This window comes from Pseudobutyrivibrio xylanivorans, assembly GCF_010906925.1.
Lineage (GTDB): Bacteria > Bacillota > Clostridia > Lachnospirales > Lachnospiraceae > Pseudobutyrivibrio.
This window is the reverse complement of sequence record NZ_VTVE01000002.1, coordinates 57,672-173,014: the sequence shown is the minus strand read 5'-3', so window position 1 is coordinate 173,014 and position 115,343 is coordinate 57,672. Positions and strand designations below refer to the sequence as shown.

The window sequence follows — 115,343 nt, the reverse complement described above, 5'->3', positions numbered from 1 at the left end:
TATTCTATGCGGCCTTAGAGCCTTAGAGGACTATAATCGTAGGATTTCCATTCTATCAAGCACCTATCAGACACTTAACTGTACAGAGGATGAACTTCCAAACAGAGTGTCAGGATTACTTAGTGACAACAAAGACCTTAAATATCGAATCAGTGAAATCAAGTCAAAGGCCCTTATGGAGCAGATTGAAAAATATCCATCTGAGCTCAATGATGTGACTATTTTTACTGAGGATTTAGATATTAAGAATATGCGCGATGGTGTAAATGCTTTGATGGAAAATCACAGCGGACTTTGTGCAATATTCTCAGGTGATGACGAAAGCGGATACGACTTTGTCATTGGTAGCACAAGCCGTGATTGTGGTGCCATTGCGGCAGGCCTTCGTGAACTGCTTGGAGCAAAAGGCGGCGGCAATAAGCAGATGGCCCAGGGCAACATAAATGCCACTAGAAGTGCCATAGAAAACACGCTGTAATAAAAATGTAACAAACATCAACAAAACGTAACAATTGTGTTATACTGTAAGAAAATAATAAATAACGCAAAAAAGGGAAGAAAAGTGTATGAAAGATATTAGAGATCCAAAAAAAGTTGTAGAAACTTTTAGCTCTATAAAAGAGTTTTTCGCTAGATTGTGGGCTAAGCCTAATGTTAAAAGATGGACCATTGAAGGATTAGTTTCAATTGCAGTGGGTGTATTGGCTGCATTCCTTACATTCCACACATTGAACAAGCCGAAATCCTTGGAAGTGAGCAAGAAGGGAGCTGAGGCTCCGATAGTTGAGGGCACTGAAGAGGTCAATGGCGAGGGATTGCCAGCAGACGATCCTGACGCAGATGTTGTAATCGAAGTAGTTGAGGGTGTAAGCGATTCACCTGCAGAATATACTGGCGTTGCAGATGAGGTGGCAGATTGGTCAAATGAAGAGATTGATGCTGCCATATCAGAGCGTAGCAGTTATATTTCTAGTACAAAATACGCTTCAGTTGTAAATAGCTTTTGGGAATCTAAAAGAGGTGTGACAGATGTGGCATGGCAGTCTATGCACATGTTTGACACCGATAAAAAGATATACACTGCAGCAGATTTCGAGGGCATGAGCCCAGAGGCAATACATGCTGCCAAAAACGAAATTTATGCTCGTCATGGATATTCTTTCAAGGATCAGGATTTATACAACTATTTCATGTGCTACATTTGGTACAACCCATCTGTTATGCCTGCTGATTTTTCTGAAAGTGTATTTAGTGAAACTGAGGTTAAAAATCTAGATATATTAAATGAGCTTGACACTATGTAAGGATAATGTGTTTTGTAGAAGGACTGGCTGATTAGCTGGTCCTTTTTGTTATGAATTAACATAGGATTTTTGGGGCATAGTATGTATAATTGTAGAGGATTTTTTGTAAGGAGAAATTATGGAAAATAAAAGCGGACGACAGTCTAATATAGAACTACTTAGAATTATAGCTATGCTTATGATAATTTGTTATCACATTATCATCCATTGCGTTAACATTCAGATAAGCAACGCCGCATCAATTGAGAGACTACAGAATGGCTGGTTTAGCACACCGGATTTCTACAGCCAGTTACTTATGCTAGCTCTTATGATGCCTCTTGGACTTGTGGGCAATGCAATATTTATTATGATATCAGGATACTTCCTAGCAGACCGAGAGATAGACATGTTAAAGGTATCCAAGAAGCTTATATCCCAGCTATTTTTTGCGGCTGTCACATTAGTGTTGGCGTCCTCATTTTTTATCTGGTATTCATGCAAGAGTCAGTTCTTATCTGAGAACATGATAAGCTACATCAAAATCCAGTACTTCAACAAGATGTCATGGTTCGTTGGCTACTACTTCATCATTATCCTTATAGCTTTTATGTTTTTAAATAAATATCTAGCTAAACTTACACAAAAGCAGTATGTTGGATTTTTGCTTGCTATATTTGCAGTGACTGAGCTAGGCTGGTCAGGCAAGCTTTTAGATGATTTGGCAAGTGGCCTTAGAACCGTATTCATCGGAGTATTTTTATATGCCCTTGCCGGCTACATTAAAAAATACGACCCGTTTAAAAAGGTGAGAGGCTATGTATTCCTGCTTCTCATAGTGCTTGCTAATGTAATTATAGGCCTTTCCTACTACAACAACGTAATAGGCAAAATAGACACCTACTATGACACTATGGCTACTCAGAATCTAACAGAGTTAGAATTCATCCAGTCTATTCCTCGCTATGAGAATTTCAGTGTGATGGTTGTAATCATTGGAATATGTCTATTTGAGCTCGCTCGCAGGATTACAATCCCATCAATTGGGCTCATCAACAGGATTGCCCAGGCAACATTCATGATATATCTTATCCACGACAATGGACTTGCATATAGTATATGGCAGACCCAGGACTGGCCAACTCTTCTCTACAATGACACCACAGGATTCCTTGTAAAGCTATTAACATGGACTCTTGGAGTATTTGTTGTAGGATTAGTTGCCTACATCGTATATACTATTCTTAAAAAGTTGATTGTAAAATCAAAGTGGCTATTCATTAAAAAATAAAAGGAGTAACAATGGAAAAGTATACATTCGTACCAAAGGGCGTATGTGCACGTCAGATTGACTTCGAAATCGAAGACGGCAAGCTTCACAACGTAAAATTCACTGGCGGTTGTGACGGCAACACCAAGGCAATCAGCAAGCTTCTTGAGGGCGCTGACGCATCAAACACCGTAGACATCCTTAAGGGCAACCTCTGCGGCATGAAGGGCACAAGCTGCGCCGACCAGCTGGCTAAGGGCATCGAACAAGCGCTTGCCAAATAACACAGTTGTAAACAAATCTTAAGAGAGCAGGAAGAGCCTGCTCTCTTTTTTGTATTTACAACTGTCTTGTCAGTAGACTTTACATGTGCTAGAATGTGTTAAATATTTTTTTAGAAGTAAAGGGAGATATTGTATGAACGAACTTGTACAAGAGATAGAGAAGCTAAAGAAAGAAAAGAACGCAGTGGTGCTGGCACACTACTATGTGAATGATGAGGTACAGGCGATAGCGGATTATATTGGCGATAGCTATTATCTGGCAAAGGTTGCAGTGGGACTCGAGGAGAGCACCATTGTATTTGCTGGTGTTAAGTTTATGGGCGAGTCGGCCAAGATTTTAAATCCTGAGAAGACAGTGCTTATGCCTGATGCTAATGCAGATTGTCCTATGGCTCATATGGCAGAGATTGAGCGTATCGAGGAAGTTCGCAAGGAGTATGATGATGTGGCTGTTGTTTGCTATATCAATTCTACTGCAGAGCTTAAGATGCATTCGGATGTGTGTGTTACTTCTGCCAATGCTATGAAGATTGTTAAGGCATTGCCTAATAAAAATATTTTCTTTATTCCAGATGAGAATTTAGGAAGATATATTGCTGAGAAGGTACCTGAGAAGAACTTCATCTTCAACGATGGATTCTGCCACGTTCATAAGGCCGTTACAGCTGATATGGTTAGCCGTGCTAAGGAGTCACATCCAGAGGCTGAGGTACTTATCCATCCAGAGTGTACATTGGATGTTCTTGAGCTTGCAGACTATATTGGCAGCACTTCGGGAATCATCGACTATGCTACAAAGTCAGATAAAAAGGAATTCATTATTTCTACTGAGCTTGGTGTGCTTTACCAGCTTAAGAAGAACAATCCTGACAAGACATTTTTCTCTGCAGGTGGAGTTCAGATTTGTCCAAATATGAAAAAGGTCACACTTGAGAAAGTAAGAGATTGTCTCAGAGATAATACAGGTGTAGTGGAAGTTAGTGATGAGAAGAGAGAAAAGTCACTCAAGCCACTTGCTCGTATGTTAGAGCTTGCTAAATAAAGGTAATAAAGATATGGATACAAAATATGATGTAGTAATTGTTGGTAGCGGTGTAGCAGGATTGTTTTGTGCACTTAGCTTACCACAGGATAAAAAAATACTGTGCATTTCAAAAGATGCTTTAGAGGGCTGCGATTCATTTTTGGCTCAAGGTGGTATTTGTATGCTCAGAGATGATGACGATTATGATGCATACTTTGAGGATACCATGCGAGCAGGTCATTATGAGAATCGCAAGGAATCTGTTGAAATAATGATTAAGAGTTCCCAAGATGTTATTGGGGATTTGGTTGAGCTTGGTGTAGAGTTTGAGAAAAAGGATGGCCAGTTCGTATTTACGAAGGAAGGTGCTCATTCAAATAATAGAATTCTTTTCCATGCAGATATCACTGGCAAGGAAATCACAAGCAAGCTTTTAGCTAGAGCTAAGGAGCGAGAGAACATTACTTTGATGGCTCACACTACTATGGTAGATTGGGTGTGTCAGGACAATGTTTGCTATGGTATCGTAGTTGCAGATATGGATGGCAAGACCACTGCTATTCAGGCTGATGTTACAGTACTGGCCTGCGGCGGACTTGGAGGAGTATATCAGCATTCTACAAACTATCGCCATATTTCAGGAGATGCACTGGCCCTTGCCATGTATCATAATGTTAGACTTGAGAACTGCGATTATGTGCAGATTCACCCTACTACACTTTATACTAAGCAGGGCGGTCGAAGCTTCTTGATTTCAGAGTCTGTTAGAGGCGAGGGAGCGGTTCTTAGAGATAAGGATGGCAATCGATTTACAGATGAATTACAGCCTAGAGACGTGGTTAGTAAGGCTATATTTGACAAGATGAAGGAACAGGGCACTGACCATGTATGGCTTGATTTTTCACCTATTCCAAAGGAAGAGATACTTAATCATTTTCCTAATATTTATCAGAGATGTAAGGAAGCCGGATATGACCCACTTACAGACTATGTGCCAGTAGTTCCAGCTCAGCATTATTTCATGGGCGGAATATACGTAGACAAGGATTCTAAGACTACAATGGAGCAGCTTTATGCAGTAGGAGAGACAAGCTGCAATGGTGTACATGGTCGAAATAGACTTGCTAGTAATTCTCTTTTGGAGAGTCTTGTATTTGCAAAGCGAGCAGCACATGATATCGCAAATACGGATTCCTTTAAAAAGCCAGTAGATTTTGATAATCTAGTAAATATGGATGGTTATGAGGATTTGCCATCTATTATGGAATACTACCACGCTATGGTCATGGGCGAGATTGAAAAAGAAGAAAAACTTAGAGCCGCAAAGGAGGCAATATAATGAATAACATAACAATGACACTTAACGCAGACGAGCTTATCAGAATGGCTCTTAAAGAGGATATATCAAGCGAGGACGTTTCTACTAATTCTGTAATGCCAAGCGACCAGGCAGGAGAGGTTGATCTCATCTGTAAGGAAGATGGAATCATCTGTGGAATGGATGTATACGAGAGAGTATTCAAGATATTAGATGAGAATACAATCGTTGAAAAATATGTTAATGATGGAGATGCAGTTAAAAAAGGCGAGCTTATGGCCAAGGTAAAGGGCGATATCAGAGTATTGCTTTCAGGTGAGAGAGTTGCCCTTAATTATCTCCAGAGAATGAGCGGTATCGCTACATACACAAATCAGGTGGCATCACTTCTTAAGGGAAGCAAGACAGTTCTTCTTGATACAAGAAAGACTACACCTAACATGCGTATTTTTGAGAAGTATGCTGTAAAGTGCGGTGGCGGTCAGAATCATCGTTACAATCTTTCAGATGGAATTCTTTTAAAGGACAATCACATTGGTGCTGCTGGTTCAATCACAAAGGCAATTGAAATGGCAAAGGCATATGCACCATTTGTTAGAAAAATCGAAATCGAAACAGAGACACTTGAGCAGGTTAAGGAAGCTGTAGAGGCTGGCGCTGATATTATCATGCTTGATAATATGGATGTTAATACAATGAAAAAGGCTGTTGAAATCATCGATGGCAGAGCCCAGACAGAGTGCTCAGGCAATGTTACAAAAGAGAATATCAAGAATATTATCGATAGTGGAGTTGATTATGTATCAAGCGGTGCGCTTACACATTCTGCACCAATCCTTGATATCTCAATGAAGAACTTACACGCAGTATAGGAGGAGCCATGGACGGACAAACTCGAAGACAGAGATTAATAGAGCTGGTCAGTGAATCGGACAAGCCGGTATCAGGGACTGCCCTTGCTGCCAAGCTTAATGTAAGTCGTCAGGTTGTTGTGACAGATATTGCTTTACTTAGAGCTAACGGTATAGATATTATTTCTACTAACAGAGGCTATATCGTAAATACGGATAACAAAAAGTGTTCACGTGTGATAAAATGTCGTCATACTGATGATGAGATTTTAGATGAGCTTTTTACAATTGTGGACAATGGAGGCTCAGCTGATAATATCATTATTAATCACAGATACTATAATCGTCTTGAGGCGCCACTTAATGTGCATTCTAGATTGGATGCTAAGGAATTTATGGAGGCTATCAAATCAGGTAAATCAAAGTCCCTTAGCTCTGCTACCAGTGGCTACCACTATCACACAATCAGTGCAGATAGTGAGGAGGCACTGGATATCATCGAGCAGGAGCTGAAACAAAAGGGATACTGGTTGCCCCTTGATGATTGGATTTTAAAATAATTGAGAGCGTAACTCGCTTAGTTAGATTAAGAGGAGTTTAAAATTGTCAGCTATTAGTAATGATTGGCTGGAGCCATTAGCTCCAGAGTTTAAAAAGCCTTATTACAAGGATTTATATTTGAAGGTAAAAAAGGAGTATCATGAGCAGACGGTATATCCACCTGCTGATGATATTTTTAATGCCTTTGATTTCACACCTCTTTCAGAGGTGAAGGTGGTAATTATAGGCCAGGACCCATATCATGAGCCAGGTCAAGCTCATGGACTTTGCTTTTCTGTGAAGCCAGGGGTAAAGACACCACCATCCCTTGTGAATATCTATAAGGAACTTCATGATGATTTGGGCTGCAGTATCCCTAATAATGGATATCTTGAAAAGTGGGCTCGACAGGGCGTTCTGATGCTCAATAACGTACTTACGGTACGTGCCCATCAGGCAGCAAGCCACGCAGGTATTGGCTGGGAGCAGTTTACAGATGCTGCTATTGATGTGCTTAACAAGCAGGATAGACCTATAGTTTTCTTACTTTGGGGCTCTCCAGCAGCTAAAAAATGTGCCAAGCTTAATAACCCAAATCATTTGATTTTAAAGGCACCTCATCCAAGCCCTCTTTCTGCCTATAGAGGTTTCTTTGGATGCAAGCATTTTAGTCAGGCTAATGAGTTTTTAAAGTCAAAGGGCCTTGAGCCAATTGATTGGCAGATAGATAACATCTAAAAGCTTGAAAATCACAGAAAATTCATGATTAAATCCGTCTATTTTCTTGTTAATTTAAAAGGTTTAAATTATAGTTAAATTAGAGCTTTATGCATATAAAGATATGTGGAAATAATGATAGAGGCGGGTTAGTGTTGAAGAAATTTATTGAGTTTAATAAACGCTTTTTTGGGCCAGATCTCCCCACCGAATTAGTCCTCTTTAATATAATCACTATTGTAGGCTGTGCTGGTGGTGTTATTACTGTGCCTTTTAATATTGTAAATGGCCTTTCAGGCATTCTTACAGCAGTTATTGTTGTAGCTGTTGTTATGGATGTTGTTTGCATTTATATGGCCAACTGCAGAAATCGACTGAAGAATAGCATGATTGCAGTTTGCTTTGTGGTTGCTATTGGCCTATTCCCTGTTATGTTCTTCGTTACTGGTGGCATCAACTCTGGTATGGTCTGCTGGTTCTCTATGGGAATTATTTTCATATTCATGCTTTTAGATGGCATGGATTTTGTCTTTATGTTACTTACTGACATAGCTATTATCATAGGTTGCTATGTGGTTTCTTATTATCACCCTGAATATGTAATTGCTTTAGATTCAAAAGAGAGTGTTTTCTTTGATACGATTCAGTCTCTTTTGGTTAGCTCACTTGCAATAGGAGCAATTGTTAAATTCCAAAAAAGTGTATACGTTAAGCTCTACAAGCAGGCATCTATTAACAATGACGATCTTTTGGAAAAAACTCTTCAGGCTAAGAAAGCTGAGAAAATGGCTCAGTCTGCTACAGAGGCTAAGAGTAATTTCCTGGCAAACATGTCTCATGAAATCAGAACTCCAATTAACACTATCATGGGTATGGATGAGATGATTCTTAGAGAGACATCTGAAAAGGTGGTTGAGGAGTATGCTCTTGATATTAAAACAGCATCTCAGAATTTGCTGTCACTGATTAATGACATACTTGATATCACAAAGATTGAGTCCGGTAAGATGGGCATAGTTATGGGTGAATACGCATTTATGAGCATGATGCATGATGTGCTTAATAATGTAACCTTGAGAGCTAAGGAAAAGAATTTAGAGATTCGCCTTAATATTTCTTCTGATATCCCGTGCAATATGATTGGCGATGATATCAGAATTAAACAAATTTTAACAAATATAATTACAAATGCGGTAAAATATACTCAAGACGGATATATTTCTATTGCAGCTTATTCTACCAAGACAGATGATGGTTTTGTAGATTTGACATTTGAGGTGAGCGATACAGGAATTGGCATCAAGCAAGAGGATATCAAGCGTATGTTTGAATCCTTTGAGCGACTTGAGGTCAATAGAAATAGAAATATCGAAGGCGCAGGGCTTGGAATGACTATTACTCAAAATCTTTTAAAGATGATGGGTAGCACACTTCATGTTCAGAGTGTATACGGTGAGGGTTCTACTTTTTCTTTTACAATTAGGCAGGAAATTATGGATCCAGAGCCGATAGGGGATTTTCAGCAGAAACTTAAGCAGATTACAGCCAACTATGAATATAGCACAAGCTTTGAGGCGCCAAATGCAAAGTTCTTAGTTGTTGATGACAACACAATGAACCGTAAGGTTTTTGTGGCATTGCTTAAGGATTCAAGAGTACAGATTACAGAGGCCGATAGCGGTGCTGAGTGTCTTCGTCTGATTAGAGAAGAGCATTTTGATATGATTTTCCTTGATCATATGATGCCGGGGATGGACGGTATAGAGACATTTAGGGCTATGGCCACACTAGAAGGCAATAAATGTCTTGGTACACCAGTTATAGCACTTACTGCAAATGCTATTGCGGGAGCAAAGGAAAGATATTTAACAACTGGTTTTCATGGATTCCTTTCAAAGCCAATTGTTCCAGCGCAGCTTGAGAAGATGATAAGAGATTTTCTACCGGAGCATTTGCTTGAATATCATGAGCCAGATGCTAAGGATGAGGCTAGAAAGAATCGCTCGAAAAAGATAGAGCTACCTGATATAGAGGGAATTGACTGGGATTATGCACTTTTACATTTCCCAGATTCTAATATGGTATATCAGACGGCAGTTGATTATTATGACTCGATTGATTATGAGCGAGATCAGATTTTAAGTTATTATGATGGTATAGAAACAGGGGAGTCTCTTGAAGATTATAGGATTAAGGTCCATAGCGTAAAAAGTATGTCAAATACTATTGGTGCTGTGGGGCTAGGTGGACTTGCTAAGCTGTGTGAGTTTGCTGCAAGAGATGGGGATATTGAACGAATTAAACTGCTAACACCGGTGCTTTTAGAAGAGCTTGATAATATGAAAGCTAGAATGGATGTGCTTGCATCAGAAACAGAAAAGCCTATGCTTGAGGACATGGATGACTTGTTCGCAATGCTTGAGATGCTTAAGATGTCCATTCGAGCTCATGACACAGAATCTTCTGATAACACTATGAAGCAGATAATGACATTCTCCTATGAAGAGGGGATACAAAAAAAGCTAGATTCTCTAAATATGCATATTATAAATTTAGAGGATGATGAGGCATTGGAAGCTATCGATGAACTACAAAAGTGATTGCTGAAGGAGAGGGCTCATGCGAAAAATACTTATTGTTGGTGATTTTACAAATGATACGTCCGACGTAAATACATATTTATCACAGCATTTCCACACACAGCTGTGTACGAATAGTGCGAAGATTGTAAAGAGCATGTTAAAATTGTACACTCCTGATTTGGTTTTGATGGATATAGATTGCTTTAATAATACCCATGCTGAAATTTTTGAAGTGATTCAAGAATATAGCGAGGAGATTCCTGTTATAACATACGGACGAGAGAAGAATAAGCAGATGTTTATCAATTACTATTATTCAGGTCAGTGCAAGCATATTCCACAGGCCGATAGGGAATCTTTGATTAAGGCTATCTGCAAGGAATTTAGCATGAGTGCAGATCCGATTTTAAATGCCGTAGTGGAGACAGACAAGAGACACATAATTGTTGTAGATGATAATCCAGTTCTTTTAAGAAATATGAGGAACATGCTTCAGGATAAATATAGAGTTACACTTGCTACATCAGCTGCTCAGTGCATGAAGGTACTTGGCCAGGATAAACCAGATCTTGTAATACTTGATTATGAGATGCCTGTTGTGGATGGCAAGCAGACACTTGAGATGATTAGGGCAGAGGATGATTACAAGGATGTTCCTGTTATTTTCCTTACTGGAATAGCAGATAAGGAGCATGTAGATGCGGTCCTTGATTTGAAGCCGGCAGGCTATTTTGTAAAGCCACCTATGCAGACTAAAATAATCAATGCTATAGAAAATATTTTCTTAAAACAAGCAGATTAATAATTCGCTGTCAAGCGGGGTCACTTAAGTATATCTTAGGTGGTCTCGCTTTATTTTTTATGATAAAATATTTTTTATCGAGGGGTGAATAAAGTTAGGGAGAACGTATGCGGATTATTCATTGTGCAGACCTGCACCTAGATTCCAAAATGGAGAGCAATTTAGATAAAGATCAAGCCTTACTTAGGCGCTCGGAGCTTATTGAGACATACGAGCGCATGGTGGAGTACGCTGTGGCAAATCAGGTTAGAGCGATTCTTATCGCTGGTGATTTGTTTGACAAGACTCACATCAGAAAAGAGGTTAAGAGGCGTGTTGTGGAGCAGATAGTAGCTCATCCAGAGATAGATTTTTACTATCTTAAGGGCAACCACGACAGATGTGATTTTATGGAAGCGGGCATTGATGAAGTGCCAGCTAATTTTCACATGTTTACAGATAGTAGCTGGACTAGTTATACCTGTGAGGATGTGGTCATAACTGGTATTGAAATTAACTCTTCCAATGCAACTACTCTTCCTCAGAGTTTGGTGCTTGATTCAGCTAATACTAATATTGTCATGCTCCATGGTCAGCAGTCAGACTATGACGGCAAGGACGGTGCTGAGATTGTAAATACTAATGCCTTAAAGGGCAAATTCATTGACTATTTGGCCCTAGGCCATATACACAAGTATATTTTCCAGCAGCTAGATGAGAGAGGCGTATATTGCTATCCTGGTTGTCTAGAGGGTAGAGGATTTGACGAGACAGGGGACAAGGGCTTTGTCCTTATGGAGATTGAGGATGGTGTTATTACATCAGAATTCATTCCATTTGCACTTAGACGTCTTCATGAGATAGAGGTGGCTGTCACTGCAGATATGGATGTTCAGTCTGTTATCAATAAGGCTAAGAAGTTGCTTGATGATGTGGATCCTCAGGACATGATTAAGTTCGTAATCACAGGTGAGCGTGAGTTGGAGGATGAGATAGATATCACCAGATTCATAAGAGCCTTCGAGAATAAATATTTCTTCGTAAAGTGCTATGACAGGACTAAGACTTTAATCGACTATGCTAGCTATCAATACGACAAGTCCCTTAAGGGCGAGTTTGTCAGACTTGTTCAGTCTCAGGATATGGACGAAGATGAAAAGGCTAAAATAATCGAGATAGGCATAAAGGCCATAATGGGGGAGGATATATAGTATGAAACTTATTTCTTGTTATATTGCCCATTTTGGCAAGATAAACGATTTTAAATACGATTTTAACGAGGGATTTAATTCTATCCTAGAAGAAAATGGATGGGGTAAGACTACCTTCTCTGTTTTTATTAAGGCTATGTTTTATGGTTTGGAGTATTCTCCAAACACAAAGAAAAAGCTGATGGAGCGCAATCACTATCTTCCATGGGATGGTAGTCTTTGCGGTGGCAACATCGTCTTTTCTACCAAGGAGGGCCAGTATAGAATCGAGAGGACCTTCGGCAAGACAGACAAGGACGATACATTTGCAATCTATGATAATGTAACAGGACTAGAGTGCACAGAATTCACTAGCAATGTAGGCGAAGAGATTTTCAAAGTGGACAGGGATTCCTTTGAGAAGAGTGTATATATTCCACAGCTTTCACTTGGTACATCTATGACAGATTCCTTGAATGCCAAGATGGGTAATCTTGCAGCAGCAAAGGATGATATCAGCAACTTCGACGTTGCCTTAAAGACTGTCAAGGATGCTAGGACCGAGTACACCAGAAATAGTAAAATCAATCCAGGCAAGCTAGTTGCTGTTAAGCAAGAAATCAACAAATGCAAAGAAGATTTTGAGAAGCTTCCTATTTTCGAGGAAAGCGCTGAGGCTATGAGCTGCCTTGTTGAGGAGAAGCAGGCCAATTTAGACGCTCTTGTGATGGAAAAGGCTAAGCTGGCTGAGACAATTCAGCAGCAGAGTAAGAGAGAGCAGGAGCTTGGCGCATATAGGATTCAAAAGGAGAATCTTAATCAGGAGATAGAAAAGGCCAAGGAATTCGAGGTATTCTTTGCGGCAGGTGTTCCAAGTGATGATGAGATGGCCATGCTAGAGCAGACAGAGCGTGATTTGACTGTTCATGAGCGAGCCCTTCGTGGAATCAAGGAGGATATTCAGAGAGAGAATCCAGTGTTTGAAGCACCATTCAAAGAGCGTATTCCTGATATTTCAGAGTTTGATCTATGGAATAAAATGGCAGCAAACCTATCAGAACTTCGAGCTAAGGCTGAGCATTCTAAATTATCAGAGGAGTCCAACAAGCAGCTTACAGAGCTTAAGTTTTTCTTTGGAAAGCTTGTTCCTACTGATGAGCAATTGGCAGAGATTGAGCACGCTACAACTGTGATTACAGGACTTGAGGCCCAGATATCCCAGAGCAATGACCGCTTGAAGAGCCTTACAGCTGAGCGTGACATAATGGAAAAGCTCAACAAAAAGAGTAGCATTAAAATATGGCACATATTAGGCACAGTTCTTCTTGTGATATTCATTATTTTTGGCATTGTTTTTAGCCAATATCTTGATAACAATCTAGGCAGAATAGTTGAAATAGGAAGTATTGTAGCTGTAGTACTTGATGTGCTTATTCTATTTATATCTGGAAGAAGAGCTCGCGTTAATAGAATAAAAGAGGCCAAGGACTATGAGGAGCGAATCCAAGAGGAGGAGGACTCTATAGAGATTACTAAGCTTGAGCTTAGAGAACTATTTGAAAAATGTGATGAGTTTCTGTCTAATTATCTTCTTACCAGAGCAGATACTATGCAGGAAAATGTTTACGAGATTCGTCGTAAGCTAGACCAGTACAAACATTTACTGGAGGAGGAGCAGTCCCGCCATCAGGAGGCCGAGGGTACACTTGATCAGTTGGCAGACTTGCAGCTTGAGCTTTACACTAAGATTCAGCCATTTGCCACACCATACGGCATCAATCTGTATGAGATGGGTGGAGAATACGAGTTTTTAGCAAAGCTTAAAAAGGATGCAGACAGATATGCAGACTACTTAGAGGAATCAGAAGAGATAGCTCGTCATGAGAATTCAATAAAGACAATGACAGCAGATATCAAAAATATCCTTGAGAAGTTCCCGGTAGACAGAAGCCTTGACAGAGCAGAGCAGATTCAATCTATCAGTGCTAATAAGCGTTACTACCTGGCTATCAATGAACGTATAGCAAATCTTAGGGACGAGATAGCTGCATTTGAGACAAAGCATGCAGTAGATGATAATGTGCTGTCAGTAGATGATTTGCAGCAGCAGCAAAAGTCCCTTGATGAGCAGATTATGGAGCTGAATAAGCAGATTCTTCAGGAGAGGGATAATTTATCCACAGCCCTTGAGGAGGTTGAGAGGCTGACAGATGTTTCTGAACAGATAGAGCGTCTAGAAGTTCAGGAAAAGGAATGCAAAAAGAGTGCTGAGCTTCTGACCAAGACAGAGGACTTTTTACAGAAGGCTCGCGAGAGTTTCCAGGCCAAATACATGCAGCCACTGCAAAATGGACTCCACAAATATTTAGGCCTCATAGATGGACCTACAGGTACCCACTCAGGATACTCAATAGAGGACTTTGAGCTAGATATGGACCTTAACATTAAGCTATCCTACTCTGGTAGCACAAAGGGCGCAGAATACCTATCTCAAGGCTATCAGGATGTGGTTGCCCTTTGTTCCCGTCTTGCCCTTGTAGATGTACTCTATCCAGACGAGAAGCCTATTCTCATCCTAGACGATCCATTTACCAACTTGGACGACAAAAAAATTAAGGAGTCACTTAAGCTCCTTAACCGCATAGCGAAGGATCGCCAGACCGTCTACTTCACATGTCACGAAAGTAGATTATAAAAGATAAAGAAAACCTACACCGCTAAAAACGGTGTAGGTTTTTGTATTCTAGGAGTCCTTCATCTACCCATTCATGGATAATGGATTTGTCGATTCCAAATTCCTGAGCCAGAATCATTTCGTTGACATCATAGTTCTCGCTTATGAACGCTTTCACTTTTGGAAAGAGTTCTTTTTTAATGCATTCTCTACATTTCCCTTGAGGGGAACTGATAGGTATTCGGCAGCCGCAACTTTCACAGTATCTAACGGCTGGACCGTTGTTATTTAAAAAATCGAGAGCTGAATGTGACATAAACAAATCCTCCGAGATGGGTGGAACTATAAACCTACATATTCTTTGAAGAAATCACCGCGCTGCTCGAAGTTTTTGAAGACTCCGTAGCTTGCAGATGCTGGTGATAAAATTACCGCAGTACCCTTTGATGCGTTAGCCTTAGCAAAGGCGCAAGCATCCTTAAGGTCTTGGATGTAGTGTACCTTTTCCATAAATGATGGTGAGGCAGCAGTCTTGAGCTTTTCTAATATGACTTTTCCGCTGTCGTACATAAGTATAATGTGCTCAAGTCTAGTGGTAGGTAAGAAATCTACAAGTGGGTCATAGTCGATGCCTCTATCCATTCCTCCAAGAAGTAGTGTGCCTGCATTTGGAATAGCTCTTACAGCACTAATTGCAGATTCAACAGTGGTTGAAATAGAGTCGTCGTAATAGTCGATTTCATCAAGCTTGCCAAGGTACTGAAGACGATGGGCAAGTGTCTTAAATGTAGCAAGTGCAGCCTTGAAATCCTCGTCAGAGATGTCGTATCTGCGACATACATCATAGACAAAGGCTGTGTTGAAAAGATTGTGTGTGCCTCTTAAAGTTACCCCAGGGATTTCCTCAAATGAGTTGAATGGAAGATCCTGAGACTTAACCTTGATTACAGTAGCCTTGCATTCTCCTGTAGCAGGTAAAAAGTCTGGGTTACAGAAGAGGAAGTCACAGTATCCTTGATTTCTGTATATATTTTTCTTGGCATTCCAGTATTTCTCAACTGTGCCATAGTGATCTAAGTGGTCCTCGTAAAGGTTTAGAAGAATCGCCTTTGATGGAGCAAATTTAGCATACTCTAGCTGATGGCAAGAAAGCTCAAAAACTATTATTGTACGTGGGTGAATCTGGTCGGTAATATCAAAAATAGGAATACCGATATTTCCACCGAAGAGCACATCCTTACCGCATTCTTTAAGTATATGGTATAAAAGTGAAGATGTTGTGGACTTGCCCTTTGTGCCAGTGATACCGATAGTCTGTGCGCCATATACCTCAAGGAATAAATCAGCCTGACAGGTGATGCGACAAGAGTAATTGCTGATGTCCATTGGCAGGACAATTCCTGGGCTCTTAAATACAACATCATAATCATTGAGGCAGTCCAAATAGCTGGCTCCTGTAATGACCTTGTGGCTAGATGTAAGGTCTGAACTGACTGCATTGGCATCAGCTATATCAAGGCATGCGTATCCGCCTACAGAGCTAACCATTCTAAAGCTTGACTGACCCTCTCGGCCGTAGCCTAAAATTAATACCTTTTTATCTTTAACTAAATTTCTAATTGTTTCCTTCATTTGCAAGTGCGTCCTTTATTATAGATTCGAAATAATCATTTAATGCATGTTCCTTGCTGTATTGCTTGATATATTTAGCAAATGGCACGCTTGGTACCACAGCTGAATCCTGGTAGTGCATTAAAAGTGCTGGAAGGGCAATCTGCCTAGCAGCGTACTTGCTGATTGTTTCGGTGATAGAGGCATTGACCTCATCGCGGCTACCAACACATTCAAATGGCTTTTCAGGAAGGATGCCACATAACTTGTCAAAGTCCTCCATAAGAGTCTCATCTTCAAACAGTCTCTTGCCAAAGATGGCATCTAACTCTTCGAGAGAAAGATATGGCGATAGGATAATGTATACAAAGAGACACTTTGGACAATGTCCGCACCAGATATCCTGCTTGCTTCCTACGTTGCAGCTCTTAAAAATGCCGTGGTATTTTTTGAAGCGTGAAAAGAGCATAGCAATCTGAAGCTCTGAAAGAGGACGCAGGAAGCTGAAATAAAATACTCCTGAACCAATATAGTTTCTCTCGTAGCTTCTGAAATCAGACTCAAACTCAAAGCTCTTTGAGTACTGATGATTAACATAGCTGTCTAATACAGTGGATTCATTGGCACTAGACTCATTTGAAAGAGCCACAAAATCCAAGTTGTTTAAGTATCCTGCAATGATACTAGAAAATGCAACAAGGGCTGAAAATGGAGTGTGACCATTTAAAAATCCCTTGGCATTTAAATCAAGCATGTTTTTATCTAGAGTACGCTTTGCGTAGATTGTTTTTTCGGTAAGCTCTGCCACCTGTACTGTAGAGTCTGTGGCACCACGAGAGTTAATTACATAGCAATTGACATCTGCCTTATCTTTTAAGAGTTCGATAGATACAACAGAATCCTTTCCACCGCCTACAGGCACCATAACAGAAGGCTTTTTGTTGCCCATGATTTTAGGAGCATCCTTTGGAGTGAAGCTTCTGGTAGGCTGTGAGCTTTCGCAGCTGATGGTCATGAAGTCTTCGAATTCTTCGCTGATGCCATTGGTGTAGTAAAATTCACCAAGGCCATTGAAGTAAAGCTTTTTCCACCATCCAATTTGCTCGGCAGTCAATGCTCTGTCCTTGATAATAACAGTAGGTGGGCACGCAATTTTCCAGTAGCTAATAAGCTCAACCATTCCAAGAGAGAAGACCATGTCTTCAATTAAATCTGTGTTAATCTCATCAACTGGATTGATTCTTGGGATATACCAAGTAGGGTGAAACTCAGAAAGACCATCAATGGAAAAATCAAAGGTCATGCTGATGCCTGAATCATCTAAATCATAAGAGAATCCCTGATATGTAAAAGTAGGATAGTCCTCTCTGCATTTTTTATAAAAATCTTGTCTACTCATATATATATGATAATTCCTTTATAAGTTTTAATTGTTTATAATATACGTAGTTACTATTCACAGGAACCCGCACTCATTCCTAATGGAACTCTTTTTGGGTTCTTCTTGGTGGGTGTATGGAATTAGTAACATTTTAACTAACAAATTATATCACAAATTTCTTTAAGTAAAAACATTAGGGAGAATGAGCTTATGCCACATGTTGGAGGCCAAAAATTAAAGATAATAAATGAGTATCAGATTCTCATGGAAGAAAGCGATGAGAATCATCCTATCAATGCCATTGAGATGACTAGACGCCTTGAAAAGCGTGGTATTCCTGCCGAGCGCAAGGGCGTTTATAGAGATATGGAGACACTTATTGATGCAGGTGTTGATGTAATAAAGGGGACCAAGGGATACTATATTGGATCCCGTACCTTTGAGCTTGCAGAGCTAAAGCTTCTTGTGGATGCAGTGGGGGCCTCAAAGTTTATATCTCAAAAGAAAACAAGAGAGCTTGTGGAAAAGATTACAAGTCTTGCGGGTGTTGATGATGCGGAGCAGCTTAGCCGTCAGGTTGTAGTGCCAGACAAGCCTAAGGCAGGAAATGAAAAGATATTCTATTCAATCGATGTGATTTATCAATGTATAGATAACAATAAAAAGATGTCTTTTAAATATCAGGAGTGGACCCTAAGCAAGGAGATGCAGCCACGCCACGGAGGAAAGACCTACGTAGTAAGCCCTGCTTTTTTGCTTCGAAACGATGAGAACTATTATCTTGTTGCCTTTGATGAGGAAAGTGGTGAAATAAGACATTATCGAGTAGATAAAATGACATCCACTTCAGAAATGGAAGAAGATCGAGGTGGACTTGAATTAATAAAGGAGCTTAATCCTCATGAATATGCCAAGCAGCATATCAGTATGTTCTCAGGTGAGGAGAGGGTTATCACCATTAGATTTGCCAAGCATTTGATTGGTGTAGTCCTTGATAAGTTTGGAACAGAGATAGATGTGCGCCCAGATGGAGAATCTCACGTAAAGGCCCGCATATCTGTTGCAGTATCTCCTCAGCTCTACGGATGGCTGGTAGGTATCGGTGCCACTGTGGCATTTCCAGAGGAGGAGGTTATAAACTACCGTAAATACCTGGAGGGTATATTAGAGATGAGCTAGTAGTAGACGAGACTTTATGTATTAAAAAATGTAAGCCAGTAGATAACAAGCTCTTAGCTCTCTCAAGGAAATCGTGTTAGATGACTGGAGAGAGTCTAAGGCTTGTTGTCGTAACTGGCATAGTTTTTATAAGTCCTCTAGTTTTAGATATATCCTCCATCTACGCCTATTATTTGCCCTGTCATATATGATGGGGCATTTATTATGCTCAAAACTACCTGGGCTATTTCTTCTGGTAAGCAGAATTTTCCAGCAGGAATTTCCTCAGCAAGCTCTGATTTTTCCTCAGGAGAAAGCTGAGAGTTCATGTCAGTGTCAACTACGCCGCAAGCAATGGCATTAACAGATATACCATTTGGAGCAAGCTCCTTAGCAAGGGCCTTTGTAAATGAATTGACACCACCCTTTGTAGCAGAGTATGCAACCTCACAGCTGGCACCTACAGTGCCCCATATAGAGCTGATGTTTATGATATTTCCAGACTTTTTGCTTACCATGGCAGGGACCACAACTTTTGATGTATAAAAAAGTGGAGAGAGATTGGTGCCAATCATGCTATCCCAATCATCTACAGACATATCAGTAAGAAGACCTATAGAGGCCTTGCCTGCATTGTTTACAAGCACATCTACTTGGCCAAGCTTTTCTAGGGCATCCTTGCATGAGGCGATAGTAAAATCAGAATCTGCTATATCACCACAGTAGGTGTAGACCTGGATGTGATATTCATTGGATAAATCCTCAGCCAGCTTTTGAAGTAAATCCATATTTTTATGGCAGAAAAGGGCCAGATGATATCCTTCTTTTGCTAGGGCTTCGGCGATAGCTTTTCCTATTCCTCTGCTGGCTCCAGTGATGATAGCTGTCTTTTTCATTGAATTCTCCTTTGTCAATAGCTAATAGCGTATACAATTTATAAAATAATTATTAATAATCTGATAAATGCCTTGTGGTTTTACCATGCAATTGATATACTATTTACATGATATACCAATTCAAAAGTATCACTTCTAATTGATACCTCTAGTATATCAAATCCACATGTAAAGGGGTACGACATCATGAAAACAACAATCACAGGAAAGAACATCGAATTAACCCAAGGTCTCAAGGACGCTGTGGAGGAGCGTTTCAAAAAATTAGACAAGTACTTTAACAAGGATACGGAAGCAATCGTAACGCTAGACGTGGAGAAAGGACGTCAGAAAATAGAGGTTACAATCCCTATGAAGGGAAGTTACTTGAGGGCTGAAGAAGTTACATCTGATATGTATGCATCTATCGAGGCAGTTACTAATACACTTGAAGCGCAGCTTAAAAAACACAGAAACAAAATCATCGACAAAAAGCAGTCAGATTCTCGTGTGATTTTCGCACAGGATTTCATCGAAGAGAAGGTAGGCGAAGAAGAATCAATTCAGATTATTCGTAAGAAAACATTTGATATGAAGCCAATGTATGCTGAGGATGCTTGCCTTGAAATGGAGATGCTAGGACATGACTTCTTCATGTTTAGAAATGCAGATACAGACGAGATTAATGTAGTTTACAAGAGAAAAAATGGAGCTTATGGTCTTATAGAGCCAGAGTTCTAGAGTTCAAATTTTCATAAAGAAAAGTTCAAAGAATTTTAACCTCCTAATGATAGAATTGGAATTCGGTTCTGTGTTTTATCTTTAGGAGGTATTTTTATGAATAAAACTGTATTCGGTTTTCAGTTGGCCTACTTCAGACGAGCGGCAAATCTTACTCAAGAAGAATTAGCATTGAAAGCAGGATGCGCGACATCAACTATTTCTAGAATTGAATGTGGATTAGAATTTCCAAGACTAGAGTTGTTTGCAAGGCTCGACTCCATTTTCGAGCAATTTGGTTTTACCTACGAGGAACTGCCTATGAATGAAATATATGATTTTCATAAGGCAAAGGACGAGCTTCTGGCAGCCATTCATGACGGGCGAGAGGAAATACTTGAACGAAAGTTAAAAAGATTTGAAGAACTAATGATAAAAGACAATGTGGAACACCAACAATACTACGCACTAGGCTATCTCATTTGTATGAGAAAAAGGGGCATGAGTATTGAGGAATATATAGATAGATGTATTGAATTATTTGAGAAGGGGAGAAAAATACCAAAGATAGAAGATTTGCATATGCTTCATCTCACGAGGATAGAGCATATGATTATTTTTGAATATGCCAAGGGGCACTATGAGTTGGGAGAGCTGGAGTTTGCAGAGAAACTTATGGCGGCTCTCATGAAGTACAGTTTAAAAAGAAATACGGATTATCATATCCAAAGATGCAAGGTAATATCTGCTACATTTGCCAAGGTACTGCTCAGTAAGAAGGATTACTGCAAGGCGCAAAAATGCGTCAATTATTTGTTGGTGAAAATAGCGGAGGCCCTAGATTCGAGAATTCTTTATCATGGACTTCAGATTCAAAAAGAATTATTTGACGCGGCGAATGATAGAGAAGGGGCACTAGTTATCGACGAGTTTATCCTGGCATCACAGAAGATGGTCAATTATCTTCATAATTATAGAAAGGCTGGGTGACTTGTTTTTTTTACACCAAAATACTATATTAATCGAGGAGAAAAGCTTTAAATAATTTAAAGAGGTATAGATAAATGGATATAGTAGTTTTAGCTGGCGGACTTAGCTCAGAGAGAGATGTATCATTTAAATCAGGCACAATGGTTGCAAAGGCCCTTAGAAATAGAGGCCATAGAGCGTTAGTGCTTGATGTTTTTATGGGATATTCTGATGCAGAGTGTGATGTTACTGATATTTTTGAAAACAGTGAGGCTAACTCTGTAAAGGTGGCTGATATTCCTACAGAAGCACCAGATATTGATGCTATTATTGCAAGTCGTGCAGACAAGAGTCCAAGCTTTTTTGGACCAAATGTAATCAAGATTTGCCAGATGGCAGATATTGTTTTTATGGCTCTTCACGGTGGCGATGGTGAGAGCGGTAAAGTTCAGGCAGCTTTTGACTTATATGGAATCAAATACACTGGAAATGATTATGTTTCTAGTGCTATTTCAATGAGCAAGCAGCTCACAAAAAATGTATTTGAAAGAGTTGGCGTGCCAACACCTGCTGGAACATCTCTTAAAAAAGAGGATAGAGCAGGATTTAAGTTTGAAAAGTATCCTTGCATTGTAAAGCCAAATTGTGGTGGCTCATCAATTGGAGTTACTATTGTTGAAAATCCTACAGAACTTGATGCTGCACTTGATGCTGCATTTGAGTGGGAAGATGAGGTAGTTATCGAGCAGTTCATCAAGGGACGTGAGTTCTCTGATGGTGTTATCGAGGGCAAGGCCCTTCCTGTAATTGAGATTGCTCCAAAGCAGGGATTTTATGATTATAAGAATAAATATGCAGCAGGATCTGCTGTTGAGACATGTCCTGCTGAAATCAGCCCTGAGGCAACTGCTCAGATGCAAAAGTTTGCTGAGAAGGCATTTGTTTCACTTGGACTTACAACATATGCCCGCATGGATTTCATGATGGATGAGGATGGAAATATGTACTGCCTTGAGGCTAATACACTTCCTGGTATGACACCTACTAGTCTTCTTCCTCAAGAGGCAGCTCAGGTTGGCATGGATTTTGAAGATTTATGTGAGCATTTGATTCAGGTTTCACTGAAGAAATATAGATAGGATATAGAAGTAGAGAGACGCAGTATATGAAGAATATGACATTGGCTTATGTTGCTCAGGTTGTAGATGGGCAGCTGATTATCCCTGAGGGCAAGGAGGCTCTTAAGGATAAGGAAATTCAAGGCGCGGTTAATGATAACCGTAAAATTGAAAAAGATTTTCTGTTTATTCCAATGGTTGGGGCTAGGGTAGACGGACATGATTTTATTGAGGATGCTTTTTCTAAAGGGGCGCTTGCATCACTTTCGGAGCGTCGTCTTAATAACCCATCAGGTCCTTATATTATTGTAGAAGATACAAAGATAGCTCTTAAGCAGATTGCTACAGCATACAGAATGCAGCTTAAAATTCCAGTAATTGGAGTTATAGGAAGCGTAGGAAAGACTAGTACAAAGGAAATGATTACATCTGTTCTTGAGACCAAATACAAGGTACTTAAGACAGAGGGCAACTTTAATAACGAGATTGGACTTCCACTTACAATCTGCCGCATCAAGCCAGAGCATCAGGTGGCAGTAGTTGAGATGGGTATCTCAGATTTTGGCGAGATGCATCGCCTTGGCGACATTGCAAAGCCAGACTACGTGGTAATGACAAATATTGGTCAGTGCCATTTAGAATTTTTAAAGGATAGAGATGGTATCTTAAGAGCAAAGACAGAGGTCTTTGAGCACATGCCATCAAATGGAGTTGTTATCTTAAATGGTGATGACGACAAGCTGATTGGTGCAGAGACTTTTGGTCAAAAGAAAATATTCTATGGCCTTAATGGACAGGAAATCAGCGCTACAGATGTGGAGGCTGATGGAATTACTGGTACCAAGGCAGTGGTTAGTATTGGTTCCGATTCATTTGAAGTAATCATCCCTCTTCCAGGTACTCACAATGTAATGAATGGACTTGCAGCAGCTGCAGTTGGAAGAGAGCTTGGACTTTCAGTTTCAGATATCAAGAGAGGCCTTGAAAATGCAGGTACAATCGCAGGCCGAAACAATATAATTAAGGTTCGAGAGGTGACAATCATCGACGATTGCTACAATGCCAACCCAGTTTCAATGAAGGCTTCTATTCAGGTCCTTGGCAAGGCATCTGGCAGAACTATTGCAGTCCTTGGGGACATGGGAGAGCTTGGCAGCGACGAGCGCAAGCTCCACTACGAGATAGGCCAGTCACTTGAGGAGAATCACATCGGATATGTATTCACAGTGGGAGAGCTTTCTGAGGAAATCAACAAATCTCTCAGCCAGAAGAATAGCTCTTGCATGGCTCACCACTACAAGACAGTAGAGGGAATGCTTGAGGATCTAATCCCTATCATCAGAAGCGGAGATACAATCCTTGTAAAGGCATCACACTTTATGAATTTTTCAACTGTTGTTGAGGCGATTAAAAATAAAGTAGGATAAGAGAATTGCAGGAACTATACAATAAAATGCTTGAGGTCCACAATACTGTAGATAGTATTTTTAAAACAGTTGAAGTGCCTTCAATGCTTAAGAATGAATATAATAACAAGGTATCTCAATATGAGAATATGTATGAGTCGGTAGAGACTATGAAGGCTATGGCTGAGACTGATGAGGCAAAAGAAGCCCTTGTTAATCAGCAGATTGAGATACTTAATGTTCGCATGAAATGCGAGGTGGAGTTGGCAAAAAAGGCTGCAGCTTATAAAAAGGTCTAGGATTTGCCACCATATTTTACCTTATAATACAATTCAAACATTCTCTTGGCATCATCCTGAATATAGGATGGTGCCATTTTTACATAATCCGAAAGTAATCCTCTGTCATAAATATCTTCGTCAGTATTCTTTTGTATAGTCTTTTTTATCTGCTGTACATCTAGCTCCAGCTTGCGCTCAGGGCTGGCAAGAATGTAGCGAAGTTTGTAAAAGATTTTAAGACCTAGGAGGACCATAACTAAAAGACCTACTAGGCTGGCAAAAATAACCGCGATGATTTTTGCTACATGAAAAGCTTTGATAGATTCTGTAGAGGCATCGTCTTCAATTGTATCTGGAATAGCAGGAACTGCTGGAGCATCTACAGAGCCTGTATCCTTTTCAAGCTGCTTTCTCCATGAGCGATATTCGGCAGGGATAAATTGGCTGGTTGGCTCAAAAGGAACCCAACCAACATTTTTTATATAAGCCTCTGGCCAGGTGTGGGCACAGGCTGCCGAAACATTATAACTGCTGGCTGCATCAAGGGGGAACTGATAGTAGAATCCGCTTGCTGCCCTGGCAGGGATACCTGATAGGCGAAGTAGCATTACCATTGAGGAAGTATAGTGGACGCAGTATCCCTTTCCAGTGTCAAACAAAAAGTTGTCTGCTAGCATGCTCATGCCAGCAGCTTCATTCATATCAGCTTCTACAGCATCTGCATCTAAATCTGTAGAGTAGGTATACTGGCGCAAATAATTCTCGATGGCCTTGCATTTATCAAAATCACTGGCGTAATCACCAGCCACAGTGGAGGCAAGAGATATCATTCTCTCTGTGGCACCATCTGTATCTAAGTAGTCGACAGTTACATTCTGAAGATTTTCTACGGTGTCGTTATAGGCATCTTCCGAAATTATCTTTGAAAAATTAATATCGTACAGCGATTTTAGATAATCACAACAGCTGTCATAATTCAGGTAAGAATCTGATGAAACAGGATTTCTATAAAGGTCCATAAGATATGGATTACCATAATCTATGTCTAAATAGATGGCGCTAAGAGTATATCCCTTTTGATGTTTCTTATCGTTCTTCTGAAGAGGATTGCCATTTTCATCAGTGAGCCTAATGGTATTAATAGGGGCAATTTCATCCCTTGTGGTGAGAAAAGAATATTCTAGCGAAAGGTCAGAAATGGTGGAAAAAAGAGCGGCTGTTTCTTCATCCACGTCGTTTCTCCATAGAAGGTTTGCAAATTCTACAAGATGTGAGATATCTGTAGAATCTGTTCCTGCTAAATATAGTGTTTTGGCCTGCTTCATTCTCTTTGAGGTAGTCTCATCGAAGAATATGAAATAAGGCAGGTTGTTTGTAGTGATAATAAGCTGCGTTGTATCAGAAATCTTCAGCTGATTGCCAGAGTTTGTAAGGCTGCTGTAGCCGGTAGTGTATTTATCTGTCCCTAAGATGTTTGAAAAATAGTAGGAAACATTGTCTATTACAACACTTGCTTTATCAGTTACAGGAGTCCAGTTGATAGGCTCTTGTCTGACTGGAATGAGATAAATAATGATTCCAAGAAGTAGAAAATAATAAAAAGAAAACTTGTTAGGCTGGATAGCGCAAAGAGTCATAATTGCAAGGAAAATTATCAGAAGCGTGTTGGTGGAATTTTTCTCCCAAAAACTTCCAAAGGCTAGGAAAAGGCAGATTGATACTAGGGCAAGAAGAACACTACCGTAGTCTATATATTTTTTGAATTTTCTTAAGGCGTGGAAAAGAATTTGGATAGCAATAATAGCTAGGATAATGATTCTAGTATGGGAAAAAAGAGCATTTAAAATAAAGGAGCCAGCAGAGAAATCCTCGCCGTATCCATTGTAAATGCTATATATTTCCACAGAAATAATCAGTAGACAATATTCAAACATTAACAGTTTGATTTCATCCAATAATACTGCAGAAATCTTTTTTGTCTCTACAATCTTCTTTAATGAGAATGCATGTGTTCTTGTCATAGTCTACACTCTTTTCCTTGATTAGGGACTGAAGCTTCGTCTTTACTGCATCTGATCTATAGAAAATACCGTCGGCAATTTCGTTGTAAAAATCCATAAAGCTTTCGTAGGAATCCACTGTTGAAATCTTTATATCACCTGATGGATAAATGATTTCAAGAGGAACATTTTGCTGACCGAAATTCCATGCTGCGGAAACTACAAATTCCAAAAAGAAGTCTCTCATTTTTAAAAACTCTAAGTTTTGCTTGCTATCTTGCCAATTGGCGGCGTCCATTATTATGGTGACGCTGCGCTTTTCCATAGGATTCGGTAGACGTACCATAAGCTCAGAAAACTTTGCGGAGACCTTCCAGTTAATAGAAGAGAGGCTGTCACCAGCTTGGTATGAGCGCATATCATTTCCTGGAATATCTTCTACCTGATTAATACTTTTAAATCCTGTATTATTTACCAGATTTTCAAAATCCAGTGCAGAGTTTGCTATGTTTGTAATCTTGGGACGAACCACAGCTTTAAATGTATACAGTACATTTAAATCCACTGAGAAAATATTAAAAGGATCTGTGAATGTAAGGCTTTTTACACCTACATCATAGGCACCTGCATACTTGCAATTTATACTTGAAGTTAGTTCCATTTTTTCTCTTACATCTAGAGATATAAGCTGTCCATCGGTAATTTCCAGCAAATCGCATCTATCAGAATAGGTTGACAGTGCCATGTTATGAATTGGAAGAAATCCAGAATTTTCCAGGAGAATTCGATACTTATGAATTTCTCCTTTTGAGACTTTGTGGATTTCTATTTCCTGATATATGGCTAGGAATTTGTAATTTAGCCAAATATAAAGAATAGAAACAGGAATTATAAGAATCATGGCATACAGCCATACAAAAGCAACCGGCCCTCCAAAGAAGCTGGCAAATACAATGCTTAATATGAGAAGCAATATATAAATGGCAAAGTTTTTGAAATGAATGGATATTTTCATGAGACTTTTACCCTATGTAGTATCTGCTGTACGAGGAATTCTTTGGTGGTTTTAGAAAGCTTGGCCTCGGTGGTAAGCATAATTCTGTGAGGTAGGGTATAGGAGGCAGCCTCGGCAATATCCTCTGGAATACAGTAGTCTCTCTCGGAAATATAGGCCAGGGCCTGGGCGAATCTGAGCATAGAAAGAAGTCCTCGAGGAGAGGCTCCGCAAGAAATCTCAGGTGTGTTTCTTGTCTCTTCCACGATTTTCACCCCGTAACGGCGTAAATCTTCGTGAATGGTGACAGAATTCACTTCTTTTCGCATAGCTATAATATCTGTCCCTGAAAGAACAGAAGAAGTTTTTTCATGTAAAGTGCCATCAAGGAAACGAGTGGCCATTTCTTCTGAAGCCTTGGCATCAGGATAGCCTACACTTAGCTTTATCATGAAGCGGTCCATTTGGGATTCTGGAATAGGATACGTGCCCGCCATCTCAGTAGGATTTTGTGTGGCGATTACCATAAAAGGCTCTGGGACAGAACGCTTTTTGCCATCAATAGTAACAGTGTGCTCCTCCATTACCTCTAGAAGTGCGGCTTGAGTTTTAGGTGAAGTTCTGTTTAACTCGTCGGCTAGAAGGATGTTATTCATGACAGGACCATCGATTACTTTGAAATCGCCGGTTTTTTGATCGTACATGGAAAAACCAGTAATATCCGATGGAGTTGTATCAGGTGTGCATTGAATTCTTGAAAAAGAAAGGTCGATAGAATCCGATAGGGCTTTTACGATAGATGTTTTGCCAACTCCAGGAACATCCTCTAGAAGTACGTGGCCGTCGGCTAAAAGGCAAGCAATGATTTTGTCTAGAACAGGGCCCTTGCCTACAATGCGCTGCTCTATGTTAGATTTTAGCTTTTGAATATTCTCCCCCATTATATATTCCCCTTATTATTAGAATTTTAGTGTATTAAAAAAGAGCGCTTTAATTAAGCGCTCTTTAGAACTACAAGAGTTTGGCATCTGCCTCAAGCTGTGTAGCTATCAAACTGCGTACATAAGCTCCTGGACGTTTTTTGTTCTCTCCTTCCAATGTGGCACAGTCAACTGGTGGAAGGAATGTGATAATGACTTTTGCTTTTTTAATACGAGGAGTGTGTGTCTCCAGGACATTTCTAGTATTTGTGAAGCATACTGGAACAACAGGTGCCCCTGTTCTGACAGCAATTTTAAGAGATGCCTCATGGAACTCGGCCATCTCTCCGGTCTTAGAACGTGTACCCTCAGGAAATACAAACATATTGATGCCTGCCTTGATATATTCCTGAGCTTTGATAATAAGCTTTAAATCTGTGCGAGGATCAGTTCTTGTAAGGAAAAGGCAGTAGTTCATGTACATCCAAACATTTAAAAGTGGTATCTTTTCAAAAGTCTTTTTTGAAAGAAAGCCTGTAACTGCTGGACAAATATGATAGCCAAGAATTACGTCGAAGAAACTCTGATGGTTTCCAACGAAAAGAACTGATTTATCCTTTGGAATGTTTTCGTATCCGTTAACTGTATAATCAACACCGGAAATAAATGCGATAACGCCGAAAGCCCAGGCAACGCACTTATAGCCAATGACGTCCTTAGCTTTTTTGCTGAACAATCCGACTATGAACAAAATTACCCAAATAGGAATACTTATGATTAAGAAAAGTGTTACGAATGTAATTGCAAGAATGGTTCTTAGCATTGTGACCTCCAAAATTAGTTTATGGTTACATTATAAAATAGAGGACAAAATTTAGCAATTGTGGGCTTTGAGGCGGATTAATTATAATAATTATTCAAAAAAATGAATATAAATTTTGACAAAATAACCAAAAAGTGATACAATATCGCAAACCACATAAGAATGCTGATTAAAGTATTCAAATGCTAGAAAAGGGGGAGGACATCATGGAACGCGAAGACTTCGACAAGGTGCGAGAATCAGTCAGAGCGCAATGCGGTAGTAGAGTTGTTATTCAGTTAGACAAGGGTCGTAACAAAGTTGACATTCAGCAAGGTGTTATTCAAGAGGCTTACCCAAGTGTATTTACTATATTAGTTGACGACACTGAGACATGTCCATCACAGTTACTTTCCTTTAGCTATACAGACATCATTACTAAAGAAATTCGCATGAAACTTTGCTAGAGTTTGATTACTAGTTACAATTAAATAATGAAGAATTGAGCCGTTGATTTAATCAGCGGCTCTTTTTAGTTGATGGATTATAGAATGTTACTATTCACAGTGACTCCCCCAACATTCATAATGGAAGTCTTTCAGACTTCTTTCTCAGTGCTAAAGCACTTAACATTATTCATGTAGGGGGAGTCACTGATTCCAGTTTATAAATATTTAAAGATTATTCTCTTACATGCAAGCATGACGAGAATTAATCTATAAGATTTAAGTACTATTGTAAGTTACTATTCACAGTTACTCCCCCAACATTCATAATGGAAGTCTTTCAGACTTCTTTCTCAGTGCTAACGCACTTAACATTATTCATGTAGGGGGAGTCACTGATTCCAGTTTATAAATATTTAATGATAATTTTCTTACAAGCAAGCTTGACGAAAATTGAACATTAAATATTTATAACTGTGAATAGTAACTTGAAAAGCCACACTACAACTTGTATCATAATATAGAGAGAGTATGAGAATTTGCACTAGATATAGAAGGATAGATATAGTGTTATGAAATACAAGAAAATAGCTAAAATAGCATGTTGCTTTGGATTAATAGCATGCATTATTGCATCAGATTCTACAATCTCTTTTGCTACACGAACTGTGTCAGAGATTGAGGCAGAGCAGGCAGCATTACAGGATGAGATAGATGCAATAGATTCGGATATTTATGCAGTAGTTAGTCAGATAGCCGAGATTCAGGCAGAGATAGATGACACAGAGGCAGAGATTGCTGAGACAGAAGAGGCTTTGCAGTCGGCTCAGGCAGCCCGTGATGAGCAGTATGAGGCCATGAAGCTTCGTATAAAATATATGTATGAGACTCCAGACCCTAGTGTATTTGAGATGCTTATGGAGTCAGGTAGTATCAGTCAGTTTCTTAACAGACTTGACTATGCCAACAGCGTACATGAATACGACGATGAAAAGCTCAATCAGTTTATTGCTACAATAGCTGAGATTGAGGAACTTGCAGATGCTCTAGATATCCAAAAAAAGGAACTTGAATCAGCAAAGTCAGAACTGGCCGCTCAGGAGACTGAGCTTGAGGCTGTTGCTGATGCAAAGCGTGGAGAGATGGATGATCTTGATGCTGAGTTAAAAGAGGCCAAGGAAATTGCAGCTCGTGAGGCGGCTCTTAGAGCTGCTCGTGAGGCAGCGGCACGTGCTCAGAATCAAGGCACTGCAACAGCAAGTGTTTCAGCTGGTTATTCTGGCTACAATGTTAATGGAGATTTAAACCCGGGTTACAGAACAGGTGTTAGTGGTGGAAGCGTTGTTTCTTTCGCTAATCAATATGTAGGCTGTCCTTACGTATGGGGTGGTAATTCCCTCGGCGGTGGATGTGACTGCTCTGGTTTTGTACAGGGTGTTCTTGCCAACTTTGGTATTACTTATGGCGGCCGTATGACTTCTGGTACCTTTAGAAATGTTGGACAGGAAGTTAGCTACAATTACATGCAGCCGGGTGATATTGTATGTTATCCAGGTCATGTAGCTATTTATCAGGGCGGAGGCACAATTGTTGAGGCCCAGAGTACAGCCACTGGTATTACCAATTACCGTTCAGTTAACTGTCACTCAATCATTACAATTAGAAGAGTACTATGACAAAACAAAAGCTGATTAAATCAATAGTCTTATTAGTATGCGTAGCTGTAGTTGGCTACGTATTACTTAACGTAAATTTTAACAGGGACAAGCTTGATTATAATGAGCATTTATCTGATGTAGCAGTTACAATCGACGGAGAAGAGGTCACTTATCAGGATTTGGCATTTTACATTCTCTTTGAGGAGAGAAAGGTGGAGGAGCAGGCTAAAATTTATAATCCAGATTCTCCAAAGGATTACTGGAACCTCCATACTAATGACACTTTCATTCAAGAAGAGGCTAAAAATGTTGTGATGGAGATGGCTATTCACGATCATCTTTTTTATCAGCTTGCAGTAGAGGATGGTATGGATACTCTTTCAGCAGATGAGGAGAGGGATTTAGAATTTGCCATTACTGATTTCTGGGAAGACCTATATGAACAGCAGCTGGATAAATTGCCATGCGACCAGGATACTATCAATGAGCAGATTAGACTTGCCGCTGTGGCAGAGAAGTTCCAAAACTATCTTGCCGTTAACAAGGGACCTAGCCAGGCTGCATACAAATATGACGGCTACTATTATGAGCAGATTAGAAGCCAACATTCCATTAAAATAAACAACAAGCTCTGGAATAGATTTGTTCTTGGGGATGTTACACTGACACATACTCATTTAAATTACATTAATGGTTTAAATAATGAGAACAAGAAAAAGGAAGAAGATTAGAAAGGCAATAACAATGAGTAAATTAAATAGAAACGACCCTTGCTGGTGTGGAAGTGGTCGCAAGTATAAGCAGTGCCATGAGGCCTTCGATAGAAAAATCGAAAGCTTTGCGGTAAAGGGACACAAAGTTCCATCTCACGATTTGATTAAGACACCAGAACAGATTGAGAAGATTAGACAGTCAGCAGTAATTAATATGGCATGCCTTGATGCTGTAGCTGAGGCAATTCACGAGGGCATGGCAACATCTGAAATCGATAAAATTGTCTATGAGACAACTACTAAAATGGGAGGTATCCCTGCACCACTTAATTACGAGGGCTTCCCATACAGCGTATGTACATCAGTAAATGACCAGGTTTGTCACGGTTATCCTTCTGATGATGTTATCCTTAAAAGTGGTGACATAGTAAATGTAGATTGCTCCACAATTTTAGATGGATATTTTTCAGATTCATCTAGAATGTTCATGATAGGCGATGTTGACCCAGAGACAAGAAAGCTTGTTGAGGTTACAAAGGAGTGCTGCGATTTAGGACTTGAGCAGGTTAAGCCTTGGGGATTCCTAGGGGATGTTGGAGCAGCTATCTGCAAGCACGCTCACGCCAATGGTTATCAGGTGGTTAGAGAAATCGGTGGCCACGGAGTAGGACTTGAGTTCCACGAGGAGCCATGGGTTGGCTATAATACACTTCCTGGTACAGAGATGTTACTAGTTCCAGGTTTTATGTTTACAATTGAGCCTATGATTAACATGGGTACACAGAAAATAAAAACAGACCCTAACAATGGCTGGGAAGTTTCCACACTTGATGGCAAGCCATCAGCTCAGTGGGAATATCAGGTACTTGTTACAGAGACAGGATATGAGGTAATTTCATATTGATGCGATTAGACAAGCTTTTGGTAGAATTAAATATCGGAACAAGATCTGAGGTTAAGGCTCTTCTGAAGAAGGGCCTTATTTTTGTAGATGGTCAAAAAGCTACAAAGCCAGAGACCAAGGTAGATGAAAATGCAGTGGTGATTTCTTATCAGGGAAAGGAATACACCTATCAGAAGTTTTCTTATTATGTAATGAATAAGCCAAAGGGACTGATAACAGCCACAGAAGATGCCCATGATAGGACAGTTATGGATTTGTTCTATGAAAAATGTCCTGATGCTCCAAAGGGATTAGCACCTGTAGGAAGACTTGATAAGGATACTACCGGTCTTCTTTTGATTACAAATGATGGCAAGCTGGCACATGAGCTACTATCGCCTAAGAAGCACGTGGATAAGACATATTTTGTGACGTTAGATGGGCAGCTTTCTGCTGAGGATATTGCAGCTCTTGAGGCTGGGGTACGAATCGGCGAGGGAGACCTTACGGCGCCTGCTACAGTCAAGTATGAGGGCGGCAATACCTGCTATATTACAATCCATGAAGGTAAGTTCCATCAGGTAAAGAGAATGTTCTTTGCAGTAGGCAGGGAAGTCCTTGAACTGAAACGCACATCTTTTGGACAACTTACCCTAGATGAGGAAGATTTACCAATAGGGCACATTAACAAACTAAAGTGTGAAAGTTTTTATTGACGATTTAACAAACAAGTTTTATCATAGTCTAATCGAGGGGTTTTAGAATTTAAAGCGATAAAGCGAAAAAGTGAAAATCTGATTGGGGAATGGGATTTTCAAGTACAGGAGGAAATAGACATGAAGAAGTTTCTTAGTCTCGCGCTTAGCGCATCAATGGCGACTGCTTTACTCGTAGGCTGTGGTAATAGCGGTAATTCTACAGGATCAGATAATGTAGATACTTCAGGAGAGCTTGTTTGGAAGATTGGTGGCATCGGCCCTGTAACAGGTGGTGCTGCTCAGTATGGACAGGGAGTTGAGAATGCAATTCAGCTTGCTGTTGATGAGATAAATGCAGAGGGTGGTATCAACGGATACCAGATAGCTTTTAATTTCCAGGATGATGAGGCAGATGCTCAGAAGGCTGTTAATGCTTACAACACACTTAAGGATTGGGGCATGCAGATTCTCGAGGGTACAGTTACATCAGGTGCCTGCGCAGCTGTTTCAGCAGAGACAAACAATGACAGAATTTTCCAGCTTACACCATCAGCTTCATCTACTAGTGTAACAGAGGGAAATGACAATACATTCCAGATCTGCTTCTCAGATCCTAACCAGGGTACTGTTTCAGCAGACTACATTGCAGACAACAATCTTGGAACTAAAATCGGTGTAATCTATGATAGCTCTGATCCATATTCTTCAGGTGTATATCAGAACTTCGCATTAGAGGCACAGGCAAAGGGTCTTGAGATTGTAGCTACAGAGTCATTTACACAGGATAACAAGACAGACTTTACTACACAGCTTAATAAGTGTAAGAGTGCAGGCGCAGACCTTTTATTCCTTCCATTCTACTATCAGGAAGGTTCAGTAGTACTTACACAGGCTGACCAGATTGGTTACGACCCAGTAATGTTCGGTGTAGATGGTTTCGACGGATTACTTGGTGTTGAGAACTTCGATGTTAGCCTTGCAGAGGGTGTATATCTTCTTACACCATTCGCAGCAGATGCAACAGATGATGCAACAAAGTCATTCGTATCAAGCTACGAGGAGAAGTTTGGTGGCACACCTAACCAGTTCGCAGCAGATGCTTACGATGGAGTATACATCTTAAAGGAAGCTATCGAGGCAGCAGGCCTTACACCAGATGCTTCTAACGAAGAAATCTGTGATGCACTTATTGCACAGATCCAGCAGGTTAACTACAACGGACTTACAGGTGAGAATATGACATGGAATGATGCCGGCGAAGTATCAAAGGCACCAAAGGCTGTCATCATCAAAGATGGCGGTTATGTATCAGCAGAATAACCAAGTAGGTCGGTTACGTTCACAAATATAATTATTCCGTTACGCTCTCAAGCCTAAGATATTGCTTCCGTTCACTACATGTGAACTGCAGCAACACTTAGAGCTTGATAGCTACGAAAAATTATTTTGTGAACTACCGACTGAATATTATACTGTATCAAAGGCGATGCAGGCTGATGACTACGAAATAGACGTAGCATGGCTTTGCATCGTATTTAATTTTTTTTGAAAGGAAGTTTAGGTTATGGGATTTTTAACCTATTTGATTAACGGCTTAAGCTTAGGAAGTGTATACGCGATTATTGCCTTGGGATATACCATGGTTTATGGTATTGCTAAGATGCTTAACTTTGCCCATGGTGATGTAATCATGATTGGAGCTTATTTGGTATTCATGACAATGACAGGTTCTGGAATGCCAGTAGTGGTCTCAATAGTGATTTCAATCATTTGCTGTACAGCTCTTGGAATGCTTATAGAAAAGGTGGCATACAAGCCACTTAGAAAGGCAACAAACCTAGCGGTACTGATTACAGCAATCGGCGTCAGCTACTTCTTGCAGAATATGGCGCTGTTGATTTTTGGCTCTAATCCTATTTCGTTTACTTCAGTAATCACATGGCAGGGTATTACACTTGCAGGCGGACAGCTTAAAATCACAGGTGTTACTATCATTACTATTATTACATGTTTAATTATCATGGTAGCTTTGATGTGGTTTGTTAAGAATACAAAGCCAGGTCAGGCTATGAGAGCTGTATCAGAGGATAGAGATGCAGCCACACTTATGGGAATCAATGTAAACGGAACTATTTCCCTTACATTTGCAATTGGTTCAGGACTTGCAGCCATTGCTGGTGCATTGCTTTGCAGTTCTTATCCAGTTCTTACACCATACACAGGCTCTATGCCAGGTATCAAGGCATTTACCGCTGCGGTATTTGGAGGAATTGGTTCTATTCCAGGAGCATTGATTGGTGGACTTTTACTTGGTATTATTGAAAATCTTGCAAAGGCATACATCTCAAGTCAGCTTGCTGATGCTATCGTATTTGCAGTACTTATTATAGTGTTGCTTGTTAAACCTACAGGAATTCTTGGCAAGCAAACAAAAGAGAAAGTGTAGGTGGCAGCTATGAAAAATCTTAATAAATCTACACAAAAATTACTTACAACAATCGGTATAATCATTGTTTTATATTTAGTGGTAACAATCATGGAAGCCACAGGCAATCTTAGCTCTCTTATGGGAGGACTTATGGTTCCTGTATGTGCCTTCTCACTTGTTGCAGTAGGACTTAATCTCTGTGTTGGATATCTTGGAGAATTATCACTTGGACATGCAGGATTTATGTGCGTTGGTGCATTTACATCAGCATTTTTCTCAAAGGTATTTATGAACACTATTCCAGATGTACCACGTTTTATCTTGGCATTTATCATTGGAACAGCTATGGCAGCATTGTTTGGATTCCTTATTGCTATTCCAGTTCTTAGACTTAGTGGAGATTACCTTGCAATCGTAACTCTTGCATTTGGCGAGATTATTAAAAATGTAATCAACACTCTTTACGTAGGAATTGATGGAAATGGAATTCATCTTTCAATCAAGGATATGCTTTCACTTGGCATGGAGCCAGGGGGACAGGTAATTGTAAATGGTGCTCAGGGCGTCACAGGTACCCCTCGCCAGTCTACATTCCTTATCTCTGTGATACTCCTTATTGTTGTCTTGATTCTCACATACAACTTTGTACATTCAAGAACAGGACGTGCAGTGCAGGCTATCCGAGACAATCAGATTGCAGCTGAGACAGTTGGACTTCCAATTACAAAATATAAGCTGATAGCATTTACATTATCAGCAGCAATTGCAGGACTTGGTGGTGTGCTTTTTGCTCACAACATCAGCTCACTTCAGGCAACAACCAATACTTTTGGTTACAACATGTCTATCATGATTTTGGTATATGTTGTACTTGGCGGTATCGGTAATTTCCGAGGCTCTGTCATTGCAACAGCAGTTCTCTATTTGCTCCCAGAGCTTCTGAGAGGAATGCAGAATTATCGTATGCTCATTTATTCTGTAGTACTTATTGTACTTATGTTATTTAACTGGGCACCAGGTATTTTAAAATGGCGTGAAAAGCATGGGTTTACAGCAGCTGCTGTTACTCAGAAATTTGGCAAAAAGAAAAAGGAGGTGCAGTAATGAGTTTACTTGAAGTATCATCTCTTGGCATTTCCTTTGGTGGACTTAGAGCAGTTGATGAATTTAATCTTAATATTGAAAAGGGCGAGCTTTACGGTTTGATTGGACCAAATGGTGCAGGTAAGACTACCGTTTTCAATATGCTTACAGGTATTTATAAGCCTACAGATGGCAAGATTTTCCTTGATGGCAAGGACATTACAGGAAAGAAGACAGCTGACATTAACAAGGCAGGTATTGCTAGAACATTCCAGAATATTAGACTTTTTGGAGACCAGTCAGTTCTTGATAATGTAAAGATTGGACTTCATAATTCTTTTGAATATGGCACAGGTACAGGTATACTCAGACTTCCAAAGTATTTTTCTGTAGAAAAGGAAATGGATAAAAAGGCGCTTGAGATTTTATCTGTATTTGGTCTTGATAAGGAGGCTGATGTTTTAGCTTCAAATCTTCCATATGGTAAGCAGCGTCAGCTTGAGATTGCAAGAGCTCTTGCAACCAATCCTTCACTTCTTCTTTTGGATGAGCCAGCTGCTGGTATGAATCCAAATGAGACCAAGGATTTGATGAACACAATAGCTCTTATTAGAAAAGAATTTGGTGTAACCATTCTTTTGATTGAGCATGATATGAAGCTTGTATCTGGAATTTGTGAGAAGCTTACAGTGCTCAATTTTGGACGTGTACTTTCACAGGGAGAGACATCAACAGTACTTAATGATCCAGAGGTTATTAAGGCTTATCTTGGAGAATAATAAAACAGAGGATTTAGAAATGTTAAAGGTTGAGAATTTAGTTGTAAACTATGGAGTTATACAAGCTCTCAAAGGAATCAGCTTTGAGGTAAATGAAGGTGAGGTTATTGCTCTTATAGGCGCCAATGGTGCAGGTAAGACAACAACACTTCAGACTATTTCTGGTATGCTTTCTCCTAACTCAGGTAAAGTACTTTTAAATGACGTTGATATTACAACAATTCCAGGTCATAAAATAGTGTCTATGGGTATGGCTCATGTGCCTGAAGGACGTAGAGTTTTCCCTGGATTAACAGTGCTTGAAAACTTGAAAATGGGAGCTTATACTAGAAGTAACAAGACAGAAATAGCTAAGACATTAGAGCAGGTTTACGAGAGTTTTCCACGACTTAAGGAGAGACAGAATCAGCTGGCTGGTACACTTTCAGGTGGAGAGCAGCAGATGCTTGCAATGGGTCGTGCCCTTATGAGCAATCCTAAAATCGTACTTATGGATGAGCCATCAATGGGACTTTCACCTATCTATGTGGATGAGATTTTTAAAATCATACAGTCTATTTCTGACGCAGGCACCACAGTACTTTTGGTAGAGCAGAATGCTAAAAAGGCTCTTGCTATTGCAGATAGAGCATATGTACTTGAGACAGGTAATGTTGTTCTTTCTGGAGATGCTAAAGACCTACTTAATGATGACTCTATCAAAAAGGCATACTTGGGCGAGTAGAATATGCAGTTCTATATAGGGATATCTTAGAGGCAATTAGATTGTTACTAAGACTATTGTTATAGGATTGCAAATAATAAGGGGGGCTAGTATGGAGGAGAAGAAGCTAGTTATTTCTATTGCGCGTAGTTACGGTTCTGGTGGTTTAACCCTTGCTAAGAAGCTGTCGAAGGAATTGGGGATTCCGGTATACGACAGAGAGATTCTGCGAATGGCCTCGGACCAGAGTGGAATCAATGAAGAGCTGTTTGGCCAGGTGGATGAAACAGTACGTAAGATTTTCCTTTCAACTAAAGGCAAGTACAAAGGAATGCCACTTACACCTGAGTACGCAGCATTTACTTCCGATGACAATCTGTTTGAGCTTCAGGCAGATGTTATCAAGCGAATTGCCAACACGCAGAGTTGTATCTTTGTAGGACGATGCGCTGATTATATTCTTAGGGATAGACCTTATGTGCTTTCACTTTTCTTCTATGCTTCTGAAGAAGATTGCTTAGCTAGACTTCGTAAGCAGGTAAGTGGAACAGACGAGGAGCTTTTAAAGAGGATGCATGCCATCGATAAGCATCGTGCTGATTACTACAAGTATTACACTGGCCGAGATTGGAACGATGCCAGAAATTATGACTTCTGCCTCGATACCGGGGTGATGGACTATGATAAACTCATAGAAGTCGTGAAGTCTTATATTGAGATAAAAAATAGAGAATAACTATTTATATTTTATTATGTTTTCAAGCCATAATTCGTTGCTTTATTGACTTAGTTGATAAAGGAGGAATTATGGCTTTTTAATTGAAATAATAATTATATTCGATATAATAGTTTTATAGAAGATTATATATAATTATATAAGATTATAGATAATTATATAGATTTATATATGAAAGGCAGATGTTATAGTATGAATAAAAGAAGCCCTTATAGTATTAGCTTTGGGAGAATCCCAAGCCAATATATTAGTAGAAGTTTGATGATAGAAGACATTATTGACATTTTAAATAGCGAACCGGTTGAGGAGCAGGCATTTAAACTGACAGGTATCAGAGGGACAGGAAAAACTGTAACTTTGACAGCTATAGAAAGAGAGCTCAAGGAAGATGATAAATGGATAATTGTAGATTTAAAATCTAATTCGGATATTTCAAAGGAGTTAGTAGCAAATCTATATGGCGAGGTGCCATTTTTAACATCTTTTATAGATGCTAATCTGAATTTATCAGCCTTTGGAATTGGAGTTAATATCGAGAAGAAAAGTCCAGTTATAAGCATGGATGTAATATTAAAAAACATTCTTAATGAGGTTCAGAAGAAAAATAAAAAGGTGCTGGTAGTTATAGATGAAGCCAGAAAAACCGACGAATTGGTTGATTTTATACAGGAGTTTCAGATTTTAATTAGGAATGAATTACCTATATACCTAATTACTGCTGGCTTGTATGAGGATATTGAAAGTATAGAGAATGCGGAAGGACTTACATTCTTTCTTCGAGCTACAAAATATGAAATGAAGCCTTTGAATCTCATTGTAATTGAAGATGATTACGAGAAAACCCTTGGGGTAAGTGAAGATATTGCTAAGGAATTAGCAAATCAAACTAAAGGATATGCATTTGCTTATCAGGCTTTTGGAAAATATATGTGGGAATCTGGTGAAAAAGAGATTTCAAAATCTGTATATGCTTTAGTTGATGAAGCCCTTGCAGTAAAAGTTTATGATAAAATTTGGAGTGAACTTCGGGATAAAGAAAAGTGGTATCTGAATTTTATTGTAAAAAAAGAAAGTATGGCAGCTACAGAGTTACTTGAATTAACTAAGACAAACCATAGTGAATGGAGTGAACCACGTAAGCGCTTAATAGAAAAAGGTATTTTAGATGGATCAGAGCGAGGTGTAGTAAAAGTAAGATTGCCAAGATTTAAAGAATACGTGGAGGCTAGACAAAAACAATGAATTTAAAAGTTTTAAAAACACTTGAATATGACAAGATAATAGCACGATTAGCTGAGAAAGCTACCTGTGAGGCAGGAAGACTCAGATGTCAGCAGCTACTTCCTATAAATGATATAGAGGAAATTAAGGTGATGCAGCAGGAGACTGCCTGTGCCCTTAATAGACTTATAAAGGTGGGAGATGTAAGTGCTAGCGGTACAACAGACTTGCGCCCATCACTTGCGAGACTTGAGCTGGGCTCTTCTCTTACAATCGAGGAGATATTAGCTGTTGCCAATGTGCTAGAGGTAACAAAGCGTGTGGCAGCTTACGGCAAGCAGTTAGAAGAGGAGGATGCTCTTAGCTTCTACTTTAATGGACTTTCACCAGAAGTAGCTATATTAAATGAAATACGTAGATGCATCATAGATGAAGAGACAATTGCAGATGATGCCAGCACTGCCCTTTATGACATTAGAAAGGGTATGCAGCGCACAAATGACAAGATAAAGAGCGTAATGAACTCTTTGCTTAATAATTCAACAACAAGAGGATATCTTCAGGAGCCAGTTGTCACTATGCGTCAGGGAAGATATTGTCTTCCAGTGCGTTCTGATTACAAATCAAGAGTTCCTGGTATGGTTCACGACCAGTCTTCAACAGGCTCTACTTTCTTTATTGAGCCTATGCAGGCAGTTGATTTGAACAATGAAATGAGAGAGCTTCAGGTTAGAGAGCAGGATGAGATAGAAAGAATCTTAGCAAATCTATCAAACAGGATTGCAGATGCTTCAGAGGGAATAATTCGTAACTTTGAGCTTCTTACTGAAATAGACTTTAACCTTGCTAAGGGACGTTATGCTGTTGAGCTAAATGCATGCAGTCCAGAGTTTAACGAGGATGGAATCATTAACTTACGTGGCGCACGCCATCCACTTTTGGACCCAAAGAAAGTAGTGACAACAGATATAAAGCTTGGAGACGAGTATAACTTGCTATTGGTAACAGGTCCAAATACTGGTGGTAAGACAGTCTCACTTAAAACATGTGGATTACTTACACTTATGGCGCAGGCAGGTCTTCATATTCCAGTTAAGGACAGAAGCCAGGTAGCAGTATTTGACGATGTATACGCAGACATAGGTGATGAGCAGTCAATCGAGCAGTCACTGTCAACATTCTCGTCTCATATGGTTAACATTGTCCACATTTTAGAGGCTATTAATGGTGGAAGCTACTCTCACGAAACAGAAGAATTAATAGCCAAGAATAAAAAGGACTTTAAGCATTCAAAGGTACTTTACGGTTCAAAGACTGAGGTGAAGGTTCCTCAGTTCCTTATTCTAATAGATGAGTTATGTGCTGGTACAGATCCTAAAGAAGGCGCGGCACTTGCACAGTCAATACTGGATAGACTGCACACACTTGATGTACGCACAATGGCTACCACTCACTACAGTGAATTAAAAGTATATGCGCTCTCAACTGAGGGGGTAGAGAATGCTTCATGTGAGTTTTCTCTTGAAACTTTAAGCCCAACTTACAGACTTATCATCGGTGTACCAGGAAAATCCAATGCTTTTGCTATTTCCACAAAACTTGGAATTCCTTGTGAGTTAATTAATGATGCAAAGAGTAGATTGTCTGAAAATGATAAATCATTCGAAGATTTGATGGTAGATTTAGAGCAGAAACGTCACGAGGTGGAAGAAAATGCAAGAAAAGCTGCATCAGATTTAGCTGCTGCAGAGCAAAAATTGGCGGATGCAACTGCTCGTGAAGAGAAAATCAAATCTCAAAGAGAAGAACTTATTAGACAAGCTCACGAAGATGCGGCGGCAATTTTGCAAGAGGCAAAAGATATTGCTGACGAGACAATTCGTGACTTCAACAAATTTGGAAAAGGCTCTGGAAACATCTCTGCTATGGAGGCAAAGAGAGCTGCTCTTGGCAAAAATATCAACAAGAATAAGAGCAAGGCCAAGGAAGAAAAGAAAGTGGAAGAAAACCACAATGTACCTACCAATCTTCATGTTGGAGACAAGGTAAAAGTACTTTCTATGAATCTCACGGGACAAGTCTGCACAGCACCTAATGCTAAGGGGGATGTAACTGTCCAGATGGGTATCATGAAGTCCACTGTCAACATCAAAGATTTAGTTCTAATAGAAGAGGAAGATAAATTTGTGCCAAAGAAGGGCACTAGAGTCAAGAACATGACCTACGGAGGATTCAACAAGTCTGCATCTATTTCGCCAGAGATTAATCTCCTTGGATGCACTGTGGATGAGGGCATTGCCAAGCTAGAAAAATACCTAGACGACGCCTACATCAGCCACCTTACCTCTGTTAGGGTAGTACACGGTAAAGGAACCGGAGCACTTCGTGCAGGTGTCCACCAATACCTGAAGCGCTGCAAAAACGTAGCCGACTTCCACCTTGGCGAATTCGGAGAAGGCGACGCAGGCGTAACAATCGTCACATTTAAATAAAAAACTTCTGGTTACGTTTACGAGCCTTAGATGTCACTCCGCTCAGCATGAAAAGCTTCGCTTGAGTAACACTAAGAGCTCGTTAACTACCAGAAGTTTTTTTATTTAACGATTGTTACGCGCGGTTGGACATCTACATACGTAAATAGTCGATGCCTTGGCGTACTTCGTCAGGGACTTCGCCACCGTTCTTTTCCACCTTGTCGATGATGGTTTTCAGGTGGTTGACTGCCTGTGCAGTCTTGATTTCATGACGAGAAAGAACCTGTTCGAACATTGGGTGGCTGGATACCTTGGACCTGTAAGCTTTTGAGAAGGTGCAATATTTGTTGAGAATATTGCGCTCGGACTTGTTCAGGCGGATACTTCCCTTGGCTTCGAAGTTGATCCAAATTGTGTATTGTTTAGTGAAGGCTTCACGCATATTGTTGCGGGAAGACTTAAGCAATATTTTGACCTTTTCCTTGTTCTCAGCAGAAAGTTCTTTGTTCTTGCGATAGAAGGTAAAGTAATCGTAGAAATCTGATGTGAGGCAATCGCTGGCAATATCATTCCATCTAGGACCCTGCTCCTTACGGCAAATCTCCCAACGGAAAGCACCGCAGCAGTAAATCATCAGCTTGTCTAGGTCATCAAATGTAAACAGTGGGAATACAAAACGACCTGGGCTGTCTACTTTGATACCGCCGCATTCCTGCCACATCATTGCACGCATACCACAGTTTGGAAGAAGAATGATATCTGGCTCTACGCGCTTAAGGTAGGCCTCACTCTTTACATTTGCATCCATGTCAGTGAAATAGCCTTCTCGTAAAAAGATACCGTAGTCTACTTCCTCGATTTTGCTGAGAGCTTCCTGAAGTTTTGCGCTAGTCAAAAGCATTCGCATTGGCTCTGCACCGAAGTCCTCCTTTGTAAGAACAGGACAGAATGCAGTCATTTTTCCTGATGTAGTTCTGTTTGATGATACAAAGAAGTTGTTGATCTCAAATTTTACTTTTTGCTCCTGGTCATTCATCCATGTAGGCATGTCAGCCTCAGAGATGTTGCCCATTTTTCTCTCTTCAAGAACGAAGCCTCTGTAGTCAAGGTCTAATTCATTCTTGCTAGGTTCGCGCTCTCCTGCGTATACAGCTCTAAGCCAGCTGTATATTGTAAAGCAATGCTCGCTCATGCAGAGAGTATCAAGTCTTTCAACTAGGTCGGCAAGCTCATTGGTAAGCTCTTCGCCAACAGCTCCGTAGTCTATGTAACCAAAGTTAAGGAACATCAAAATAATAGTATCTAACTCGCCACCATAGGCTTCAAACTCAAGAGCTCTGAAGAAGGTCTTAAGGTAGATTTCATAGAATAAATCTGTAGCTTTCTTTCTGGTACGACGCTCATTGTCCTCCTTGCCCTCACGGTCGCTAAGCGCAAGATAAGCATCAAGTTGAGCGCGATATTCTTCAACTTTTTCTTCTTCAATTTCAGCAAACTCACAGATGTGTTCAAAGGTCTGAGTGAACTCAGCCTGTTTTTGCATCTTAGCTTCATCAAAGGCTGCGGCACTTGCAGCAAAGTCGTGGCTGTCATATTCAGCCCATCTCTCTTTGAGCAGTGTCTTGTCGTAGAGTCCACATGAGGATAGATATTTATAAAGCATTTTCATGAGCTTTATAATGTCATCCTGAGCAGCTCCACGCTCTGCGGCGTATATTCTAAGGTTGAAAATAAGCTCAAACATATCGCCCCTATCTGCAGAAAGAAGAATAGGAGTGAACTCATCCAAATAAAAGCCCATAGTTTCTGCGCATTCAATAGCGCGCTTCATGTAACCACAGCTGATGCCAATGACACCATTGACAATTTCTGTGCGCTTACCATATATATTTTCAATTTCTTTATTGTCTACTGAATTTAAACTGTCGATGTAGTCGTGTTCCCATTTTAAAATTTCACCATTTAGTTCAAGAGGCTCCATTTCCTCAAGCATAGGAATCTCGCCAGCTGGTGCACCAATGGCACGGCACTGCTTGCGATATTCTGAATTAATACCTCTGCAGTAGTCGGTGAAATCATCCACTTTTTTCTTGTAGTCATCATATATTTTAAAAACGTCGCGACACTGTCTGAATGAGCCCTTGGCAAATCCAAAGATATAAACAGGCTGCTCCTTAAAAATGGTGTCAAAATCAGACATGTGCTTGTATGAACACTTAATGATAGTGGAATCCTCGGCAGCAGTATAGTCAGCCTCGTATGAAATATTGAGCGCATCTGAAAGACCAGCAACAGTTCCAGGTCCTAAAGCAAGCTTTTGACCACGCCATTGCTGAACAATTTTTCCCTTAAGAACAACATACATGCTGTCTACTGGATCGCCTTCATTTATTAATTTTTTGCCTTTTTCGATAGTAATAGGTTCCAATTTTTCTCCTTAATACATAGTACCCTTATTATAGATAATTTAATTATAAAAATGTCTGAAAATTATGTCAATTAAATGCCGTGTTTTCACGGAAAATTTGATTTTTGGGGAGATAAAAAATCGGTGTAAAAAAAATTTTTACAGAAAAGATGTTGACATACTTTGTCAGTCGTAGTATATTTACTTCATCAGATAAAGTACTACGTCAGTCGTAGCACGGCAGATGAAGTACGAGGAAGTGAGTATTTAATTAAATAGGAGGGAGCACATGAGTGAGATTAGTAGTGATGTAATTCGCGGCTACAACGACACCATGATTCTTAGTATCCTGATTAAGGAACCTTCTTATGGTTATGAGATTTCAAAGCAGATTAAGAAAATATCTGAAGAGAAATACATCATAAAGGAGACAACACTTTATTCAGCTTTCACAAGAATGGAAAAGAATGGATATATAGAATCATTTGTAGCTGATCCGGATCCAGAGGGAAATGGAAAGAAGCGTACCTATTATCGCGTTACAGAGGCTGGCAAGGAATATTATCAATCAAAATGCGAGGAATGGGAATTAACAAAAGAAGTTGTGGGACGTTTTATAGATAGTTAGGAGAAAAATATGGAAACAATAAAAAGTTATTTGGAAGCAATGTTTGCTAACATGCCAAACACTCCAGAAGTAAAAAAGGCAAAAGATGAGCTTTTGACAATGATGGAAGATAAATACAATGAAATGATTGCAGATGGTGTTAATGAAAATACCGCTGTAGGTACAGTCATTTCAGAGTTTGGTAATCTCGATGAATTGGCAGAGGATTTGGGACTTGAAAAAGAGGTTGAGGAAGTTCACGAGAGAGAGCAGGAGATTCCTAGACGCTTCGTATCAATGGAAGAGGTCAATGATTTTATTGCATCTAGAAAAAGGAGCGGCTTATTTGTAGGAATTGGAACCCTTCTTTGCATCATAAGCGTTACATCTCCAATTTTGTGTGATACAGCTTTCTATTCAAAGTTCTCAGATAAATATGGAGTTCTTGGAATGTTTATGTGCATTGCAGTAGCTGTAGCATTTTTTGTATTCAATGGCATTACAGGAAAGGATTGGGATTTTCTTAAGAAGCAGCCTTGTCAGATTGATATGGCAACAGCCAATATGGTTAGGGAAAAGAGAAAGGATTTCAAGATAACAAGAGCATGGATGCATACATTGGGCATTCTACTATGTGCTTTTTGTTGGTTGCCATGTGCAATTATAGATAACGACGTTTGTCCAGTACTCTTATTCTTTTCAGTAGGTATCGGAGTTCTTCTTATAGTGTATAGCTCACATGTGTATGGTGCTTATGAGACAATTTTAAGTCTCAATGACCAAAATACTATCAGTGGTAGATATGGCAGAGAAGAGGATGTTGAGTATGTAAATGACAGAGCAAAGGTAATTATGGAAGTATACTGGAGCACAGTAACATGCATTTATTTGATTATCAGCTTCCTTACATTCCGCTGGGAGAGCACATGGATTATATGGCCGGTAGCAGTCATAATCAATAAGATTTTGCGACTTACACTTACTAAGGAGGAAGATTAATAATGGAAAGAAAGAAAAAGAAAATATATCTGGTAACTTTGTGGATAATTACCTTAGCAGTTATTGTAGGTGCTTGCTTCTATAGATTTTCTTTTGGTCCAAAGGGAGAATTAGCGGTAGCAGATTTTGAGAAACAGGATGTAACAAAAGTTAATCTAGATATGGATATTGGAGATGTTGAAATAAAATATGGTCCTACTTTCCAGGTTGAATATTATTATCCTAAAAAGTTTGCACCAAAGGTAGAATTAAACAACGGAGTTCTTACTATTCAGCAATCCCAGAGAAACTGGAATTTCAATGGTAATTTCTTTGGTCAGAATGAAAAGAACTATGAAATGACAATTACTATTCCAAAAGGTTCTGATCTTTCAGATTTAGATATTGATTTAGATTTAGGCGATATAGAACTTGAAGGGCTAGTGGCAGATACACTTACAATAAACAATGAATTAGGAGACGTTAATATTAACAATTGTCAGGGAAAAAAGGTAGATATAACAGCAAAACTTGGAAATGTTAATTTTACAAATAGCGTTTATCCTACAGTGATTGTTAATGCAGATTTAGGAGATGTTAATCTTGATGGAGATTTTGATTCTATTGATGCACACGTGGATTTAGGTGATCTGGATATTAGCACTGATAAACCTACAGATGATGTTAAAATTAAAGCCGCATGTGAACTTGGCGAAATTGAAGTTAACGGCGAAGACTGGTAATTACCCCCCCCTTAAGTAGATATAAATCTACTTAAGGGGTTTTTATATTTTTGATTGCAGTCTTACGTTGATAATCCTCTGTCTATTTCGTATAATTAAGAAGAAATTTGCAGCAAAGCTGCTCTGCTCCGTTGGAGCTTAGATTGGAGAGTAATTTGAAGTATATTAACACACTTAAAGAGGGAGACAGAGGCACAGAGACATATTTGTGCAAGAAAAAAACACAGGGAATTTCAAAGACCGGCAAGGCTTTTGAATCTCTTACACTTTGTGACAAGACAGGCACCATTGATGCTAAAATCTGGGATGTTGATTCAGAGGGAATCAGCGATTATGACGAGCTTGATTTCATCACAGTTACAGGTGATATCACCAGCTGGAATGGTGCATTACAGTTCAATATAAAGCGCCTTCGCAAGGCCAATGAGGGAGAGTTTGAGATTACAGACTATATCCCTTCTAGTAAAAAAGATATCGGTGTTATGTGGAATGATTTGACAGCACTTATCAATTCTATTCAGGCACCATATTTCAAGGCATTACTTAGAAAATTTTTTGTGGATGACAAGGCATTTATCGATGAGTTTAAGGCTCATTCAGCGGCTAAATCAGTTCACCATGGATTTACAGGTGGTCTTTTAGAGCATACACTTTCGGTGGCTACTAATTGCGATTTTTATAGTAGACAGTACCCATTCCTGGATAGAGATTTACTTATCACAGCAGCTATTTTCCATGATATTGGAAAGGTGAGAGAGCTTTCTGAGTTCCCTCGCAATGACTACACAGATGAGGGACAGTTACTTGGCCATATTTATGTGGGCGCTACTATGATTGATAGAGCCATTGATGACATTGAGGGCTTCCCAGCAGTTAAGAGAAAGGAGCTTATCCACTGTATTCTTTCTCATCACGGCGAGCTTGAGTTTGGCTCACCTAAGAAGCCAGCTATTGCTGAGGCAATTGCACTTTCATTTGCGGACAATCTTGACGCTAAGCTAGAGACTATTTACGAGGCTCTTGAGAATGTTGAGGAAAATAATTTGACATGGCAGGGATTCAATCGCTTGCTTGATTCGAATATCCGTAGAACAGGAAAAAATTAATGAATAAAAACGATATTGTAAGACTTACAATTGAAGATATGTCCCTTGAGGGGGCTGGAATTGGTCACACTGATGGTGTGACCATTTTTGTGAAGGACGCTGTGGTTGGAGACCTTTGTGATGTGATTATTACAAAGGTTAAAAAGACCTATTGTTTTGCTGCTCTTAAGGAGGTTGTGGAGCCTAGTCCATATCGGGTAGAGCCTCCATGTGCTATTGCTAAGCAGTGCGGTGGCTGCCAGATTATGCAGGTTTCTTATGAAAAGCAGCTTCAAATCAAGGATAATATAGTGGCCAATAATCTAGTAAAAATTGGTGGCTATGATCGGGCATACGTTGAGTCCATACGAGAGCCAATACTTGGGATGGAAGAGCCACTTCGCTATCGCAACAAGGCCCAGGTGCCTATTGGTGTGGATAAGGAAGGCAGGATAATTGCAGGATTTTATGGTGCTAGAAGCCATCGAATTGTGCCATCCACTGATTGCAAAATCTGCTCCAAAAAGAGCATGGACATCGTATATTCGGTAATAGATTACATGAATGAAAATCATGTAGCAGTATACGATGAGAATAGTGGTAAGGGACTTATTCGACATGTTCTTGTCCGGGAAGGAAAGGCAACTGGGGAGACTATGGTCTGCGTAGTTGTAAATGGAGACAAGTTGCCAGCTATTGATTCACTTGTGGAGCATGTGAAATCTGTGGAGCCAGCGCTGGCATCATTAGTTCTCAATATCAATACCCGCCGAGACAATGTCATCATGGGATATGAGACCAGAGTTCTTTATGGTAAGGAGGCTATCAGAGATACAATTACCCTTACAAATGGAGATACCATAGCATTTGACATTAGTGCCAATTCATTCTACCAGGTCAATCACCACCAGATGGAGAAATTATACAGCCGTGCCCTAGAGTATGCTGATTTACATGGTACTGAGGAGGTGTGGGATTTGTATTGCGGAATCGGAACCATTTCTCTTTCTATGGCAAAGCATGCAGGACGAGTAATCGGAATAGAAGTAGTGCCACAGGCCATCGAAAACGCCAAAGCCAATGCGGCGCTTAATGGACTTTCGAATGCAGAATTTTACTGTGGTGAGGCGGAAGTAGTCCTACCAGAAATCTATGACAAGATGTCTCACCCAGATGTAATAATGGTTGACCCACCACGCAAGGGCTGCGATGTAGTGGCTCTTGATACAATGGTAAAGATGCAGCCAAAGCGTATCGTATACGTCAGCTGCGACAGCGCCACACTAGCCCGGGACCTTAAACACCTTGAGGAGCAGGGCTACCACCTAGAAAAATACACAGTCTGCGACCAATTTGGACATACAATGCATACGGAGACGGTTGCGTTATTGTCCAAGAATTGGTCACAAGCTGAGCACTTTATAGATGTAAAAGTAGATTTAGCTGAGATGGATATAACTGCAGCAGAGAGCAAAGCTACTTACAGACAGATAAAGGATTGAGTCAAAGAAAACTATGGAATAAAGACCCGTAATGAATACATAGCTCATGTAAAAGAAAAGCATGGAATAATTGAGCGTGAGAATTCAAGACCATCACAGAATCCAGATTATGTGAGACGAGAGTGCCCAGAGGGGCATTGGAAGCCTATTGAAGAGGCGCTGAAGTATTTTAAGATGATATAAGAACTAGAAAAGACAGGAGTTGTTGTACATCCTGTCTTTTTAGTATTAGAGAGATATCATAAGGTATATGCAATACTTATTTACTACTTGTTACAGTAACTAATTCCTGCCATACCTTCACCATTGCAAAGGTGTCTAACTCACAGTATTTCAATAAGTTATGCCGAGTTATTTCTTGTTGTTCTGCTGGCATATCTTTAATCTTAGGAAAAATGGTCATAGCGTCATTTCCATTTTGAACTTCTTCCAAGTTATGATAATTAAGAGCTGGATCATCTGGAAAAATTGCAGGTAAAACACTCTTAATTGAGAAGGAGCCGCCCATAGCTTTGTTGTAGTAATAGCCTTTTTGGAAAGGTACTAATAAGTCAATGATATGGCTTTCTATATTTAGTAGATGGCTTGCTAAATCAGGAAAAGTAGCAGCTAGTTCTTTTATACGAGTGCATTCAAAGGCTTTGTTGTATGCCGTAATACAAACATCTTTGGGAATATCTTTTATTAATGCTTCCGCTATAGCACGTCTTGGATCTTCTCCAGAAACTCCTAAAAACTCCTTATGTAAAAGTGGACCATTTTCCTTTTCAATATAATGTAATGAGTACTGAAATGGAATCTGTTGATAAGGCCTTGTTCCATTGAACTGAGGAATGACTGGTTGCATTGTCTCAAAATCGAGGAAATATAATGGATATGACAATGTATCCAAAAACTCTTTTATATTTTCTTTTTCAATATATGTACCTAAGTCATTAAGTTGATACTTGATTTGTCTGAGTTGAGTAGTCGTTAATCTTGTATCAGAATTAGCTAAGTCTTCATAGCTTACTAATCCTCTATGATAAAGATCTATTTTACCCTTAAAAGCCATATGGTACATGCTGAATACGTTTGGTTGTGGGAGGTTACTAGTGCAGTAATTCCAGTATGAACATTCATATGGAGAGCAGCATCTTTCACCGATATCAAGTGATGGCATATCTTTACATTCTAATATCTCTTTAGCTCGTTTTATGTTTGGCTCTACATTAGTCAATTCAGCATTAACTTCTGAAGTGATATCCGTAATTGCAAAGAATTGAGAAATGTCGATTTCGCCATCATATACGTATTGATTATTAATGTTAACTAAATAGGTTCGATTAACTTTGATTCCTGCCTTTTCTAAAACGTATCTTTGAAAAGCGATATCAATAATGTAGACTTCATCGACTTCATCTTTGCAAGTAGAGCTTTTAACCTCATAAATTGACCAGCCTTCTCCATCATATTTTAGTAAATCAACAGCACAATATAAGCCATCAATTGAAAAAGCAGCCTCACATATTACAGGCGTATTGTTTGTTAATTCATTTTTTGTCTTTTTGAGCATCATAGGGATATCTATTGACCCTTCGTCATTAAATGTACTTACATCTACATAGGTACCAAATAAGCCTTTGGCCAATTCACCTACTTCATGTCCCGCATCGAAACGTGACTGTATCATAGCATCAATCTCAACAAGTTCAGGATGATATTTATTTAGCCAAGCCATTTTAGGACATTGCCTAAAGCTGCAATACTTGGATTTAGATAGATATACCATAATGAGTGCCTCCATTTTTAAATTATAGATATAAAATGTGTCTTTTCTTTAAAGTTGATATCATACTGACTTTATTGATGGGGAAAAAATTGTACATCCCAAGAGATATATTATGTACAACCAAAGAAGTAATCAAGTATTTGAAAGCACTAGAGTAATGAGGAGGTGCCTATGCAGTTTTATAAAATTTCAGCAATAATAATCGACAATGAAAAAGATGAAGATACAAATAAAGAGTCTAGGAGAAGAAGACAACCTGCAGAAAATAGATTACGTTCTAATCTGGCTAGACGCTGTGAAAGCTATACTGCAGATTTTATTGATAAAGGATATTTATTTGTTTCTGGTGGACAATACGATGATGATTTTTATATGGGAATGATTACAAGAGAAGATATTGATATTGAATTTATTGTTTCCAACTTTTTTAGAAAAAATAAAGTAGAGGTGTCATCACTTGATATAAAGGAAACAACATTAAAGGAGTTTAATCAATTGCTTATTGATGCTGATAGGTATGATTTCATTGATTCGGATGAAGATATCTTAAGAGAATTTAAGCTCGATGCCATAGCTAGTCCACGAAGAGGACCTAGATATGGACATGATTTTGATGAGGACATAATTCGTGACATAAAAAATGAAACAATATATAAGCTCGCAAGTACTTATTTTACAAGGGAGACATTTATTCCAGAATTAAATCGTATCTTTGTAAATAAAGAGAATAAATATATACTAGGACATCCGGTAGATTACATTATCGAGAGCGACGATGAACGTACACAGATAGGTATGATGAAGCTTTTGCTACAGGCTCTTTATAATGCAAAACGTATAAAAAATAGAAGATATGCTGAGGTTGTAGTTGATGCAAATACAGATTTTAAAAAAGCATGGTTTGAATCACTTTATAATAGCTGTGCCGGCGGTGCAGTAGTTTTAACTATGGGAGATTCAGATGACAATGATGACGATGATGAGATAAGTGCTGATTACTATTATATAGAAGATCTTTGTAAAGTGATACGTCGTCATAGTAGTGACGTGTTAACGATTATTTCTATGCCAAGAGAAAGCACGAATTTACGCTTGAAATTGTTTGAATATACAGGTGCAATGTCTTTTGTAGAGATAAAGGAAGAACTTGCTTTTGATGAAGATGCAATTACATATCTAAAGAAACGAGCTAAAGAATATAAGATACGTTTTGATAAAAAGCTTTTATCAAGTATTGAGACTGAGCATGGATACTTGGTTACTGAATTAAATGGAATCTTTGATGAATGGTATAACCAAAAATTAAAGAATACAGTGTTTAGTCAGTATAAAGATATATGCTGTGCAAAAAATGAAATTAAAGAGGCAAAAGTTAAAGGTGATGCTTATAATGAGCTCAATTCTATGATTGGTCTTAAATCCGCTAAGAAGGTGATAACGCAAGCTCTGGATTGTTACAAGGCTCAAATAATCTTTAAAGATAAAGGGCTAAAAGAAGATTCATTCTGTAATCACATGATTTTTACTGGTAATCCTGGTACAGCAAAAACAACAGTGGCAAGACTGTTTGCGCGAATCCTTAAAGATAATAAGGTGATTTCTAAAGGACAGATTATTGAAGTTGGTAGAAGTGATCTTGTTGGTAAATATGTAGGCTGGACGGCGCCAACTATAAAGAAGATATTTAAAGAGGCAAGTGGTGGCATTTTATTTATCGATGAAGCATATTCACTTGTAGATGATAGAGACGGTTCTTATGGTGATGAAGCAATTAATACTATAGTCCAAGAAATGGAAAATCATAGAGACGACGTTATAGTTATATTTGCAGGTTATCCAGATAAGATGGAAGGGTTCCTTGATAAGAATCCAGGGCTTAGATCTCGTATAGCACATTACGTTCATTTTGAAGATTATGACACGGATGAGTTATGCCAGATTGCTGAGTTTGTAGCAGCAAAGAAAGGGCTTTGTTTTGATGACAAGGCTAAGAATAAAATAAGAACGATTATGGAAAAAGCTTGTACTCAAGAAGATTTCGGAAATGGCAGATATGCAAGAAATCTCGTTGAGAAAGCTAAGATGGCACAAAATAGCAGACTTGTTCATATGGATTATGAAGCTGTTACTAATGATGATGTAAAACGTATTTGCGAAGAAGATATTGAATTACCTGTGGCATTCAAGAAAACAAGTAGGCAAATAGGATTTATTACAGCTTAGTATGTATTACTAATAATATAATATGGAGGATAAAGTATGGATTTTTATAAATATATAAGATCACGTGATATAAGAAAGTATTTGGAAACTGAAGGATATTCTTTTTCTCCGATACAATCAGCTTGGTTAGTATGGATGGGGCGTACATTTCCTATTACGGAACGTCATAATGATTGGAAATGGATTATTGATAATATGCCTGATTGCGAAGTTCCTGAGAGACCAAATTGTGAGTATTGGTCAAGCCTGCATAAGTTGGTCAGTGAAATAATAAAGTTTGAAGAAGATTGCATCGAGTTATTTATGGCGAAGGAAGAAAGTTCGATTTATTCATACCAATATAAATGTGATGGTGATTTAGACTGGACTGAATGTTTTGAGAATGCCTTTAGTTCATTTGATAAGTGTATTAATGGCGTGAAATCAGAACTTCCCGAATATGACAAGATAGTTGAAATTCGAAAAACATATATTGATACAAACGAATTTATATTGGCCGAATATAATTCAAAAATGGAATTGATAGGGATTGAAAAATCTAATATGACGAATGATGAAATAGATTTGTTAAGCTTATCGTTTGACGGAATGTGGTTTGATTTTCCCATACCGTTTAAAAAAGGCGATATAGTTAAAAGTGCTTCGTATAATTGGGGTAGGTCTTTTGAACCATTTGTTTTATTAAATACGAATCCATGGATGAAAAAGGAACGCGCTTTAAAAACGGGAAGATATACCGAGGGATGTGATTCGTCAGATATGAATGCTAGTGGCTATTCTACTGGTTTTTATGAGTCTGATCCATTATTTATCAATGATGATGTGATGTGTGACTATTTAGATTTAGAGTATTACAGAGGCGAATATACCGGTCCGCAACGTCTATTACCATTGCTTGCAAAACAGATTACAGGTGAAATTGATATTTGGGAATACACCTATGGTTATAGACAAATTGTATCTGAATATGAATTCGAAAGAACAAAAAAGGAAATGGGAAGTTTTGTAATGAATAGTAGTCCTGTTTATGAGATATTAAGAGGAGCAACAAGCTTTGAAAGAACTTAAACTTGATTTAAAACAATCTGAATATGAGGAATTAATTGATACTTTTATGCCATCTGAAGATATGAAAAATCATCTCAAGACTGTTAGAGTATGCCCTTTTACTATTATGGAAATGATGTTTGGTTCACCTGTTAGTCTATACATAAAAACAGAATGGTTTTATAAACTGTCTCAGATAGAACAGATAGTTGAAACTGAAGTTGATAATATTAATTTCGAAATCTTTACATTTACAGATGCATATAATGAATTTAAGTGTTCCATAGATGCTCTTGAAACATCTTATAGAGGAGTATACTCGGTGGAAAATTGTTGGTATGACTATGATATTTGCGAAAGAAAGGCAACTTTAATTGGCGCTGTAAATGATTATCAAAGTGTATTAGCTGTTATTGAGGAAGCTATTACAGAAGAACTAGATATGCTTGAAGAAGACGAAGAGCCTGAAAAATATTCAACCTGGTTTGAAGTTAAAAAATGGGGAACGAAGAACGGCAATTATTCTTATTACTTTATAGGAAATACTCCTATATGGTTTGAAAAAGAGTGTATTGAGATTAATGCTAAAACTAAGCAGTTTTCATCCTTATTTTATTTCTTCGATAGCAGATTTTTAAAACTACCTATACCTTACAAAACAGGGGATGTCATAGCAATTGATACATATCCTTTTGGCCCAACTACACCGGCTGTTATATATGACATAGCAGATGGTGGTCGAATTATTGATGTTATAGCGAAAGATTACAAGGGAAAATGGCATACAGGAGGTTTGCTCAACGGTAATTTAGGCAGAAGTAGATACCAAAATGACTGGATTTCTCCACTATATAATATTAGAAAATGGACTGAGCCTTTGTATGATTAAGATGACCAGAAAAATACCCATAGATTATACACATTATGCTAGTATAATGTATAGAAAATATTCAAGGAGGAGAAAGCATTGAGCGCTAAACAACCTAAGAAGCTCTTGATTTTTAATATCCTAGATATTCTTCGTAAATATACTGATGAGAATCATAGACTTAGTCAAAAGGAAATTGAAGAAATCTTAAAAAAAGAATATGAAATGACTGTAGACCGTAAATCAGTAAAAGCAAATCTGATGGATCTTATAGAATTCGGTTATGAAATAGAATATAGCGAGTCTCTTCGTATGATTAAAAATAAATCTACGGGAGAGATGGAGGAAAGCTATATCCTATCGGATTTCTATATGTCTAGAGACATAACAGATAGTGAGCTTAGATTGCTGATTGACGGTCTTTTATTTTCTACTCATTTGCCATACAGTCAGTGTAAAAACCTTATTGGTAAATTGGAGAATCTCTCTAATGTTTATTTTAAATCGAGAATAAAGCATATAGCTACCATGCCAGAGGATAAAACTAATAACCAGCAATTATTCTTCAATATAGATATATTGGATGAGGCAATTTCTCATGGAAAGAAAGTTTCTTTTAAATATCTGGAATATGATTTAGATTTGAAAACTGTTAAGAAAAAACAGGCAGATGGAAAAGAGAGATTATACATAGTTTCTCCATATCAAATGGTCGCAAAAGAAGGAAAGTACTATCTTATTTGTAACTATGACAAATATAAAGATGTTTCAAATTATCGCATTGATAGAATTACAGAAATCAATATCTTAGATGAAAAGATAAAGCCTTTTGAAAATCTTGAATGGTCTAACGGTCAGAAGCTTAACCTGGCTACATACATGAAAGAACATGTTTACATGTATAGCAGTGGTAGTTCAAAGGTTAAGCTTAGAATCGTTGATATTATGCTTAGCGATATTGTTGATATGTTTGGCAAGGATATTAAGGTTGCTAAGAAAGAAGATGGATTTGTAGAGGTCACAGTACGGGCAACAGATCAGGCGATTGTTCAGTTTGCTAAGAACTATGCACCAGATGTTATTGTACTTGAACCTAAACGTATAAGGGAGCAGGTTGTTGAAGAGTTGCGGAAAGGATTGGTGGGGTATGAATAAATACAGTAAAGAATGGTTTATAAAATATATAGATGATTTTGAGCATCTTTATTTTCAGGAAATAAAAGATATATCGGTAGATGGGCAGAAAGTAATAAAAAATCTTGGAATCAAAGCAAATAATAATGTGTCTAGAGAGTACGAAGAAAACATTATTGAAAAAGAGTATTTAGATAAAGGAATAGTAAATGACATTGTTGTTGCATGGAAAGCTGGACGATTGGAGAAGAAAGGTGACGATTATATAATCCAAATGAAAGATGGAAACTATCTTAATGGATATGGTCGCCCTATTAAAGCGAGCGAACTTAATGAATATTTAAATAGAATTCAAACGAAAGATGATGATTCTACTAATGAAGAGGATTTTGAAAAAGAGTATAAAAAATATATAGAAGAGGCTGGACATGTTCCGAATAATTTTGGTGCTGTCTATATTATTAATCTTATGTATTTTAAATCAAGTCGTAAATGGCCAATTTATGACAAATTTGCACATAAAGCATTAAAAGCGATTCTTATGGAAAAAAGTCCTGGAGAAATATGGATTGGTGATGCTCCATTGAAAGGGGAACAAGCTAAAGTTACCAATATGTATTTAGAGTATTGCTGGTTAATAACTACATTATTTGGTGGAAAAGAGATAGAAAGAAAAATTGATAGAGCATTATGGGTTTATGGTCATGCAACAGAAAAATAAATGATATAAAAAGATTCATTTGCGTTTTGCGATGCACAAAAAAATGTGCATCGCTTTTTTTATCATTTATATAAGAAAAGTGTAGCTATAAGGAGTATCTAAAATGAAAAAAGGAATCTTCTGGTGGAATATTGTTTATATAGATGATTGGTCTTTTATTAGATTGATTCCAGTAATGGTTGAGTGTGACATTAATGGTAATCCTATAGAAGACGTTGTCTTTAGCTCTAAATCTGGTGAGAATTTTAATCACAAAATAGAATGGAAAAAGCAAAAGGATTCAAATAAGTATCAATATAATTATTTCCCTCGCGGAAGAGTTGAAATTAAAAATGGGAAAGTAAGGATATTTGCAAATCCTATAGTATTTGAAGATAATGAATCCAAAGAGCTTATAATAAAGATATTTGAGTTACATGATGTCGCAGATAAGATAAATTGGATTTCAGATAATTCTTCGCATTATCAATATGTACAAGAATTGAATTTATGAGGTGTAGCCATGGTTTATATAACTGGTGATTGTCATTCTGATTTTAGAAGATTTAGCACCAAGAATTTTCCAGAACAAAAGAAAATGACAAAAGATGATTATGTGATTATTTGTGGAGATTTTGGTGGCGTCTGGGATAAGGATGTAGAATCAAGAAATGAAAAATACAATATGGATTGGCTAGATGATAAGCCATTTACGACGTTGTTTGTTGATGGAAATCATGAGAACTTTGATCGACTATATTCTTATCCAGTTGAAACATGGAATGGTGGGAAGGTCCATAAGATTAGGGATTCAGTTATTCATCTGATGCGTGGACAGGTTTTTCAGATTGAAGGAAAGACATTTTTCACTTTTGGTGGAGCTAGTAGCCATGATATAGATGGTGGAATTCTTGATGTAAATATGCCTGATTTCCATAAGAAAAAGAAGTATCTTGATCGGGAATGGATTTCATACAGAATTAATCATATTAGTTGGTGGGAACAGGAATTAGCAAGTGTAGAGGAAATGGAAGAGGGAATTGAGAATTTACGTAAATACGATAATTCAGTTGATTTTATAGTTACTCATTGCTGTGCTTCATCTACACAAGCTACTTTTAGTTTTGGAAAATTTACGCCTGATAAACAAACAACTTATCTTGAACAGATAAAACAAAGTATTAGTTTTAGAAAGTGGTTTTTTGGCCACTATCATGATAATAAGCAGTGCTCTGCAGATGAGTTGTTGTTATACGAACAAATAATAAGAATTTTATAGTAAGTCGTAGAGATGGGAATAAATTTACCCATCTCTTTTTTTATATTTAGTGTAACAAAAGGAAAACAATAATTAAGGAGGTATTAGTATGGAAGTTCAAATGGGATTTAGAGTTTTAGCAATAAAGGAAATTACTGATGAAGAATTCGAAAAAATAAAGTCTGATCACGAATTATGGCTTTCTGATTCATCTAAAGGTAAGAGAGCAGATTTATGTGATTTAACTTTAAAGAAGCATAAATTAGCCGGAAGAAATTTCTCGCAAGCTAGGATGAGTGGAGTGAATCTCATTGATGCAGATTTGAGAGGGACAAATTTTACTGAGGCAAATCTTGATAACGCAGATTTGCATGGTGCAAATTTAAAAAATGCAATACTAAGCGGAGCTGATCTTACTAGAGCAAATCTGACCGATGCTAAGTTAAATAAATGTGTAGCGCCGGGCACATTCTTCGACAGTGCGACTATGTGGGGATGTGAAATAAAGCGTGCAGATTTATCTAATGCTAGATTCTTTTATACACAAGTGTGTGATGCAGATTTTACTGGAACTAATTTGCAGAAGGCCGTTTTTATTGGTGCTGATTTGGACAATGCTATTTTTACAAAGACTAATTTAAAAGATGCATATTTTGCTCATATAAATCGTAGTTATTGGTCTGATTTTTCTGGTTCAGATATGACTGGAGCAGTTGTTACTGATACAAAATTTGATGAGGATAATTTAAAGAATGTAAAAGGTTTATATAGAACACTTTATTGTCCAGAAGAAGGCTCCTTTATAGCTTGGAAAAAATGTAGAGACGGCAAAATCGTTAAATTATTAATTCCAGAGGATGCTGAACGAAAAGGGTATGCCATTGGAGATTGTCGAGCATCTAAAGCTATAGTTATAGATATTTTCGATAAGGATGGAAAATCTGTTGATGAGGCAATTAGTAGAGTTGATAAGGAATTTATTTATAAAAAGGGGGGGACTGTTGTCGCAAAGAAGGTGCCTGAGAATTATGCAGATATTACAGGAATATGGTTTGAATTATCAAGAGCTGAGGCAGAGTTATATGACGATATTGATGGGGACGATGAGTAAAATACTTCAGAAAGGATGCATTTGATATGTTTGAAATAAAAGGCAGTGTGAATACAGCAATATGTTATGCAAAAGTTGTAGATAATGATGCAATTGAACAAATTAGGCGAATGTGTGACTATCCTATGACTGAAGGCTCGAAAATAAGAATCATGCCCGATGTTCATCCGGGGAAAGGTTGTACTATAGGAACAACAATGACCGTTGTAGAGAAAGCTGTCCCAAATGTTGTTGGTGTTGATATTGGCTGTGGTATGTATACCGTCAATTTAGGAAAACAAGATATTGATTTTGCAACATTTGATGCTGTAGCTAATTACATACCTCATGGGCGTGAAGTGTGGAAAGCTCGTAAAGTGAAGTTCGATTTGACCAGATTAGATTGTTATCGAGAACTCAAAGATGTAAGACGACTAGAAAAATCTATAGGAACACTTGGTGGAGGAAACCATTTTATTGAGATTGATATTGCATCTGATGGTACTAAATATCTAGTTATTCATTCAGGAAGTAGAAATTTAGGTTTACAGGTGGCAAATTATTATCAGCAACTTGCTATCGATTTACATCATGGTGCAGAAGAGTATCTGAAGCAGCGCGAGGAACTAATAAATACATACAAATCTCAGGGGCGTAGAGGCGAAATACGAGATACATTGAAAGAATTAGTTTGGAATAAGACAGAAACAGATATTCCAGATGATCTTTGTTATTTGTATGGAAAGTATTTTGATAGCTATTTACATGATGTTGAAATCTGTCAGGAATTTGCTCGACTCAACAGAGAAATAATGGCCCAGATTTTGATTGAAAAGAATGGTTTAGTGCAGGTGAATGCTTCCATACCATTCATAATTATATCGATACTGAGGAAATGATGTTAAGAAAATTGAATGGAATGCTAAAAGATTTCTTACAAAGAATAACTATCGTATTCAGACGGACGCCGTAAAGAATTATTTGATTCCGTCAGGAAATTATAGAGAGGACTTGCAGTGGATTCAATATGCTGAAGAAGCAGACTTGCTAAATGTTGCCTTATTTGGCTTTACAGCAAAGGCATGGAGAGAAGCAAATCCGGAATTAGCTAAAAATAGTAATGTAAGAGATTATGCTTCGATTAATGAATTAACGGTTCTATCGAATTTAGAGACTCATAATGCGCAGATGATTCGAGAAGGAAAGGAAAAGAAGGATAGATTTGAAGTATTACAGGATATTGCAAAGTATCAAATGGGTGTGTTAAATGAGGCTGCTCGTATTGAACAAAAGGGGGTTATAGAAATTGAAACAACAGGAGATAATCAAAAAGGAGATGAAAATTATTTTGGACAATCAAAGTCAAGCTGAGACTGTCGTTTTTCTCACAAAAAAATAAGCATTTTTAAGCATAATGGTCACCCCAGTGATACTCACGGGGCGGCTTTTTTTATTTTTTTCCATACCAGTAGTATGTGGACGGGGCGTATGTACTGTTTTACTATGTCTATCGTAGTACGACAGATGCAGAGACCTTATATCCACAGTAACTAGACATGTATTAATGGTGATTGAAAAGGAGATTAGAAATGGAAAAAAAGAAATCGGCAGCCGGTTTTCTGGTTGCGCTAATTATTACGGTTCTGTTTTTTATAGCGCAGGAATTTGTATTTGGGGGACCCGAGGAATTTGGCATAGGGTTTACGGCAGTTCGTGTTGTGTTGGGGCTTGGCGGACTCATTGCCATTACTAAGTTGTATGGAATCGACTTTAAATTCAGAGGGAGAGAGGTTGGCAGAGGGATTATTACCGTCGGGTCACTGATTTTTCTGGCTATAGGTATATGGAATTTTAGTGGTACATTGAAAACACCGGAATTAGGATTTATGCAGGCGCTCCCCGCAGTTATTATTATTCTGTTTTGGGGAATGAGTGTAGGTCTTTTTGAAGAGGCCCTATGCAGAGGTGTGTTATTTAATACATTTAGAAAACGTATGGGTGAAAGCCGTAGCAGCATAATGAAGTCTATAGTTTTTTCTTCACTCATATTTGGATGTTTGCATTTTATGAATCTTATTGACAATCCTCATCTTGTTGTTGCGACTATTACTCAGGTTATATATGCGACATTGATTGGAATATGTTTAGCATGCATTTATTACATTACAGACAATATCTGGGTGGTTTCCATCCTACATGGGCTTTTTGACATAGGAGCAGTTATTATGGGATGTTTTGTAGTTTCAGGCTCGCGTATTTTTTCAGATAAAGACGACACCATATTGGAATTGTTCCAAGCTTCAGGTATATACATGATTATTACAGCGGTATTCATTATTTTGCTGTTTATAGAATTCGAGAAAAGAGGAATTTTGGAGGAAAAATGAAAAAAAGAAGTTCTACACCCGGGTTTATTCTTGCAGTTATTATGTTTTTAATATCGTCAGTAGGATTACTGTTTTTAGGCGAGGGAAATTTTGGGCTACCCGGAATGATTGCTCGTTATGTTATTGGTATAGTCGGCGTTGTTTTTATGGCAAAAGTATATGGAGTAAATTTTAAAATCAAAGGATTTTTCAAGGGACTTTTTAGCGTTATCGGCTTAGTTGGAGTAGTTTGTTGCATACATAATTTAATAGCTATGAGGATTCCCACTGATCTTGGTCTCAAAGAGGGACTTCCAAGTGCAATCCTCATGTTTCTGCTTATGATGTCAGTAGGTGTATTTGAAGAGGCTATCTATAGAGGTGTACTCTTCAATACATTAAGAAATTGTTTTGGTGAAAGCAAGGGAAGAATAATGCTGGCAGTGATTTTATCTGCGATTCCTTTTGGAATTACTCATTTTCTTAATCTTATTTTCTATCCAAATCTTGTAGTATGGACCACTTCTCAGGTTGTATATGCGACTGCAGGTGGAATTCTTTTTGCATGTGTTTACTATATTACAGACAATTTTTGGCTGGTTGTGTTCTTACACGGACTCTATGATTTCTTTGCAAGTATTTGGTCATGCTTTGTAAGTCAGGCGGAGGGAATTGGAATTCCTGCAGTAGACTCAACAATAATGCAAGGAATAAAAGATGCGTTTTTCGATTGTACCATTGGAGTGATTGCTTTCATTGTATTGTTAGTAGTTCTCAATAAAAGAGAAAAGGAAAGTGAAGTATAAAAGGAGTAAAAAGCCTCTTCACAGATAATTCATTGGAATAAATCAGAAGAATTGCGTAAAATTAATATGTAAAGGGAGACAGAGGTAATAGGTACACTATGTGGGATTATAGCTATGTTATTCCTAGCATTTTAATACTGTGCATTCTTCTGTTTTATTATTTTACTTTAAAGAGACTGCCAATTAGGATTAACCGCGGCTTCGTGGCTTTGTTAGTCACAGAAGTGGTGGTAATTGGTTCTGACATTCTTGCATCATACGCTGATGAGAAATATAAAGAACTGCCATATAATTTGGTGGTTTGGTTAAATATCTTATATTTTGTTGCATTTGTCATTCGAATGAAGATGTTCGATACGATTACTTGCAATGTGTTCTCTATTAATCCTTACGAAGATAAGATTGGTTCGTTCGTTAAGGATATTCCTATTATACTCACTACAATTGTAATTATAAGTTCATATTGGACGGGAAGTGTTTTTTCGATAACAGAAAATGGATATGTCCGTGGCCCTTATTATGACATAATATATTTTCCATATATATGGTATTTAGCACTGGCTATTTATTATATTGCGAGATACAAAAATCAAATAAAAAGAAAGAGGGATTTGGTTTGTGTAATTGTATATACGGATTTAATAATTATAGGACTAAGTATTAGAATACTGCTTCCGCAAGTTCTTTTGTTTGATACATTTTGCGTAATGTCAGTAATAATTATTAACCTGGTATTTATGAACCCAGAGTTTTATATAGATAAGAGAACTAATCTATTTAACGCTGAAGCTTTACATACAATCCTTCGGGAAAAGCATAGCATGAGGGATCATTATATATATGCATTTGTTATAAAAAATTATAATGAAGCCAGAGAAGTATACGGACCCCGTCAGATGGATGAAGGTGTCTATTTAATCGGAAACTATCTGAATAAAACATTTCCTAAGCTTAAATTTTTCTATTATCGGAATGGCAGATTTGTGGTGATAGGCAAGGACTATGAAGATCTTTTAAAATCGAAAGAAAAGCTGGTAGATAGATTTAAGGAACGCTGGGTATCTAAAAATACAGAGCTTTACTTGAATGTAGGCATAGCAATGGGTACTGTTGATATTATGGACTATGACCCAGAGCTATTAATTACAACAATCATTAGCGTTCTTAATAAACTAGGAGCAGATTCTTCCATAAATGAAGTAGAAATAAATGAGCAATCCATAGAGGATAATAGAAAACAAATTGAGGTAAGGCGATGCCTAGAAATTGCTATAGCCCAAAATAGAACCGAAGTATTTCTACAGCCAATAGTGGATGCCACAACCCATAAAGTTATTGGTGCAGAGGCGCTATGCCGAATTAGAGACAATGATGGGAAAATAATTTCACCTGGATTATTTATACCAATAGCTGAGAGAAATGGTCACATAACAGCTCTTGGTGAGCAGATGTTTGAGAAAGCCTGTAAATTTGTCAGTGAAAACAATATTGAGCAGTATGGTATGGAATGGGTAAATGTAAATGTATCAACTATCCAGTTCATGCAGCATAATCTTGCAGATAGATTTGAAGAGATTCTGAAAAAGTATAAGCTTTCTCCGGAAGTTATTCATCTGGAGCTTACTGAGGCCGCTATGGTGGAGGAAAACCTCATGGATAGCCAGATTAGAAATCTGCAGGAAAAAGGTTTTTATCTGGTTGTGGATGATTATGGAACAGGTCATTCGAATATAAGCAGAATTAAAAAATATCCATTTATAAATATTAAGCTAGATATGAGTTTGGTATGGGATTACGCTAAGAAACCTGGAGTTATAGTTCCTAGGATGGTCCAGGCATTTAAGGAAACAGGATATACTGTCACTGCTGAGGGAATAGAAACAAAAGAAATGGCAATAGCTCTAAAAGAATGTGGATGTAATTATCTCCAGGGAATGCTATTTAGTATGCCTATTCCAATTGATGAATTCCTTGAATATGTAAAAAATAATTAGATTGAAAAAAGAGGTCGAAATGAAGTGAACCTCAAAGCTAGGCACAAGCCTAGAATTTGATGGGTGCTTCTCTTCGACCTCATATTTTTATGTTATTTAATTGTTATATTTCCAGCAGGCTTGCCATATTTATCAGCTGTGATTTTTCCGCCAAGCTCTGTCTGTACGTAATCGATAACAGCCTCATCCATTACGATTCCTGTGTCAAACTGATTAGTAGAATTTCCAAATACATAATATGTATCGCCACCTGCAGCTACGAAATTGTTAGTAACAACGGCATATGTATCCTTAGTAGAAAATGGCTTGCCATTAATACTTTCGATTGAAACTCTGCCAATTGCAGCTGGGCTATAGTATGTAGAATCTGGATATGCTGGACCCTGTGCAAAAGGAACAGCAGTATTTACTGTAAATTTAATACCTGAAACCTGAGGGAAACCACCGAGGGCATCAGGTGCACAGTATGTACTAGCTTCAAGAGCTTCAAGCAACTCGTCGCCAGTTACATAAACTACAGAAACAGTATTACCAAATGGAAGAACGGTATTCAAATCTTTTTTAGTTACGCCGCCCTCGCTGATGCTAGCACGGATTCCTCCACCATTAGTGATTGCTACAATGTGGTCAGCAGGAACAGTAATAGAACCATTTTCCTTTGTTACGCTCCATTTGATAGCATCGCAAATCAAATCACCAAGATTAGTCTCTTCTGTACGAACACCAGGATCCTTGCTTCCGTTTAAAGCAACCTCAGACTGTGCGAATACTACATCGTATTCAGCGTCGATTCTATCAATAACAGCCTGTGCAATCTGTGCAGTAGCTGGATTATCTACCATACCCTCTGTACTAACAAGATAGTGGTCTTCTATAGTCTTAGTAGCATTGTCGATAACGATGGCACCGATATATTCAAGCTTTGTGCCTGTAGAAGTAACAGGCTCGCCAGCAGAACCTTCTGTCATAACAGTGTGAGAATGACCGTCGATAATCATATCTATACCAGTTGTATTAGCGTAAAGGTCAGTACTTCTGTGACCATCAGGAGCTGACTCTTCATCAACACCAAGGTGGGCAAGGCAGATAACTAAATCACAACCTTGACTCTTAAGTGTATCTACCTGACTCTGAGCACATGTGTAAAGGTCGGTCTTTGAAAGGAAGTTGATTCCCTTTATAAGGGCTGGATTAACCTTTGTCTGAGTCTCAGGAGTCTCCATACCAAAGAATCCGATTTTTAAACCTGTATTTGTAGTAAATACATAGTTTGGATCAAGGATTGGATTGCCGTTTCCGTCTAAAACATCAGCACAAATAGTTTTGAAGTTTGCCAAAGCTAAATTGCTTTTAAGCTGTGGATAACCATAGTCGAATTCGTGATTACCAAGTGTAGCCACATCATATCCAGCAGTATTCATAAGAGCTACAGCAAATGCACCCTTTGAAGTACTTACATAAGGTGTACCCTGACTGAAGTCTCCGGCATCAGCAAGAACAACCTCTGCACCTCTGCTTTTTAATTCATCCTTTAATGCAGTGACTTTTGCATATTTATCAACTGCACCATGGACATCATTTGTGTGGAGAATGATAGTCTTTCCAGTTAAATCATTTGAAATGCTGCTTACTGCTCGCACATCAGCTGCACCATCGTAAGCATAGGCTGTTTTTGGTACAAATGCCACGGAAAGGACAAATACCAAAGCAAGTGCAAGAGTGAGCACTCTTTTTAAACCATTGAGTTTTTTCATACAAACCTCCTTAAAGTAATTTTAGCCCTTAAGCCTTATCACTATAATACATCAAATGGCATATCTATTAAAAGATAGTAAGTACAAGGTAGTTTCACAGTTTTTTCACACAGTTTGCAAAAAATGGTAAGAAACTTCTGTTATATTACTCCTATGCAGACCAGAAAGGAAAATTTTTTAAATAAACAGAAGAAGGTAAATGACGATATCAGAGATTACTTTCAGCTGTGCATAAAGAGTATCGACAAGGATAACTTGCATATGCTAAGGAAGGTTTGCATGTACGTTTCCATGGTGTACATGCTAATGTTTGCCATAGCATTTATTGTCATGCCTGTTTTTAAGATAGATGTTACTTTCTTTTTGGTAATACCACTTCTAGCAATATATTTCTTTGTAAATCTCCATATAAGTAAATTAAAAGAAGAAATTAGTACCAATGCTACGGGATTAATATGTGGAGCATTTTATTTTTCAATGTGTATCATATGCGTCTGCATGGATGTATTTGGCAATAGAAGTCTGCAGATGATATGGACGCCGCTGGCATTTATTGTTTTTCCGATGGTGTATATAGATAAGATGTATAAATATGGAATAGAGGAATTGATTATTATTCTGATTTATGCGCCGTTGGGATACTTTAATAAAAGCATAGAACTGTTTAGACTTGACTTACATATTCTTATTGCTGCCTATATTATTGCTATGATATGTGCTCATATTATTCTTGAAATGCGAAGTAAAGCGGGACTTACGTTGATTGAACTGAAGAAGATGAGTGCCATAGATAAGCTTACCCACGTGCTTAATAAGGGAGCACTTCTACAGAAAATCGACAATTATTACTTGCAAAAAGAGGCGGAGGCACCTAGTGCAATGCTTATTATTGACTTGGATGATTTCAAACAGGTCAATGATAACCTGGGTCACAACACTGGAGATTTGCTTTTGGAGAGAGTGGGAACCCTTCTTATCAGCAGCTTTAGAGTATATGACATAATAGGAAGATATGGTGGGGACGAGTTTGTGGTACTTATGCCTAATATGACAGACCCTGCTATTTTGCAATTGAGATGCCGTACATTGCAGATGTTTTTGGCAGATGTACAGCTGGGAAATGGTCAGCCATTTTCTGTAAGTATAGGTGCAGTTATTGACAAGGGATATCATGCCAGCCAGGATGTATTTAGGATTGCCGATGATGCACTTTATAAGTCGAAAATAATGGGCAAAAACTGTGTGACAACATGGATGGTAGAAAAAGAATCTGAAGTTTCAATAAAACCTATAATAATTAATATAGTGGAAAATGAAGATGATCCTTTGGCAAAATTAGGAGATGATTCTGACGAATACCTGTATAAGGTGGTTTCAGATGTAGATGAATCCATTAGGACAATAAGTCAGTACCGAGAGAATATTAAAGCTATAGTTGTAAATATGGCTGTAGAAATGGAATCTGATGGAATCATTCTAAGATATATAAAGACTAGAGAGGGCTTTTCCAATATACCTGTTCTTGCCATCGCATCAACAGATGAGGAGGCAAGAAAGGCTAAGAAACTTGGAGCCAACAAAGTTCAAAAGAGCGATTTACCACCTGAAAAATATAGGAATACAATTAGTAAATTAATAAGCATGGAAGAAATATGAATCGGCGGCAAGCACCACAGTGTCGCCGGTTTTTATTTGTAATTCATTGACAGGAATAAGTGCCTCACCATCTCGCATGACAACTGCAGGAAGAAAATGTTCAGGCACCCCAAGCTCATCCACACGAAGACCGCTCCAACAGTGTCCATCACTTACCCTTACAGTAAGCATATCGATGTGTTCATCTCTTGCAAAATTGGTAAGCATCTTAACTCTAGAATAGTGCTCAACGAAACCGGCGCTTATGATACCAGTAGGGATAGCAACAACGCCTACACCGAGAAACGCCGTACAAATACCCATGATTCTACCTGCAGTGGTGATTGGGAAAATGTCACCATAACCAACAGTAAGCAGAGTAGATACTGACCACCAAATTCCAGAAAAGGCATTTTCAAAAACATTTGGCTGGGCATTATGCTCTGCATAGTAAATACCAATAGAGCTTGCTAACATCAATATAAGCACAATAACAATGGAAGAAAGAATTTGATTCTTCTTTTCGTGTAATACGGAAAAGATTACTGCAAAAGAATCATACTGTCCGTTGATTCTAAACAAGTGGAAAATTCTAACGACTCTAAGGATTCTAAAGGCAATAAATCCAGATAAAAAGAAAAATGGAAGTATGGTAAATAAATCTACGATGCCATCGAAAGAAACTAGAAACTTGAGGATGGCCTTTTTCTTTGAAAGATTAGGATAAAGCAAATCAGCAGTCCAGATTCTAAGGACATACTCGATGCAAAAAATGATAATAGTGACAAGGGCAACAGCGTCTAGTATTGGAAAATAAGGAGATAGATTGCTAAAGGTCTGTAAAACCATAACAAATACATTGAGAATGATAACCGCTGCAATGAAAATATCGAATGCACGGCTTACAATATCTTCCTTATTTCCAATTTGAATGATGTTAAATATACGCTGTTTTTTCAAAACAAAACCCCCATTTGTTTATTATTTAAGAGCTAACCCGTAATATTTTGCAATGCCTGTTGCATCGGCAACACCAAGCTGTTGATACTGCTCTGGAGAGCTTAAGTGATTTACTCTGTCTGAATAATTGGTGCAGAAAGCATGCTCAACAATAATACATGGAATTCCAGAAGTCTTTGAACGATTAATAAGGGCGTAGTAGTCCTTGGCAGAGCCATCTGGATATGTGCCAGAATCAGAATCGCGAGTGACAAGACCTGTGCCATTTGGGCAGAGCTTCCAGTTGTTAACCTGAAGGCCTGTACCTACAAGCTCATTTAGAATAGAGCTACCAAGATTCTGTCCAACTACACAGTAAGATGGCTTGTAGTTAGGATTTGGAATAATTATCTTGGAACCGTTTTGTGAAGCATCTAAATCAGGGTCATAGTCATTATGAAGGCTGACGATTACATTTGCCCCAACAGATTTGGCATAATCAACACGACCTGTTAGGCAATCAGATTTTGAATTCTGATCAGCTCCGTATGGGCAGTCAAAACCGTAGCGAGTCATATAAACTGTTACACCAGAATATTTCTCAAGCTCCTGCTTGCAGTAGTAGGCGATGTAGAGGTTGGCAAGGCCTTCCTCGAAATTTTCATAGTGACAACCTATATGAGTGCTGTCGTGTCCTGGATCTAAAACAACTACGATATTTTTTGAAGTCTTGTTAGATTTGGCTTCTGAAGTAAAGTCATTGCTGACAAAAAAACTAACTGATGCCGCTAAACATAGGGCTAAAGATATGCATTTTTTAAAGAATAATCTCATAACAAATCTCCTTGTATATTTTCCATAATTTTATCATCAAAAAAGGGTATTATCAATTTTTTGTTGACAGGTGCCAACTGAAGTTGTACTATGAGGGCAACTTAATAAGAGATAGAGGTTGCGGGAGACATTAGTAATCTCATTGATGGGACAGGCCCATGTGATATGAGATGAAAGGGGATTTCGCCGAAAGAGGATACCGCCTGTAGGTGTTTGATCTTGGGCATATAGTTAATAGCTGTATGACTGTCATTTATAGTTAATTATAGATGGGGAGCTATCATAATCGTAGACATTTATTAGCTGACCATCTATGTATGGTCAGTTTTTTTATTACTTAGGAGGATAATATGAGTATTTTTAACGGTGCAGCAGTAGCAATTGTAACTCCATTTAATGCAGATGGTTCAGTTAATTATGAGAAGCTTGATAATCTTATTGAATATCAGATTAAGAACAGTACAGATGCAATTGTTATTTGCGGAACAACAGGCGAGGCTTCAACACTTTCTCATGAGGAGCATTTGGATGTTGTTAGACATTGTATCAAGACAGTAAATAAGAGAGTACCAGTTATTGCAGGTACAGGTTCAAATTCAACAGAGACAGCTATCTATTTATCACAGGAGGCCGAGAAGGCTGGTGCAGATGCTGTACTTCTTGTAACACCATATTACAACAAGGCTACACAGGGTGGTCTTTATGTACACTTCAAGGACACAGCAGATGCAATTAACATCCCATGTATTCTTTACAATGTACCTAGCCGTACAGGTTGCAATATTTTACCAGAGACTGCAGTTAAGCTTGCAAAGGATGTTAAAAACATTGTTGCTATCAAGGAGGCATCAGGAAATATCAGCCAGATAGCAAAGCTTGCTCACTTAGGTGCTGGTGTTATTGATATTTATTCTGGTAACGATGATCAGATCGTTCCTATTATGTCACTTGGTGGAATTGGTGTTATTTCTGTATTGTCAAATGTGGCACCACAGCAGACACATGATATTTGTCAGGCTTGCTTCGACGGAGATTTCAAGAAGGCAGCTCAGATGCAGCTTGATGCACTTCCACTTATTGATAGCCTCTTCTCAGAAGTTAATCCAATTCCTGTTAAGAAGGCACTTAATTTAATGGGCTTTGAAGCTGGACCACTTAGAAAACCACTTACAGAAATGGAAGAAGCTCATGCGAAAATCTTAGAGGAGAACATGAAAGCTTATGGAATTTACTAATACAGTTTGGTCTTTACTTCCACCATTAATCGCGATTATTCTCGCCCTTATTACAAAGGAAGTTTATTCATCTTTATTTATAGGTATATTTACAGGTGGATTGTTATACGCAGGATTTAATTTAACCGCTGCTATGCAACACATCTTTGTTGATGGCATGATTGGTCAGCTTTCAGACAGCTGGAATGTAGGTATTCTTATTTTCCTTGTTGTTCTTGGAAGTATGGTTATGCTTATGAATCGTGCCGGAGGTTCGGCAGCATTTGGTAAATGGGCCGTTACTCACGTTAAGACAAAGGCAGGAGCACAGGTAGCTACAATTGTCCTTGGTATGCTTATTTTTATCGATGATTATTTTAACTGCCTTACAGTAGGTTCAGTTATGAGACCAGTTACTGACAAGCATGGCATTTCTAGAGAAAAGCTGGCTTATCTTATTGATGCAACAGCAGCACCTGTCTGTATCATTGCTCCTATTTCATCATGGGCAGCAGCAGTTACAGGCTTTGTTGATGGAGCTAATGGACTTTCACTTTTTATTAGAGCCATCCCATACAACTTCTACGCATTGCTTACACTTGTAATGATGTTTTCTATTACATATATGAAGTTTGACTATGGTGCTATGAATTTAGCGGAGCTCAATCACAGAGCACAGCTAAAGGAAAGGAAGAAAAAGGATGCTGCCAGCCTTACAGGTGCAGAGGATCAGCCTCACCCACCTATCTCTGAAAAAGGAAAGGTTAGCCATCTTGTATTTCCAATCATCTCTCTTATTGTGTGCTGTATAATCGGCATGATTTATACAGGCGGTTTCTTTGAGGGAGCTAGCTTTATTGATGCATTCTCTAATTCAGATGCTTCAGTTGGACTTGTTTATGGTTCAGTAGTTGCACTTATTATTACTATTGTTTTCTACCTTATAACAAGAGTGCTTAGCTTTAATGAGTGCATGAATGCAATCCCAGAGGGATTCAAGAGTATGGTGCCTGCAATACTTGTTCTTACATTTGCATGGACACTTAAGTCTATGACAGATTCCCTTGGTGCAGCAGAGTATGTTGGAGGTATCGTTGCCAATATTGCTGACAATAGAGCACTTATGAGTCTACTTCCAGCGCTTGTATTCTTAGTAGGTATCTTCCTTGCATTTGCAACAGGTACATCATGGGGAACATTTGGTATTTTAATCCCAATCGTTGTAAATGTATTTGGCGGAGATGTAAATAACGAGCTTATGATTATTGCTATTTCAGCATGTATGGCTGGTGCAGTTTGTGGAGACCATTGCTCACCAATATCAGATACAACAATTATGGCATCTGCTGGTGCTGATTGTAACCATATCAGTCATGTAAGCACTCAGCTTCCATATGCATTTACCGTAGCAGCTGTATCACTTGTTTCTTATATAGTATCTGGATTTATTAGAAACTGGTTTGTTTGCCTTGTTATCGGTATTGCTCTTATGATAGGAACACTTCTTGTACTTAAGAAGGTGACTAAAGCAAAAGCTCAGGCCTAGTATTTTGGTAATTTTTAAATAATAGTGTCAAGGAAGGTCATAGGCCATAACCTTGGCACTTTTTTTAGTGGAAAAGGGCAGGTGGCACCTTAATAAACAATTGTATACAAAAATAAATCCCACAATCTTGGGGAAATATATTAAAATTGTTTATTAAGAGAGCAAATTGTTTTAAAGGAGTTTATTATAATGAAGGATATTAAATACCTAGTGTTAGATGTGGATGGCACACTTACAGATGGTTGCGTATATATGGGAGAAAATGGCGAGCTTTGCAAGGCTTTCAATATAAAGGATGGCTACGGTATTTGTCATCAGGCTATTCCAGCTGGAATCGTTCCAGTTATAATAACAGGTCGTACTAGCAATATTGTTTTGAATCGTTGCAAGGAGCTTGGCATTAATGAAATTCACCAGGGTATATCTGATAAGCTTGGAGAATTAAATGAAATTCTTGCAGAGCGGGGGGAGTCATTAAAGGATTGCGCATACATGGGAGATGACTTAAATGATTTACATGTAATGAAAGCAATCAAGGCAGCTGGTGGACTTATTGGCTGTCCTGCAGATGCAGCGGCGGGAGTTGTTGAATTAGCTGATTTCGTTTCATCCAAAGATGGCGGAAGAGGTTGTGTTAGAGAGTTTATTGAATGGATACTTTATTAATTAATAGAAAAGAAGGGATTGGCAATAGATTTGAGATTACAGGTACGGGGCTAAAGCTAATTGCAATATTGACTATGTTTGTTGATCATTTTGCTCTTGGACCACTTTCATCTTGGATTATTGAAAACATGCCTTCTATGTCGGCAGACACATATGCCTCCTATTACATTTTCTACCATGTGTTGAGAGGCATCGGAAGGATGGCTTTTCCTATATATTGTTATCTTCTGGTGGAGGGAGTGGACCACACTAGAAATATTAAGAAATATGCAGTGAGGATTTTGACAGTAGCATTGTTGTCGGAGATACCGTTTGATTATCTTTTCTATGGCAGATTTTTCTATTGGTATCACAACAATGTACTGTGGGTATTATTATTGGGATTGATTTGCCTTCATCTGTATAGTCTTGTTGAAAAATACGAGGCTAGTCTTGCTCTTAAAATGGTAATAATGTGCGTGGGAATGGCTATTGCGCATTTTACATTTGTTGATTATGGAGAGGCAGGTATTTACTGTATATGCTTGATGAGCATATTAAATGGGGAAGATTTCAGAACACGTATTATAGCTTTTATGGCAGGAGTGGGAGCATTAGCTGTTTTATCAAGCGCTATTGAATTGCTTGCCATGGCAATGGTTATTCCAATTGCCTTATACAGAGGAGAACGAGGAAGAGATAGCAGATTCCTTAGAAAATTTTTCTATCTGTTTTATCCCCTCCACCTTTGTTTATTAATACTTGTAGATTACTGTATTTAGATTTGACAATATTTCAAAAGGTGACAGCTTTTATCTGATTTATTAAGTGTTTTTAATCCTTTTTACGAAAGTCATCGGAGATATTGTACAAACCTAAATATAGTGATAGAATACTGAAAGTTTAAATAAAATTATATTTTTAAGGGAGGAAATTTATGAACACAAACGCACCTATCAAAGATGCATCCGTTCTCGGAGTGCCAAAAATGTTAATTCTTGGTCTACAGCATTTATTTGCTATGTTTGGAGCCACAATCTTAGTTCCAATCCTTGTTAACAATTACTTCGAAGGCGAAGGTCTTTCAATTCAAGTTACTTTATTTTTTGCCGGTCTTGGCACTTTATTTTTCCATTTATGTTCTAAATTAAAAGTTCCAGCTTTTCTTGGTTCCTCATTTGCATTCTTAGGAGGATTTCACACAGTTGCTAATTTACATACAGGCATGTTTAAGAATATGACTATGGGTGAGAAGCTTCCATATGCATGTGGCGGTATTGTTGTGGCTGGATTACTTTATTTGATTCTTGCTTTAATCATCAAGCTTGTTGGTATCAAGAAGGTAATGAAGTTTTTACCTCCAGTTGTAACAGGACCAATCATCATCTGTATAGGTCTTTCACTTGCACCATCAGCTATTACAAATGCTTCTCAGAACTGGTTACTTGCTCTTATCGCACTTGCCGTAGTTATCGTATTTAACATCTGGGGCAAGGGCATGTTTAGAATTTTGCCAATTCTCATGGGTGTAGTTATCTCATATGTATTTGCAATTATTTTCAATGCTATTGGAATGACAAATGCAGATGGCAGTGCAATTCTTGATTTTGCAGTTGTAAAGCAGGCAGCTTGGGTTGGAGTTCCTGATTTCTTCCTTTGCAAGTTCAATGTGCAGGCCATTCTCGTTATGGCACCAATTGCTATAGCTACAATGATGGAACATATCGGAGATATGTCAGCAATTTCTGCTACAGTAGGAGAGGATTTAGTTACTGATCCAGGTCTTCATCGTACACTTATAGGCGATGGTCTTGCATCATCTATTTCAGCACTTTTTGGTGGCCCTGCTAATACAACTTATGGTGAGAACACAGGTGTCCTTGAGCTTTCAAAGGTTCATGATCCAAAGGTTATTAGAATTGCAGCAGGTTATGCTATTGTCCTTTCATTTATTCCAAAGATGGCTGATATTATTGGTACAATGCCTACTGCCATCGTAGGTGGAATCAGCTTTATGCTTTATGGTATGATTAGTGCAATAGGTATTAGAAATGTGGTTGAGAATCATGTTGATTTTACTCACTCACGAAATCTTATAATAGCAGCAGTTATTTTGGTATGTGGCCTCGGATTTTCTGATGGACTTACATTTACAGTAGCAGGTACTGATATTACTCTTACAAGCCTTGCTATAGCTGCTATCGCAGGTGTTGTGCTCAATGCGATTATTCCTGGACGTGATTATGAATATGGAAATCCAGAGCCATATCGCTTTGATAAAGAAGGAATTTAATTATAAATGGGCGAACAACCCGTTAAAAGAAAATATTATTAGAGGAGGTTTCTTATGGAGAAACTTGAGAATGTTGTAGAGTTAACACACCCTCTACTTCAACACAAAATTACAATGCTCAGAGATAAGAACACAGGAACAGCAGAGTTTAGAGCCCTTGTAGAGGAGATAGCTATGCTTGAGGCTTTTGAGGCTCTCAATGATTTACAGACAGTTGATATCGAGTGCGAGACTCCTATTGAGAAGTGCATGGCACCAGTTATCGCAGGTCGTAAGATGGCCATTGTACCTATTCTTCGTGCAGGTCTTGGTATGGTAAATGGTATCCAGAGACTTGTACCTACAGCTAAGATTGGTCATATAGGTATGTATCGTGACGAGGAGACTCATGAGCCACACGAGTACTACTGCAAGCTTCCTAGCCCAATCGAAGAGAGACTTATCGTTGTAACAGATCCTATGCTTGCAACAGGTGGTTCAGCTATCGATGCTATCGACCTTATTAAGCAGCACGGCGGCAAGCGCATTAAGTTTATGGCTATCATCGGCGCACCAGAGGGAGTTAGAGCTCTTCATGAGGCTCATCCTGATGTTCAGATTTACATTGGACACATCGATAGAGAGCTTAATTCTGATGCTTACATCTGCCCAGGTCTTGGAGATGCCGGCGACAGAATTTTTGGTACAAAATAATTTAAAATATTTTGCACAAAAGTATTTACTTACTACTTAGGATGTGATATAAAATAACTGTTCGGAATTTTATTCGGACAGTTATTTTTTTTTCGAAAGAGAGGATATATGTTATGGAAACAGGATTAATTGCTTTAATTGCCATTATCTTATTAATCGTATTGGTAGTTGCGGCTGGTTACGTGAAAGCTCCACCAGATAGAGCTTACATCATTTCGGGTCTTAGAAAGAACCCTCGTATTTTAGTAGGACGCGCTGGAGTTAAGATTCCATTCTTCGAGCGAGTAGATAAGCTTTATCTTGGTCAGATGACAGTTGATATCAAGACAGAGCAGTCAGTTCCTACAAATGACTTTATCAACGTTAATGTAGATGCTGTTGCAAAGGTAAGAATTGGTACAGATGCCTCTTCAATCCAGCTTGCAGCAAAGAACTTCCTTAATAAAAACCCAGATCAGATTACTCAGGATTTACAGGATTCTCTTCAGGGTAATATGCGTGAAATCATTGGTACACTTTCTTTGAAGACTATCAACACTGATAGAGATTCATTCTCAGATCAGGTTATGGAGAAGGCTTCAAAGGATATGAACAAGCTGGGTATCGAGATTCTTTCATGCAATATCCAGAATGTAACTGATGAAAATGGTCTTATTAATGACCTTGGTATGGACAACACTGCTAAGATTAAAAAGGATGCAGCTATTGCCAAGGCACAGGCAGATAGAGACGTAGCTATTGCACAGGCTGAGGCTGACAAGGCAGCAAATGATGCAAGAGTTACAGCACAGACAGAAATCGCTGAGAAGAACAATGCACTTGCTATCAAGCAGGCAGAGTTAAAGCAGCAGGCTGATACAGCAAACGCTGTTGCCGATGCAGCATACTCAATCCAGCAGCAGGAACAGCAGAAGTCAATTGAGACTGCTACTGTAAATGCACAGATTGCTAAGGCTGAGCGTGAGGCAGAACTCAAGCAGAAAGAAGTTATCGTTAAGCAGCAGGAACTTGCAGCTCAGATTGAGAAGCAGGCAGATGCTGAGAAGTATCAGGCAGAGAAAAAGGCTGAGGCAGAGTTAGTTCAGAGACAGAAGAAGGCTGAGGCTGCTAAGTACGAGCAGGAGCGCGAGGCTGACGCTAGAAAGGCACAGGCTGAGGCTCAGAAGTTCGCAGCAGAGCAGGAAGCAGCTGGTATCAAGGCTAAGTACGATGCTGAGGCAGCTGGTATCGCAGCAAAAGGTAAGGCAGAAGCTGAGGCTATCAAGGCAAAGGGTCTTGCTGAGGCTGAGGCAATGGAGAAGAAGGCAGAGGCTTATCGCAAGTACAACGGCGCTGCTATGGCTGAGATGATGATTAAGGTTATGCCTGAAATCGCAGCTGAGATTGCTAAGCCACTTGCAGCAATTGACAAGATTAATATCTACGAGTCTGGTGATGGTTCAGAAGGTGGCGCTGCAAAGATCTCTGGCAACATGCCAGTAGTATTAAAGCAGGTATTCGATACAATGTCAGAGGCTACAGGCGTAGACCTTGCTGAAATCATGAAGGCTAATACATACGACGCTAAGGTTAACAAGAATGTTAACATCAACGGCGCTGATGTAGCGGTTGTTACAAAGAAAGATGATGAGAAATAACTAGATTATTAAAGCCTTCCCAATAATTTATATATAGCTCAAATCCCTTCTGGATTAATTGTCCGGAAGGGATTTTTTATACCAAAAAAGGAGTTGCAATTAAGCAACTCCTTGATTTTGAAAATTATTTTACGTCGTAATAGATTCTAGATTCTGGTGGAACAGACTCTGTGATAAATGTAGAACCACCGATAATAGAGTCATGTCCGATGACTGTGTCACCACCTAGGACTGATGCATTAGAGTAGATAGTAACATTGTCCTCGATAGTAGGATGGCGGCGAACCCCACGTAAATTCTGACCACCTCTAGTGGAAAGGGCACCTAATGTAACACCCTGATAAATCTTAACATTTTTTCCAATGACAGTAGTCTCACCAACTACGATACCAGTTCCATGATCAATAAAGAAGTACTCGCCGATTGTTGCACCAGGATGAATATCAATACCTGTATTAGAATGAGCATACTCTGTCATGATACGTGGAATGATAGGTACTCCAAGTAAATAGAGCTCATGAGCTAATCGATAAATGGTGATTGCAAGTATTCCAGGATAGGCAAATACTATTTCATCGATTGATGTAGCAGCTGGGTCTCCATCGAAAGCAGCAGCAAGGTCAGTATCTAAAAGAGCACGTACCTTTGGAATACGCTTTAGAAATGCAAGAGATAGCTCCTCAGCTTTTGTGGTGCATATCTCCTCGCAGCATCCATCAAAATCAGGACGATAGCAAAGTATAAGAGATATCTGCTTGTTAAGGTTGTAGACAACATCTTCCATTAGAGTGTTTAGATTGGTCTCTACATTATATACTTTGTAGACGTGATCTCTGTAGTAACCAGGGTAAACAATTCTAAGGAGCTTTTTTGTGATATCAATAATGCTATCCTTATTTGGCTGATGATAAGTGTCCATCTTATCAATAGCTCTGTCTGATTTGTAATCTTTAATCAGTTCTTCGGTAATCTCAAGGATTTCCTGTTCAATTTTTTTACCGTCCATAATTTCCCTCAATCCTATAAAATCAATGCTTTTTTTATTGTAACACATAACAATTTTTATTGCTTGAGATTTTTAATCAAGTAAATCCAAGTGTGAAAAATCAGCGAGAATAATGTTATAGATAAATGTTGCACGGCAGAAATTAAATCACGAGTAACATTTGTGCACATTTACTATTTTCAAACCTATAAAAATTGTGTATATTTTCCTAGTTAAAAAATAGAATAGAAGGAATGAGTATATTATGAAGGTCAAATTTTCAATAAAAAAGGCCCTTATAGGCATGGTTCTTATCATGCTTTCACTTTTAGGGGTAATCAATTTATTATATAGCTTATATAATTTGCGAGACGGAATGGAGCATGAGGCTATGAGAGGTATTGAGGCTTCTTGTAACACTTATGTCACTATTTTGGAATTGACTACATTTGATGAGTCTGTAGAAATGCATAGTCTAGAATTTCAGTTACACAAGGATTCAGGCTATGACTACTCATTAATTCTCGATGATACAAGAGAACGTTCTTCAATAGACGAGATAGTTGGAACAAAGGTATCTGATGAGGTGGTTGAGGCTGTTCTTAAAAATGGTGAGAGCTATAGCGCTAGCAATGTAGATATAGGTGGTGAATTATACTATGTTCACTATGAGCCACTTGTTCATAATACAAAGATTGTTGGAATGGCATTTGTAGGTCTTAAGAAGTCAGATATTTGGGAATACGTAGGAGTAAAGACTCGTGCTATGGTCATAGTTTCCCTTTCTGTAATGGCTATATTAATTAGCATTTCGATTTTTGCAGCACTTAAAATTGCAAAGGCTATCAAAATAAATGTGGAAGCAGTTAATAAGCTTTCTACAGGAAATCTTGATATTAATATTCCAAAGAAAGTTGTTAATAGACCAGACGAGCTTGGTCTTATGGCACGTTCTGTTAATAATCTTTCTGAGAAGCTTCAGTCAGTAATCGGTAATGCTAGAAGTTCTTCTAGTGAGCTTGATGTATCAGCAGAGTACTTATCTCAGACAGCAGAGAATATTTCAATCACAGCTGACAATGTATCAAGTGCTGTTGATCATGTGGCAAATGGAGCTACTAGCCAGGCTGAGTCCCTTCAGGAGGCTGTAACTAGCGTGGAAGAGATTAATGATGCTATTCAGCTTATAACTGATAACACCAACCATATGAATGATATAGCAGAGTCAATGCAGAATAGCTCACAGACAAGCTCAGCAGCATTGCAGGAGCTTCAGACATCCACTGAGGAGGCCATTGAAGCAATTGATGAAATCGTACAAAAGATAGCAAAGACAAATCAGGCTGTTGGCTCTATTAGTGAGGCTGTAGAGGTAATTGATTCAATTGCAGCCCAGACAAACCTCCTCTCATTAAATGCAAGTATTGAAGCAGCAAGAGCTGGTGAATATGGTAGAGGATTTGCAGTTGTAGCTAATGAAATTCGTGATTTGGCAGATAAATCTGCAGCAGCTGCAAAGAATATCCAGGAGACTATGTCTATTCTTTCAAATGATTCTGAGGCAACTATGGAGAACGCAGGAAGTGTTCAGGATTCTGTAGCTAAACAGGGTGATGTAATCAGTAAGACTATTGATTTAGTAAACGAGATGATAGTTAAAATAGATGAATCACTTACTGTTACAAATAAGATTGCAGAGAGTGTTTCAATATCAGATCATGCAACAAAGGTATTTGCAGATACAATCAATTCTCTTTCAGCTATTTCGCAGGAGAATGCAGCAAGTACAGAGGAGACAAGAGCTTCTATGATTGAGCTTTCAGAGACAGTGAGTCAGTTGTCTGAGAAGGCTAGCAACTTAAATGATATTTCAAAGATTCTTGAGAAAGAAATGTCATTCTTTAATGAAGAAAGCATTGCATAAAATATGCGCCTGACCAATAGAATGGTCAAGCGCTTTTTCTATAGTAAACTATATAGATTTGCAAATGATTTCAGTCATCTTTGGCTTGTTCATGCAATAGAGATGTATGTGACCCATACCGCATTTACGTAGGTCTCTAATCTGGTCAATTGCATATTCGATACCGGCCTTCCTCATGTCTTCTGGGAAGTCGCCGTATTTTGCACATATATCGGCAAGCTTTTTAGGAACAGAAGAACCTGCAAGAGTAACAGTGGAACCAATTTGCTTTGCTGATGTGATAGGCATGATACCGGCTACTATTGGCACGTGAATTTCAGCTTTGTCGGCACGCTCAACAAAACGATAGAAGTCAGCGTTGTCGAAGAAAAGCTGAGAAATGAACATTTTTGCGCCCATATCCTGCTTCATTTTCATGAAAGCCAAATCTGAGTCAATAGACATAGCCTCAGGATGCTTTTCTGGATAGCATGCTGCCGAAACATCTAAATTGGTATTAGTATTTAAAAATCGAATCAAATCAGTGGCATGTGGGAAAATTCTCTTAGCAAACTGCTCATCCGACATATCTCTTGGCTTGTCACCTCTGAGAGCCAGTACATGAGAAACTCCACTTGCCTCTAAATCTTTTGTAACTTCAAGAATGTCATCCTCTGATGAGCCTACACAAGTCATGTGGGCCATAGCGTCAATCTTTAAAGTATTTTGAATATAAGAAGCAATCTCAACTGTCTTTTTCGAACGGCTTCCACCTGCACCGTAAGTAACACTGATGAAATCTGGGTTAAGCTTTGCAAGCGAATCTAGAACGTTGTAGCAATTATCAAACTCATCATTTTTTTTAGGAGGAAACACCTCGAAAGACATAGATGCATCCCTACTTAACATTTCTCTAAACATTTTTGTCTTTTTTTACCCTTCTTTTGTACTATTCATATTAATTACACATATTTTAAATAAATAAATGTTATCATATCTACTAACTAATAAAAAGGATATACTTTTTATTTGGTGGAATATCACAAAAGGGAGCATCATAATGAACTTTAGGCAGTTAAGGGGAGTCTTTTTCAAAGCGGGGAAAATGCAATTCCCAGAACAGAAGAATTTGGTGCGACAGCTTGGCGCAGACAGCATGGTATTACTTAAGAACAGCGATCTTCTTCCTATCAATAGAGGAAAGATTGCTCTTTTTGGCGCGGGCGCAGTAGATACTGTATGCTGTGGTATTTATTACAATTACGTATATACGGATAAAAACGTAAGCATTAAAGAGGGGCTTCTGGAAAATGGATTTACCTTCACCACTGATTCTTGGCTTGAGAAAATGGAAAAGTCATTGAAGCAGGAGGAGAAAGTTCTCAAGAATCAAGCTGAGGACAAGCTTTTTTCTGGACGCAGAGCTTATGTAGAGGAAGTACCTATTTCTGTTGCAGATATGGCAGAGGCAATTCTAGGTACTGACACTTGTATTTACGTTATCCGTAGACAGGCTACTTACGAAGATATAGGCAGCCTTGAATATCAGCTAACAGAGGAGGAACATGAGAATATAAAGCTCATTTCTGGTTCCTTCAAAAATGTTATTCTCGTACTCAATTCTGGCATGATTGAATTGAGTTCAGTGGCAAGGATGAAAAACGTAAAGGCGATAATTCTCATGGGAATTCCTGGAATGGAAGCAGGCAATTCTCTTGCAGATGTGCTTACAGGAATTGTAAATCCTAGCGGTCGCCTTACATCTACTTGGGCTAAGAAGTACAAGGATTACTCAACTTGCTACAATGCAACCAAACGCAAAGACACATCTAAAGAAATCGATTACAAAGAAGGTATCTATGTGGGATACCGTTATTTTGATGCCTTTGATGTGGCACCACTTTATCCATTTGGATATGGTTTGAGCTATACCAATTTTAGAATTGATGCCAGATATTTTGAGGCGAGTTGGATGGGCGGAGTAGTAATCCGAGTAAAGGTAACCAACACAGGAGATGTATCTGGCAGACAGGTTGTGCAGGTATACTGTTCTCAGCCTGAGGACAAGCTTGATAAGCCATATCAGATTCTAGTAGGTTTTGGAAAGACTGGTAAGCTGAAGCCTGGTGAATCAGAGGAGATAACCATGAAAATACCTATCATGCAGTTATGCTCTTTTGATGAAGAAAATAGTCAGTGGATTATGGAGAAGGGAGACTATCTTTTTAGAATAGGAGATAACTCAAGAAATACAAATCTTTGCGCAAAGCTAGTTTTGGACAAGCGAACTGTTTTCAAGCGCGTAACAGAAGTTATTTCCCCTAAGAAGAATTTGGAATTTTTGACTCCACCACCAAGGACATTGGAGAAGACAGGATACATTTTTTCAACGTCACTTTCTGGAGATGATTTTAATTCTGAGAATAAAGTGGTCGTTCCAACTAAGAGTTTTACCACACTTGTGCCAGAGGGCAGCAATTACGTATCCTATGTAAATAGCAATCCATACGAGATTCCTTTTAGAGCAGAGGAGAAAATCGAGTATGTAAAGCCATGTGGAACTACAACATTTTTTGACGTAATAAAAGAAAAGATTACAATGGAAGAATTTGTCTCATCCCTTTCCCCAGAGATTTTGGCAAGAATTGTCTCTGGAGAATTAAATGAGTCAAAGCTTCAAAATGAAAATCGATTTGGATTTGATTTTAGATTTGATAGAAACAAGCTTGAAGTGGCAGCTAGGACCACATCCCAGTTTGCAACCACTCTTGGAATTCCTGGGGTGACAATAGCTGATGGACCATCAGGACTTCATCTTAAGGGTGTGTATTGCACATGCTATCCATCGCCTATGAACATGGCCCAGACTTGGGATATGGGAGCAATGGTTAGAATGGGAAGAGCCTATGGCAGAGAGATGGAGCACTACGGTATTGACTATTGTTTGGCACCATCACTTAATATTGTCAGAAACCCAATGAAGTGTATAGCATACGAACTATACTCTGAGGATCCTAGTTTATCTGGAATTATGGGCGCTGGCTTTATAATGGGTGTGAAAAGGTATGAAGGTCGCAATGTGATTATCAAGAATCTTCCTACCATTAATCAGGAAAACTTTAGAAGAGATGTTAATATAAATGTTTCCTCTAGAGCATTTGGTGAGATATATCTTAGATCATTTTCTGTGTGCCAATTTACAGGTCAGCCGGCAGGTGTGCTTAGTAGCACTAATAGCATAAACGGTGAACCTGCTTGTTCACAGCGTGGACTCAATACAGATATCATTAGAAATGACTGGGGATTTAAGGGATTTGTTATGTCTGATTGGGGCAGTGATACTGAAAAATCATATGATTTACATGCAGGATGTGATTTGATTATGCCAGGATATAATCCAGATAAAATCCTTGAGTCCATGATGGAGACGGCGCCAACATTTGAAGAGGATGGCTATGTTTCAGTTGTGGAGACAGCGTATTTGTATGATATTCCAATGATTCGTTATGAAAATTGGGGCTCATTCATGCTGGATAAAGATGGCAAAGACAAAGTGGTGGCAAAGGTGCCTGCTGATATAGAAATCAGTGAAAAAGCTCTGAAAGCCGAAAAGGAAGGTCTTTGCAAAATAGAGACTGAGATGGATGGTACAAAGACTATAACATATTTCGGTATAGATAGAGGCGCATATTTTGCTCTTGGAGAATTGCAACAGGCAGTAATTCATATACTGTCAGCAATAAAAGATTCAGCAGCAATGAAGAAATTAATGGAACATGTAAAAATTTGAGACATTATTTATAAATTGTTGGTTTTAAAATTGTTCTCCCTCGTATACAATAGTAAGCAGTTAATTATTGTATACGGAGGGAGTTTTTTATGCTGGCGGAAATATTTGCAGTTGTAATTTTCGTGACAATGTTTGGATTTATCGTATGGGATAGATTTCCAAAGCATTATGTAACCCTTGGCTGTGGCGCGCTTACTAGTATATTTGTATTTGGAGTAGGTATGCGCAGCGTAAAAGCATTTGTTGATACTATTGCTGTAGGCGGTATTTTTAAGAGGGATTTTTGGTATGCAGCCGAAGAGGCATCCGAACAGACTTCAGGTGTCAACTGGGCTACCATTATTTTCCTCTGGGGCATGATGATAATGGTTGAAGGAATGGCAGAAGCCGGATTCTTTGATTGGCTCTGTTTGAAGATAGCAAAGCTTGCTCATTACGAGCCAGTGAGAATTTTTGTGGCATTTATGGTTTTGTCATCTGTTCTTGCTATGTTCATTGATTCCATTACAGTTATTTTATTCCTTGCAGCAGTTACTATCAGACTTGCAAGAACACTTAAATTTAATCCGATACCGGTTATTATGGCAGAGATTTTCTGTGCCAACTTAGGTGGAAGCGCAACTATGTGTGGCGATCCACCAAACATTATCATTGGTACTTCTCTAGGGTATTCATTCTCAGATTTTGTACTTAACACAGGTGCAATCGGAGCTGTTTCTCTTGTGATTATTATTATTTATTTCTACTTTACAATGAGAAATAGACTTCAGGACCCTGCAGATAAGGTGGATCCATCTACAATTGATGTAGAGATTCGAATCGACAACATGAAAGAATTTTTGACAAGTACCGTTATTTTCCTTATTGCAGTTGCACTTTTGGTTACACACGCTATGACAGGCCTTACAGTAGCATTCATAGGTGTTTTCATTGCTGCTATTACACTTATTACTGCAGGCCGCAAGGCAATCACACTTTTAAAGAGAGTTGATTATCCTACATTATTGTTCTTTATAGGACTTTTTATTGTAGTAGGCGGTTTGGAGCAGACAGGTATTCTTGAGATAATCGCTGAGTTTATTGCCAAGGTTTCAGGTGGTAATGCATTCGTTATGATTGCTATTATCCTTTGGGTAAGTGCTATCGCTTCAGCATTTATTGATAACATTCCATTCTCAGCTACTATGATTCCTGTTATTCGTACACTTGCTGCTACTACAGGCGTAGATCTTTCAACTATGGCATGGACACTTGCTATCGGAACAGACATCGGTGGCAGTATGACTCCAATCGGCGCCAGCGCCAACGTAGTAGGTATTTCTACAGCAGGTAAAGAAGGTTACCCAATTAGCTGGGCCACATACTGTAAGGAACTTGTTCCAGGTACGATTATCGTGCTTGTAGTATCTATGATTAGTATTTATATTAGATATCTTTAAAATGATAGTCTCTCTTGGGTCTGTAGCCCTTGAGAGACTTTTTCGTTTTATTAAGTAAACTCAAAGACATGACTCGACTTCTGAGAATTAATCATATAAAATAAAAGTAGAAAATACTGGAGGAGGGGAGCATATGGGGCAGTTTATCATTTCAGTAGGTAGAGAATATGGCAGTGGTGGTCATGAGATTGCCAGCATCTTATCGGAGAAATTCGATATTCCTATGTACGACAGAAATATGCTGGATCAGATGGCCGAGAAAAATGGTATCGATTCTGAGGAGCTCCACAAGCACGAAGAGATGAAGCATCAGGGGCTGCATCGCACCGTTAGAGGTCATTCATCATCTATTCAAGACACCATCGCCCAGTTACAGTTTGATTTTATTCGTAACAAGGCAGCCAGTGGAGAGAGTTTTGTGGTTGTAGGCAGATGCGCGGAGAATGTTCTTCGAGACAATCCAGCCCTTATCTCTATATTTGTAAGAGGTGATGAGGAGGCCAAGACAGAGCGTATATGTCGTCTTTACAAGCTTAACAAGCTAGAGGCCAAGGCCAAGATGTTTAGACACGATAAAAAGCGTAAGGCATATCACAATTACTATTCAAAGATGAAGTGGGGCGATAGTAGAGGATATGATTTTTGCGTGAATAGTTCACTTATGGGAGTTGAAGCCACAGCAGAGGCTCTCTACAAGATGATTTCAGAGTTTTTGAAATCGAAGGAGCAGTAAGGTTATATAAAGGAATTTTGGGGAATAATGTATAGTGTATTTTTAGTCGAGGATGAAATTGTTATCCGCGACGGGTTAAAAGCTAGTTTTCCATGGGAACAGGCGGGATTTGCCTACGTTGGGGATGCCGCAGATGGAGAGATGGCGTTACCACTTATTAGACAAACTAAGCCGGACGTACTTATTACAGATATCAGGATGCCATTTATGGATGGTATAGCTTTGTCCAAAATGATTAGAAAAGAGCTTCCTGATACACGTATTATTATCATAAGTGGTTTTGATGATTTTTCTTATGCCCAGGAAGCGATTAATATTGGCGTGGATAACTATATCCTTAAGCCAATTACCAAGGACAAGCTTGGGGATGTTATGTCCGAGGTCAAGATAAAACTGGATAAGGAAAATGAAAAAAATAATTATCTAGAGCAATTCAAAGAAGAGTCTCAAGAGTACGAGCAATTCGCCAGGGTAAAATTTTTTAATCAATTGGTAAATGGCACCATGTCTGTTTTGGAGGTTTACGAACGTTCCGAGGAGCTGGGGCTTTCTCTTGATGCGACTCATTACAATCTTGTACTTCTTGATTTTACCCCTATGACAGGAGTGGCAGCTGCTCCTGCATATTCTAAGCAGATGGCTCGTCTTTCAGAGCAGCTGATGCAATATCTAAAGTGTTGCCCAGAGTATATAGTTTTCCATTGGAGTATGGATACCTATGCCATCATAGTTAAGGGCGACGAATCAACAATAGAATCTCACACTTCGAATTTAATTGAAAATATTAAGCGCCGCTGCATGGTATACGAGGACGAGATTAATTGGTATTTGGCAGAAAGTGGAATTCTCACACGCTTCTCAGAGTTTGCCAAAGGATGTCAGGTTGCCAATAAGCGACTTAGCTGTAGATATATGAACCCGGCAGGTCACATTTTTACAGATGATGATATAGAGGCTATAAAAAATAGTGAGGATAATGCTGAGGCTTCAATCGACCAGCGTTTGGTATCGCTATTTCTGGAGAATGCAGAGGAATCAGAAATCCAAGGTTTCTTAAGCAATCTTATAAGCAAGCAGACAAAAAATGCCCTAAATTCCACAATGTTTTGCAAATATTTTGCCATGACAATGTATATGTGTGTCTGCGATTATTTAAGAAAATTATCAATTGACCCAAATGAGGCATTGGAAGATGATACAAGAAGAGCAATTGAGAATGTCAACTGCCAGACTGTTATGGAACTGGTAGAGAAGATGTTTGAAGTGGCTATTTCTAAGCGTAAAAATTTAGTAGGCAAGCAGTCTAAATCACAGCTTGCAGCAGCTATCAAATATGTAGATGAGCATTATGGGGATTCCAACCTCAGTCTTAATGAGGTGGCAAAGGAGGTCAATATTTCTCCAAGCTACCTTAGTGCCATGTTCTCTAGAGAGAATAAGACTACATTTGTAGAGTACATGACTTCTAGGAGAATGGAACATGCCAAGCATATGCTTCTTAGCACAAATGAAAAGGCTCAGGTAATTGCGGAAAAAGTGGGTTATAAGGACCCTCATTATTTCAGCTATATTTTCAAGAAGACCTACGGAATTAGTCCAAAAGAATTTAGAGCAAAGGGGCAGGGCTGATGAGAATACGCGGGGAACTAAAGAAAAAAACTACCACCAGCCATATGCTGCACAAATTAATAACAGTAATTCTTTTGCCTATGAGTATAGTTATTGCTATTCTCATAGGCATCTTAGGATGGTATTCAATTCAGTATCGAACTATCCTTCATAATGTAACGGCAGCTTCTGAGTTCAACCAGGATTTCAAAAACGATGTTGATTTGAAAATGTTTTACTATGTCAGCGATAGTGCCTATTCTGAAGGAAAGCCAGTGGATGAGGTTGAAAGCGCAAGAGAGCTTGCAGATCAGCTTTTGAAGCAGACACAAGAAAAGCCTAGTATCGATGCTATAGAATCAGTTAGAGATTTGTGTATCACCCTTGAGGAGAGAATGGATGAAATAGATAATGCCACCTCCTATGATGAGGGGATGGTTCAGCTGGAGAATAATATTTACATCCTAACGGAGCTGATTCAGACATTTATGTACGACTATCTGTATCACGAGTCAGTTCACTTGAGCCAGTTGCAGACAGAGATTACCAGAGAGCTACAATACTTGATTATAGCCACTATAGTGGCGGTTATTCTGCTTGTTATAGCTATTGGCGTATACACAACACATACTACCGAGAAAATTACTAATCCACTTACAAAGCTGACCAATCGTGTAAGGGATATTCAAAAGGGAGATTTTGAACAGAGGATACCGGTTGAGGCAGAGGAGATTGAGGTTCAGACTCTGTCAGATGGTTTTGAGGAAATGGTGGGGCAGCTTAATTCTTTGATTCAGGAGAATAAAAAGGCTGAGAGAAGAAAACGCCACGCTGAGCTGGAGCTACTTCAGGCTCAGATTAATCCGCATTTTTTGTACAATACTTTAGATACAATTATCTGGCTCATTGAGGCAGACAAAAAAGAAGATAGTATACAGATGGTAAGTGCCTTATCGGATTTCTTTAGATTCTGTTTAAGTCGAGGTAAGGATATTATCAGCCTGGAAGAAGAGGAAAAACATGTACTTAGTTACCTTGCAATCCAAAAGGTTAGATATCAGGATAGGATGGATTACGAGGTGGTTATTCCAAAGGACCTTTACGATTATTCTATTCCAAAGCTGACGCTTCAGCCTTTGGTTGAAAATAGTATTTACCACGGTATCAAGCTTCAGCGAGAAAAGGGCTCTATTCGAGTAGAGGCTGTGGACTTGGGAGACAAGATAGAGCTTTCTGTTAGGGATAATGGAGCTGGAATGACAGAAGAGCGTTTGCAGGAAATGCGAACAGCAATTGAGACAGGAGAAAAGACAGGATTTGGCCTTAGAACTGTCCATGAGAGAATGCAACTTTTGTATGGTGAAGAATACGGACTTACCATAGCAAGTACTGAGGGGGTTGGAACAACAGTAATAGCTGTTATTCCTAAAATATTAAATAGCGAGAAGGGGATAATTAATGTTTAAGAACAATAGAATAGTGATTGGTCTCCTTTGCATTATGCTTGCATTTGTGGTGATTGCTTGTCAGGAGAAAACAGTTGATCCATACGTAGAAGAAGAGGAAAGTTCTCTTATAACAGTGGGATTTTCCCAGCCTGGAGCAGAGTCTGCCTGGCGTGTTGCTTTAACAGATTCTGTAAAGGAGAATTTCACCGAGGAGCGAGGCTACAAGCTAATCTATAAGGATGGCCGGTCAAAACAGGATAATCAGATAAAGGACATAAGGACATTTATCCAGCAGGGAGTTGATTATATTATCATCAGCCCTATAGTGGAGACAGGTTGGGATACAGTATTGTCAGAGGCAAAGGAAGCTGGGATTCCAGTAATAATCTGCGATAGAAACGTAACGGTTTCAAATGAATCTCTATACACAGCCTTTGTTGGCTCAGATTTCAAAGCAGAAGGGGACTATGCAATTACGAATTTAGAAATTCTTCTGGCAGAAAATGGAAAAGCAGATAGACCGGTAAATATAGTACATATCCAGGGAACACTTGGCTCATCAGCACAGCTTGGCAGAACCAAGGCCCTCGAAGATGCCATAGAGACTCACGATAATTGGAACATCGTGTATCAGGATTGCGGAGAGTTTACTAAGGCTAAGGGGCGAGAAATAATGTCAAATGCCCTAAAGGAAGTTGGCGCAGGAAATATAGATGTAGTTTACTGCGAAAATGACGAGGAAGCTTTTGGTGCAATAGCTGCCATGAATGAGGCTGGAGTAAGATATGGAATGGAAGGTGGAATTAAGGTGGTCTCATTTGACGCTATGAATTCAGCCCTAACCATGTGTATGGCAGGTCAGATAAGCATAGAGGTAGAGTGTAATCCCCTCCAGGGTCCATATATCTATAATCTTATAAATCATCTTGAAAAAGAAAAAGTGGTGCCAAAGATTACATATATTCATGAGGAATGTTTTACAAGTGATATGCTAGATGTGGATTTTATTGCATCAAGAAAATTCTAAAAAACGCCAAGGAATTACTCCTTGGCATTTTTTATTTAATCATTGATATAAGTGCCTTTGCAGCAGGCTTGCCTATACTTTTAGATTCTATTTCTGACCTAAATACAGGATAGATACCATCTACATTTATGGTGTCGTCATCGAGATATACAGTTTCTACTGTATTATAGGCTTGCTTTAAAAATTTGTTTATAAAAGAGGAGCTTCTAGTATTAACCCCCACTGGATCCTTTGAATTACACCAGAGAAAACAATTGTCATGATACGAAAGTCCTGCATCTCTAATAGCATCTACAAATCCAGAATATGTCAGAACTGAAGATTTATTATCTAGTAGAAAAATTCCACCTAAATCTTTTTTACCCATGTTTATAAAAGAGCGAGCTGTCTGGTAGCCTAGGTTGTAACTATCAGATGAAATCTCCTTGCCATTATATATGCCAATAGGTGTTGCTTCCAAGAATATAACAGGAGTCTTGCGACGAAGGAGCTGTTGCATCAAATCCACATTCATAGAAGGAAGAGCTGAAAGTGCTGGCTCAATTATAAGACCTGCATACATATCATCTAGCATCAGCTGAAGGTAGCTACGCTCCTTGGAAAATTCATTAGAAGTCTGGTGGTGCTCTACTTTAAAGCCTTGTTTTAAAAGTGTAGATGAAATATCAGAAAGAAGTGAACTGCCTCTTTGAGATGAAATATCTGGAAGTAAAATCATCACTGTATCTTTTTTAGAAGAATCACTTTTACCTATAACTGTATTTCCACTTCCCCAGTGTTTGCTTATTATTCCGTCCTTAACAAGTAGATCTAAGGCCTGTCGCACCGTTGAGCGGCTTACATTATAAATTTTAGCAAGTTCAACTTCTGTAGGTAATTTTGAGGCCATTGGATAGGTGCCCTGTAAAATTTCCTCATTAATTTTTTCTCTAAGTAAAATATATTTTGGAATCATAAAAATTATCCCCCTAAGCGTAAGAGTTCCCCTCTCATAAATCAAATGATAGCATAGTTTGACTAAAATTGGTATGAAAATTGTTCAACATTCAAACATACCAATCTTAAAATATTCTCTTTTTAAATTAAAAATATTCAACCTAAAAATGAAAAATCAACACTTAATCCTGAAATTGGTATGCAAAATATTGGACTGGTAAAAATTGGTACTATCCTATGTTTAGAAACCAACTTTTTTGCACCTGTTTTATTGTTGCAAAAATTTCATGATGCTACATTAGGATTAGAAAAAAACAAGGGCCAGCAATTGGGGCTGGTTAGGAGAAGGAAGGAGATTAACCTTATGAAAAAAAGATTATTAGCAGGAATGTTTGCAACCCTCATGGCTGCATCAATGGTAGCATGTGGTTCTGATGGTGGTTCCACAGGTGGAGCAGCACCAGCAGATGGCGGTGAGGCTACAGAGGCTGAGGGCGGAGACGCAGCTGCTAACGGAGATGTAATTACAGTTGGTTTTGCACAGGTTGGACATGAGTCTGATTGGCGTACAGCATCTACTAAATCAGTTCAGGATGCTTTCTCAGCAGCTAACGGATATGATCTTCAGTTTGTTGATTGTGATAACGATTCAAAGGCTCAGATCGATGCAGTTAGACAGTTCGTTCAGAACGACGTTGATTACATCGTAATCGATCCTATCGTTTCAACAGGTTGGGATACAGTTCTTACAGAGTGCGAGGACGCAGGTATTCCTGTAATCGTAATCGATAGAACAATCGAAGATTCTGATAAGTATGTTTCATGGGTAGGTTCAGAGTTCATGAACGAAGGTCTTGCATCTGGTGCATGGCTCAAGGCTTACGCTGAGGCAAAGGGTATTGATGACCTTAACGTTCTCGTTATCGAGGGTTCTAATGGTTCTTCAGCTCAGATCGGACGTACAGATGGATTTAAGAAGTACGCTGACGAAGAGGGATGGACAATCCTTGATTCACAGGATGGTAACTTTACACAGGAAGGTGGACAGCAGGTTATGGAGTCTTACTGCAAGTCATATGCAGGTAAGTTCAACGTAGTTGTTTGCCAGAATGATAACGAAGCATTTGGTGCTATGGATGCTATGAAGGCAGCTGGTGTTTCTTATGGTGTTGACGGCGATGTAATCCTTATCTCATTTGATGCTTGCAAGGCTGGTCTTGAGTATGTACAGTCAGGCGATATCAATGCAGACTTCATGTGCTACCCACTTCAGGGTTCTTATTGTGCAGATATCATCAAGGCACTTCAGAATGGTGAGACAGTTGCTAAGGAAACATTCATGACAGAGCCATGGTACGTAGCAGAAGATATCCTTCCTTCAATCACATATACAAACAACGCTGGTGAAGAGGTTACAGAGGATCTTATCGTAGTAACTGATGCAGCTTCACAGGCTTCATACTAAAAAATGCATGCTCAGGATTGAGCAAAGCATAGTTTACCAGTAGTAAAGAAAATAGGGGAGGATGTCCTCCCCTATTATTATAACTAAGCTAGTAGCTATCAAGCTTTTGGTGGTGAAATGTTTAATTACCTGTAGTTCACAAGCTCTTAGATTGCTTAAGGGAATCGTTTTAGATGACCGAAGCAATACTATGGCTTGTGAACGTAACAGGTATAAGAAAAAGCCAAGGCTTGTATGCGTAACTAGCGTAGATATTAGAAATAAAGAAAGTGGAGAACGATTATGGATGAAAATATTTTGATTACTATGCGGGACATATCCAAATCCTTTCCAGGTGTAAAAGCATTAGATCATGCACAGTTTACTCTTAGAAAGGGAGAGATACATGCGCTTATGGGAGAAAACGGTGCGGGCAAGTCTACACTTATCAAAGTGTTGACTGGTGTTTATTCTCTCGACGCAGGTGAGATTCATGTAGCAGGAGTGGATGGGCCAGTAATAAACCACTCAACATTAGAGGCCCAGGAAAAAGGAATTGCTACAGTATACCAGGAAGTTAACCTTTGTCCTAACCTGACTGTGGCAGAAAACTTATTTATTGGCCGCGAGCCAAAGACACCTATTGGAACCATCGACTGGAGAACAATGAACAAGAAAGCAAAAGAGATAGTCGATGGATTGGAATTAAAAATTGACGTAACTATTGCACTTGAAAATTATTCTCTTGCAATACAACAGATGATAGCTATTGCAAGAGCTGTAGATATGGATTGTAAAGTTCTCATTCTTGATGAGCCAACATCATCACTTGATGATAATGAAGTTGAAAAGCTCTTCAAGGTAATGAGAGATCTTAAAGCAAAGGGAGTTGGAATAATATTTGTTACTCATTTCTTAGAGCAGGTTTATGAAGTGTGTGACACAATTACTGTTCTGAGAAATGGCGAGTTTGCTGGTGAGTATTCGGTGGAAGAAATGCCTCGTGTCAAGCTTGTGGCGGCAATGCTTGGTAAGGATTTCGACGATCTTGCCTCTATTAAAAAGGAAGGAGCCTCACATGTTTCGGACGATGTTGTTGTTGATGCTACTAATCTCAGCCACAAGGGAACAATTAAGCCATTTGATTTCCAGATTAAAAAGGGCGAGGTTGTGGGCGTTACTGGCCTTCTTGGGTCGGGCCGCTCAGAGATGGTGCGCTGCATCTATGGTGCAGATAAAGCTCAAACTGGCGAATTAAAAGTCAACGGCAAGAAGCTCAACATTAAAGAGCCACTTGATGCTATCAAAGCTGGTATGGGATATTTGCCAGATGATAGAAAGGCCGATGGATGTATTGGTGATCTTTCAGTTAGGGAGAATATTATTCTTGCCCTTCAGGCAAAGAATGGTATGTTCAAAAAGATTCCAGCTTCAAAACAAAATGAAATTGCAGATAAGTTCATAGATATGTTGCAGATTAAAACTGCATCAAGGGAGACTCCTATAAATCAATTATCAGGTGGTAATCAACAAAAGGTTATCCTGGCAAGATGGTTATGCACACATCCTGATTTCCTTATTCTTGATGAGCCAACAAGAGGTATCGATATCGGTACTAAGACAGAATTCCAGAAGCTTGCCCTTAAGTTTGCCGAGGAAGATGGAATGAGTATCGTCTTCATTTCTTCTGAAATAGAGGAGATGCTTCGTACATGCACAAGAATGTATGTAATGCGTGATGGCGCACAAGTTGGAGAAATATCTGGCGAGATGACTCAGGAATCAGTCATGGCTGCCATAGCAGGAGGTGGAGAATAATGATGGAGAATTTTAAGAAGCTTGCAAAGAAACCACTGTTCTTGCCGATTTTTTGTATGATTTTGGTATTGTTGATTAATGTGATTAAGTCCCCAGACTTCTTCGCTATTAAAATCAACAACGGTGTTTTGTTTGGTAGAATTATTGATATTTTAAATCGTGGTTCAGAGATTGCGATTTTAGCAGTTGGACAGACCCTTGTAGTAGCGGTATCAGCGGGAACCGATATTTCAGTGGGTTCTGTAATGTCCCTTTCAGCATGTGGATGCTGTATGTTGCTTGCAGGATATGGTAACAACTCAGTATCAACACTTGCAGTACCAATGGTAGTTGGTATGTTATTTGGTGTATTCATGGGCGGTCTCAGTGGCGCAATGAATGGTGCACTTGTAGCGAAGCTTAAAATACAGCCAATGGTTGCTACGCTGATTCTGTTTACAGCAGGTAGAGCTATAGGTCTTTTGCTTTGCAACAACCAGATTACTTATATTCGTTATGAGCCGTACAAGTATCTGGGAAATTTCTTGCCGGGATGTCCAATTCCTACACCAGTTTTTGTGGCAATAATTGTAATAGCTGTTGTGTCTATTCTTCTTAAGAAAACAGCTTTAGGACTTTATATTCAGTCAGTTGGTATCAATAGCCGCGCAGCTAGAATATCAGGTATCAACTCAGAAGTTATTTGCTTTATCTGCTATGTAATTTGCGGCATCTGCGCAGGTATTGCAGGTATTGTAGCTTCATCAAGAATCTATTCAGCTGATTCAAATAATATTGGTCTTACATTTGAATTGGATGCCATCCTTGCAGTTGCTCTTGGTGGCAACTCACTTGGCGGTGGTAAATTCAATCTTGCAGGATCAATCATCGGTGCTTATACAATTCAGGCTATCACAACAACACTTCTTGCAATGGGTGTTTCAACTGATAAGGCACCAGTATTTAAGGCAATTATCGTTATTATTATCGTAGTTGTGCAGGCTCCAGCCTTTAAGGCATACATGGCAGCTAGAAGAGCTCAAAAAGCTAGTGTAAAGGAGGCGGCATAATGAAGACAAAGAGAAAACTTGATTCAAATACTGTACTTGTTTTCATAACCATAGCATTATTTGTTGTTATGTACGCTATCGGTTGTGGAATCTATCAGGATAAAGGTTTTGGAAACCTCCAGACATTTTTAAATATTTTAATTAACAACGCAGGTCTTATCTGTGTAACATGCGGTATGACATGCGTAATGCTCACAGGCGGAATTGATATTTCCGTTGGCTCAGTAATAGCAATGGACTGTATGCTTTTGGTTTATGGTATGACTGAGTGGAAAATGGGCGCTGTTCAGATGGTTATTCTGATTCTTGTAATCGGACTTATATTTGGTGCAGTTCAGGGCTTCCTTGTAGGTTATCTAGAAATCCAGCCATTCATTGTAACAATGGCAGGTATGTTCTTTGCAAGAGGTATGACAGCTGTTATCTGCTCTGGACAGATTTCTATTACAGAAGCTGACAACCCAACATTCTATGCTTGGGCAAATTCAAAAATTAACCTTCCAGAATTTTTAGGTAAGGCTAATAGACATGGAAAAATCGTTGTTCCATATATACGACCAACAGTAATCATTGCATTTTTAGTACTCATCCTTATTTTCTTAATGCTTAAGTACACAAAGTTTGGCCGTAATCTATATGCAGTTGGTGGAAACCAAATGTCAGCAACAATGATGGGACTTAATGTTAAGAAGACCAAGATGTTATCCCATGTCCTTTCTTCATTACTTTGCTCAATCGGTGGTATTCTTTATTGCTTGAATACAATGTCCGGTTCAGTAAATCAGGCGACAGGACTAGAAATGGATGCAATCGCATCGGCCGTAATCGGTGGAACCCTCCTTACAGGTGGTGTTGGAAATGTTATAGGATCATTCTTCGGTGTAATGATCACAGGTACAATTACAGTACTTGTTAATACAAATGGAAAACTCCTTTCAAGCTGGGCAAACATTGCCACAGCAGCCCTCCTTTGCATTTTCATCATTCTCCAATCTGTTTTTGCACTGGTTAAGGCTAGACGTAACAAGTAGGTTCTTTCATTTTCTTTAATCTAATCTTTCATACACAAAGGGCGAGTCTTAATTGACTCGTCTTTTGCTTTTTTTATAAATACTTACCTTAATTGTAAAATGTTGTATAATTAGACTAACAACAGGCTTTATGAGGGGTGATTATGAAAAAGAAACAGTTTAAAAACAGTCTTAAAACTCAAATGCTTAGGATGACAATAGTTCCTCTTGCTATTATGACAATTGTTATTGTGGCTGTCAGTGGAAGTATTGTAAAAAAGGCAATTACCGACAAAATAGAAGATGAATTGATAAGCAATGCAGAGCTTGTTGGATTCATATTTGATAAATATTATGTGGGGGATTTCAGAGTTGAGACCAATAGCGAGACAGGCGAGGTAGATTTATACAAGGGTGATGAGAAGCTTAATGGCGATGACACCTTGATGAAGAATCTATCTGACGTTCTTGGAATCCAGATATCTATTTTTTACAATGACACTAGAATTATTACCACATTATCTGATGAAGAAGGCAACAGTGCCATGGGCACAGCGGCTGCTGCTGTAGTAAAAAGAGATGTTCTGGAAAAGAAGGAGAGCGCTTTCTACACTAATGTAATGGTCTATGATGAAAAGAGCTTTGCATACTACAAGCCACTTTTATCAGATGATGGCACAGCAATTGGTATGATAGCTGTATGTGAATCTGGAGCACTTGTAAACAGAGAGGTAATCAAATACGTTATTCCTGTTATAGCGGTATGCTTGATTATTTCTGTTTTCTTTGGCTTTATAATGGTCCGCTACAACAAGCGCATTGCCAATAGAATTGTAAAGATAGACAAGTATATGAATTCTCTGGCAAATGGAGAATTCAAAAGTGAGATGCCTCGAGAATTGATGAGCGCAGATGATGAAATCAAGCATCTTGCCACTGATGGTAAGCGAATGGCTCATTCTCTTATGATGCTAGTTGAATACGACGCATTGACAGAACTTAACAATAGACGTTTCGCTGATAAAAAGCTTCAGGAGATTCGTGTTGCAGCAGTAGAGCAAGGCGTCAAATATTGCCTTTGCATCGCTGATATTGACTTCTTTAAAAAGGTTAACGACACCTACGGTCATGAGATGGGTGATGTGGTACTTAAGGCAGTGGCAGACAAGCTAAAAGCTGGAATGGTAGGCAAGGGCTTTGCAGCACGCTGGGGCGGCGAGGAGTTCCTTCTTATATTCAAGGACCGAGAGCTTGACATAGCAAGGCGAGAGCTTTCAATGATAATGGATCAGGTTCGCACCATTTACGTGCCAGACACCGATAGACAGATTACCATGTCATTTGGATTGACAGCCCTGGTTCCAGGGGAGACCATCGACGAAGTACTTAATCGAGCAGATGCAAATCTATACGAGGCCAAGGAAACTGGTCGAGACCAGATTATATGTAAATAGGATAAAAATAACGCCGTCTAGCTTAAGAGCCAGACGGCGTTTTTCTATGCTTCTTTAAATTCAGGATGTGAGAATTCTTTTCTAACCAGTATGAAGCAGATGGTAAATGAAAGAGCATCTGCGATTGGTCCTGCGAAAAGAACTCCATTGAAACCAAATATCATAGGTAAGAATACAATAAGTGGTGCAAGGAAAAGCACCTGTCTTGTTAGAGACATAAAGATTCCTTTGTATGGCTTTCCAATTGATGTAAAGAAATTGGAAGCAAGTGGCTGGAAAAATGCTGTGAAGATTCCGAAAAGGAATATTCTAAAGTACTTTTCACAGAACTGGAAGGATAGCTCGTCACCAGTACCAAATATTGAAACAATTTGGCGAGGGAACAATTGGAAGCAAGCCCAGCTAGTGAAAGTGATAATTGCGGCAAGTTTTAATGCAAGATAAAATGCACTCTTAACTCTCTTATAATTTTGAGCACCGTAATTAAAACTAATAATTGGCTGAAGTCCCTGAGATATACCAATTACAAATGAAAAACAGATTCCGTTAACTTTTGAAATAATACCTGCACATGTAATAGGAATATCTGAACCGTAAATTGACTGAGCACCGTAATGACCCATTACATGGTTCATTACAATCTGAACAATCATCATTGCAATCTGATTGATAAATGGTGCAGTACCAAGAGCTGCGATTGAACCGATAATGGCAAGGTCTGGAATGAAATGTTGCTTTTCAAGCTTTACTGTTTTGAATTTTTTAAGATAAACAAGAACCATAAAACCGGCAACATACTGACCGATAATTGTGGCAACAGCAGCTCCTTTCATTCCCCAGTGAAACACTGCAACAAAGAGGAAATCTAAAACAGTATTGATTACGGCGCCAGTTACATTGATTGCCATAGTCATATTTGGACTGCCGTCAGCTCTAACAATATGTGCACCACCTGCAGAAAGAATGAAAAGTGGATAGCCTAGTGCACAGATTCGTGAGTACTCAACGGCGTAAGGTAATATATTTTCAGTTGCGCCGCATCCAATAAGAATAGGCTCTAAGAAAAGCTCTGTAACAATAAGAAGAACAAATCCACCTAAAAGCATAAGTGAAATTGCGTTTCCTATATAATAGCCCGCCTTTTCTGTTTCACCTCGTCCCATGGCAAGGTTGAATGTAGAAGCTGCGCCAATTCCGCAAAGCAGGGCAATGGAAATATTTAAAATTGAAAGTGGAAACTGAATATTTGTGGCACCATTTCCAAGTGGGCCAACAAAGTTTCCTATGAAGAGCTGATCCACCATGTTGTAGAGTGAGCCTACGAGCATGGCGATGATGCTAGGAATAGCAAATTTTCTAAGAAGCTTTCCAACAGGTTCAGTTCCAAGTGGGTTTTGCATTGTTGTAGTCATAAATAATTCCTTCTTTATAATAATGTAGCTGTTGGTTTATTTCCTGGTCCAACGACCGCTGGCACCGCATGGAAGTACAAGACCTGACTCAGTGACAGGAAGACCAATTTCATCAGCTGTTACTTCTCCAGGATGATTTTTCAAAAGAGCAGTGCTAATCATATAGTTAAGCACAGCAGGCTGAAGACCTGTTGTGTATGAGTTAACTAGGAAAAATAGAGCGTCATCTGCAAGAATCTGCTCACAAAGCTGGATAAATGGGAAAATATCATCCTCGATTTTCCAAACTTCATTTTTGGAACCTCTTCCGTATGAAGGAGGGTCCATGATTATGCCGTCATATTTATTGCCACGGCGGATTTCTCTTTCTACGAATTTACGGCAGTCATCTACAAGCCATCTTATTGGTGCATCTGAAAGACCAGATGAGGCTGCATTTTCTTTTGCCCACTGGACCATACCCTTTGAAGCATCCACGTGAGTAACCTGAGCGCCTGCTGCGGCTGCAGCAAGTGTAGCGCCACCTGTGTAGGCGAAAAGGTTAAGTACCTTTACCGGGTGATTCTTTTCTTTTATTTCCTTATTTATAATAGAAGAAAACCAATCCCAGTTTACAGCCTGCTCAGGAAAGAGGCCTGTATGCTTAAATGCAAAAGGCTTTAGGTTAAATGTAAGCTTCTTGTTGCAGATAGGATAGCTGATGGTCCACTGCTCTGGTAAATCAAAAAACTCCCACTCGCCACCACCTTTATTTGAACGATGATAATGAGCGTTAAGCTTCTTATAATAAGGAGAGGATTTTTTAGTGTTCCAGATTACCTGTGGATCAGGTCTAAGTAGAACATAATCTCCCCAACGCTCTAGTTTCTCACCAGAGCTACAATCTATTATTTCGTAATCCTTCCAATTATTAGCTGGTTGCATGATTTACTAATGTTACTATGAACAGTAACTATCCTTTCTATATTATATATGTACTTTACAAATGTGTTTGCTTTGACTATTATACTGAAAGATTATTAATCTTCAATGATTTCTAGTTCAAAAAATTCATTTCAACCACAAGATTTAGTTGTTTTTAAAATTGTACTAAATAAAATACAATAATTTTTATCTTTTTCTTGCTAGTATTCCCTTTCTCGTGTATATTATTACTTGCTGTGACATGATAGCTGTGAAGCGTGAGGTTGCAACCTAGTTACTCAGGTTGGTTTTCCGTGGAGCGAATGTCAAGTTAGGAAACTGACGACAAGTCACTGTACAACAGAAAACCGTCCGCATTTGCGGAGACGACGTGTGAGAACTTGGTTCGAACTTTGAGTTTTAAACCATGATACACACGGGTAAGTGTACAGTCGCCACTTGTTCGATTTTTCAGAAATTAGAAAAACGAAAAAGGAGGAGACTTTTTTTATGGCAAATCAAGTTATGAGAATCACACTCAAGGCTTATGATCATGAGTTAGTAGATTCATCTGCCAAGAAAATCATCGAGACTGTTAAGAAGAACGGAGCACAGGTTAGTGGTCCTGTACCTCTTCCAACAAAGAAGGAAGTTGTTACAATTCTTAGAGCTGTACATAAGTACAAAGACTCTCGTGAGCAGTTCGAGCAGAGAACTCATAAGAGATTGATTGATGTCATCGACCCAACACAGAAGACTGTTGAGGCACTTTCTAAGTTAGAGATGCCAGCAGGTGTTGAGATCAGCATCAAGAACAAGTAATTGAGTTCATTAATCATGTAAACATCCAAGATGGTTTTATATAGAAGCAACTTAGATTTCTTATCTAGTTCCACTTATATGACACTGTTCTAGGATGAACGGTTCCGCTACCCCAGTATTGATTAGATGGGCAAGAAGCGTTCCGCTGTAGAAAATGGAGGTAAGAAAAATGAAGAAAGCTATTTTAGCTACAAAGGTCGGAATGACTCAGGTCTTCAATGAAGGCGGCGAGCTTATTCCTGTAACTGTACTTTCTGCTGGTCCATGTGTTGTTACACAGATCAAGACAGTAGAGAACGACGGTTACGATGCAGTTCAGGTTGGCTTTGTTGACAAGAAGGTTAAGCTTGTTAATAAGGATGCTAACGGACGCAAAGAAATCATTCATCGCAATGGCGTAAACAAGCCAGAGAAGGGTCACTTCGATAAGGCTGGTGTTGAGCCAAAGAGATTTGTTAGAGAGTTCAGATTTGATAATTGTGCAGATTATGCGCTCGCTCAGGAAATCAAGGCTGATATCTTTGAGGCTGGTGACAAGGTTGATGCAACAGCTACTTCAAAGGGTAAGGGATTCCAGGGCGCTATCAAGAGATTAGGTCAGCACAGAGGACCTATGGCTCATGGTTCTAAGTTCCACAGACATCAGGGTTCAAATGGTGCATGTTCATCACCTAGCCGTGTATTCAAGGGCAAGGGTATGCCTGGTCAGATGGGCGGAACAAGAGTTACAATCCAGAATCTTGAGATTGTACGTGTTGACGTTGAAAACAATCTGCTTTTAGTAAAGGGTGCTGTTCCAGGACCAAAGAAGTCTCTTGTAACAATTAAAGAGTCAGTTAAAGCAGGAAAGTAATCTTACGATAGGAAAGGAGGAACTTAGCGATGGCTAAAGTATCCGTATATAATATGGAAGGCAAAGAAGTTGGCACCATGGATCTTAACGACAGCATCTTCGCAGTTGAGATTAATGAGCACTTAGTTCACATGGCAGTTGTCCAGCAGCTTGCAAATAACCGTCAGGGAACACAGAAGGCTAAGACACGTTCTGAGGTTTCTGGTGGTGGTAGAAAACCTTGGAGACAGAAGGGAACAGGTCATGCAAGACAGGGTTCTACAAGATCTCCACAGTGGACAGGTGGTGGCGTAGTATTCGCTCCAACACCAAGAGATTATTCATTCAAGCTTAACAAGAAGGAGAAGAGAGCAGCTCTTAAGTCTGCACTTACTTCAGTTGTTAATGAGAACAAGTTCATCGTTGTTGATGAGTTAAAGCTTGATGCTATTAAGACAAAGGATTTCGCAAAGGTACTTACAAACCTTAACGTTGAGAAGGCTCTTGTAGTTCTTGATTCTAACGATAAGAACGTAGTTATGTCTGCAAAGAACATTCCTACAGTTAAGACAGCTCTTACAAACACAATCAACGTATATGACATCCTTAAGTACAACACAGTAGTTGTTACAAAGGCTGCTGTTGATCAGATTCAGGAGGTGTATGCATAATGGCAAACGTACAATATTATGACGTAATCCTTAAGCCTGTAATCACAGAGAAGTCTATGAACGCTATGGCTGAGAAGAAATACACATTCCTTGTTCATCCAGAAGCTAACAAGACTATGATTAAGGAAGCTGTTGAGAAGATGTTCGACGGAGTTAAGGTTGCTTCAGTTAACACAATGAACGCTGATGGCAAGACAAAGAGACGTGGAATGACTTACGGAAAGACAGCAAAGACAAAGAAGGCTATCGTTCAGCTTACAGCTGATAGCAAAGACATCGAGATTTTCTCAGGTCTTTAAAATAATTTAATGTATGCGCAGTCGAGCGCGATAATAAACGAGTTTTTGAAAGGAGAAAAGAAATGGGAATTAAGACATATAACCCATATACACCTTCGAGAAGAAATATGACTGGTTCTGATTTCGCTGAGATCACAAAGAACTCACCAGAGAAGTCACTTGTTGTTTCACTTAAGAAGCACGCTGGTCGTAACAATCAGGGTAAGATTACCGTTAGACATCATGGTGGCGGTAACAGACAAAAATATAGACTTATTGATTTCAAGAGAAATAAGGATGGAATTCCTGCAAAGGTTATTGGTATCGAGTACGATCCAAACAGAACAGCTAACATCGCTCTTATCTGCTACGCAGACGGCGAGAAGGCTTACATCCTTGCTCCAGCTGGTCTTACAGACGGCATGACAGTTATGAACGGTGCTGACGCTGAAGTTAGAGTTGGTAACTGCTTACCACTTGAGAAGATTCCAGTTGGTACACTTATTCATAATGTTGAGCTTTATCCAGGTCGTGGCGGACAGCTCGTTCGTTCAGCTGGTAACTCAGCACAGCTCATGGCTAAGGAAGGAAAGTATGCAACACTTCGTCTTCCTTCAGGCGAAATGAGAATGGTACCTCTTAACTGCCGCGCATCTATCGGTGTAATCGGTAACGGTGATCACAACCTTGTTAAGATCGGTAAAGCTGGTCGTAAGAGACACATGGGTATCAGACCTACAGTTCGTGGTTCTGTTATGAACCCTAATGACCATCCACATGGTGGTGGTGAGGGCCGCGCTCCTATCGGACGTCCAGGTCCATGCACACCTTGGGGCAAGCCAGCTCTTGGTCTCAAGACAAGAAAGAAGCACAAGCAGTCTAACAAGCTCATCGTAAGAAGACGCGATGGTAGAGCAATCAAATAAGGAGGATACACATGGCACGTTCATTAAAAAAAGGACCATTTGCTGATGCAAGCTTATTAAAGAAGGTTGATGCTATGAACGCTAGCGGCGACAAGTCAGTTATCAAGACATGGTCACGTCGTTCTACAATCTTCCCACAGATGGTTGGACATACAATTGCAGTACATGACGGAAGAAAGCACGTTCCAGTATATGTCACAGAAGACATGGTTGGACACAAGCTTGGAGAGTTCGTTGCTACAAGAACCTACAGAGGTCACGGCAAGGACGAGAAGAAGTCAAAGGTACGCTAATTAACAGAAAGGAGTTTTAATCATGGCTAAGGGACATAGATCTCAAATTAAACGTGAGAGAAACGATGTAAAGGATACAAGACCTTCAGCAAAGTTATCTTATGCTAGAATGTCAGTTCAGAAGGCTTGTTTCGTACTTGATGCCATTCGTGGTAAGGATGTTGATACAGCTCTTGCTATCGTAATGTACAATCCAAGATACGCTTCAAGTGTTATAGAGAAATTACTTAAGTCTGCTATTGCAAACGCTGAGAACAATAACGGCTTAGATCGCAAGGACCTTGTAGTAGCTGAGTGCTATGCAAACAAGGGACCTACAATGAAGAGAATTAGACCAAGAGCACAGGGTAGAGCTTACAGAATCGAGAAGAGAATGAGCCACCTCACAATCGTGCTTGATCAGAAAAATTAAGGAGGCAAAACATGGGACAGAAAGTTAATCCTCATGGCTTAAGAGTCGGTGTTATTAAGGACTGGGATTCTAAGTGGTATGCTGAGGGCGAGAACTTCTCAGACTACTTAGTTGAAGACTATAATATCAGAAAATTTCTTAAGAAGAAGCTTTACGCTGCAGGCGTTTCTAAGATCGAAATCGAGCGTGCTGCTGGTAGAGTAAAGGTAACTGTTTATACAGCAAAGCCAGGCGTTGTTATCGGTAAGGGCGGCGCTGAGATCGACAAGATTAAGAGTGAGCTCCAGAAGCAGACAAGCGATAAGCTTGTTGTAGATATCAAGGAGATCAAGAGACCAGATCGTGATGCACAGCTTGTTGCTGAGAACATCGCAGGTCAGCTTGAGAACCGTGTATCATTCCGTAGAGCTATGAAGTCTTGCATGGGTCGCGCTATGAAGACTGGTATCAAGGGTATCAAGACAAGCTGTTCAGGACGTCTTGGTGGTGCTGATATGGCTCGTTCAGAGTCTTACAATGAAGGTACTATTCCACTTCAGACACTCCGTGCTGATATCGATTATGGATTCGCTGAGGCTGACACTACTTATGGTAAGGTTGGTGTAAAGGTATGGATCTATAAGGGTGAAGTACTTCCAAAGAAGAAGAATGTGGAAGGAGGAGCTCAATAATATGTTAATGCCAAAGAGAGCGAAGCACAGAAAGCAGTTCCGTGGGAACATGGCTGGAAAAGCTTCAAGAGGAAATAAGATTGCATACGGTGAGTTTGGTATCGTTGCAATGGAGCCAGCTTGGATTAAGTCAAATCAGATCGAGGCTGCTCGTATCGCTATGACACGTTACATTAAGCGTGGTGGTAAGGTTTGGATCAAGATTTTCCCAGACAAGCCAGTTACTGCAAAGCCTGCTGAAACTCGAATGGGTTCAGGTAAGGGTACACTTGAATATTGGGTAGCTGTTGTTAAGCCGGGCCGTGTATTATTCGAGATCTCAGGAGTATCTGAGGAAGTTGCTAGAGAAGCACTTCGTCTCGCTACACATAAACTTCCTTGCAAGTGCAAGATAGTTTCCCGTGAGGATTTAGAAGGCGGTGAAGCATAATGAAGAATACAAAGTACGTAGAAGATTTAAAGAACACTTCAGTAGCAGAGCTTAATGCTCAGCTCGTAGAAGCTAAAAAAGAACTTTTCAACTTAAGATTCCAGAATGCTACAAACCAGTTAGATAACACAGCAAGAATTCGCGAAGTTCGCCGTAACATCGCTCGTATTCAGACTGTTATCACAGAAGCTGAGAAGAATGCGTAATAACGAAGAATCTTAATTATTTGAAAGGAGATCAAAGACGTGGAAAGAAACTTAAGAAAAACACGTACAGGTGTTGTTGTAAGCGACAAGATGGATAAGACAATCGTTGTTGCAATCCGTGACAATGTAAAGCATCCACTTTACAACAAGATCGTTAAGAAAACATATAAGCTTAAGGCTCACGATGAGAACGGCGACGCTCACATCGGTGATACAGTAAAGGTTATGGAGACTAGACCACTCTCTAAGGATAAGAGATGGAGACTTGTTGAAGTAATCGAGAGAGCAAAATAATTAAAGGAGGCTACTATAATGGTACAACAGGAAAGTAGATTAAAGGTAGCCGATAATACTGGAGCAAAGGAAATCCTTGTTATCCGTGTTATGGGTGGATCTACAAGAAGATATGCCAACATTGGCGACGTAATTACTGCTACCGTTAAAGATGCAACACCAGGTGGCGTTGTAAAGAAGGGTGACGTTGTTAAGGCAGTAGTTGTTCGTTCAGTAAAGGGTGCCCGTCGTAAAGATGGTTCTTATATCAAGTTTGATGAAAATGCTGCAGTCATCATCAAAGATGACAAGACTCCAAGAGGAACTCGTATTTTTGGACCTGTAGCTAGAGAGCTTCGTGAGAAGCAGTTCATGAAGATTGTTTCTCTCGCTCCAGAAGTATTGTAGGAGGAAGAGTAGATGGCAACAATGAAAATTAAAAAGGGCGATACTGTTCGTGTCATCGCTGGTGGCGATGTTAACAACGAAGGTAAGGTTATCGCAGTAGATAAGAAGAATAACACCGTTACAGTTGAAGGTGTTAACATGGTTAAGCGTCATGTTAAGCCTAGCATGGCTAACCAAGCAGGCGGTATCATCGAGCAGGAAGCTCCTATCGATGCTTCAAATGTTATGTTACTTCATAACGGTCAGCCTACACGCGTTGGCTTCAAGATGGACGGAGATAAGAAAGTCCGTTTCGCTAAGAAGACTGGCGAAGTGATTGACTAATTGAAGAAAGGAGAACAGTTCGTTGAGTAGATTAAAAGATCAGTATCTTAATGATATCGTACCAGCAATGGTAGAGAAGTTTGGATACAAGAATATTATGGAAGTTCCTAAGATCGAAAAGATCGTTGTCAACATGGGTGTTGGCGAAGCAAAGGACAACGCAAAGCTTCTTGAGTCTGCAGTCAAGGATATGGAAATGATTACAGGCCAGAAGGCAGTTACAACAAAGGCTAAGAATTCAGTTGCTAACTTCAAGATTCGTGAAGGTATGGCAATCGGATGTAAGACTACACTTCGTGGAGAGAAGATGTATGAGTTCGCAGATCGTCTCATCAACCTTGCACTTCCACGTGTACGTGACTTTAGAGGTGTAAATCCTAATTCCTTTGATGGTAGAGGTAATTATGCACTTGGTATCAAGGAGCAGATTATCTTCCCAGAAATCGAGTACGATAAGATCGACAAGACTCGTGGTATGGATATCATCTTTGTAACTACAGCTAAGACAGATGAAGAGGCTAGAGAATTACTTCGTTTATTCAACATGCCTTTCGCTAAGGAAGCATAGGAGGAAAGTTATGGCAAAGAAGTCAATGAAAGTTAAGCAGCAGCGCAAGGCTAAGTTTTCTACACAGGAATACAGCCGCTGCAAAATCTGCGGTCGTCCACATGCATACCTTAGAAAGTATGGTATTTGTAGAGTATGTTTCCGTGAGTTAGCTTACAAGGGTCAGATCCCAGGCGTTAAGAAAGCTTCATGGTAAGATAACGAACACAGATTGAAAATTAGGAGGAAATTGCATCATGACAATGAGTGATCCAATAGCAGATATGCTTACAAGAATCCGTAATGCAAATACTGCAAAACATGATACAGTAGATGTTCCTGCATCAAAGATTAAGGTTGCAATTGCAGACATTCTTGTTGATGAAGGATTTATCACAAAGTATGACATCGTTGATAATGGTAACTTCAAGGATATCCGTGTTACATTAAAGTACGGTGCAAACAAGAACGAGAAGATTATTTCTGGTATTAAGAGAATCTCTAAGCCAGGTCTTCGTATTTATGCTGGTAAGGACGATATCCCATACGTTTTAGGTGGACTTGGTATCGCTATCCTTTCTACAAACAAGGGCATCATCACAGACAAGGAAGCTCGTAAGCTTCAGGTTGGTGGCGAAGTTCTTGCATATGTTTGGTAATCATTTCCAGACATTAAGTAACTAATTACCTAAAAGTATAACCCGGTTATAGAAGCCGGACATACTATCATATTTAAGGAGGTACGGGCATGTCACGTATAGGAAGAATGCCAATCGCAGTTCCAGCTGGAGTTACAGTTGAGATTGCAGAAAATAATCATGTGACTGTAAAAGGTCCTAAGGGTACTCTTGAGAGAACACTTCCATCTGAGATGGATATCAAGCTTGAGGGTGCAGAAGTTGTTGTTACTAGACCTAATGATTTAAAGAAGATGAAGTCTTTACATGGTCTTACAAGAACACTTATCAACAACATGGTTGTTGGTGTTACAACAGGCTATGAGAAGACTCTTGAAGTTAACGGTGTAGGTTACAGAGCATCAAAGGCTGGTAAGAAGCTTACTCTTAACCTTGGTTACTCTCACCCAGTAGAGATGGAAGATCCAGAGGGTATTGAGTCAACTGTTGACGGAAATAAAATTATCATCAAGGGTATCGACAAGGAAAAGGTTGGACAGTACGCTGCCAACATTAGAGATAAGAGAAGACCTGAGCCATATAAGGGTAAGGGTATTAAGTACGCTGATGAAGTTATTAGACGTAAAGTCGGTAAGACCGGTAAGAAATAGTAAAGGAGTGAATGTAAAATGGTAAGTAAGAAATCTAGACAAGTAGTTCGCCAGACAAAGCATAGAAGACTTCGTAACACTCTAGCCGGTACAGCAGAAAGACCACGTCTTGCAGTGTTCAGAAGCAACAATCACATGTATGTTCAGGTTATTGATGATACATGCGGAAATACACTCGTTTCAGCATCTACTCTTGACGCAGACGTTAAGGCAGATCTTGCAAAGACAAATAACGTAGAAGCTGCTTCAAAGCTTGGTACAGTTATTGCTAAGAAGGCACAGGAAAAGGGAATCAAGGAAGTCGTATTTGACAGAGGTGGTTACATTTATGCCGGCAAGGTTGCAGCTTTAGCAGATGCAGCTAGAGAAGCTGGATTAGAATTCTAGGAGGAGAACACATGAAACGTGAAATCATTGACGCTAGCCAGTTAGAGTTAACTGAGCAGGTTGTAGAAATTAAGCGTGTAACAAAGGTTGTTAAAGGTGGACGTAACATGCGTTTCACAGCTCTTGTTGTAGTAGGCGATAAGAACGGACACGTTGGCGCTGGACTTGGCAAAGCAGCTGAAATCCCTGAAGCTATCCGCAAGGGCAAGGAAGATGCTATGAAGAAGCTTATTACAGTTAAGCTTGATAACAACCACAGTATTACACATGACATCCAGGGCAAGCACACTGGTGCTTCTGTACTTCTTAAGAAGGCTCCAGAAGGTACTGGTATCATCGCTGGTGGTCCAGCACGTGCCGTATGTGAGCTTGCAGGTATCGGAAACATCCGTACAAAGTCACTTGGATCATCAAATAAGCAGAACGTTGTTCTTGCTACTATCGAGGGACTTAGAGCTCTTAAGTCGCCTGAGGAAGTAGCTAAGGCTCGTGGCAAGAAGGTTGAAGACATTCTTGCTTAAGGAGGAAAGTAAAATGGCAGAGAAGAAGTTAAGAGTAACACTCGTAAAGTCTACAATCGGTGCTGTTCCTAAGAACAAGAAGACTGTAGAAGCACTTGGCCTTAGAAAGGTCAATAAGACTGTTGAGCTTCCTGACAACGACAGCGTTCGCGGAATGCTTAGAATGGTCAATCACTTAGTAAAAGTTGAAGAAATTTAATAGAAGGAGGTGCCATAATGGATTTATCTAACTTACAGCCAGCAGAAGGCTCAAAGCACAGCGATAATTTCAGAAGAGGCCGTGGTCACGGTTCAGGAAATGGCAAGACTGCTGGTAAGGGTCATAAGGGACAGAAGGCTCGTTCTGGCGGAAGCATTAGACTTGGATTCGAAGGTGGACAGATGCCTTTATACAGACGTCTTCCTAAGCGTGGTTTCAAGAATAGAAATACAAAGGAAATCGTTGGTATCAATGTTTCTTATTTAGAGAGATTTGATAATGGTGCTACTGTAACTGTTGATACTCTCATCGAGAGCGGTATCATCAAGAACCCTCGCGATGGCGTTAAGATTCTTGGCGGCGGCGAGCTTACAAAGAAGCTCAACGTTCAGGCTAATGCATTCAGTGCTAGCGCAAAGGAGAAGATTGAGGCCTTAGGCGGAACAGTAGAGGTGATCTAATGTTTCAGACACTTCGAGATGCTTTCAAAATTAAAGATTTAAGAAGACGCATAGGCTTTACAATATTTATGCTTGTTATCGTCCGTCTTGGAAGCTTGCTTCCAACTCCGGGCGTTAACGGAAGCCTTGTGGCTAGCTATTTCAAGGAAAATAGCAATACAGGATTGAATTTCTTTGATTCAATCACTGGTGGTTCTTTCTCATCAATGTCAGTATTTGCATTGAATATCACACCATACATTACTTCTTCTATCATTATGCAGCTTCTTACTATAGCTTTTCCAAAGCTTGAAGAGATGCAGCGTGATGGTGAAGCAGGCAGAAAGAAGATGACACAGATTACTCGTTATCTTACTGTTGCTTTAGCTTTGGGTGAATCAATTGCTATGGCTATCGCATTTGGAAAGAGTGGCTATCTTTTAAAGTTTAGTCCATTATATGTAATCTTAGTAGTAGCATCTCTTACAGCTGGTTCAGCAGTGTTAATGTGGATCGGTGAGAGAATCACTGAAAAGGGTATCGGAAATGGTATTTCTATTGTTCTTACAATTAATATCATCAGCCGTATCCCAGCTGATTTAGAGGCTCTCTATACTCAGTACATGAAAGATAAGACAATTCCAAAGGCAACTTTGGCAGCAGTTATTATCGCAGCTGTAATTATTCTTATCGTTGTATTTGTAGTAATCTTACAGAGCGCTGAGAGACGTATTCCAGTTCAGTACTCAAATAAGATTCAGGGCCGCAGACAGGTTGGCGGTAACTCATCTGTTATTCCTATGAAGGTTAATACAGCTGGTGTTATCCCAGTCATTTTTGCTCAGTCTTTACTTCAGACACCAATCATGATTGTTACAATGTTTAACAAGAATTTGACAGGTGTTTGGGCTAAGATTCTTAATGTTATGAATCAGAAAAATTGGTTCGATCCTACAAACTGGTTTAATTCAATCGGAGCAATTGTTTATATTCTCTTAATCATTGGATTTGCTTATTTCTATACAGAGATAACATTTAATCCACTTGAAATTGCAGAGAACTTAAAGCGCTCAGGCGGATTTATTCCTGGTATCAGACCTGGTAAACCAACTTCAGATTATCTTGCAGCTATTCTTAAGCATGTAATCTTTATTGGTGCAATTGGTCTTTCGATCGTAGCATTGCTTCCAATCGTATTTGACGGTTTACTTGGCACAGATGTTTCATTCGGCGGCACATCAATTATCATTATTGTTGGTGTTATCATTGAGACGTTAAAGCAAGTTGAGTCACAGATGATGGTTCGTAATTACAAAGGATTTTTAAATGACTAATAGTCATTAATGCATCTAAGGAGATACGTGGGTTATACCGCGTATCTCTTAAGGTGTTTTTAAGAGAATATTTTTAACGTAAATAACGCAGGAGGTTTTTTACATTATGAAGATTATTATGTTAGGTGCACCTGGTGCAGGCAAAGGAACTCAGGCAAAGCAGATTGCAGCTAAGTATTCTATTCCTCACATCTCTACAGGTGATATATTTCGCGCTAATATAAAGAACGGTACAGAGCTTGGCAAAAAAGCAAAGGAATACATGGATCAAGGTTTGCTTGTTCCAGATGAACTTACATGTGATCTTGTAATGGACCGCATTGCACAGGATGACGCGAAAAATGGATTTGTATTAGATGGTTTCCCAAGAACAATTCCACAGGCAGAAGCTCTTGACGCAGCTCTTACAAAGATCGGACAGTCAATGGACTATGCAATTGATGTAGATGTTCCAGATGAGAATATCATCAACAGAATGTCAGGTCGTAGAGCTTGCCTTAACTGTGGTGCTACATATCACATCGTTTCTATTCCACCAAAGAAAGAGGGCATTTGCGATTCATGTGGTAGCGCTCTTGTTTTAAGAGATGACGACAAGCCAGAGACAGTTAAGAAGAGACTTGATGTATATCATGATCAGACTCAGCCACTTATTGATTATTACAAAGGTAAGGGTATTCTTAAATCTGTTAGTGGTACACAGCCAATGGAAAAGGTTTTTGAGGATATCACAGCTATATTAGGAGCTTAGGATGTCAGAAGCAATTACTATTAAAACTGAAGAAGAAATTCAATTGATGCGTGAGGCAGGCAAGATTCTTGCTCAGGTTCACGAGACTCTTGCAAAAGAGATTCATGAAGGAATGTCTACATTAGATGTAGACAGACTCGGGGAAGAAGTTATTCGAAGCTTTGGCTGTGAGCCAAACTTTAAAGGCCTATATGGTTATCCTGCCAGCGTATGTGTTTCTGTAAATGATGAAGTTGTTCACGGTATACCTACTGCTGATCACATCCTTGTGAATGGAGATATTGTTAGTTTAGATACTGGCGTTCTCTACAAGGGATATCATTCAGATGCTGCTAGAACAGTTGGCGTAGGAGAGATTTCTGAAGAGGCAAGACTTCTTATAGAAAGAACTCGTCAGTCTTTCTTCCAGGGTATGAAATATGCAAAGGCCGGCAATCACCTTTACGATATATCAGGAGCAATTGGAGATTATGCTGAGAGTTTCGGATATGGAGTTGTTAGGGATTTGGTTGGACACGGCATTGGAAAGTCATTACACGAGGCTCCAGAGATTCCAAACTTTAGAAGAAAGTTCAGAAAAGGACCAAAGCTTTTAAAAGGAATGACATTAGCGGTTGAGCCAATGATTAACGCTGGAAGCTATGATGTTGCTTGGATGGATGATGAGTGGACAGTTGTAACAATGGATGAATCATTATCAGCTCATTATGAAAATACAATTGTTATTACAGATGGTGCTCCAGAGATTTTAACATTGACACCTTCTGAGCTTGCTAATCCGGAGGGAAATACATGGATTTAATGCTTGCTACTTCTAAGGCTGGCCACGATCAGAAAAAAGTATATGTAGTTATTGATGAGGTTGAAGATTATTTCATACTTGCCAATGGAACTACAAAGACGGTTGCCAAGCCTAAGAAAAAGAAAAAAATTCATTTACAGCTAATAAAAAATATTCCATCAGATGTGCTTGATGAGATAAAAGACATTACAGCACTTGATGATATTTCAATTAAAAGAATTCTTAAAAGTTATAATAGGAGGAACAAAGATGTCTAAGGCAGATGTTATTGAAGTAGAGGGAGTAGTTGTTGAGAAACTTCCAAATGCAATGTTTAAGGTAGAGCTTGAAAATGGTCACCAGATTCTTGCTCATATCAGTGGTAAGTTAAGACAGAACTACATTCGTATCTTACCTGGTGATAAGGTAACAATCGAGATGAGTCCTTATGATCTTTCTAAGGGAAGAATTATTTGGAGAGATAAATAAATTTTTGTTGACATACACGAAAACGCCCGCTATACTATTAAACGGACGTTTTTAGAATGTTCAAATTATAGATTGACCACAACCTTTGAAAAAAGGGCATGGAAAGGAGGAAAATCGTGAAAGTAAGATCTTCTGTAAAGCCTATGTGCGAGAAGTGCAAGGTCATCAAAAGAAAGGGTAGCATTCGTATTATTTGCGAGAACCCAAAGCATAAGCAGCGTCAGGGTTAATTTCTGAGCAGCTTATTTAGCATTTATTATGTGCGGCTGCAGTCTAAAGTGTATCTAATTTAGACTGTTCATAATAAAAATGGCCTATCATACCGAGGCCAAACAGGACAAGATATGGGCGTACACACATTTCAGGCCGATTTATCGGAGCTGTACTTTCTATATCGATTATTAATTGTAGAAATATTTATGGAGGTGTAAACACACATGGCTCGTATTGCAGGTGTAGATTTACCAAGAGACAAGAGAATTGAAATTGGTTTAACTTACATTTACGGAATTGGTAGAGTAAGCTCAAACAAGGTTCTTGAGGCAGCTGGTGTTGATCCTAACACACGTGTCAAGGACTTAACTGATGAAGAAGTTAAGAAGATTAGCACAGTTATCGATGAGACATTAACTGTTGAAGGTGATCTTAGAAGAGAAGTTGCTCTTGACATCAAGAGACTTCAGGAAATCGGATGCTATAGAGGAATCCGTCACAGAAAGGGTCTTCCTGTTCGTGGACAGAAGACTAAGACAAACGCTCGT

The 115,343-nt window shown here is 39.0% G+C and carries 115 protein-coding genes, 1 pseudogene and 1 riboswitch (2 of these 117 cut by a window edge); of the genes and pseudogenes, 98 read left to right on the top strand and 18 right to left on the bottom strand.

The features are described from left to right. The 13 genes from F0Q01_RS07525 to F0Q01_RS07465 all read left to right on the top strand — a co-directional run. Positions 1-478: the 3' portion of an alanyl-tRNA editing protein gene (locus tag F0Q01_RS07525; protein ID WP_090487902.1), read on the top strand. The gene continues 680 nt to the left of window position 1, outside the view; 478 of the gene's 1,158 nt are visible here — the last part of the coding sequence; its start codon lies beyond the left edge, outside the window; it ends in the stop codon at positions 476-478. A gap of 88 nt (positions 479-566) precedes the next feature. Beyond that, positions 567-1,304 (top strand): YARHG domain-containing protein, encoded by a 738-nt coding sequence (locus tag F0Q01_RS07520; RefSeq protein ID WP_090487900.1) that lies wholly within the window; start codon positions 567-569, stop codon positions 1,302-1,304. 118 nt (positions 1,305-1,422) lie between these two features. Further along, positions 1,423-2,574 carry an acyltransferase family protein gene (locus F0Q01_RS07515; RefSeq protein WP_090487898.1) on the top strand — a complete coding sequence of 384 codons (1,152 nt, stop codon included), beginning with the start codon at positions 1,423-1,425 and terminating at the stop codon, positions 2,572-2,574. An 11-nt stretch (positions 2,575-2,585) separates the two neighbouring features. Further along, positions 2,586-2,837 carry a TIGR03905 family TSCPD domain-containing protein gene (locus F0Q01_RS07510; RefSeq protein WP_090155534.1) on the top strand — a complete coding sequence of 84 codons (252 nt, stop codon included), beginning with the start codon at positions 2,586-2,588 and terminating at the stop codon, positions 2,835-2,837. Positions 2,838-2,970: 133 nt separating this feature from the next. Next, positions 2,971-3,879 (top strand): quinolinate synthase NadA, encoded by a 909-nt coding sequence (gene nadA, locus F0Q01_RS07505; RefSeq protein WP_090487896.1) that lies wholly within the window; start codon positions 2,971-2,973, stop codon positions 3,877-3,879. Positions 3,880-3,892: 13 nt separating this feature from the next. Beyond that, the gene (locus F0Q01_RS07500) at positions 3,893-5,200 is read left to right on the top strand and encodes an L-aspartate oxidase (RefSeq protein WP_090155589.1); all 1,308 of its coding nucleotides are present in this window, start codon (positions 3,893-3,895) and stop codon (positions 5,198-5,200) included. Then, entirely contained in the window at positions 5,200-6,051 is an 852-nt protein-coding gene (nadC, locus tag F0Q01_RS07495; RefSeq protein WP_090487893.1) for a carboxylating nicotinate-nucleotide diphosphorylase, read from the top strand. The genes F0Q01_RS07500 and nadC overlap by 1 nt, the downstream gene beginning before the upstream one ends. An 8-nt stretch (positions 6,052-6,059) precedes the next feature. Beyond that, entirely contained in the window at positions 6,060-6,590 is a 531-nt protein-coding gene (locus tag F0Q01_RS07490; RefSeq protein ID WP_090487892.1) for a transcription repressor NadR, read from the top strand. Between the two features lie 43 nt (positions 6,591-6,633). Further along, positions 6,634-7,308, top strand: coding sequence for a uracil-DNA glycosylase (ung, locus tag F0Q01_RS07485; protein WP_090487890.1), 675 nt, complete (start codon positions 6,634-6,636; stop codon positions 7,306-7,308). A 131-nt stretch (positions 7,309-7,439) separates the two neighbouring features. Further along, positions 7,440-9,887, top strand: a complete 2,448-nt coding sequence (locus F0Q01_RS07480) for a response regulator (protein WP_163927184.1) — start codon at positions 7,440-7,442, stop codon at positions 9,885-9,887. 19 nt (positions 9,888-9,906) lie between these two features. After that, complete coding sequence (locus F0Q01_RS07475) at positions 9,907-10,671, top strand: response regulator (RefSeq protein WP_090487886.1); 765 nt, start codon at positions 9,907-9,909, stop codon at positions 10,669-10,671. Positions 10,672-10,778: 107 nt separating this feature from the next. Beyond that, the gene (locus F0Q01_RS07470) at positions 10,779-11,861 is read left to right on the top strand and encodes a metallophosphoesterase family protein (RefSeq protein ID WP_090487884.1); all 1,083 of its coding nucleotides are present in this window, start codon (positions 10,779-10,781) and stop codon (positions 11,859-11,861) included. Between the two features lies 1 nt (position 11,862). After that, positions 11,863-14,535 (top strand): AAA family ATPase, encoded by a 2,673-nt coding sequence (locus F0Q01_RS07465; protein ID WP_090487881.1) that lies wholly within the window; start codon positions 11,863-11,865, stop codon positions 14,533-14,535. A 22-nt stretch (positions 14,536-14,557) separates the two neighbouring features. Here F0Q01_RS07465 and F0Q01_RS07460 read toward each other — a convergent pair whose 3' ends face one another. The 3 genes from F0Q01_RS07460 to F0Q01_RS07450 are packed head-to-tail and all read right to left on the bottom strand — an operon-like array spanning position 14,558 to position 17,524. Further along, positions 14,558-14,830 carry a hypothetical protein gene (locus tag F0Q01_RS07460; protein ID WP_090487879.1) on the bottom strand — a complete coding sequence of 91 codons (273 nt, stop codon included), beginning with the start codon at positions 14,828-14,830 and terminating at the stop codon, positions 14,558-14,560. 26 nt (positions 14,831-14,856) lie between these two features. After that, positions 14,857-16,146: a UDP-N-acetylmuramoyl-L-alanine--D-glutamate ligase gene (gene murD, locus F0Q01_RS07455; RefSeq protein ID WP_090487876.1), complete on the bottom strand. Its 1,290-nt coding sequence runs from the start codon at positions 16,144-16,146 to the stop codon at positions 14,857-14,859. Further along, positions 16,130-17,524 (bottom strand): hypothetical protein, encoded by a 1,395-nt coding sequence (locus F0Q01_RS07450; RefSeq protein WP_090487874.1) that lies wholly within the window; start codon positions 17,522-17,524, stop codon positions 16,130-16,132. The genes murD and F0Q01_RS07450 overlap by 17 nt, the downstream gene beginning before the upstream one ends. Before the next feature lie 192 nt (positions 17,525-17,716). Here F0Q01_RS07450 and F0Q01_RS07445 point away from each other — a divergent pair, with 192 nt between their 5' ends. Beyond that, entirely contained in the window at positions 17,717-18,685 is a 969-nt protein-coding gene (locus F0Q01_RS07445) for a helix-turn-helix transcriptional regulator (RefSeq protein WP_090487872.1), read from the top strand. Positions 18,686-18,828: 143 nt separating this feature from the next. Here the strand turns inward: F0Q01_RS07445 and ymfI are convergent, their stop codons facing one another. Next, positions 18,829-19,560 (bottom strand): elongation factor P 5-aminopentanone reductase, encoded by a 732-nt coding sequence (gene ymfI, locus F0Q01_RS07440; protein WP_090487870.1) that lies wholly within the window; start codon positions 19,558-19,560, stop codon positions 18,829-18,831. Between the two features lie 186 nt (positions 19,561-19,746). On the opposite strand from ymfI, the gene hpf reads away from it, so the two are divergent. The 5 genes from hpf (at position 19,747) to F0Q01_RS07415 (ending at position 24,051) form a co-directional block, all read left to right on the top strand. Next, complete coding sequence (hpf, locus tag F0Q01_RS07435; RefSeq protein ID WP_090155566.1) at positions 19,747-20,280, top strand: ribosome hibernation-promoting factor, HPF/YfiA family; 534 nt, start codon at positions 19,747-19,749, stop codon at positions 20,278-20,280. A 96-nt stretch (positions 20,281-20,376) separates the two neighbouring features. Beyond that, a complete protein-coding gene (locus tag F0Q01_RS07430) occupies positions 20,377-21,249 on the top strand; it encodes a helix-turn-helix domain-containing protein (RefSeq protein ID WP_090155568.1) in 873 nt (290 codons plus the stop codon). A 74-nt stretch (positions 21,250-21,323) separates the two neighbouring features. Beyond that, the gene (locus F0Q01_RS07425) at positions 21,324-22,367 is read left to right on the top strand and encodes a D-alanine--D-alanine ligase family protein (RefSeq protein WP_090155570.1); all 1,044 of its coding nucleotides are present in this window, start codon (positions 21,324-21,326) and stop codon (positions 22,365-22,367) included. Positions 22,368-22,393: 26 nt separating this feature from the next. Next, positions 22,394-23,773, top strand: a complete 1,380-nt coding sequence (locus F0Q01_RS07420) for a UDP-N-acetylmuramoyl-tripeptide--D-alanyl-D-alanine ligase (protein ID WP_090487868.1) — start codon at positions 22,394-22,396, stop codon at positions 23,771-23,773. A gap of 5 nt (positions 23,774-23,778) precedes the next feature. After that, positions 23,779-24,051, top strand: coding sequence for a hypothetical protein (locus F0Q01_RS07415; protein ID WP_099413233.1), 273 nt, complete (start codon positions 23,779-23,781; stop codon positions 24,049-24,051). Here F0Q01_RS07415 and F0Q01_RS07410 read toward each other — a convergent pair. The 4 genes from F0Q01_RS07410 to F0Q01_RS07395 form a co-directional block, all read right to left on the bottom strand. Next, the gene (locus tag F0Q01_RS07410; RefSeq protein ID WP_090487866.1) at positions 24,048-26,054 is read right to left on the bottom strand and encodes a transglutaminase-like domain-containing protein; all 2,007 of its coding nucleotides are present in this window, start codon (positions 26,052-26,054) and stop codon (positions 24,048-24,050) included. The genes F0Q01_RS07415 and F0Q01_RS07410 overlap by 4 nt on opposite strands. Further along, positions 25,981-26,778, bottom strand: coding sequence for a DUF58 domain-containing protein (locus F0Q01_RS07405; protein WP_242941844.1), 798 nt, complete (start codon positions 26,776-26,778; stop codon positions 25,981-25,983). Before F0Q01_RS07405 ends, F0Q01_RS07410 begins: the two co-directional genes overlap by 74 nt. Before the next feature lie 266 nt (positions 26,779-27,044). Next, on the bottom strand, positions 27,045-27,968 hold the full coding sequence (locus F0Q01_RS07400) for an AAA family ATPase (protein ID WP_090487863.1): 924 nt from the start codon (positions 27,966-27,968) through the stop codon (positions 27,045-27,047). 70 nt (positions 27,969-28,038) lie between these two features. After that, positions 28,039-28,770 (bottom strand): lysophospholipid acyltransferase family protein, encoded by a 732-nt coding sequence (locus F0Q01_RS07395; RefSeq protein ID WP_090487861.1) that lies wholly within the window; start codon positions 28,768-28,770, stop codon positions 28,039-28,041. Positions 28,771-28,976: 206 nt separating this feature from the next. On the opposite strand from F0Q01_RS07395, the gene F0Q01_RS07390 reads away from it, so the two are divergent. The 13 genes from F0Q01_RS07390 to F0Q01_RS07330 all read left to right on the top strand — a co-directional run bounded on the left by F0Q01_RS07390 (position 28,977) and on the right by F0Q01_RS07330 (position 42,589). Then, a complete protein-coding gene (locus tag F0Q01_RS07390) occupies positions 28,977-29,216 on the top strand; it encodes a Veg family protein (RefSeq protein ID WP_090155587.1) in 240 nt (79 codons plus the stop codon). Positions 29,217-29,767: 551 nt separating this feature from the next. Then, positions 29,768-30,871, top strand: coding sequence for a coiled-coil domain-containing protein (locus F0Q01_RS07385; protein WP_090487859.1), 1,104 nt, complete (start codon positions 29,768-29,770; stop codon positions 30,869-30,871). Further along, positions 30,868-31,584, top strand: coding sequence for a hypothetical protein (locus tag F0Q01_RS07380; RefSeq protein ID WP_090487858.1), 717 nt, complete (start codon positions 30,868-30,870; stop codon positions 31,582-31,584). The genes F0Q01_RS07385 and F0Q01_RS07380 overlap by 4 nt, the downstream gene beginning before the upstream one ends. 13 nt (positions 31,585-31,597) lie before the next feature. Next, a complete protein-coding gene (locus tag F0Q01_RS07375) occupies positions 31,598-32,470 on the top strand; it encodes a methionyl aminopeptidase (RefSeq protein ID WP_090153957.1) in 873 nt (290 codons plus the stop codon). Beyond that, the gene (locus F0Q01_RS07370; protein WP_090153955.1) at positions 32,470-33,165 is read left to right on the top strand and encodes a pseudouridine synthase; all 696 of its coding nucleotides are present in this window, start codon (positions 32,470-32,472) and stop codon (positions 33,163-33,165) included. The genes F0Q01_RS07375 and F0Q01_RS07370 overlap by 1 nt, the downstream gene beginning before the upstream one ends. 120 nt (positions 33,166-33,285) lie before the next feature. Beyond that, positions 33,286-34,467 (top strand): ABC transporter substrate-binding protein, encoded by a 1,182-nt coding sequence (locus tag F0Q01_RS07365; protein WP_090153953.1) that lies wholly within the window; start codon positions 33,286-33,288, stop codon positions 34,465-34,467. A gap of 244 nt (positions 34,468-34,711) precedes the next feature. Then, positions 34,712-35,593, top strand: coding sequence for a branched-chain amino acid ABC transporter permease (locus F0Q01_RS07360; RefSeq protein WP_090487856.1), 882 nt, complete (start codon positions 34,712-34,714; stop codon positions 35,591-35,593). Between the two features lie 9 nt (positions 35,594-35,602). Beyond that, positions 35,603-36,679, top strand: coding sequence for a branched-chain amino acid ABC transporter permease (locus tag F0Q01_RS07355; protein ID WP_177209278.1), 1,077 nt, complete (start codon positions 35,603-35,605; stop codon positions 36,677-36,679). Continuing rightward, on the top strand, positions 36,679-37,437 hold the full coding sequence (locus F0Q01_RS07350; RefSeq protein WP_090153947.1) for an ABC transporter ATP-binding protein: 759 nt from the start codon (positions 36,679-36,681) through the stop codon (positions 37,435-37,437). The genes F0Q01_RS07355 and F0Q01_RS07350 overlap by 1 nt, the downstream gene beginning before the upstream one ends. A 19-nt stretch (positions 37,438-37,456) precedes the next feature. Beyond that, on the top strand, positions 37,457-38,161 hold the full coding sequence (locus tag F0Q01_RS07345) for an ABC transporter ATP-binding protein (RefSeq protein ID WP_090153944.1): 705 nt from the start codon (positions 37,457-37,459) through the stop codon (positions 38,159-38,161). Positions 38,162-38,252: 91 nt separating this feature from the next. Then, positions 38,253-38,876, top strand: coding sequence for an AAA family ATPase (locus F0Q01_RS07340; RefSeq protein WP_090487850.1), 624 nt, complete (start codon positions 38,253-38,255; stop codon positions 38,874-38,876). 192 nt (positions 38,877-39,068) lie between these two features. Further along, positions 39,069-40,118 carry a P-loop NTPase fold protein gene (locus F0Q01_RS07335; protein ID WP_163927182.1) on the top strand — a complete coding sequence of 350 codons (1,050 nt, stop codon included), beginning with the start codon at positions 39,069-39,071 and terminating at the stop codon, positions 40,116-40,118. After that, the gene (locus F0Q01_RS07330) at positions 40,115-42,589 is read left to right on the top strand and encodes an endonuclease MutS2 (protein WP_090487846.1); all 2,475 of its coding nucleotides are present in this window, start codon (positions 40,115-40,117) and stop codon (positions 42,587-42,589) included. The genes F0Q01_RS07335 and F0Q01_RS07330 overlap by 4 nt, the downstream gene beginning before the upstream one ends. Before the next feature lie 133 nt (positions 42,590-42,722). Here the strand turns inward: F0Q01_RS07330 and F0Q01_RS07325 are convergent, their stop codons facing one another. After that, positions 42,723-44,999, bottom strand: coding sequence for a cyclic nucleotide-binding domain-containing protein (locus F0Q01_RS07325; protein WP_090487845.1), 2,277 nt, complete (start codon positions 44,997-44,999; stop codon positions 42,723-42,725). 268 nt (positions 45,000-45,267) lie between these two features. Between F0Q01_RS07325 and F0Q01_RS07320 the strand changes: the two genes are divergently transcribed. The 5 genes from F0Q01_RS07320 (at position 45,268) to rlmD (ending at position 49,893) form a co-directional block, all read left to right on the top strand. Further along, entirely contained in the window at positions 45,268-45,606 is a 339-nt protein-coding gene (locus F0Q01_RS07320; RefSeq protein WP_090487843.1) for a PadR family transcriptional regulator, read from the top strand. Positions 45,607-45,615: 9 nt separating this feature from the next. After that, positions 45,616-46,584, top strand: a complete 969-nt coding sequence (locus tag F0Q01_RS07315) for a permease prefix domain 1-containing protein (RefSeq protein ID WP_090487842.1) — start codon at positions 45,616-45,618, stop codon at positions 46,582-46,584. Positions 46,585-46,586: 2 nt separating this feature from the next. Continuing rightward, complete coding sequence (locus tag F0Q01_RS07310; protein WP_090487840.1) at positions 46,587-47,306, top strand: DUF4097 family beta strand repeat-containing protein; 720 nt, start codon at positions 46,587-46,589, stop codon at positions 47,304-47,306. A 155-nt stretch (positions 47,307-47,461) separates the two neighbouring features. After that, a complete protein-coding gene (locus F0Q01_RS07305; RefSeq protein ID WP_090487838.1) occupies positions 47,462-48,412 on the top strand; it encodes a 3'-5' exoribonuclease YhaM family protein in 951 nt (316 codons plus the stop codon). After that, the gene (gene rlmD, locus F0Q01_RS07300; protein ID WP_090487836.1) at positions 48,412-49,893 is read left to right on the top strand and encodes a 23S rRNA (uracil(1939)-C(5))-methyltransferase RlmD; all 1,482 of its coding nucleotides are present in this window, start codon (positions 48,412-48,414) and stop codon (positions 49,891-49,893) included. Before F0Q01_RS07305 ends, rlmD begins: the two co-directional genes overlap by 1 nt. Before the next feature lie 259 nt (positions 49,894-50,152). On the opposite strand, the gene F0Q01_RS07295 is transcribed toward rlmD, so the two are convergent. After that, positions 50,153-51,664 (bottom strand): DUF2779 domain-containing protein, encoded by a 1,512-nt coding sequence (locus F0Q01_RS07295; RefSeq protein ID WP_242941843.1) that lies wholly within the window; start codon positions 51,662-51,664, stop codon positions 50,153-50,155. 171 nt (positions 51,665-51,835) lie between these two features. Between F0Q01_RS07295 and F0Q01_RS07290 the strand changes: the two genes are divergently transcribed. The 13 genes and pseudogenes from F0Q01_RS07290 (at position 51,836) to F0Q01_RS07230 (ending at position 65,150) form a co-directional block, all read left to right on the top strand. Next, positions 51,836-53,887 carry an AAA family ATPase gene (locus F0Q01_RS07290; protein ID WP_090487834.1) on the top strand — a complete coding sequence of 684 codons (2,052 nt, stop codon included), beginning with the start codon at positions 51,836-51,838 and terminating at the stop codon, positions 53,885-53,887. A 36-nt stretch (positions 53,888-53,923) separates the two neighbouring features. Further along, positions 53,924-54,955, top strand: coding sequence for a hypothetical protein (locus tag F0Q01_RS07285; protein WP_090487832.1), 1,032 nt, complete (start codon positions 53,924-53,926; stop codon positions 54,953-54,955). Next, positions 54,942-55,823: a hypothetical protein gene (locus F0Q01_RS07280; protein ID WP_090487830.1), complete on the top strand. Its 882-nt coding sequence runs from the start codon at positions 54,942-54,944 to the stop codon at positions 55,821-55,823. The genes F0Q01_RS07285 and F0Q01_RS07280 overlap by 14 nt, the downstream gene beginning before the upstream one ends. A 78-nt stretch (positions 55,824-55,901) precedes the next feature. After that, positions 55,902-56,957 carry a helix-turn-helix transcriptional regulator gene (locus F0Q01_RS07275; protein WP_090487828.1) on the top strand — a complete coding sequence of 352 codons (1,056 nt, stop codon included), beginning with the start codon at positions 55,902-55,904 and terminating at the stop codon, positions 56,955-56,957. After that, a complete protein-coding gene (locus tag F0Q01_RS07270; protein ID WP_090487826.1) occupies positions 56,950-57,657 on the top strand; it encodes a hypothetical protein in 708 nt (235 codons plus the stop codon). Before F0Q01_RS07275 ends, F0Q01_RS07270 begins: the two co-directional genes overlap by 8 nt. 103 nt (positions 57,658-57,760) lie before the next feature. Further along, the gene (locus F0Q01_RS07265) at positions 57,761-58,150 is read left to right on the top strand and encodes a hypothetical protein (protein WP_090487823.1); all 390 of its coding nucleotides are present in this window, start codon (positions 57,761-57,763) and stop codon (positions 58,148-58,150) included. Between the two features lie 9 nt (positions 58,151-58,159). Next, complete coding sequence (locus tag F0Q01_RS07260) at positions 58,160-58,915, top strand: metallophosphoesterase (RefSeq protein WP_090487821.1); 756 nt, start codon at positions 58,160-58,162, stop codon at positions 58,913-58,915. A gap of 88 nt (positions 58,916-59,003) precedes the next feature. After that, on the top strand, positions 59,004-60,005 hold the full coding sequence (locus F0Q01_RS07255) for a pentapeptide repeat-containing protein (protein WP_090487819.1): 1,002 nt from the start codon (positions 59,004-59,006) through the stop codon (positions 60,003-60,005). A 26-nt stretch (positions 60,006-60,031) separates the two neighbouring features. Then, positions 60,032-60,894: pseudogene (locus F0Q01_RS07250) on the top strand (RtcB family protein); the annotation flags it as partial. Positions 60,895-60,965: 71 nt separating this feature from the next. Continuing rightward, positions 60,966-61,355: a hypothetical protein gene (locus tag F0Q01_RS07245; RefSeq protein WP_330388723.1), complete on the top strand. Its 390-nt coding sequence runs from the start codon at positions 60,966-60,968 to the stop codon at positions 61,353-61,355. Positions 61,356-61,573: 218 nt separating this feature from the next. After that, complete coding sequence (locus F0Q01_RS07240) at positions 61,574-62,371, top strand: CPBP family intramembrane glutamic endopeptidase (protein WP_090487818.1); 798 nt, start codon at positions 61,574-61,576, stop codon at positions 62,369-62,371. Next, positions 62,368-63,156, top strand: a complete 789-nt coding sequence (locus F0Q01_RS07235) for a CPBP family intramembrane glutamic endopeptidase (protein WP_090487816.1) — start codon at positions 62,368-62,370, stop codon at positions 63,154-63,156. The genes F0Q01_RS07240 and F0Q01_RS07235 overlap by 4 nt, the downstream gene beginning before the upstream one ends. Before the next feature lie 98 nt (positions 63,157-63,254). Continuing rightward, positions 63,255-65,150, top strand: a complete 1,896-nt coding sequence (locus F0Q01_RS07230) for an EAL domain-containing protein (protein ID WP_090487814.1) — start codon at positions 63,255-63,257, stop codon at positions 65,148-65,150. Between the two features lie 92 nt (positions 65,151-65,242). Here F0Q01_RS07230 and F0Q01_RS07225 read toward each other — a convergent pair whose 3' ends face one another. Next, positions 65,243-66,904: a bifunctional metallophosphatase/5'-nucleotidase gene (locus F0Q01_RS07225; RefSeq protein ID WP_090153900.1), complete on the bottom strand. Its 1,662-nt coding sequence runs from the start codon at positions 66,902-66,904 to the stop codon at positions 65,243-65,245. Positions 66,905-67,165: 261 nt separating this feature from the next. Between F0Q01_RS07225 and F0Q01_RS07220 the strand changes: the two genes are divergently transcribed. Beyond that, positions 67,166-68,560: a GGDEF domain-containing protein gene (locus F0Q01_RS07220; protein ID WP_163927180.1), complete on the top strand. Its 1,395-nt coding sequence runs from the start codon at positions 67,166-67,168 to the stop codon at positions 68,558-68,560. Here F0Q01_RS07220 and F0Q01_RS07215 read toward each other — a convergent pair. Next, a complete protein-coding gene (locus tag F0Q01_RS07215) occupies positions 68,537-69,499 on the bottom strand; it encodes an ion transporter (RefSeq protein WP_090487810.1) in 963 nt (320 codons plus the stop codon). The genes F0Q01_RS07220 and F0Q01_RS07215 overlap by 24 nt on opposite strands. Positions 69,500-69,520: 21 nt before the next feature. Next, entirely contained in the window at positions 69,521-70,312 is a 792-nt protein-coding gene (locus tag F0Q01_RS07210; RefSeq protein WP_090487808.1) for an N-acetylmuramoyl-L-alanine amidase, read from the bottom strand. Positions 70,313-70,416: 104 nt separating this feature from the next. Continuing rightward, a riboswitch (Lysine riboswitch) is annotated at positions 70,417-70,600 on the top strand. Between the two features lie 62 nt (positions 70,601-70,662). On the opposite strand from F0Q01_RS07210, the gene dapA reads away from it, so the two are divergent. The 7 genes from dapA to F0Q01_RS07175 all read left to right on the top strand — a co-directional run bounded on the left by dapA (position 70,663) and on the right by F0Q01_RS07175 (position 78,340). Further along, positions 70,663-71,547: a 4-hydroxy-tetrahydrodipicolinate synthase gene (gene dapA / locus F0Q01_RS07205; protein WP_090153893.1), complete on the top strand. Its 885-nt coding sequence runs from the start codon at positions 70,663-70,665 to the stop codon at positions 71,545-71,547. Further along, positions 71,534-73,072: a Na+/H+ antiporter NhaC family protein gene (locus F0Q01_RS07200; RefSeq protein ID WP_090487807.1), complete on the top strand. Its 1,539-nt coding sequence runs from the start codon at positions 71,534-71,536 to the stop codon at positions 73,070-73,072. Before dapA ends, F0Q01_RS07200 begins: the two co-directional genes overlap by 14 nt. Before the next feature lie 189 nt (positions 73,073-73,261). Further along, positions 73,262-73,738: a KdsC family phosphatase gene (locus F0Q01_RS07195; protein ID WP_090487805.1), complete on the top strand. Its 477-nt coding sequence runs from the start codon at positions 73,262-73,264 to the stop codon at positions 73,736-73,738. Then, positions 73,723-74,499, top strand: a complete 777-nt coding sequence (locus F0Q01_RS07190) for a TraX family protein (protein ID WP_090487803.1) — start codon at positions 73,723-73,725, stop codon at positions 74,497-74,499. Before F0Q01_RS07195 ends, F0Q01_RS07190 begins: the two co-directional genes overlap by 16 nt. Before the next feature lie 155 nt (positions 74,500-74,654). Beyond that, complete coding sequence (locus tag F0Q01_RS07185) at positions 74,655-76,010, top strand: uracil-xanthine permease family protein (RefSeq protein ID WP_090487801.1); 1,356 nt, start codon at positions 74,655-74,657, stop codon at positions 76,008-76,010. 54 nt (positions 76,011-76,064) lie between these two features. Beyond that, entirely contained in the window at positions 76,065-76,703 is a 639-nt protein-coding gene (upp, locus tag F0Q01_RS07180; RefSeq protein ID WP_090153883.1) for a uracil phosphoribosyltransferase, read from the top strand. Positions 76,704-76,816: 113 nt separating this feature from the next. Beyond that, complete coding sequence (locus tag F0Q01_RS07175; protein WP_090153881.1) at positions 76,817-78,340, top strand: flotillin family protein; 1,524 nt, start codon at positions 76,817-76,819, stop codon at positions 78,338-78,340. A gap of 124 nt (positions 78,341-78,464) precedes the next feature. On the opposite strand, the gene F0Q01_RS07170 is transcribed toward F0Q01_RS07175, so the two are convergent. Beyond that, positions 78,465-79,346, bottom strand: a complete 882-nt coding sequence (locus F0Q01_RS07170; protein WP_090487799.1) for a serine O-acetyltransferase — start codon at positions 79,344-79,346, stop codon at positions 78,465-78,467. Positions 79,347-79,590: 244 nt separating this feature from the next. Between F0Q01_RS07170 and F0Q01_RS07165 the strand changes: the two genes are divergently transcribed. Continuing rightward, positions 79,591-81,249 (top strand): methyl-accepting chemotaxis protein, encoded by a 1,659-nt coding sequence (locus F0Q01_RS07165; protein ID WP_090487796.1) that lies wholly within the window; start codon positions 79,591-79,593, stop codon positions 81,247-81,249. 48 nt (positions 81,250-81,297) lie between these two features. Here F0Q01_RS07165 and metF read toward each other — a convergent pair whose 3' ends face one another. After that, positions 81,298-82,149 (bottom strand): methylenetetrahydrofolate reductase [NAD(P)H], encoded by an 852-nt coding sequence (gene metF / locus F0Q01_RS07160; protein ID WP_090487794.1) that lies wholly within the window; start codon positions 82,147-82,149, stop codon positions 81,298-81,300. A gap of 184 nt (positions 82,150-82,333) precedes the next feature. Here metF and F0Q01_RS07155 point away from each other — a divergent pair, with 184 nt between their 5' ends. The 6 genes from F0Q01_RS07155 (at position 82,334) to F0Q01_RS07130 (ending at position 91,273) form a co-directional block, all read left to right on the top strand. Beyond that, positions 82,334-85,018 carry a glycoside hydrolase family 3 protein gene (locus F0Q01_RS07155; protein WP_163927177.1) on the top strand — a complete coding sequence of 895 codons (2,685 nt, stop codon included), beginning with the start codon at positions 82,334-82,336 and terminating at the stop codon, positions 85,016-85,018. 89 nt (positions 85,019-85,107) lie between these two features. Further along, complete coding sequence (locus tag F0Q01_RS07150; RefSeq protein WP_090487789.1) at positions 85,108-86,457, top strand: SLC13 family permease; 1,350 nt, start codon at positions 85,108-85,110, stop codon at positions 86,455-86,457. A 133-nt stretch (positions 86,458-86,590) separates the two neighbouring features. Further along, the gene (locus F0Q01_RS07145; RefSeq protein ID WP_090153869.1) at positions 86,591-87,190 is read left to right on the top strand and encodes an AAA family ATPase; all 600 of its coding nucleotides are present in this window, start codon (positions 86,591-86,593) and stop codon (positions 87,188-87,190) included. A 27-nt stretch (positions 87,191-87,217) separates the two neighbouring features. After that, entirely contained in the window at positions 87,218-88,819 is a 1,602-nt protein-coding gene (locus tag F0Q01_RS07140) for a response regulator transcription factor (RefSeq protein WP_090487787.1), read from the top strand. 80 nt (positions 88,820-88,899) lie between these two features. Next, a complete protein-coding gene (locus F0Q01_RS07135; RefSeq protein WP_242869250.1) occupies positions 88,900-90,264 on the top strand; it encodes a sensor histidine kinase in 1,365 nt (454 codons plus the stop codon). After that, the gene (locus tag F0Q01_RS07130) at positions 90,257-91,273 is read left to right on the top strand and encodes an ABC transporter substrate-binding protein (RefSeq protein WP_090487785.1); all 1,017 of its coding nucleotides are present in this window, start codon (positions 90,257-90,259) and stop codon (positions 91,271-91,273) included. Before F0Q01_RS07135 ends, F0Q01_RS07130 begins: the two co-directional genes overlap by 8 nt. A gap of 31 nt (positions 91,274-91,304) precedes the next feature. Here the strand turns inward: F0Q01_RS07130 and F0Q01_RS07125 are convergent, their stop codons facing one another. Next, positions 91,305-92,228 (bottom strand): GntR family transcriptional regulator, encoded by a 924-nt coding sequence (locus F0Q01_RS07125; protein ID WP_090487783.1) that lies wholly within the window; start codon positions 92,226-92,228, stop codon positions 91,305-91,307. 345 nt (positions 92,229-92,573) lie between these two features. On the opposite strand from F0Q01_RS07125, the gene F0Q01_RS07120 reads away from it, so the two are divergent. The 5 genes from F0Q01_RS07120 to F0Q01_RS07100 all read left to right on the top strand — a co-directional run bounded on the left by F0Q01_RS07120 (position 92,574) and on the right by F0Q01_RS07100 (position 98,984). Beyond that, positions 92,574-93,674 carry an ABC transporter substrate-binding protein gene (locus tag F0Q01_RS07120; protein ID WP_090487781.1) on the top strand — a complete coding sequence of 367 codons (1,101 nt, stop codon included), beginning with the start codon at positions 92,574-92,576 and terminating at the stop codon, positions 93,672-93,674. A gap of 282 nt (positions 93,675-93,956) precedes the next feature. Then, complete coding sequence (locus tag F0Q01_RS07115; protein WP_090153856.1) at positions 93,957-95,471, top strand: sugar ABC transporter ATP-binding protein; 1,515 nt, start codon at positions 93,957-93,959, stop codon at positions 95,469-95,471. Continuing rightward, complete coding sequence (locus F0Q01_RS07110) at positions 95,471-96,520, top strand: ABC transporter permease (protein ID WP_330386080.1); 1,050 nt, start codon at positions 95,471-95,473, stop codon at positions 96,518-96,520. Before F0Q01_RS07115 ends, F0Q01_RS07110 begins: the two co-directional genes overlap by 1 nt. Beyond that, positions 96,520-97,551: an ABC transporter permease subunit gene (locus F0Q01_RS07105; protein ID WP_090153854.1), complete on the top strand. Its 1,032-nt coding sequence runs from the start codon at positions 96,520-96,522 to the stop codon at positions 97,549-97,551. The genes F0Q01_RS07110 and F0Q01_RS07105 overlap by 1 nt, the downstream gene beginning before the upstream one ends. A gap of 143 nt (positions 97,552-97,694) precedes the next feature. Next, a complete protein-coding gene (locus F0Q01_RS07100) occupies positions 97,695-98,984 on the top strand; it encodes a diguanylate cyclase domain-containing protein (RefSeq protein ID WP_090153852.1) in 1,290 nt (429 codons plus the stop codon). A 44-nt stretch (positions 98,985-99,028) separates the two neighbouring features. On the opposite strand, the gene F0Q01_RS07095 is transcribed toward F0Q01_RS07100, so the two are convergent. Together F0Q01_RS07095 and F0Q01_RS07090 are read right to left on the bottom strand one after the other, a co-directional pair. Then, positions 99,029-100,396, bottom strand: coding sequence for an MATE family efflux transporter (locus tag F0Q01_RS07095; protein ID WP_090487775.1), 1,368 nt, complete (start codon positions 100,394-100,396; stop codon positions 99,029-99,031). A gap of 36 nt (positions 100,397-100,432) precedes the next feature. Beyond that, a complete protein-coding gene (locus F0Q01_RS07090; protein WP_090487772.1) occupies positions 100,433-101,320 on the bottom strand; it encodes a class I SAM-dependent methyltransferase in 888 nt (295 codons plus the stop codon). 489 nt (positions 101,321-101,809) lie between these two features. On the opposite strand from F0Q01_RS07090, the gene rpsJ reads away from it, so the two are divergent. The 28 genes from rpsJ to rpsM form a co-directional block, all read left to right on the top strand. After that, positions 101,810-102,121 carry a 30S ribosomal protein S10 gene (gene rpsJ, locus F0Q01_RS07085; RefSeq protein ID WP_015548360.1) on the top strand — a complete coding sequence of 104 codons (312 nt, stop codon included), beginning with the start codon at positions 101,810-101,812 and terminating at the stop codon, positions 102,119-102,121. Positions 102,122-102,290: 169 nt separating this feature from the next. Continuing rightward, positions 102,291-102,974, top strand: a complete 684-nt coding sequence (rplC, locus tag F0Q01_RS07080; protein ID WP_015548359.1) for a 50S ribosomal protein L3 — start codon at positions 102,291-102,293, stop codon at positions 102,972-102,974. Between the two features lie 29 nt (positions 102,975-103,003). Next, entirely contained in the window at positions 103,004-103,624 is a 621-nt protein-coding gene (gene rplD / locus F0Q01_RS07075) for a 50S ribosomal protein L4 (RefSeq protein WP_090153845.1), read from the top strand. Beyond that, the gene (gene rplW, locus F0Q01_RS07070) at positions 103,624-103,923 is read left to right on the top strand and encodes a 50S ribosomal protein L23 (protein ID WP_028248325.1); all 300 of its coding nucleotides are present in this window, start codon (positions 103,624-103,626) and stop codon (positions 103,921-103,923) included. The genes rplD and rplW overlap by 1 nt, the downstream gene beginning before the upstream one ends. 62 nt (positions 103,924-103,985) lie before the next feature. Beyond that, positions 103,986-104,828, top strand: coding sequence for a 50S ribosomal protein L2 (gene rplB, locus F0Q01_RS07065; RefSeq protein WP_090153843.1), 843 nt, complete (start codon positions 103,986-103,988; stop codon positions 104,826-104,828). 11 nt (positions 104,829-104,839) lie between these two features. After that, positions 104,840-105,121 carry a 30S ribosomal protein S19 gene (rpsS, locus tag F0Q01_RS07060; protein ID WP_028234427.1) on the top strand — a complete coding sequence of 94 codons (282 nt, stop codon included), beginning with the start codon at positions 104,840-104,842 and terminating at the stop codon, positions 105,119-105,121. A gap of 22 nt (positions 105,122-105,143) precedes the next feature. Continuing rightward, positions 105,144-105,533 carry a 50S ribosomal protein L22 gene (rplV, locus tag F0Q01_RS07055; RefSeq protein WP_015548354.1) on the top strand — a complete coding sequence of 130 codons (390 nt, stop codon included), beginning with the start codon at positions 105,144-105,146 and terminating at the stop codon, positions 105,531-105,533. A gap of 11 nt (positions 105,534-105,544) precedes the next feature. Then, on the top strand, positions 105,545-106,204 hold the full coding sequence (gene rpsC, locus F0Q01_RS07050; protein ID WP_090153841.1) for a 30S ribosomal protein S3: 660 nt from the start codon (positions 105,545-105,547) through the stop codon (positions 106,202-106,204). 1 nt (position 106,205) lies between these two features. After that, positions 106,206-106,634: a 50S ribosomal protein L16 gene (rplP, locus tag F0Q01_RS07045; protein ID WP_072914961.1), complete on the top strand. Its 429-nt coding sequence runs from the start codon at positions 106,206-106,208 to the stop codon at positions 106,632-106,634. Further along, positions 106,634-106,840 (top strand): 50S ribosomal protein L29, encoded by a 207-nt coding sequence (gene rpmC, locus F0Q01_RS07040; RefSeq protein WP_015548351.1) that lies wholly within the window; start codon positions 106,634-106,636, stop codon positions 106,838-106,840. Before rplP ends, rpmC begins: the two co-directional genes overlap by 1 nt. 39 nt (positions 106,841-106,879) lie before the next feature. After that, a complete protein-coding gene (gene rpsQ, locus F0Q01_RS07035; protein WP_028234423.1) occupies positions 106,880-107,134 on the top strand; it encodes a 30S ribosomal protein S17 in 255 nt (84 codons plus the stop codon). 18 nt (positions 107,135-107,152) lie between these two features. Continuing rightward, a complete protein-coding gene (rplN, locus tag F0Q01_RS07030) occupies positions 107,153-107,521 on the top strand; it encodes a 50S ribosomal protein L14 (protein WP_015548350.1) in 369 nt (122 codons plus the stop codon). Positions 107,522-107,533: 12 nt separating this feature from the next. Next, entirely contained in the window at positions 107,534-107,845 is a 312-nt protein-coding gene (rplX, locus tag F0Q01_RS07025) for a 50S ribosomal protein L24 (protein WP_015548349.1), read from the top strand. Between the two features lie 22 nt (positions 107,846-107,867). Then, on the top strand, positions 107,868-108,413 hold the full coding sequence (gene rplE / locus F0Q01_RS07020) for a 50S ribosomal protein L5 (protein WP_090153839.1): 546 nt from the start codon (positions 107,868-107,870) through the stop codon (positions 108,411-108,413). A 10-nt stretch (positions 108,414-108,423) separates the two neighbouring features. After that, positions 108,424-108,609: a type Z 30S ribosomal protein S14 gene (locus F0Q01_RS07015; protein ID WP_028242194.1), complete on the top strand. Its 186-nt coding sequence runs from the start codon at positions 108,424-108,426 to the stop codon at positions 108,607-108,609. Between the two features lie 40 nt (positions 108,610-108,649). Further along, a complete protein-coding gene (rpsH, locus tag F0Q01_RS07010; protein ID WP_090153837.1) occupies positions 108,650-109,051 on the top strand; it encodes a 30S ribosomal protein S8 in 402 nt (133 codons plus the stop codon). Between the two features lie 89 nt (positions 109,052-109,140). Further along, a complete protein-coding gene (gene rplF, locus F0Q01_RS07005; protein WP_033153082.1) occupies positions 109,141-109,680 on the top strand; it encodes a 50S ribosomal protein L6 in 540 nt (179 codons plus the stop codon). An 18-nt stretch (positions 109,681-109,698) separates the two neighbouring features. Continuing rightward, on the top strand, positions 109,699-110,067 hold the full coding sequence (gene rplR, locus F0Q01_RS07000) for a 50S ribosomal protein L18 (protein WP_028234418.1): 369 nt from the start codon (positions 109,699-109,701) through the stop codon (positions 110,065-110,067). 11 nt (positions 110,068-110,078) lie between these two features. Continuing rightward, entirely contained in the window at positions 110,079-110,588 is a 510-nt protein-coding gene (rpsE, locus tag F0Q01_RS06995; protein WP_090153835.1) for a 30S ribosomal protein S5, read from the top strand. Between the two features lie 13 nt (positions 110,589-110,601). Beyond that, positions 110,602-110,787 carry a 50S ribosomal protein L30 gene (gene rpmD / locus F0Q01_RS06990; protein ID WP_015548343.1) on the top strand — a complete coding sequence of 62 codons (186 nt, stop codon included), beginning with the start codon at positions 110,602-110,604 and terminating at the stop codon, positions 110,785-110,787. A gap of 17 nt (positions 110,788-110,804) precedes the next feature. Next, positions 110,805-111,248: a 50S ribosomal protein L15 gene (gene rplO / locus F0Q01_RS06985; protein WP_015548342.1), complete on the top strand. Its 444-nt coding sequence runs from the start codon at positions 110,805-110,807 to the stop codon at positions 111,246-111,248. Beyond that, positions 111,248-112,561 (top strand): preprotein translocase subunit SecY, encoded by a 1,314-nt coding sequence (gene secY / locus F0Q01_RS06980; RefSeq protein WP_090153834.1) that lies wholly within the window; start codon positions 111,248-111,250, stop codon positions 112,559-112,561. Before rplO ends, secY begins: the two co-directional genes overlap by 1 nt. A 106-nt stretch (positions 112,562-112,667) precedes the next feature. Next, positions 112,668-113,312 carry an adenylate kinase gene (locus tag F0Q01_RS06975; protein ID WP_090153832.1) on the top strand — a complete coding sequence of 215 codons (645 nt, stop codon included), beginning with the start codon at positions 112,668-112,670 and terminating at the stop codon, positions 113,310-113,312. A gap of 1 nt (position 113,313) precedes the next feature. Continuing rightward, on the top strand, positions 113,314-114,114 hold the full coding sequence (map, locus tag F0Q01_RS06970; protein WP_090153830.1) for a type I methionyl aminopeptidase: 801 nt from the start codon (positions 113,314-113,316) through the stop codon (positions 114,112-114,114). Then, entirely contained in the window at positions 114,105-114,371 is a 267-nt protein-coding gene (locus F0Q01_RS06965; protein WP_090487769.1) for a hypothetical protein, read from the top strand. The genes map and F0Q01_RS06965 overlap by 10 nt, the downstream gene beginning before the upstream one ends. Beyond that, positions 114,364-114,582 (top strand): translation initiation factor IF-1, encoded by a 219-nt coding sequence (gene infA / locus F0Q01_RS06960; RefSeq protein ID WP_015548337.1) that lies wholly within the window; start codon positions 114,364-114,366, stop codon positions 114,580-114,582. The genes F0Q01_RS06965 and infA overlap by 8 nt, the downstream gene beginning before the upstream one ends. Positions 114,583-114,698: 116 nt before the next feature. Next, positions 114,699-114,812, top strand: a complete 114-nt coding sequence (gene rpmJ, locus F0Q01_RS06955; RefSeq protein ID WP_004604068.1) for a 50S ribosomal protein L36 — start codon at positions 114,699-114,701, stop codon at positions 114,810-114,812. A 207-nt stretch (positions 114,813-115,019) separates the two neighbouring features. Beyond that, positions 115,020-115,343: the 5' portion of a 30S ribosomal protein S13 gene (gene rpsM, locus F0Q01_RS06950; RefSeq protein ID WP_028234412.1), read on the top strand. Its footprint extends 45 nt past the window's final position; the window shows 324 of its 369 coding nt (coding positions 1-324); the start codon lies at positions 115,020-115,022; its stop codon lies beyond the right edge, outside the window.

Bases quoted from the DNA above. Each gene is read 5' to 3' on its own strand.
- F0Q01_RS07520 (WP_090487900.1), top strand. From the start codon at position 567: ATGAAAGATATTAGAGATCCAAAAAAAGTTGTAGAAACTTTTAGCTCT.
- F0Q01_RS07515 (WP_090487898.1), top strand. From the start codon at position 1,423: ATGGAAAATAAAAGCGGACGACAGTCTAATATAGAACTACTTAGAATT.
- F0Q01_RS07510 (WP_090155534.1), top strand. From the start codon at position 2,586: ATGGAAAAGTATACATTCGTACCAAAGGGCGTATGTGCACGTCAGATT.
- nadA (WP_090487896.1), top strand. From the start codon at position 2,971: ATGAACGAACTTGTACAAGAGATAGAGAAGCTAAAGAAAGAAAAGAAC.
- F0Q01_RS07500 (WP_090155589.1), top strand. From the start codon at position 3,893: ATGGATACAAAATATGATGTAGTAATTGTTGGTAGCGGTGTAGCAGGA.
- nadC (WP_090487893.1), top strand. From the start codon at position 5,200: ATGAATAACATAACAATGACACTTAACGCAGACGAGCTTATCAGAATG.
- F0Q01_RS07490 (WP_090487892.1), top strand. From the start codon at position 6,060: ATGGACGGACAAACTCGAAGACAGAGATTAATAGAGCTGGTCAGTGAA.
- F0Q01_RS07475 (WP_090487886.1), top strand. From the start codon at position 9,907: ATGCGAAAAATACTTATTGTTGGTGATTTTACAAATGATACGTCCGAC.
- F0Q01_RS07470 (WP_090487884.1), top strand. From the start codon at position 10,779: ATGCGGATTATTCATTGTGCAGACCTGCACCTAGATTCCAAAATGGAG.
- F0Q01_RS07465 (WP_090487881.1), top strand. From the start codon at position 11,863: ATGAAACTTATTTCTTGTTATATTGCCCATTTTGGCAAGATAAACGAT.
- F0Q01_RS07460 (WP_090487879.1), bottom strand. From the start codon at position 14,830: ATGTCACATTCAGCTCTCGATTTTTTAAATAACAACGGTCCAGCCGTT.
- murD (WP_090487876.1), bottom strand. From the start codon at position 16,146: ATGAAGGAAACAATTAGAAATTTAGTTAAAGATAAAAAGGTATTAATT.
- F0Q01_RS07450 (WP_090487874.1), bottom strand. From the start codon at position 17,524: ATGAGTAGACAAGATTTTTATAAAAAATGCAGAGAGGACTATCCTACT.
- F0Q01_RS07445 (WP_090487872.1), top strand. From the start codon at position 17,717: ATGCCACATGTTGGAGGCCAAAAATTAAAGATAATAAATGAGTATCAG.
- ymfI (WP_090487870.1), bottom strand. From the start codon at position 19,560: ATGAAAAAGACAGCTATCATCACTGGAGCCAGCAGAGGAATAGGAAAA.
- hpf (WP_090155566.1), top strand. From the start codon at position 19,747: ATGAAAACAACAATCACAGGAAAGAACATCGAATTAACCCAAGGTCTC.
- F0Q01_RS07430 (WP_090155568.1), top strand. From the start codon at position 20,377: ATGAATAAAACTGTATTCGGTTTTCAGTTGGCCTACTTCAGACGAGCG.
- F0Q01_RS07425 (WP_090155570.1), top strand. From the start codon at position 21,324: ATGGATATAGTAGTTTTAGCTGGCGGACTTAGCTCAGAGAGAGATGTA.
- F0Q01_RS07420 (WP_090487868.1), top strand. From the start codon at position 22,394: ATGAAGAATATGACATTGGCTTATGTTGCTCAGGTTGTAGATGGGCAG.
- F0Q01_RS07410 (WP_090487866.1), bottom strand. From the start codon at position 26,054: ATGACAAGAACACATGCATTCTCATTAAAGAAGATTGTAGAGACAAAA.
- F0Q01_RS07405 (WP_242941844.1), bottom strand. From the start codon at position 26,778: ATGGCACTGTCAACCTATTCTGATAGATGCGATTTGCTGGAAATTACC.
- F0Q01_RS07400 (WP_090487863.1), bottom strand. From the start codon at position 27,968: ATGGGGGAGAATATTCAAAAGCTAAAATCTAACATAGAGCAGCGCATT.
- F0Q01_RS07395 (WP_090487861.1), bottom strand. From the start codon at position 28,770: ATGCTAAGAACCATTCTTGCAATTACATTCGTAACACTTTTCTTAATC.
- F0Q01_RS07390 (WP_090155587.1), top strand. From the start codon at position 28,977: ATGGAACGCGAAGACTTCGACAAGGTGCGAGAATCAGTCAGAGCGCAA.
- F0Q01_RS07385 (WP_090487859.1), top strand. From the start codon at position 29,768: ATGAAATACAAGAAAATAGCTAAAATAGCATGTTGCTTTGGATTAATA.
- F0Q01_RS07380 (WP_090487858.1), top strand. From the start codon at position 30,868: ATGACAAAACAAAAGCTGATTAAATCAATAGTCTTATTAGTATGCGTA.
- F0Q01_RS07375 (WP_090153957.1), top strand. From the start codon at position 31,598: ATGAGTAAATTAAATAGAAACGACCCTTGCTGGTGTGGAAGTGGTCGC.
- F0Q01_RS07370 (WP_090153955.1), top strand. From the start codon at position 32,470: ATGCGATTAGACAAGCTTTTGGTAGAATTAAATATCGGAACAAGATCT.
- F0Q01_RS07365 (WP_090153953.1), top strand. From the start codon at position 33,286: ATGAAGAAGTTTCTTAGTCTCGCGCTTAGCGCATCAATGGCGACTGCT.
- F0Q01_RS07360 (WP_090487856.1), top strand. From the start codon at position 34,712: ATGGGATTTTTAACCTATTTGATTAACGGCTTAAGCTTAGGAAGTGTA.
- F0Q01_RS07355 (WP_177209278.1), top strand. From the start codon at position 35,603: ATGAAAAATCTTAATAAATCTACACAAAAATTACTTACAACAATCGGT.
- F0Q01_RS07350 (WP_090153947.1), top strand. From the start codon at position 36,679: ATGAGTTTACTTGAAGTATCATCTCTTGGCATTTCCTTTGGTGGACTT.
- F0Q01_RS07345 (WP_090153944.1), top strand. From the start codon at position 37,457: ATGTTAAAGGTTGAGAATTTAGTTGTAAACTATGGAGTTATACAAGCT.
- F0Q01_RS07340 (WP_090487850.1), top strand. From the start codon at position 38,253: ATGGAGGAGAAGAAGCTAGTTATTTCTATTGCGCGTAGTTACGGTTCT.
- F0Q01_RS07335 (WP_163927182.1), top strand. From the start codon at position 39,069: ATGAATAAAAGAAGCCCTTATAGTATTAGCTTTGGGAGAATCCCAAGC.
- F0Q01_RS07330 (WP_090487846.1), top strand. From the start codon at position 40,115: ATGAATTTAAAAGTTTTAAAAACACTTGAATATGACAAGATAATAGCA.
- F0Q01_RS07320 (WP_090487843.1), top strand. From the start codon at position 45,268: ATGAGTGAGATTAGTAGTGATGTAATTCGCGGCTACAACGACACCATG.
- F0Q01_RS07315 (WP_090487842.1), top strand. From the start codon at position 45,616: ATGGAAACAATAAAAAGTTATTTGGAAGCAATGTTTGCTAACATGCCA.
- F0Q01_RS07310 (WP_090487840.1), top strand. From the start codon at position 46,587: ATGGAAAGAAAGAAAAAGAAAATATATCTGGTAACTTTGTGGATAATT.
- rlmD (WP_090487836.1), top strand. From the start codon at position 48,412: ATGAATAAAAACGATATTGTAAGACTTACAATTGAAGATATGTCCCTT.
- F0Q01_RS07295 (WP_242941843.1), bottom strand. From the start codon at position 51,664: ATGGTATATCTATCTAAATCCAAGTATTGCAGCTTTAGGCAATGTCCT.
- F0Q01_RS07290 (WP_090487834.1), top strand. From the start codon at position 51,836: ATGCAGTTTTATAAAATTTCAGCAATAATAATCGACAATGAAAAAGAT.
- F0Q01_RS07285 (WP_090487832.1), top strand. From the start codon at position 53,924: ATGGATTTTTATAAATATATAAGATCACGTGATATAAGAAAGTATTTG.
- F0Q01_RS07270 (WP_090487826.1), top strand. From the start codon at position 56,950: ATGAATAAATACAGTAAAGAATGGTTTATAAAATATATAGATGATTTT.
- F0Q01_RS07265 (WP_090487823.1), top strand. From the start codon at position 57,761: ATGAAAAAAGGAATCTTCTGGTGGAATATTGTTTATATAGATGATTGG.
- F0Q01_RS07260 (WP_090487821.1), top strand. From the start codon at position 58,160: ATGGTTTATATAACTGGTGATTGTCATTCTGATTTTAGAAGATTTAGC.
- F0Q01_RS07255 (WP_090487819.1), top strand. From the start codon at position 59,004: ATGGAAGTTCAAATGGGATTTAGAGTTTTAGCAATAAAGGAAATTACT.
- F0Q01_RS07240 (WP_090487818.1), top strand. From the start codon at position 61,574: ATGGAAAAAAAGAAATCGGCAGCCGGTTTTCTGGTTGCGCTAATTATT.
- F0Q01_RS07235 (WP_090487816.1), top strand. From the start codon at position 62,368: ATGAAAAAAAGAAGTTCTACACCCGGGTTTATTCTTGCAGTTATTATG.
- F0Q01_RS07230 (WP_090487814.1), top strand. From the start codon at position 63,255: ATGTGGGATTATAGCTATGTTATTCCTAGCATTTTAATACTGTGCATT.
- F0Q01_RS07225 (WP_090153900.1), bottom strand. From the start codon at position 66,904: ATGAAAAAACTCAATGGTTTAAAAAGAGTGCTCACTCTTGCACTTGCT.
- F0Q01_RS07220 (WP_163927180.1), top strand. From the start codon at position 67,166: ATGCTAAGGAAGGTTTGCATGTACGTTTCCATGGTGTACATGCTAATG.
- F0Q01_RS07210 (WP_090487808.1), bottom strand. From the start codon at position 70,312: ATGAGATTATTCTTTAAAAAATGCATATCTTTAGCCCTATGTTTAGCG.
- dapA (WP_090153893.1), top strand. From the start codon at position 70,663: ATGAGTATTTTTAACGGTGCAGCAGTAGCAATTGTAACTCCATTTAAT.
- F0Q01_RS07200 (WP_090487807.1), top strand. From the start codon at position 71,534: ATGGAATTTACTAATACAGTTTGGTCTTTACTTCCACCATTAATCGCG.
- F0Q01_RS07195 (WP_090487805.1), top strand. From the start codon at position 73,262: ATGAAGGATATTAAATACCTAGTGTTAGATGTGGATGGCACACTTACA.
- F0Q01_RS07190 (WP_090487803.1), top strand. From the start codon at position 73,723: ATGGATACTTTATTAATTAATAGAAAAGAAGGGATTGGCAATAGATTT.
- F0Q01_RS07185 (WP_090487801.1), top strand. From the start codon at position 74,655: ATGAACACAAACGCACCTATCAAAGATGCATCCGTTCTCGGAGTGCCA.
- upp (WP_090153883.1), top strand. From the start codon at position 76,065: ATGGAGAAACTTGAGAATGTTGTAGAGTTAACACACCCTCTACTTCAA.
- F0Q01_RS07175 (WP_090153881.1), top strand. From the start codon at position 76,817: ATGGAAACAGGATTAATTGCTTTAATTGCCATTATCTTATTAATCGTA.
- F0Q01_RS07170 (WP_090487799.1), bottom strand. From the start codon at position 79,346: ATGGACGGTAAAAAAATTGAACAGGAAATCCTTGAGATTACCGAAGAA.
- F0Q01_RS07165 (WP_090487796.1), top strand. From the start codon at position 79,591: ATGAAGGTCAAATTTTCAATAAAAAAGGCCCTTATAGGCATGGTTCTT.
- metF (WP_090487794.1), bottom strand. From the start codon at position 82,149: ATGTTTAGAGAAATGTTAAGTAGGGATGCATCTATGTCTTTCGAGGTG.
- F0Q01_RS07155 (WP_163927177.1), top strand. From the start codon at position 82,334: ATGCAATTCCCAGAACAGAAGAATTTGGTGCGACAGCTTGGCGCAGAC.
- F0Q01_RS07150 (WP_090487789.1), top strand. From the start codon at position 85,108: ATGCTGGCGGAAATATTTGCAGTTGTAATTTTCGTGACAATGTTTGGA.
- F0Q01_RS07145 (WP_090153869.1), top strand. From the start codon at position 86,591: ATGGGGCAGTTTATCATTTCAGTAGGTAGAGAATATGGCAGTGGTGGT.
- F0Q01_RS07140 (WP_090487787.1), top strand. From the start codon at position 87,218: ATGTATAGTGTATTTTTAGTCGAGGATGAAATTGTTATCCGCGACGGG.
- F0Q01_RS07135 (WP_242869250.1), top strand. From the start codon at position 88,900: ATGAGTATAGTTATTGCTATTCTCATAGGCATCTTAGGATGGTATTCA.
- F0Q01_RS07130 (WP_090487785.1), top strand. From the start codon at position 90,257: ATGTTTAAGAACAATAGAATAGTGATTGGTCTCCTTTGCATTATGCTT.
- F0Q01_RS07125 (WP_090487783.1), bottom strand. From the start codon at position 92,228: ATGATTCCAAAATATATTTTACTTAGAGAAAAAATTAATGAGGAAATT.
- F0Q01_RS07120 (WP_090487781.1), top strand. From the start codon at position 92,574: ATGAAAAAAAGATTATTAGCAGGAATGTTTGCAACCCTCATGGCTGCA.
- F0Q01_RS07115 (WP_090153856.1), top strand. From the start codon at position 93,957: ATGGATGAAAATATTTTGATTACTATGCGGGACATATCCAAATCCTTT.
- F0Q01_RS07110 (WP_330386080.1), top strand. From the start codon at position 95,471: ATGATGGAGAATTTTAAGAAGCTTGCAAAGAAACCACTGTTCTTGCCG.
- F0Q01_RS07105 (WP_090153854.1), top strand. From the start codon at position 96,520: ATGAAGACAAAGAGAAAACTTGATTCAAATACTGTACTTGTTTTCATA.
- F0Q01_RS07100 (WP_090153852.1), top strand. From the start codon at position 97,695: ATGAAAAAGAAACAGTTTAAAAACAGTCTTAAAACTCAAATGCTTAGG.
- F0Q01_RS07095 (WP_090487775.1), bottom strand. From the start codon at position 100,396: ATGACTACAACAATGCAAAACCCACTTGGAACTGAACCTGTTGGAAAG.
- F0Q01_RS07090 (WP_090487772.1), bottom strand. From the start codon at position 101,320: ATGCAACCAGCTAATAATTGGAAGGATTACGAAATAATAGATTGTAGC.
- rpsJ (WP_015548360.1), top strand. From the start codon at position 101,810: ATGGCAAATCAAGTTATGAGAATCACACTCAAGGCTTATGATCATGAG.
- rplC (WP_015548359.1), top strand. From the start codon at position 102,291: ATGAAGAAAGCTATTTTAGCTACAAAGGTCGGAATGACTCAGGTCTTC.
- rplD (WP_090153845.1), top strand. From the start codon at position 103,004: ATGGCTAAAGTATCCGTATATAATATGGAAGGCAAAGAAGTTGGCACC.
- rplW (WP_028248325.1), top strand. From the start codon at position 103,624: ATGGCAAACGTACAATATTATGACGTAATCCTTAAGCCTGTAATCACA.
- rplB (WP_090153843.1), top strand. From the start codon at position 103,986: ATGGGAATTAAGACATATAACCCATATACACCTTCGAGAAGAAATATG.
- rpsS (WP_028234427.1), top strand. From the start codon at position 104,840: ATGGCACGTTCATTAAAAAAAGGACCATTTGCTGATGCAAGCTTATTA.
- rplV (WP_015548354.1), top strand. From the start codon at position 105,144: ATGGCTAAGGGACATAGATCTCAAATTAAACGTGAGAGAAACGATGTA.
- rpsC (WP_090153841.1), top strand. From the start codon at position 105,545: ATGGGACAGAAAGTTAATCCTCATGGCTTAAGAGTCGGTGTTATTAAG.
- rplP (WP_072914961.1), top strand. From the start codon at position 106,206: ATGTTAATGCCAAAGAGAGCGAAGCACAGAAAGCAGTTCCGTGGGAAC.
- rpmC (WP_015548351.1), top strand. From the start codon at position 106,634: ATGAAGAATACAAAGTACGTAGAAGATTTAAAGAACACTTCAGTAGCA.
- rplN (WP_015548350.1), top strand. From the start codon at position 107,153: ATGGTACAACAGGAAAGTAGATTAAAGGTAGCCGATAATACTGGAGCA.
- rplX (WP_015548349.1), top strand. From the start codon at position 107,534: ATGGCAACAATGAAAATTAAAAAGGGCGATACTGTTCGTGTCATCGCT.
- F0Q01_RS07015 (WP_028242194.1), top strand. From the start codon at position 108,424: ATGGCAAAGAAGTCAATGAAAGTTAAGCAGCAGCGCAAGGCTAAGTTT.
- rpsH (WP_090153837.1), top strand. From the start codon at position 108,650: ATGACAATGAGTGATCCAATAGCAGATATGCTTACAAGAATCCGTAAT.
- rplF (WP_033153082.1), top strand. From the start codon at position 109,141: ATGTCACGTATAGGAAGAATGCCAATCGCAGTTCCAGCTGGAGTTACA.
- rplR (WP_028234418.1), top strand. From the start codon at position 109,699: ATGGTAAGTAAGAAATCTAGACAAGTAGTTCGCCAGACAAAGCATAGA.
- rpsE (WP_090153835.1), top strand. From the start codon at position 110,079: ATGAAACGTGAAATCATTGACGCTAGCCAGTTAGAGTTAACTGAGCAG.
- rpmD (WP_015548343.1), top strand. From the start codon at position 110,602: ATGGCAGAGAAGAAGTTAAGAGTAACACTCGTAAAGTCTACAATCGGT.
- rplO (WP_015548342.1), top strand. From the start codon at position 110,805: ATGGATTTATCTAACTTACAGCCAGCAGAAGGCTCAAAGCACAGCGAT.
- secY (WP_090153834.1), top strand. From the start codon at position 111,248: ATGTTTCAGACACTTCGAGATGCTTTCAAAATTAAAGATTTAAGAAGA.
- F0Q01_RS06975 (WP_090153832.1), top strand. From the start codon at position 112,668: ATGAAGATTATTATGTTAGGTGCACCTGGTGCAGGCAAAGGAACTCAG.
- map (WP_090153830.1), top strand. From the start codon at position 113,314: ATGTCAGAAGCAATTACTATTAAAACTGAAGAAGAAATTCAATTGATG.
- F0Q01_RS06965 (WP_090487769.1), top strand. From the start codon at position 114,105: ATGGATTTAATGCTTGCTACTTCTAAGGCTGGCCACGATCAGAAAAAA.
- infA (WP_015548337.1), top strand. From the start codon at position 114,364: ATGTCTAAGGCAGATGTTATTGAAGTAGAGGGAGTAGTTGTTGAGAAA.